A 113,023-nucleotide genomic window follows, 5' to 3' on the forward strand; every position below is an offset into this window, starting at 1 on the left:
CAGGGGTCGAGTCCCGCGACCTGCACGCGGGACGTCACGAAGGCGTTGGCCACGGGCTCGCTCTCCAGGATGGCGAGCGCTGCCTGGAGGTCGCTGGGTTCGAGGACCCGGGTGGTGGTCTGCGTCAACACGAGGGGGCCTCACCATGCGGTCTGCTGATTTCCGCACTTTAACCGACGAGCCTGTCGAACGCCGCTCGAGTCCGCAAGACGGTCTCCGGGCAGGGCGGTGGTGTATGCGGGAGCCGGTCCCCGGACACGCCGCCGCCCCACCGGGCACGGGGCCCTGCGGGGCGGGTGATGGTGTGGAAGGACGCGGGTCAGGCGCCGATGGAGACCTGGGGTTCGCCGGACGCGATGCCGTCCTTCTCCATCTGCTCGGCGATCTTCAGGGCCTCTTCGATGAGGGTCTCGACGATCTTCGACTCGGGGACGGTCTTGATGACCTCGCCCTTCACGAAGATCTGCCCCTTGCCGTTGCCGGAGGCGACGCCGAGGTCGGCCTCACGGGCCTCGCCGGGGCCGTTGACGACGCAGCCCATGACGGCGACGCGGAGCGGGACCTCCATGCCCTCCAGGCCGGCGCTGACCTGGTCGGCGAGCTTGTAGACGTCGACCTGGGCGCGCCCGCAGGACGGGCAGGAGACGATCTCCAGGCGGCGCTGCTTGAGGTTGAGCGCCTCCAGGATCTGGAGGCCGACCTTGACCTCCTCGGCCGGCGGGGCCGAGAGGGAGACGCGGATGGTGTCGCCGATGCCCTCGGAGAGCAGCGCGCCGAACGCGACGGCCGACTTGATGGTGCCCTGGAACGCCGGCCCGGCCTCGGTGACGCCGAGGTGCAGCGGGTAGTCGCTCTGGGCGGCGAGCTGGCGGTAGGCGTTGACCATCACGACCGGGTCGTTGTGCTTGACCGAGATCTTGATGTCGCCGAAGCCGTGCTCCTCGAAGAGGGACGCCTCCCACAGGGCCGACTCGACGAGGGCCTCGGGGGTGGCCTTGCCGTACTTCTTCAGGAGCCGCGCGTCCAGGGAGCCGGCGTTGACGCCGATCCGGATCGGGGTGCGGGTCTCGGCGGCCGCCTTCGCGATCTCCTTGACCTTGTCGTCGAACTGCTTGATGTTGCCCGGGTTCACCCGGACCGCGGCGCAGCCGGCGTCGATCGCGGCGAAGACGTACTTCGGCTGGAAGTGGATGTCGGCGATCACCGGGATCTGCGACTTCCGGGCGATCGTGGCCAGCGCGTCGGCGTCGTCCTGTGTCGGGCACGCGACCCGGACGATCTGGCAGCCGGACGCCGTCAGCTCGGCGATCTGCTGGAGCGTGGCGCCGATGTCCGACGTGCGTGTTGTCGTCATCGACTGCACGGAGACGGGCGCGTCGCCGCCGACCGCGACCGTGCCGACCTGGATCTGTCGGCTGACCCTTCGGTCGGCGAGCTTGGTCGGAACGGCCGGCATTCCGAGAGAAATCGCAGTCATGCGCTGTGCATCCCCAAGGTGTGGATCAAGGTCCCGAGATCGGCGGGCTCCAGCCTTCGAGGTTACGGCACCGGAGGCGGGACGGACGCACCGTGTCGACAAGTCCACCCGTTGGTGAGCGGCCGGACACGGGGTGTGTGCCCGGCCGACACCCGGGGGCTGTCCTGCCGATCAGGAGATCTTGACGGGGTTCACGATGTCGGCCACCAGGACCAGCAGCGTGAAGCAGATGAAGAGTCCGGCGACCACGTAGGCGACCGGCATCAGCCGGGCCACGTCGAACGGGCCGGGGTCGGGGCGCCGGAAGACCTTGGCCACGTTGCGCCGCAGGGACTCCCAGAGCGCGCCCGCGATGTGGCCGCCGTCCAGCGGGAGCAGCGGGAGCATGTTGAACAGGAACAGCGAGAGGTTGAAGCCGGCGAGCAGGAACAGCATCATCGCGACCTGGTTCTGGGCCGGGATGTCGAGGTTCATCACCTCGCCGCCGATCCGGGCCGCGCCCACCACACCGACCGGCGAGTCGTCGGCCCGTTGGCCGTCGCTGAAGGCGGCGTCCCAGAGGGCCGGGATCTTGGACGGCAGCGCGATGATCGAGTCGACACCGTTCTCGATCATGTCGCCCATGCGGACGGTGGAGTCGGCGAAGGAGAGCGGCACGATCTCGGTCCGGGCGGCGAAGCCCAGGTAGCCCGCCTTGATGAACTCGTCCGGGACGACCTGGCCGTTGCCGTCCTTCTTCGCGACGGCGTTCTCGCGCAGGACGGCGTCGAGGGTCATTTCCCTGCCGTCGCGCTCGACGACGAGGGTGGCGGGGCCGATGGTCTCGCGGATGCGGTCCGAGAGCGTCGCCCAGTCGTCGACCTTCTTCCCGTCGAAGGCGACGATCCTGTCGCCCTCCTGGAGCCCTGCGGCCTTGGCCGGCGAGACCGGGTCGCCGTCCTTGCAGGTCTCGCGCTTGTCGCTCTGCGAGATCACGCACTGCTGGACGCCGGCGACCTCGGTGGTCTGCGTCTGGAAGCCGAAGGTCATCGCGACGCCCATGAAGATGGCGACCGCGAGGATCAGGTTCATGAAGGGGCCCGCGAACATCACGATGACGCGCTTCCACGGCTTGCGCGTGTAGAAGAGCCGCTTCTCGTCGCCCGGCTCCAGCTCCTCGTAGGCGGCGGAGCGGGCGTCCTCGATCATGCCGCGCCAGGGTGAGGTGGAGCGGGCTTCGAGCCGGCCGTCGGGGCCCGGCGGGAACATCCCGATCATGCGGATGTAGCCGCCGGCCGGGATGGCCTTGATGCCGTACTCCGTGTCGCCCTTCTTCTTGGACCAGATCGTCGGACCGAAGCCGACCATGTACTGCGGCACCCGGATGCCGAACATCTTGGCCGTGGAGAGGTGGCCCAGCTCGTGCCAGGCGATGGAGAAGAGCAGGCCCACGACGAAGACGGCGATCCCCAGGACCGTCAGCAGGACCGAGGTCAGACTCATGCGCGCGCCTCCGCTGTCGCTTTCGCCGAGAGTTCCCGGGCCCGTGCGCGGGCCCACGTTTCCGCTTCGAGGACGTCCGCGACGCTGAGCGAGGTTCCCGGGGCGGGGGTGCCGTGTTCGGACACCACAGCGGTGACCGTATCCATGATTCCGTTGAAGGGCAGCTGTCCGGCGAGGAAAGCGTCCACGCATTCCTCGTTCGCCGCGTTGAAGACGGCCGGCGCGGTCCCGCCGAGCCCGCCCACGTGCCGGGCGAGGCCGACCGAGGGGAAGGCCTCGGTGTCCAGCGGGAAGAACTCCCAGCTGGACGCCTTCGTCCAGTCGAAGGCGGGGGCGGCGTCCGGAACGCGCTGGGGCCAGCCGAGGCCGATGGCGATGGGGCCGCCCATGTCCGGCGGGGTGGCCTGGGCGAGCGTGGAGCCGTCGCTGAACTCGACCATGGAGTGCACGTAGGACTGCGGGTGGACCACGACCTCGATCCGGTCGAACGGAATGTCGTAGAGGAGGTGCGCCTCGATGACCTCCAGGCCCTTGTTGACGAGGGTCGCGGAGTTGATGGTGATGACCGGTCCCATCGCCCAGGTGGGGTGGGCGAGCGCCTGCTCCCGGGTGACGTCGGCCAGTTCGTCGCGCGTACGGCCCCGGAAGGGTCCGCCGGAGGCGGTGACGACGAGCTTGCGGACGTCGGCGCGGGTGCCCGCGGCCAGCGCCTGGAAGAGCGCGGCGTGCTCGGAGTCGACCGGGATGATCTGACCGGGGGCGGCGAGCGCCTTCACCAGCGGGCCGCCGACGATCAGCGACTCCTTGTTGGCGAGGGCGAGGGTGCGGCCCGCCTTCAGAGCGGCCAGGGTCGGGGCGAGCCCGATGGAGCCGGTGATGCCGTTGAGCACGGTGTGGCAGGCGCTCGCGGCGAGCGTGGTGGCCGCGTCGGGTCCGGCCAGGAGCTCGGGGAGCGGCTCGCCGGGCCCGTAACTCTCCCGCAGTGCCGCGCGCAGGGCGGGGACCGCGTCCTCGGCGGCGACGGCGACCGTGTCGACCCGCAGCCGGCGGGCCTGCTCGGCCAGCAGGGCGACCCGGCCGCCGGCGGCCGAGAGCGCCGTGACCCGGAAGCGGTCGGGGTTGCGCAGGACCAGGTCGATGGCCTGGGTGCCGATGGACCCGGTGGAGCCGAGGATCACGAGATCCCGGCGGCCGTCCGCGGCGTCGAAGACGAGATGCGGATCGGCGAGGGGGGCGGGGCTGTCGCTCATGCCCCCCATTGTTGCCGCTCCGGCTGTGTGCGGGGACAGCGCGTCCCGTGTGGGCCGCGCCGCCTCTCCTGTCAGCGCGCCACGGAGCCGTCGGCGAAGTCCGCGAACACCTCGTGGAAGCGCGGGAACGTCTTGCGTACGCAGCCGGGGTCGTCGTACGTGAGTCCGGGGGTGCGCAGTCCGGCGACCGCGAAGGACATCACGATCCGGTGGTCGCCGTGGGTGGCGATCCCGGTCGGCTTCGGCGTCCCGGGGTGGATCTCGATCCAGTCGGGCCCGGTGTGGACGGTGACGCCCATGGCACGCAGGTTCTGGGCGCACGCCTCCAGCCGGTCGCACTCCTTGACGCGGGTGTTGGCGACGTCCTCGATCCGCACGGGTCCGTCCGCGTAGGGGGCGATGGCGGCGAGGGTCGGCATGGTGTCGGAGATGTCGCGCATGTTGACGGTGATCCCGCGCAGCCGTCCGGCGGAGCGGACGGTGGTCGCGTCCGGGCCCACCTCCACCTCGGCGCCCATGTCCCGCAGGACGCCGACGAAGCGCAGGTCGCCCTGGAGCGCGCCGATGCCGAGGCCGGGGACGGTGACCTCGCGGCCGGTAAGGGCCCCGGCGGCGAAGAAGTAGCTCGCGGTGGAGGCGTCGGGCTCGACGGCGTACGCGGTGGCCCGGTAGCCGCCGGAAGGGACGGTGAAGGTGTTCCCCTCCCGCAGTACGTCCACGCCGAAGTCGCGCATCATCGCGAGGGTGATCTCGACGTACGGCGCGGAGACCAGCTCGGTGACCTCGATCCGCAGCCCCTTCGCGGTGAGCGGTCCGAGCATCAGCAGTGCGGTGAGGTACTGGGACGACTCCCCGGCGTCCAGGGTGATTTCACCACCCTCGACCCCGGCGGCCCGGACGGTCAGCGGGTGGTGGCCCTCGGCCGCCCCGTGGCGCAGGTCGACGCCGAGGGCAGTGAGGGCGCGGGTGAGCGGGGCGAGCGGGCGGCGGCGCATCTGCGCGGAGGCGTCGAAGCGGTACGTGCCGGAGGCGGCGGCCGCGACGAGGGTGGGCAGGAAGCGGGCGGTGGTCGCGCCGTCACGGCAGTGGACGTCGGCGTCGCGTACGCCCGGCCCGGCGGGGCGGCCCTCGACATGCCAGCGGTCGGCCGCCCGGTCGACCGCGTAGCCGAGGCTCTTCAGGCCTTCGGCGAAGCCCTCGGTGTCGTCCGAGCGCAGCGGCCTCAGCAGGGTGCTGGTGCCGTCTGCCGCGGCGGCCAGGAAGAGGGCGCGGGCGGTGACGGACTTGGAGCCGGGGATGTCGATGACGGTCACGGCCTCATCCTGCCCTGCGGCGGGCGGGCCGGGCGGGGTACGTCCGGTGCGTGGACGTGGTGGACGTACCCCGCCCGGGACCGCTGAGCGCACCGGACGTCCCCCGTACGGGACCTCTCAGCGCACCGGACGTACCCCGTACGGGACCTCTCAGCGCACCGGCCGGTGCTGGTTCTCCTCGACGGAGGGTCCCGGGGTGGCGTCCGCGATCCAGGGGCCCTCGCCGCTGGGGTCGACGACACCCTCCTCCAGCCAGGTGTACATCCCCGACAGGACGCCGTCGACGACGCGCCGGTCGAGGTCGTCGGTGTTGGACCACAGGCGGGTGAACAACTCCTCGACCCGGATGCGGGCCTGCCGGCAGAAGGCGTCCGCGAGCTGGTAGGCCTCGCGGCCGTGCTCGCCCGTCCCGCGCAGGTGTTCGGCGCGGACGCAGGCGGCGCTCATCGCGAAGAGCTCCGCCCCGATGTCGACGATCCGGCCGAGGAAGCCCTGTTTGGTCTCCATCCGCCCCTGCCAGCGGGACATGGCGTAGAAGGTGGACCGGGCGAGCTTGCGCGAGCAGCGCTCGACGTACCGGAGGTGCCCGGAGAGGTCGCGGTGGCCGGGGGGGGTGGAACTCGGCGTACGTACGAGGGAGGTGCCCGGCGCCCGTGACCAGCTGGGGCAGCCAGCGGGCGTAGAACCCGGCGGCGTTCGCGCCCGCCTTCGCCTTGGCGGAGAGCGGCTTGTCGGGGTCGATGATGTCGCCCGCGACCTTGAGGTGGGCGTCGACCGCCTCGCGGGCGATCAGCAGGTGCATGATCTCGGTGGAGCCCTCGAAGATCCGGTTGATCCGCATGTCCCGGAGCATCTGCTCGGCGGGCACGGCCCGTTCGCCGCGGGCGGCCAGCGATTCGGCGGTCTCGAAGCCCCGGCCGCCACGGATCTGGACCAGTTCGTCGGCGATCAGCCAGCCCATCTCGGAGCCGTACAGCTTGGCGAGGGCCGCCTCGATGCGGATGTCGTTGCGGTCCTCGTCGGCCATCTGCGAGGAGAGGTCGACGATGGCCTCCAGGGCGAAGGTGGTGGCCGCGATGAACGAGATCTTGGCGCCGACCGCCTCGTGCTCCGCGACGGGCCTGCCCCACTGCTCCCGGGCCCCGGACCATTCGCGGGCGATCTTCAGGGACCACTTGCCGACACCCACGCACATCGCGGGCAGCGAGAGGCGGCCGGTGTTGAGGGTGGTCAGGGCGATCTTCAGCCCGGCCCCCTCGGGTCCGATCCGGCAGGCGCCGGACACCCGGACCCGGTGGAAGCGGGTGACGCCGTTCTCCAGGCCGCGCAGGCCCATGAAGGCGTTGCGGTGCTCGACGGTGACACCGGGAGCGTCGGCCTCGACGACGAACGCGGTGATGCCGCCGGGGTGGCCGTCGGAGACGGGGACCCGGGCCATGACGACCAGGAGGCCGGCGACGACGCCGTTGGTGGTCCAGAGCTTCACGCCGTCGAGGACGTAGTCCGGCCCGTCGGGCACGGCGGCGGTGGCGAGGCGGGCCGGATCGGAGCCGACGTCCGGCTCGGTCAGCAGGAAGGCGGAGATGTCGGTGGTGGCCAGCCGGGGCAGGTAGACGTCCTTCTGTTCCTGGGTGCCGAAGACCTTCAGGGGCTGCGGTACGCCGATCGACTGATGGGCGGAGAGCAGCGCGGCGATCGCGGGGCTGGCCGAGCCGGCCAGGGCGAGCGCCTTGTTGTAGTACACCTGGGTGAGGCCGAGCCCGCCGTACCTGGTCTCGATCTTCATCCCGAGCGCGCCCAGCTCCTTCAGCCCGCTGATCACCTCGTCGGGGATCCTCGCCTCGCGCTCGATCCGCGCGCTGTCGACCCGCGTCTCGCAGAACGTGCGCAGCCGCGCCAGGAACTCCTCGCCGCGCCGGATGTCGTCGGGCGGCGGCAGGGGGTGCGGATGGATCAGGTCGAGGCGGAAGCGGCCCAGGAACAGCTCCTTGGCGAAGCTGGGCTTGCGCCAGTCCTGCTCCCGGGCGGCCTCGGCGACCCGTCGCGCCTCGCGTTCGGTGACCTTGGGCGCCCTGGGGACCTGAGGGGTGTTGTGCGGTGCGGACATGAGGGACCTCACCTCGCCGCGCGCCACCGGACGGATGGACCCCCGGACCTGGACGCACGGACTGCTAGTCGCTGCTTACTGGTCCGTATGTAACCCGTGTACCCGTGGTTCGGCACCCGGGCCGGCCCCCGCGTACGGATACGCGGACGGCCCGAACCCCCGCACAGTGGGTTCGGGCCGTCCGGTGCGCGCCCCCGCCCGCACCCGCTGTCCGGGCGCGGGCGGGGGCGGGGGTCGTCCGGGGTGCTACAGGGCGAGGCCGGTGAGGACCAGGACGCGCTCGTAGGTGTAGTCGTCCATGGCGTAGCGGACGCCCTCGCGGCCGACGCCGGACTGCTTGGCGCCGCCGTACGGCATCTGGTCGGCGCGGTACGAGGGGACGTCGCCGATGATCACGCCGCCGACCTCCAGTGCGCGGTGGGCGCGGAAGGCGGTCTGGAGGTCGTGGGTGAAGACGCCGGCCTGGAGGCCGTACTCGGAGGAGTTGACGGCGGCGAACGCCTCGGCCTCGCCGTCCACCTTCTGGAGGGACATGACCGGGCCGAAGACCTCTTCGCGGGAGAGCTTCACGTCGTCGGGGAGGCCGGCGACGACGGTCGGGGCGTAGGTGGCCCCGTCGCGCTTGCCGCCGGTGAGCAGCTCGGCGCCGCCCTGGACCGCCTCGTCGACCCAGGACTCGACGCGCTTGGCCGCGTCCTCGCTGACGAGGGGGCCGACGTCGGTGGCGGCATCGGCCGGGTCACCGGTGACCAGGGCTTCGACGGCGGCGACGACCTTGGGGACGAGCCGGTCGTAGACGGCGGCGTCGGCGATGACGCGCTGCACGGAGATGCAGGACTGGCCGCCCTGGTAGTTGGAGAACGTGGCGATCCGGGTCGCGGCCCAGTCGAGGTCCGCCTCGGACGCGTAGTCGCCGAGGACGACGGCCGCGCCGTTGCCGCCGAGCTCCAGGGTGCAGTGCTTGCGGGGCACCGACTCCATGATCGCGTAGCCGACCGGGCCGGAGCCGGTGAAGGAGATGACCGGGAGCCGCTCGTCCTGGACGAGGGCGGGCATCTTGTCGTTGGGGACCGTCAGGACGGACCAGGAACCGGCCGGGAGGTCGGTCTCGGCGAGCAGCTCGCCCAGGACGAGGGAGGAGATGGGGGTCGCCGGGGCGGGCTTGAGGATGATCGGGGCGCCCACGGCGATGGCCGGGGCGACCTTGTGGGCGCTGAGGTTCAGCGGGAAGTTGAAGGGCGCGATGCCGAGGACGGCCCCGCGCGGGAAGCGGCGGGTCAGCCCGAGGCGGCCGGTGCCGCCGAGGTCGGTGTCGAGCCGCTGGGCCTCGCCGCCGTTGAAGCGGCGGGCCTCCTCGGCGGCGAACCGGAACACGGACACGGCCCGGCCGACCTCACCGCGGGCCCACTTGATCGGCTTGCCGTTCTCCGCCGAGATCAGCTGGGCGATCTCCTCGGTGCGCTCCGTCAGCCGCCGCACGACGTGGTCGAGGGCAGCGGCCCGCACGTGCGCCGGGGTGGCGGCGAACTCGTCGCGCACCGCGTGGGCGGCGGCGACGGCCTCCTCGACCTGGGCGTCGGTCGGCACGCTGACGGTGCCGACGAGGCGTCCGTCGTACGGGTTGGTGACGTCGAAGCTGTCGGCACCGGTGGCCTGGCGGCCGGCCACCCAGAAGGCGTGGGGCGAAGTCATGGAGGTTCCGGCCCTTCGGAGGTCGTGAGTTCGGAGGTCGTGAGTTCGGGGATCGTTGAGTTCCGGGATCGTTGAGTTCCGGGATCGTGAGGGGGCCGTCATGGAGATGGCGCGCGCCCGGAGGCTCCCCCTGTTGTCCCACGGTAAGGCGGGGAGGCCCTCAGGGAGTTTGTCCGGCGTGGAGCGGAGCGGCGGCCGGGTGCTCCGAATTGGCGGAGGACCCGCCCGGCCCGACCGCGCCGGCCTTCGTCGCGCGGCGGAGCAGATCCGGTACGAGGGTGAGCAGACCGCTCACCGCGAGAGCCGCACCGAGCCAGAGCGGCGCCCGCGGGCCGAAGCGGTCGAGGCCCAGGCCGCCCAGTGCGGAGCCGAGGACCACGCCGAGGGTGATGAAGGAGCTGTGCACGGTGTTGACGAGCGGGCGGGCGTTGCCGGTCCGCTGCACCCGTGTGACCAGGGCCGGGTTCATGGTGACCCCGACGAGGCCGATGCCCAGCATGCAGAGCACCGCCCCGACCTCGAACCGGGCGAGCAGCGCGAATCCGGCCAGGAACACCGCGTTCAGGGAGAGGCCGAGGAGCAGGACGGGGAGGGTGTGCCGGTCGGCGAGCCGGCCGACGACGGTGTTGCCGATGACGGTGGCGGCGCCGTACGCCAGGAGCAGCAGCGGGACGGCGCCCGAGGAGAATCCGGTGACCCGGGTGAGGATCGGGTTGAGATAGCTGAAGGCGGAGAAGGTCGCGCCGATGACCATGGTGCTGGTCAGCAGGGTCAGCCAGAGCCGGGGCGCGCGGAAGGCCGTCAACTCGGAGCGGAAGGTGCCGCTGCCCTCCGGCCGGTCCGTGCGGCGCACGCCGATCGCTGTGCACAGGGCGGCGGCGACCGTCAGCGCGGAGATGGCCCAGAACGCGGCCCGCCAGCCGTACCGTTCGCCGGTCAGGGTGGCCAGCGGCAGCCCGAGCAGCGTGCCGAGCATCAGCCCGTTGAGGATGACCGCCACGGCCCGGCCGCGGGCCTCGGGGCGGGTGAGCTGGGAGCCGAGCGAGATCGCGACGCCGAAGAAGGCCTGCGAGGCGACGCCGGTGATCACCCGGGCGACCAGCATGGCGGGGTAGCCGGACGCGGTGGCGGCGAGCACGTTGCCGGCCAGGAAGACCGGGAAGAGGACCAGGAGCGCGGTCTTCGGCGGGAGCCTCAGCAGGGCGACGGAGAGCAGCGGGCCGCCGAAGGCCATCGAGAGGGCGAAGACGGTGATCAGGTAGCCGATCTGCGGGACGGTGACGCCGAGGCCGTCGGCCATCTGCGGCATCAGTCCCGCGACGACGAATTCGCTGGTGACCATGGCGAAGATGCCGAAGGCCAGTACGTGGACGGCGCGAGGCACGGGATTCCTCCTGTGGGTGGGCGGTGTCGTTTTGGATGGATCAGTTCAAAACTTGGGCTCGGGTAGGCCCCGTCACGGCGCGGCAGGCGTGATGGGCGGGGCGAAGGTCAGCAGATCGGGTCAGCGGGTCAGCGGGTCAGGGCATCCAGGGCCGTGTCGGCGACGGCCTGGACGGTGGCGCGGTCCGCGCCGCCCTGGGCGGTGACCCGCATGCCGCCGATGACGGCGTTGACGTACCGGGCGAGGGCATCGGGGCCCCGCACGGAGGCGATGGAGCCGTCGCACTGCCCGGCGGCGATGACGGCGGACAGCGTCCGCAGCCTGCGGGCGGCGTCGCGGTCCAGGAGCCGGGCGGCCTCGGGGTCGCGGGCGGCGAGCTCCACCGTGCTGTTGACCCCCAGGCAACCGAGGCTGCGACCACCGGGGCGGTGGCCGAACTCATCGGCCACGATCTTGTCGAACAGGGCGCGGATCCGCTCGACGGGCGGGCGGGCGGCGTCCTCCAGCACGGCGGACTGGGCTTCGGCCATGGTGTCCAGATAGCGCGCGAGCGAGCGCGAGAACAGCTCGCGCTTGCTGTTGAAGGTGTTGTAGATACTGCTGCGCCCCAGCCCCGTGGCGACACACAGGTCCTGGGTGGAGGTGGCCTCGTAGCCGTACTCCCAGAATGTGCGCATCGCGGCGTCCAGGGCCCGCTCCTCGTCGAACTGCCTCGGTCGGGCCATGGCAGCACTCTAGGGTTTTGGACCGACCGTTGCAATACCGATCCGGGGCCGGTGGCGGCTCACTTCTCGGCGGGCGTCGCCGCCTCGGTCGTCTTGAGGGCGAGCCACAGCTCCATGCGGACGTCCGGGTCGTCCAGCGAGCGGCCCAGGATCTCCTCCACGCGGCGCATCCGGTAGCGCAGGGTGTGCCGGTGCACACCCAGGTCGGCGGCGGCGGCGTCCCACTGGCCGTGGCGGGAGAGCCAGGCGCGCAGGGAGGCCACGAGGTCGCCGCGGCCCTTGGCGTCGTGCTCGTACAGCGCGCGGAGCATGCCGTCGGCGAAGGCCCGTACCGCGTCGTCGGCGAGCAGCGGCAGCACCGAGCCCGCGGCCAGCTCCTCGTGCTCGACCAGCGCCCTGCCGCGGCGGCGGGCGACGGAGAGGGCCTGTTCGGCCTGCTTGTACGCGGCGGAGACGGCGATCGGGCCGGAAGGGGCGGAGAGTCCGACCACGACGTCGCTGTCCTCGGCGCCGCCCTCGCGCGGGGCACGGTCGTCCTGGGCCTCGGCGTAGGCGGCACAGGCGGCGACGGCGGCGCCGCCGTCCGCGGCGAGCACCACGACGCGCCCGCCCTCGGGGACCAGGAGCAGCGCCTCGCCGGAGCGGGCGGCGGCGGCTTCCATGGTCTCGGTGAGCAGCTCGGACCCGGCGGGGGCGGCGGTCTCGGCGATGAGCAGCCGGAACGGGGCGTCGAGCAGCCCGCCGTAGAGGTCGCCGGCGACGGCGCGCGCATGGTCGGGCTGCCCGGCGAGCAGCATGCGCAGGACGGCGGCGCCCAGGCGTTGCTCGGCGCCCTGGAGGGAGCGGGAGCGGGCGGTGGTCAGGGTGAGCAGGGCGACGGCGGAGTGCACGGCGTAGCGCTCGGCGGTCCCGAGCGCCGCTCCCGTACCGACGGCCAGCGCGCCGCGGGCCCGGCGGCCGAGGCCCAGCGACTGGAGCTCGACCCGGTCCTCGCTGTCGCCGACGACGACGCTGGCGGGGGCGGGGCGGTCCCGGAGGCGTTCGACGTCGGGGGTGAGGCGGGCGGCGCGGCGGGCGGCCCAGTCGGGGGCGGCGGCGAGGACCGCGCCGGAGGTGTCGTACAGCGCGGCCCAGCCGTTGATGTGGGCGGCGAGCCGGGCGAGGAGGTCGGCGGGGCCGTCCCCGGCGAGCGCGGCCTTCGTCAGCTCGCGCTGGGCTTCGAAGCCGGCGGTGACCGCGCGGTACTGGTCGGCGGCGATGGCGGCGGAGACGGCCTTGCTGATGGCGAGGAACGGGGTGCGGCGGGGGACTTCGAGGAGCGGCAGCCCGGCCTCCTCTGCGGCCTCCACGAGGGCGGCCGGGACGTCGTCGTAGTTCACCCCGACCGCGAACCCCACCCCGGCGACCCCGGCCCCGGCGAGGCGCCGCACGTAGCGCCGCATGGAATCGGGGTCCTCGGCGTCGAGATTGGTGGCGGTCACGAGGAGGAGTTCGCCGCCGTCCATGTACGGGACGGGGTCGGCCAGCTCGCTGGCATGGGCCCAGCGCACGGGGGTGCCGAGCCGGTCCGCGCCCGCCCGCACGCTGAGCTTGAGCGCCGAGTGCTGGACGAGCGAGGCGAGCGTGGGGGGCATGGGCCGGGAACCCTCAAGGTCGGGGACGAGGTCGCGGCGCCGCCGCGCGGACGGCCGGATCGCCGGCCTGATCGGTGACACCGAATTTCGCCGTCGCGTATGAACGGATGTCTCCGATTCTGCCAGGGCGGCAGAGTTCCGGTAACCGCTCCCGGCCACCCTTCGCCTTACTTCCCGGTAGGTGCCTCAGGACTTCCCTGGGGGGTGCCTCAGGACCGCCCGGTAGGTGCCTCAGCCGTCGAGGTGGACGAGGAGAGGGGGTGCGTGTTCGCCCTGGACGGTGGTGAGCGAGAGGACGGCGTGTCCGGCAGGCACCCCGTACGCCAGCTCCGAGGCCGACCAGCGCTCCCGCTCGACCTGCCGTACGGTCACCGCGTCCGTGGTCACGGCCTTGCCGGTGACGAGTTTGCGCAGGGCGTGCAGGGCACGGGTGAACGGCTGGTCGGCGAAGACGGTGTGCTGGGCGACCTCGCGGGTCTCGACCCATTCCTTGCCCCAGGCTTCGGCGAAGCGCTTGCCGTCCCAGGTGGTGATCCCGGAGAAGGCGGCCGTGCAGCCGACCGCGCCGAGCAGCGGAGTGTGCAGGGTCTCGGGGACGTCGTCGACGGTACGGAGGGCGAGGACGGCGCCGGCGTTGACCGAGCGCAGCCTGCGGATGCCCCGCACGGTCTCGGCGGTCACGGCGTGGGTGGCGTCGTCCAGGACGAGGCAGGCGAAGAGCGTGGTGTCGGTACGGGCCGCGGTGATCGCGGTGAACTGGGCCAGGAGCAGCCGGGTGAGCAGCCGGGACGCCTCCGCGTGACCGCGCTCCGGCAGGTCCACGCGGACCCGCAGCGGATGCTGGCCGAGCGCCCGCAGCGAGAACGGCCGGGCGTCCGGGCCGGTGGCGAAGAACCCGGTGAACGCGGGCCGGTCCAGCAGGGCGACCCGGTCGGCGAGGGCCGGTGCGGGGTCGCCGGGGCCACCCGCCTGTCGGGACCGCGCGTCCAGCTCGCGGAGCATCGCGTGGTGGCCGGCGGCTTCGAGGGAGGCGCGGAGGTCGGCGAGTGCGGCCGGTGTGCCGTCGAGGAGTTCGCGCAGTTCGGGCACGGAGGGGAAGTGGCCGCGGGCGGCGCGGTAGGGGCCGAGCAGCTGGGCGAGGACCGTGGCGGCCCGGCGGCTGTCGAGGCTGCCGACATCGCCGACGAGCCCCTCGGCGAGGACGGCCGCCGCCTCGTCGGGGTCGGTGGTGCCGCCGTACAGGTCGAGGTCGTGGGCGGAGCCGGGGTGACCGACACGGACGACGACGTCGAAGGCGTCGTCCGGTCCGAGCGGGGCGCCCGCACCTCCGACGGCGAGGACAGCGGCCTGTCCGGCCAGTGCGCGGAGGGCGAGGGCCTCGACGACCGGTCGGATCAGCCGGGCGGTCTTCCCGGCGCCGGGCGGTCCGACCGCGAGCAGGGAGGTGCCGAGCAGTGCGGGTTCCAGGGCGAGACCCGTACCCCGGCGGACGTAGGGGTTGTGCGGGTCGTCCGCACACCGGCCGATCCTGACCTGACCGGTGAGCACGTCGTGGCGGGCTCCGCGCCGGGGCAGGTCGCGGTCGCCGGAGGGGTGCAGGGCGGCGGCGCCCCTGGTCCGCAGGACCGCCTCCGCGAAGGGGGCGAGCCGGTCGGACCGCCGAGTGGCGAGCGACCACGCGTGGCGGAGCCGGGCCACGTCCACGTCGTTCATCCGGCCGGTGCGGACCTCGGCGGTAAGGGTGTCCGCGGCATCGGCCCAGCCCGCGGCGCGCAGCTCGGGCCACTGGTCGGCGGAGGTCTCGGCCGCGGGGGCCGCCGCGGGGCCGTCCGCCGCCCCGACGGCGGTCCCCCGGCGGGCGGCGATCAGTTCGCGCCAGCGGCCGAGCCGGGCGAAGGGGTAGAGCACCGCGGCGGCGATCACCGCGTAGATGACGTTGACGACGGTCTGGCTCTGGTAGATCTCGCCGCCCGCGACGGAGGCGACCAGGACCAGGACCGGGCGGACGACCGGGAGTGTCTCCTTCCAGACCAGCAATTGGGTCAGGGCCGCCGCCGCGACCGCCGCGAGCGCGAGGAAGGGCTGCCCCCGGCCGGCGACATGGCGGCGGAACAGCTCGGAGAAGTTGCCGATCCGGCCGCAGCCGTAGGCCAGCAGGCCGAAGAGAATCGCCTCGTACACCGTGAGGGCGTCGCTGCCCTCGATGGTGCGGGGGCCGCCGGACGTTCCCGGGTTCCACCACTCCCCCGGGGTGAAGAGCTTCAGCGGGACGAGACGGTAGGGCAGGTAGCCGTTGCGCCACAGCGACCACAGCAGCAGCGCGGAGAGCAGCGAGATCAACGCGCCGACCAGCAGCGACCGGTTCGAGACGCCCTCGGGCTCCTCGGGCGGCGGCGGGGTGTATCCGTAGCGCCAGACGCCCGGTTCCTGCGGCGGGCGGGGCGTGCGCAGCCAGGCGTCGACCGGGGCCCCGGGGAGCGGCTGCTCGACCGGCGGGGCCGATCCGGGCCGGGTCGGGCGCTGCTCGGCGGGCGGGGCCGCCGGACGGGGGCCGGCGGCGGGCGGGGGCACCCGCGGCGGGGTCGTGGGCGGTGGCGGGAGGGCCGGTCCGGGGACCCTGTCCGCGCTCGATCCCCGTACGCCCCGCGTGCCGTCGTCGTCCATGAACCACTGCCCCCTTGACCTGCCGGTCCGTCCACTGCCCCGGTCAATCTAGTGCGCGCACACGGTGAGTTCAGCAACGCGCCCGGATAGTGACCGTCCTGGGAGGCCCAGCGGACGCTGACCGTCTCGCCCTCCATCCGCCCGCCCCTCATCCGCCATCTGTCCGCCAAGGACAAGGACACGCCCCCACCACTCCCGATCGGAGCATGCCCGGACCCCTCCCCCGCCCCTAGCCTGCGATGAGAAGAGCGTCCGAAACACCCCCAGGAGCCCCTCATGACCGCAATCCCGCAGGAGCGCCGCGTCGTCACTGCCATCCCCGGCCCGAAGTCGGTGGAGCTGCAGGCTCGCCGTCTCGCCGCCGTCGCCGCAGGTGTGGGCTCCACCCTGCCGGTGTTCACCGCCCGTGCGGGCGGCGGGATCATCGAGGACGTGGACGGCAACCGGCTGATCGACTTCGGGTCCGGGATCGCCGTGACCTCCGTGGGCGCGTCCGCCGAGGCCGTCGTGCGGCGGGCCTCCGCGCAGCTCGCGGAGTTCACCCACACCTGTTTCATGGTCACGCCGTACGAGGGGTACGTCGAGGTCTGCGAGCAGCTCGCCGAGCTGACTCCGGGCGACCACGCGAAGAAGTCCGCGCTGTTCAACTCGGGTGCCGAGGCCGTCGAGAACGCGGTGAAGATCGCCCGCGCCCACACCAAGCGCACCGCCGTCGTCGTCTTCGACCACGGCTACCACGGCCGCACCAACCTCACGATGGGCATGACGGCGAAGAACATGCCGTACAAGCAGGGCTTCGGCCCGTTCGCGCCCGAGGTCTACCGCGTCCCGGTCGCCTACGGCTACCGCTGGCCGACCGGGCCCGAGAACGCCGGCACAGAGGCGTCCGCGCAGGCCATCGACGAGATCACCAAGCAGATCGGCGCGGACAACGTCGCCGCGATCATCATCGAGCCGGTGCTCGGCGAGGGCGGCTTCATCGAGCCGGCCAAGGGCTTCCTCCCGGCGATCGCGCGGTTCGCGAAGGACAACGGCATCGTGTTCGTCGCGGACGAGATCCAGTCCGGCTTCTGCCGTACCGGCCAGTGGTTCGCCTGCGAGGACGAGGGCATCGTCCCGGATCTGATCACCACGGCCAAGGGCATCGCCGGCGGTCTGCCGCTGTCCGCCGTGACGGGCCGCGCCGAGATCATGGACGCCGCGCACGCGGGTGGCCTGGGCGGAACGTACGGCGGCAACCCGGTGGCCTGCGCCGGTGCGCTCGGGGCCATCGAGACGATGCGCGAGCTGGACCTGAACGGGAAGGCCAAGCGGATCGAGGAGGTCATGAAGGGCCGTCTCGCCGAGATGCGGGCCAAGCTGCCGAACGGCGACCTCATCGGCGACATCCGGGGCCGCGGCGCGATGATCGCGATCGAGCTGGTGAAGTCCGGCACGAAGGACCCGAACCCGGAGGCGGCCGGCGCGCTCGCGAAGGCCTGTCACGCCGAAGGCGTCATGGTTCTGACCTGCGGTACGTACGGCAACGTCCTGCGCTTCCTGCCGCCGCTGGTGATCGGCGAGGACCTGCTGAACGAGGGCCTCGACGTGATCGAGCAGGCGTTCGGCACGCTCTGATCCTTCGAACCCGGGAACGGGCGGGGGCGCCCTTTCGCCGCTTCCGTCCGCCATCCGGGTGAGGGCCTGTGAAGAACGTGTGCGGGGGCGATGGCGGGAGGTGGTGCCGACTGTCGGCCACTCCTCCGCTGCCGTACGGTTTCTGCAGATGAGAGAAACACCTCGGTCGCGGGAAACCGCGGCCGACGCCGGGTCGGGGCTTCCCCAGCGCCGTCCCGGGCGTGCGTTCGCGCACACCGGAGCCTCCGGCTCCGGGACTCCTCACCGATCGGACGGCCGCCCGCCCCACACCCCCCGGGGCGCGCGGCGAACCGATCTCGCCGGCCATCCCGGAACAACCCCCCCTGTTCCCGGGTGGCCGGCCCCTCTCGTTCTCTGCCTCCTCGGTCTGCTCGCGGCACTCTTCTCGCTGATCACCTGGCAGGTCGCCGTCGAGGGGCCGCTCCTGCGGCTCGACGAGCGCGTGGGCGGGGAGCTGTTCGGGCACGGACCGGCCGCGCTGACCCAGGTGTTCTCCGACCTCGGCGGGATGCCGGTGGCGCTTGCGGTACTGACCTGCGCGGTCGGGTACGCGCTGTGGCGCGGCGCCCGGCGGCTCGCCGTGTACGCGGCCCTCACCATGGCGGCGGTGCCCGCGCTGGTGATCCCGCTGAAGGTGGCCACCGCCCGGCAGGGGCCGCTGACGGAGGCGGTCAACTACTACCCGTCCGGTCATACGGCCACGGCCGCCGTGGCGTACGGGGCGTCGGCCCTGGTGCTGCTGGCCCTCCCCCGCCCGTCGTGGCTCCGGGAGGCTTCCTGGCCCCGGGCGTGGATGATGCCCGTCGCCGCGATCCTGTTGACCACGGCGACGGGCATCGGTCTGGTGCTGCACGGCTACCACTGGCCGCTGGACGTGCTGGCCAGTTGGTGCCTGGGGCCTTGGGTGCTCGCGCCCCTGTGGTGGGTCAGTTGCCGAAGTAGGCGTCGAAGTTCTTCGAGAACTCCCAGTTGTTGAAGCGGTCCCAGTTGATCGACCAGGTCATCAGGCCACGCAGGTCGGACCAGGTCCCGTGGGTCTGGTAGGGGCCGCAGTCGGTCTTCTTGGTCAGGCAGTTGAGCGCCTTGTTGACCTCGGCCGGTGAGGTGTGGCCGTTGCCCGCCTGGGTGGAGGCCGGGAGGCCGATGGCGACCTGGTCGGGGCGCAGGCCCGGGAAGACCCGGCTGGTGTTGCCCGCCACCGGGAAGCCCGCGAGCAGCATGTCGGTCATCGCGATGTGGAAGTCCGCGCCGCCCATGGTGTGGTACTGGTTGTCCAGGCCCATGATCGGGCCCGAGTTGTAGTCCTGGACGTGCAGCAGGGTCAGGTCGTCGCGCAGGGCGTGGATGACCGGCAGGTAGGCGCCGGCGCGCGGGTCCTGGCCGCCCCAGGGGCCGGAGCCGTAGAACTGGTAGCCGAGCTGCACGAAGAAGGTCTCGGGCGCCATCGTGAGGACGAAGTCCGGGCCGTACTTCGCCTTGAGGGACTTCACCGCGGAGATCAGGTTGACGATCACCGGTGAGGTGGGGCTGCGGAAGTCGGTGTCGCCGGTGTTCAGGGAGAGGGAGTGGCCCTCGAAGTCGATGTCCAGGCCGTCCAGGCCGTAGGTGTCGATGATCTTCGAGACGGAGGTGACGAAGGCGTCCCGGGCGGCGGTGGAGTTGAGCTGCACCTGTCCGTTCTGGCCGCCGATCGAGATCAGCACCTTCTTGCCCGCGGCCTGCTTGGCCTTGATCGCGGCCTTGAACTCCGCCTCGGACTCGACGTTCGGGCACTCGGCGACCGGGCAGAGCGCGAAGCGGATGTCGCCGGAGGTGACGGAGGTGGGCTCGCCGAAGGCGAGGTTGATGACGTCCCAGGAGGCGGGCACGTCCGCCATCCGGGTGTAGCCGGAGCCGTTGGCGAAGCTGGAGTGCAGGTAGCCGACGAGGGCGCGGGGCGGGAGCTTGGTGCCGCCGCCTCCGCCGCCCGCCGTGGTGGTCGCGCTGACGGCGGCCGACTGCGCGGACTCGCCGGCCGCGTTGGTGGCGCTGACCTGGAAGCTGTACGCGGTGGAGGCGGTCAGGCCCGTCACGGTGGCGGAGGGACCGGTGGCCGTGGCGACCTTCGTACCACCTCGGTAGACGTTGTAGCCGCTCGCGCCGGAGACGGCGTTCCAGGAGAGGGCGACGGAGGAGGAGGTGATCGCGGTGGTCTTCAGGCCTGCGGGGACGGCCGGGATCACGACGGGTTCGCCGCCGGGGCCCACGAGGGTGAGGTCGTCGGCGTAGTAGGCCGGGGTGCCGTACCAGCCGTGGGTGTAGACGCTCACCGAGGTGGTGGAGGGGCCGGTCTTGAAGGTGGTGGTGAGCTGCTTCCACGCACCGGGGGACTGGGTCCAGGTGGAGACGTCGGTGGTGCCGGTGCCGGACGCGCCGAGGTAGACGTAGCTGCCCTGCACCCAGGCGCTCAGCGTGTACGAGGAGTTGGGCTTGACCGTGATGCTCTGGGAGCACTTGGCGTGGTCGCTGCCGGCCGGGGTCGCCTTGAGCGCGGAGGTGCCGCTGCGGGTGGGCGTGGAGACGGCCGCCCCGCTGGAGGCCGCGCAGTTCCAGCCGTCCAGGCCCGCCTCGAAGCCGCCGTTGCGTGCCAGGTCCACATCGGCGGCGCCCGCCGCCGGAGCCATGGCGACCAGGGCTCCGGCGGCGAGCAGGCCGGCCGAGCAGACGGCCAGAAGTCTGGTGAATCCGACAGTTGGTCCGGTGCGTTCCACAACAGCCTCCGCGCAGGGGGGAATTCGGGTTGGCGTGCGCACAACATGGTCCAGACCAATCAGGTTGTCAAGACCTCTGGCGGCAGGCTCAGCCCTCCGGGCGCCCCCCGCGGGCGTCCAGGGCGGCCGCGCCCGCCGCCTCGTGCATCGCGCGTTCGAGGAGTCCGGCGTCCGTGAGGGTCCCCGAGCCGTCCGGCGGGACCAGCCAGCGCACTCCCCCGGTGGCCCGCCCCGGGTAGGGGACGACGATCCAGGTACCCCGGCCGCAGCCCCGGATCCCGGTGCCGATCCAGCGGGAGGCGGTGCCCGGCGGGACGAAGAAGCCCATGCGCGACTCCCCGGAGTCGGCGAGAACGGGGCCCGGACGGTCGATCAGGCGGCTGAGGACGTCGAGCGTCGGGTGGCCCAGCTCGCCCGGGAGGATCAGGACGTCCCAGCGCCTGCCGGCCGGAAGGAGCGCGATCCCCCGCGGACTGCGCTCCCACTCCCACCGACAGGCGGCCGGGTCCGGTGCCACCGATGTGAGCCACTCGACCGCGGCTTTCGTTTCCGAGCCAGTCATGACCAGCCTCCCGTCGACGTGAGCACCGGCGGGGTTCCGCCGGTGCGTACACGTGCGAGAGAGCGTTCGGCGCCGACTATGACGCGGGTTGGGGCTACCAGTTGGTAGTGAACTGGGTCACAGCCCCTGATCTGGGCCTCAGGCGTCTCAGCTGTCGAAGCCGAGGCCCAGCCTGTCCATGGCCCCCAGCCACAGATTGCGGTGCCCGCCGTTGCTGTCGGCACGGGCCAGGGACCGCTTGGTGATCTCGATCCCGGCCCAGGCGAAGGGCTCGGGCGGGAACGGCATCGGCTTGGAGCGGACCATTTCCAGGCGGGTCCGTGCCGTCTCCTCACCGGAGAGGAGGTCGAGCATCACATCGGCGCCGAAACGGGTCGAACCGACACCGAGACCGGTGTATCCGGCGGCGTACGCGACCCGGCCCTGGTGGGCCGTTCCGAAGAACGCCGTAAAGCGGGAACAGGTGTCGATCGCACCGCCCCAGGCGTGCGAGAAATTCAGTCCGGAAAGCTGCGGGAAGCAGGTGAAGAACTGCTCCGCGAGTTTCAGGAACGTCTCCGGACGCTGGTCGAGATCGGCACTGAGCCTGCCCCCGTACGGATAGATCGCGTCGTATCCGCCCCACAGGATCCGGTTGTCCGCGGAAAGCCGGAAGTAGTGGAATTGGTTGGCGCTGTCGCCGAGCCCCTGGCGGCCCTTCCAGCCGATGGACGCGAGCTGCTCCGGGGTGAGCGGTTCGGTCATCAGCGCGTAGTCGTAGACGGGCACGGTGTACGGCCGGATCCGCTTGACGAGCGACGGGAAGATGTTGGTGCCGAGGGCGACACGGCGCGCGAAGACCCGGCCGTACGGGGTACGGACCGCCATGCCTGATCCGGAGCGGACGAGGTCCAGGCCGCGGGTGTGCTCGTGGATCCGGACGCCCAGCTCCAGGCAGGCCCGCTTCAGGCCCCAGGCGAGCTTCGCGGGGTGCAGCATCGCGACGCCGCGCCGGTCCCAGAGCCCGCCGAGGAAGGTGGGCGAGTCGACCTCGGCACGCAGGGCGTCACGGTCCAGGAAGTCCACGCCCGTGATGCCGAGGCCCACGATCTCCTCGTGCCATTCCCGCAGCTCCCGGAGCTGGTGGGGTTCGGTGGCGACGTCGATCTCACCGGTCCGCTCGAACTCGCAGTCGATGCCGTAGCGGGCGACCGCGGCCTCGATGGCGTCGAGGTTGTGCTCCCCCAGCTCCTCCAGCTTCGCGATCTCGTCCGGCCATCGCTCCACACCGTTGGCCAGGCCGTGGGTGAGGGAGGCGGCGCAGAAGCCGCCGTTGCGGCCCGAGGCGGCCCAGCCCACCTCGTGCCCCTCGATGAGGACGACGTCCCGGTCCGGGTCGCGCTCCTTGGCGATGAGCGCGGTCCACAGGCCGCTGTAGCCGCCACCGATGACCAGAAGGTCGGTGTGCTCGTCGCCGGTGAGGGCGGGAAGCGGATCAGGCTTTTCCGGGTCGTCCAGCCAGTAGGAGACCGGCTTGGCGCCGGCGATCGATCGTGCGGCAGCAGTACGCATGGCAGCTGGGGCCATGGTTTCCAACTCCTTCAGGAAATTCAGGGTCGAGCGCTGTTCTTGCGTCGGCTCGCTATGACCTGGCCGACGAGAACCACCGATATCGCCATGATGAACATCGCGGTGCCGATGACGTTGATCTGCACGGGCGTGCCGCGCTGTGCCGATCCCCAGACGAACATGGGGAACGTGACGGTGGAGCCCGCGTTGAAATTCGTGATGATGAAATCGTCGAACGAGAGCGCGAAGGCCAGCATCGCTCCCGCCGCGATCCCCGGGGCCGCGATGGGGAGGGTCACCCGTACGAACGTCTGCACGGGGCCCGCGTACAGGTCGCGGGCGGCTTCCTCCAGTCTCGGGTCCATCGACATGACGCGCGCCTTGACGGCCGTGACCACGAAGCTGAGGCAGAACATGATGTGGGCGATGAGCACCGTCCAGAAGCCGAGCTGGGCGCCCATGTTCAGGAACAGCGTGAGCAGGGAGGCGGCCATGACGACCTCGGGCATCGCCATCGGCAGGAAGATCAGCGAGTTGATCGCGCCGCGCGCCCGGAAGCGGTAGCGGACCAGCGCGAACGCGATCATCGTGCCGAGCGCGGTCGCCCCGAGCGTCGCCCAGAAGGCGATCTGGAGCGAGAGGGAGAGCGAGCCGCACAGGTCGGCGACGCCGCAGGGGTCCTTCCAGGCGTCCAGCGAGAACCGCTGCCAGGCGTAGTTGAAGCGCCCGTTGGGCTTGTTGAACGAGAACACCATCACGACGATGTTCGGAAGGATCATGTACGCGAGGGTCAGCAGACCAGCGATGACGACCAGGTTCCGGCGTATCCAGCGCAGTACGGGCATCAGACCAGGTCCTCCGTCCCGGAGCGGCGGATGTAGAAGGTGACCGCCAGCAGGACGATCGCCATGAGGATGAACGAGAGCGCGGCGGCCGTCGGATAGTCCAGGACCCGCAGGAACTGGCTCTGGATGACGCTGCCGACCATCTTGGTGTCGGTGGAGCCCAGCAGCTCGGCGTTGACGTAGTCGCCGCTGGCCGGGATGAAGGTGAGCAGGGTGCCGGAGACGACGCCGGGCATGGAGAGCGGGAACGTCACCTTGCGGAAGGTGGTGGCGGGCGTGGCGTAGAGGTCGCCCGCGGCCTCGTGCAGCCGGCCGTCGATCCGCTCCAGCGAGGTGTAGAGCGGCAGGATCATGAACGGCAGGAAGTTGTACGTGAGCCCGCAGACGACGGCCATCGGGGTGGCGAGGACCCGGTTGGACTCGGTCCAGCCGAGCCAGCTGGTGACGTCCAGGACGTGCAGGGTGTTGAGCACGTCCACGACCGCGCCGCCGTCGGCGAGGATCGTCTTCCAGGCCAGCGTACGGATGAGGAAGCTGGTGAAGAACGGGGCGATGACCAGGACGAGCACCAGGTTGCGCCAGCGGCCCGCCTTGAAGGCGATGAGGTAGGCGAGCGGGTAGCCCAGCAGCAGGCACAGGATCGTGGCGGTGCCCGCGTACAGCAGGGACCGGACGAACTGCGGGTAGTACTCGCGCAGCGCGTCCACGTACGTCTGGAAGTGCCAGGTGACCTCGAAGCCCTGCTCCAGCGAGCCGGTCTGTACGGAGGTGGAGGCCTGGTAGACGAGCGGCAGGGCGAAGAAGACGACGAGCCAGAGGATGCCGGGGAGCAGCAGCCAGTACGGGACGAGCCGTTTGCGGGTGGAGGGCTTGCGGAGCACCGGTTCCCTGGGCTCCTGGGGCTGCGAAGGGGGCGCGGGCGGCGCCCCGGTGAGGCTCACGCCGCGTCCTCCACGCTCTCCACGCCGGCGTCGATGTCCTGGTCGGCGTCGAGTCCGAAGGTGTGGGCGGGGTTCCAGTGCAGGACCACCTCGGCGCCGGGAAGGAGTCCCGTGCGCCGGTCGACGTTCTGCTCGTACACCTGGAGCGCCTTGCCCGCCGGGCTCTCGACCACGTACTGGGTGGAGACGCCGATGAAGCTGGAGTCGACGATGCGGCCGGTGACGCGGTTGCGGCCGGTGGCTATGGAGTCCGCGTCGTCCGCGTGGGCCAGGGATATCTTCTCGGGCCGGATGCCGAGGAGGAGCCGGCCGCCGCCGGTGCTGGGGGCGGAACATCGCTCGCGGGGCAGGGTGAGCCTGCCGCCGCCCGCGGCCACCACCAGGTCGACGCCCGTGGAGAGGACCTCGCCCTCGATGAGGTTGGACGTGCCGAGGAAGTTGGCGACGAAGGTGGTGCGCGGGTTCTCGTAGAGGTCGGCGGGCGCGCCGAGCTGCTCGACGCGGCCCCCGTTCATCACCGCGACGGTGTCGGCCATGGTCATGGCCTCCTCCTGGTCGTGGGTGACGTGCACGAAGGTGATGCCGACCTCGGTCTGGATCCGCTTGAGCTCCAGTTGCATCTGACGGCGGAGCTTGAGGTCGAGAGCGCCGAGCGGTTCGTCGAGCAGCAGGACCTGCGGGTGGTTGATGAGCGCGCGGGCGACGGCGACGCGCTGCTGCTGGCCGCCGGAGAGCTGGTGCGGTTTGCGGCGGGCGAAATCGCCGAGCTCGACGAGCTCCAGCATGTCGTCGACCTGCTTCTTCACCGACTTGATGCCACGACGGCGCAGCCCGAAGGCGACGTTCTCGGTGATGTCCAGGTGCGGGAAGAGCGCGTAGCTCTGGAAGACCGTGTTGACGGGCCGCTTGTACGGGGGGAGGTCGGTGATGTCCTTCTCCCCGAGGAAGACCGTGCCGGTGGTGGCCTCCTCCAGGCCCGCGATCATCCGCAGGGTGGTGGTCTTGCCGCAGCCGGACGCGCCGAGCAGGGCGAAGAAGGAGCCCTGGGGCACGGTCAGGTCGAGCGGCTGCACGGCGGTGAAGGAGCCGTAGGTCTTGCTGATCCCGGCGAGGCGGACATCGCCGCCCGCGGTCTGCTGCTGCTGTGTCATGGGTCGCAGTCCCAGTGTGTTCGGGGGGAGTTCGGGGAAAGGGGTGCCCTTGGGCGGTCCGGGCCGCGGGCCGTTCGTCCCGTGATGCGGCCGACGGGGTGTCCAGCGGCGAGGTCCGGCGGGGTGTCCGGTGGCGAGTCCAACGGTGGGTCCGGCAGCGTGTCCGGCGGTGGGTCCGGCAGCCTGTCCGGCGGCGGGTCCGGCGGCGGGTCCGTGGTCAGGCGCCGATGAGCTTGGCGAACTTCTCCTCGTACGCCGTCTCTTCCTTCGTGCTCAGGGAGCGGAAGGAGCGGGACTTCGCGGCCATCTCCTTGTCGGGAAGGATCAGCGTGTTGGAGGCCATCGACTCGTCGATCCTGGCGAGTTCCTCGCGCACGCCGTCGACCGGGCAGACGTAGTTGATGTACGCGGCGAGCTGGGCGGCGACCGGCGGCTCGTAGTAGTAGTCGATGAGCTTCTCGGCGTTGGTCTTGTGCCGGGCCTGCGCGGGGACCAGGAGGTTGTCGCTGGAGGTGATGTATCCGGCGGCCGGGATCGCGAACCTGATGTCCGGGTTGTCGGCCTGGAGCTGGATGATGTCCCCGGCCCAGCCGACGCAGGCGGCGATGTCGCCCTTGCTGAGGTCGGCGGTGTAGTCGTTGCCGGTGAAGCGGCGGATCTGCTTCTTGTCGACGGCCTTCTGGAGGCGGCCGATCGCGCCGTCGAAGTCGGTGTCGGTGAACTTCCCCGGGTCCCTGCCCTGGTCGAGGAGGGTCATGCCGACGGTGTCGCGCATCTCGGACAGGAAGGAGACGCGGCCCTTGAGCTTCGGGTCGTCGAGCAGCTGGGTGACGGAGTCGACCTTGCGGCCGCCGGTCGCCTTCACGTTGTACGCGATGACGGTCGGGATACCGGTCCAGGGATAGGAGTAGGCGCGGCCCGGGTCCCAGTCGGGGGTGCGGAACTGGGCGGAGACGTTCGCGAAGGCGTGCGGGAGGTTCGAGGGGTCGAGCTTCTGCGCCCAGCCGAGCCGGATGATGCGGGCGGCGAGCCAGTCGGTGACGCATATGAGGTCGCGCCCGGTGTTCTGGCCGGCCGCGAGCTGCGGTTTGATCTTCCCGAAGAACTCGACGTTGTCGTTGATGTCCTCGGTGTACCTGACCCTGATCCCGGTGCGCCTGGTGAAGGCCTCCAGGGTGGGCCGGCCCTTCTCGTCCTCGCTGACGTCCATGTACTCGGTCCAGTTGGAGAAGGTGACTTCCTTCTCCTTGGCCGAGTGGTCGTCAAAGGCCGCACCTGCGTCGGCGCGCTTGGCGGGCGGGATGCCGCACGCGCCGAGGGTGGCCATGCCGCCCAGTGCGAGCGCGCCCGTGCCGGAGGCGCGCAGCAGGGAGCGGCGGGTGAGGGCGCCCCTGCCGCTGGTCAAGGATCGCCTCATGGCCGCCAGTTGGGCGGACGAGAGGCGCTCGGGCTCGTAACTCTCCATACGCGTTGCCCTTTCGGGTGGGAGGCCGCTCGGGCCCGTGGGCCCTGGTCGCGGCAGCTGCTATCGGTCCCCGAAGATCGTGCGGTGCCAGTCCTTGCGGGCGACCGCGGTGTTGTCGTACATGACGTGCTTGACCTGCGTGTACTCCTCGAAGGAGTACGCCGACATGTCCTTGCCGAAGCCGCTGGCCTTGTATCCGCCGTGCGGCATCTCGGAGAGGATCGGAATGTGGTCGTTCACCCACACACAGCCCGCCTGGATCTCGCGGGTGGCGCGGTTCGCGCGGTACAGGTCGCGGGTCCAGGCGGAGGCGGCCAGTCCGTACGGGGTGTCGTTGGCGAGCGCGATCCCCTCGTCGTCGGTGTCGAAGGGCAGCACCACGAGGACGGGGCCGAAGATCTCCGACTGGACGATCTCGCTGTCCTGGGCGGCGTCCGCGACGAGGGTGGGCCGGTAGTACGCGCCGTCGGCGAGGTCGCCGCCGGGGGCCTCGCCGCCGGTGACGACCCGGGCGTAGCCGCGGGCCCGCTCGACGAAGGCGGCGACGCGGTCGCGCTGGGCGTGGCTGATCAGGGGGCCGAGGTCGGTCGAGGCGTCGAAGGGGTCGCCGAGCCGGACGGTCTCCATGAGCGCGGCGACGTCCCGGACGAAGGCGTCGTAGAGGGGGCGCTGGACGTAGGCGCGGGTGGCGGCGGTGCAGTCCTGGCCGGTGTTGATGAGGGAGCCGGCGACCGCGCCGTGGACGGCGGCCTCCAGGTCGGCGTCGTCGAAGACCACGAAGGGGGCCTTGCCGCCGAGCTCCAGGTGGAGGCGCTTGACGGTGGCGGTGGCGATCTCCGCGACCCGCTTGCCGACGGCGGTGGAGCCGGTGAAGGAGGTCATCACGACGTCGGGGTGGCCGACGAGGTGTTCGCCCGCGTCCTTGCCCGCGCCGGTGACGACGTTGATGACGCCGTCGGGGATGCCCGCCTCGGTGGCGGCCCGGGCGAACATCAGCGAGGTGAGCGGGGTCAGCTCGGCGGGCTTGAGGACGATGGTGTTGCCCGCGGCGACGGCCGGGAGGACCTTCCAGGCGGCCATCTGGAGGGGGTAGTTCCAGGGGGCGATGGAGCCGACGACGCCGATCGCCTCGCGGCGTACGTAGGAGGTGTGGTCGCCGTCGTACTCGGCGGCGGCCTTGCCCTCCAGGTGGCGTGCCGCGCCCGCGAAGAAGGCGGCGTTGTCGACGGTGCCGGGGACGTCGAACTCGGTGGAGAGCTTGATCGGCTTGCCGCACTGGAGGGACTCGGCGTACGCGAAGTCGTCCGCCTGCTCGGCGAGGACGGCGGCGAAGCGGTGCATCGCCTCGGAGCGTTCGCCGGGGGTGGCGCCGGACCAGCCGGGGAAGGCGGCGCGGGCGGCGGCGACGGCCGCGTCCACGTCGTCGGGGCCCGCGAGCTCGTAGCGGAGCACGCTCTCGCCGGTCGCGGGGTTCACCACGTCGTGGTGGTTGCCGGAGGTGCCGGGGAGCAGCTTGCCGCCGATGTACTGCGCACCTTCCGCGAAGCGGTCCTGAACCTGGAAGCCGTTGCTCATGACGCTCTCCTCCGCCGTCTGTACCCGCTGGGCGGGGTCGGCGTAGCTTCTTCGTGAATTGAGTGCCGATCCTGACAGAGGGGTTCGAGCCCAACAAGTGATTCCGTTGTTGCCTTTTGGTTACGCGACGGAATCTGTCGACCATGTGTCGTGTCAGTGCGGAAATCCCCGTACGGAGTGTCAGTGGCGGATGCCACACTCACATGCCATGGGACCGATCGATGGGCTTCTGGCGGACGTGGCGCAGGGCAAGCGGGTGAAGTATCTGCCGTTCTGGGGGCACCGGCCGCGCCCGGACGGGCGGGTGGGGAGCAGTTGTCTCAGCCAGTGGTGGCCGTCGCCGTTCACGGTGGCCGGGGTGACGTACGCGAGTGCCGAGCACTGGATGATGGCCGGCAAGGCGCGGCTCTTCGGCGATCTTGAGGCGGAGCGGGCGGCGGTGTCGGCTACGAGCCCGGCGGCGGCGAAGAAGGCGGGGCGCCTGGTGCGCGGCTTCGACGAGGACGTGTGGATACGGGAGCGGTTCGCCCTGGTGGTGGCAGGCAGCGCGCACAAGTTCGGGCAGGCCCCGGAGCTGGGCGGCTTTCTCCTGGGCACCGGGGACCGGGTGCTGGTGGAGGCGTCGCCGCTGGACCGGATCTGGGGCATCGGGCTCGCGGCGGACGACGAGCGGGTGGAGCGGCCGCAGGAGTGGCGGGGGCTGAATCTGCTGGGCTTCGCGCTGATGGAGGCGCGGGAGAGGCTGCGGGCGGGCGCGACGGCCTGAGGCCGGTTCCGTACGGGGGGGGGGCGGCTGAGGCGGGTTCCGTACGGGGGGCGGCTGAGGCGGCCACCGAGCCCGGCCGGGCGGGGAGCGGTCCCTGCCCGGCCGAGGCGTGTCGCGTTGGCGCCGGCGGTGCCAGGATCTAGCGGTGGTCCTCGACGACCAGCGTCGTGGCGAACGGGTCGTCGTAGGTGCCGTCGTAGTCGCTGTCGCTGTCGGCGCTCGTCGCGGCCCAGATGATCAGACCGAGGATCACGGCGCCCACAACGATGCCGACGGAGCCGAGGATGACCCCGGCGAGCGCCATGCCCCGGTTGGTGGCCTCACCGCGCTTGGCACGGCCGAGGCCGATGATGCCGAAGATCAGCGCGAGGATGCCGAGGATGATGTTGACGCCGTACATGCAGAAGCCGACCACCGAGATGATGCCGATGACCATCGCGGCCGTGCCGAGGCCGTTGTTGGGCGCGGGGGCCCAGCCGGACGGACCTGCTCCGTAGGCGCCGTAGCCCGGGTAGCCGCCGTACGGCTGCGGGGGCGGGGCCGGGTAGCCGTAGTGCGCGGCGGGCGGCGGGGCCGGGTAGCCGTAGTGCGCGGCGGGCGACGGGGCCGCGTGGCCGGGGCCGTTCGGGCCGATCGGCGGCGGCGGTACGTCCGAGGGCGCGGGCCCGAAGCCTCCGGCCCGGGGTATCGGCCCGGTGCCGTCCCCCGCGGCCGGTCCGGCGCTCGGCATCGACGTCACGGTCGGCTGGTCGTGCACCTGGGCGGGCGGCGGTGTGTGCGCGCCCGGCTTGCCCAGTTCCACCCTGCTGTCCGGCGGTGCCCACGGATCGCGCGGCGCGGCCCCGCCCCCGGGCTGCTCTGTGTTGTCTGACATGGGCCTCCCCCATCGTGGTCCCGTCATGCTACGGCCAGGCCCCAACGCCCAGGACCCCGCCTGCGATGATCGGTGGGGCCGGTACGCCCGGCAGACGTCACGCCGAACGGGAGATTTCCGATGACCGATCCGCATCCCTTCATCGCCGGGCTGCCCAAGGCAGAGCTCCATGTCCACCATGTCGGGTCGGCCTCGCCCCGGATCGTCGCGGAGCTGGCCGCCCACCACCCGGACTCCAAGGTCCCCACGGACCCGGAGGCGCTGGCCGACTACTTCACGTTCACCGACTTCGCACACTTCATCGAGGTCTACCTCTCGGTGGTGGATCTGATCCGCACCCCCGAGGACGTCCGGCTGCTCACCTTCGAGGTGGCGCGGGACATGGCCCGGCAGAACATCCGGTACGCGGAGCTGACCGTGACGCCGTACAGCTCGACCAGGCGGGGCATCCCCGAGGTCGGGTTCATGGAGGCCATCGAGGACGCGCGCAAGGCCGCCGAGGCGGAGCTGGGCGTCGTCCTGCGCTGGTGCTTCGACATCCCGGGCGAGGCCGGGCTCCAGTCGGCCGAGGAGACCGTCCGGCTCGCGGTGGAGCACCGGCCCGAGGGTCTCGTCTCCTTCGGCCTCGGCGGACCGGAGATCGGGGTGGACCGCCCCCAGTTCAAGCCCTACTTCGACCGGGCCATCGCCGCGGGCCTGCACTCCGTGCCGCACGCCGGGGAGACCACGGGACCGCAGACGGTCTGGGACGCGCTGACCGCGCTGCGCGCCGAGCGCATCGGCCACGGCACCAGCTCCGTCCAGGACCCCAGGCTGCTGGAGCACCTCGCCGAGCACCGCATCGCGCTGGAGGTCTGCCCGACGTCGAACATCGCCACCCGCGCGGTCACGGACATCGCGCTGCACCCGATCCGGGAGATGGTGGCGGCGGGTGTGCTGGTGACCGTCAACAGCGACGACCCGCCGATGTTCGGCACCGACCTCAACAACGAGTACGCGGTGGCCGCCCGGCTGCTGGAGCTCGACGAACGCGGCATCGCGGAGCTGGCGAAGAACGCCGTGGAGGCCTCGTTCCTCGACCTGGCGGGCAAGCGGAAGCTGGCCGAGGAGATCGACACGTACACGACGAACTGGTTCCGGACTCCCGGCCGCTGACCCGGTCGTCGACAATGGCCCCATGGCCAACACCGTCACCAGTGTCACCGCCGTGGGGCATCGCGGCGATCCGTATCTCGCGCGCGAGAACACCCTGCCCTCGATCCGCTCCGCCCTCGAACGGGGGGCGGACGCGGTCGAGATCGATGTGCGGGTGACCCGCGACGGGGTGCCCGTCCTGTTGCACGACGCGACGCTGGAGCGGCTGTGGGGCCACGACCGGCGGCTGGACCGGCTGGACCACGCGGAGCTGACGGAGCTGACGGGCGGCGGGGTGCCCACGCTCCGCGAGGCGCTGCTCGCCGCCGGGACGCACCGGGTGATGGTGGACCTGCCCGGCTCCACGGACGCCTCGGTGAAGAAGATCGTGGGTACGGTCCGGGAGTGCGGGGCGGGCGACCGGGCGTACTACTGCGCGAGCGCGGACGCGATGCTGCGGGTGCGCGCCGCCGATCCGTCGGCCGAGATCGCGCTGACCTGGACCACGCTGGCCCCGCCGCGTCCGGAGCTGCTGGCCGCGGTGAGGCCGCGCTGGCTGAACTACCGCTTCGGCCTGGTGAGCCGGGAGCTGACGGACCGGGCGCACCGGGACGGGCTGCTCGTCTCCGCGTGGACGGCCGACACGAAGCGCACGATGCGCCGGCTGATCGAGCGGGGCGTCGACTCGATCACCACCAACCGGATCGACACGCTTCACCGACTGCTGGCCAACTCGGCCGGTCACGGCGGCTCTTGATCGATCCGGCATGATGGGAGCCCCGCACCGCCCGCCGCCGCACCGGGGCGCCGGGCCCTTGGGCATCGAGGAGCAGATGTGATGGACCCCCGACCGCAGACGGCCACCGCCCGGATACGTTCCGACGTCGCGCACAACGCCCGCGTGTGGAACTACTGGCTGGGCGGCAAGGACAACTACCCGGTGGACCGGGCGGTGGGCGACCGGGTGACCGGGATGTACCCGAGCATCGGTGAAGTGGCGCGCGCGGACCGGGCGTTCCTCGGCCGTGCGGTGCGTCATCTGGCGGGCGACGCGGGCATCGACCAGTTCCTCGACATCGGCACCGGGCTGCCGACCGTGAACAACACCCACGAGATCGCCCAGCACACCGCGCCGCACGCGCGCATCGTCTACGTGGACAACGATCCGATCGTGCTGGCCCACGCCCGTGCCCTGCTGACCAGTTCGCTGGAGGGCGCGACCGAGTACGTCGACGCGGACGCGCACCGCCCGGAACAGATCCTGCGGGCCGCCGAGCCCACCCTGGACCTGGGGCGGCCGGTCGCGGTGATGATGCTCGGCATCCTGAACTTCGTGCTGGACACGGACGAGGCGCGGTCCATCGTGCGGACGCTGATGGCGGCCGTGCCCTCGGGCAGCCACCTGGTGCTGACCCACCCGACGCTGGAGCTGGGCGGCGAGGGCAACGAGGCGGCGATGCGCTTCTGGAACGAGAACGCCACACCGCCCATCACCGCCCGCAGCAGGGAGGAGTTCGCCGGTTTCCTGGACGGTCTGGAGATCCTGGAGCCGGGGATCGTCTCCTGCTCCCGCTGGCGTACGAACCCGCGGGAGCGGGAGGTCGCGCAGTTCGGGGTGGTGGCCCGCAAGCCCTGATGCGCTTGCCGGTCCTGTCGGCACGGCTGCGCGGGCCGCGGGCCGTCGATCTGTGGATCACGCTCGCGGTGCAGGCCGCGGTGACCATGCCGTTCGTCGTGCCGCGCGCACCGGAACTGCCGGAGGCGACCTGGGGCGCCTACGGTCTGACGACCCTGACCGTGCTGCCGCTGGTCGCCCGGCGCCTCGCACCGGTCGCCGTGCTGCTGGCGACGCTCGCGGGCGGCGCGCTGTACACGCTGACCTTCGACGGTCCGGGCCAGCCGTTGCCGTATGCCGGACTGGTGACGTTCTCCACGGTCGCCGAACTGTCCCCGCCGCGCAGACGGCTGGCGGTCGCCGTGCTGGTCGGCTCGGCGGTGTTCCCGTCGGTGGCCTGGAACACGGGCGAGGCTCGGGAGTTGCTGTTCTCCCTGTTCGTGTTCGGTGCCGCGTACGCCTTCGGGCGGCTCAGCCACACCCGCCGGGCCTATGTGGCGGCGGTGGAGGACCGGGCCCGGCAGGCGGAGCTGGGCCGGCGGATCGAGGCGGAGCGGGCCGCGGAGCGCGAACGGGCCCGGATCGCACGGGAGACGCACGACATCCTCTCGCACGCGGTGAGCCTGATGGTCGTGCAGGCGGAGGCCGGGCCGGTGGCGGTCCGGGCCGGTGGCGGTCCGGGCCGCCCCCGAACGTGCGGAGGCGGCGTTCGACGCGATTTCCGAGACGGGCCGGGACGCGATGGTGCAGCTGCGCCGGATGCTCGGGGTGCTGCGCGAGGACGGCCCCGGCCGGGCTCCCGCGCCCCGTTCGCCGCAGCCGGGGCTCGCGGAGCTGCCGGCTCTGCTGGCACGGGTGCGCGGCGGCGGCCCGGAGGTCTCCTGTACGACGGCGGGGACGCCTCGCACGTTGCCGCAGGACACCGGGGCGGGGGTGTACCGGATCGTGCAGGAGGCCCTGACGAACGTCGTCAAACATGCGCGGGCCGACTGCGTGAACGTGTAACTGACCTACAGGGAAGGGGAGTTGACGATCATGGTGCGGGACGACGGGCCGGGACCCGGGAGCGGGCCGCCGCGCACGGCGGCACCGTGCGGGCCGGTGGCGGGCGGGGCTTCGAGCTGGTCGTCGGACTGCCGCTCGAGCCCGGGGCCGAAGGGGTGCGGACGTGACGGTCCGGGTGGTGGTCGCCGACGACCAGGAGCTGGTGCGCAGTGGTTTCGCGATGATCCTGGACGCGCAGCCCGGCATCGAGGTGGTGGCGGAGGCGGGGGACGGGGCGCAGGCCGTGGCGGCGGTGCGCCGGCTGCGGGCGGATGTGGCGCTGCTGGACATCCGGATGCCGGTGCTGGACGGCATCGCGGCGTGCCGGGAGATCGCCGCCGAAGGGGGCTGCCGGACGGTCATGCTGACCACGTTGGACGCGGACGAGTACGTGTACGAGGCGCTGCACGCGGGCGCGAGCGGCTTTCTGCTCAAGGACGTGCGCCGGGACGATCCGGTGCACGCGGTGCGGGTGGTGGCCGCAGGGGAGTCGTTGGTCGCCCCGTCCGTGGCGCGGCGGCTGATCGCCGAGTACACCTCGCGCCCGGCGGGCCGGCCCGCGCCGTCGGCCGACCGGCCGGCAGTCCTGACGGCCCGGGAGCGGGAGACCCTGCTGCACCTGGCGCGAGGCCTGTCCAACGCGGAGATCGCGGCGGCGCTCGTGGTGAGCGAGCACACGGTGAAGACCCATGTGAACGACGTGCTGTCCAAGCTGGGGCTGCGCGACCGCGTCCAGGCCGTCATCTGCGCCTACGAGACCGGGCTCGTGGCTCCCTCGGCCGGGGGAGAGACCGGTGGGCCCTCCCCCGGCCGGGGAGCGAAACCCCTGCCGAGGACCGCCCGGGCGGGTGATCCTCTGCGATCTCCGAGCCAACAGGATGGAGTCGAACAGCAGTTGACGACACTCTCTCCCTCGGAGGCATCCGGTGAACAGATCTGTCCGTACACTCCTGGCCACCGCCCTGGTCCTCGGCATCGCCGGCGGCGCTGCCGGGCCCGTGTCCGCGAGCGTCCCCGCCGACGGCGCTCCGGACGCCCGGGCCCTGCGCTCCGCGATCGACGGCCTCCCGCGCCCGGACGCCGTCGCCGCGCTCGTCCGGGTCGGCGGCACCGACGGGTCGTGGCGCGGCAGCGCCGGCGTGCACGATCGGCCGACCGACGGGTGGGCGGCCGGGGGCATCATCTCGACCACCGCCGATCCGGAGCGTTTCACCACCGCGCTGTTCGGCGGGCGGGTGGTGCGCGGGCCGCTGTTGGAGGAGATGTTCACGCTGCCCGACGCCTCGGTGCGCACCCACGGCTCCGGGGAGCCGGCGCGGTTCAGTGCCGGTCTCTCCGTGTTCACCCTGGGCGGCCGCCAGGTGTGGGGCAAGACGGGCGGCCGCTGGGGATACAACTCGGTGGTGGCGGCCACCCGCGACCTCTCCCGCACTCCGGTCTACAGCGTCGGCGCGACGGACGCGAAGGGGAAGGACGTGAACGCCACGGCGATGGGCATCGTGGTGGCCGCCTTCGGAGCGCCGCCCGCCGCGTGAGCCGGACGCGGCCTCGCGGTGGGGGCCGAGGCACCCAGCAGGTCCTCGGCCCGGCGGAGTTCGGTGACGAGCGGGAAAGCAGTGAGCCCGCTCAGCACCAGAGAGACGATGAAGAACACCAACCTCCCGCGTATGCGCCGCTCGAGGGCGTGTCGCTCGCTCATGTCCGCAGCGTACGCCCGTGTTTACCGCTTCTTTACGACACCTCTGCCAGGGCTTCACAAGCCGACGATGGAGTTCCACCTCTTGGCGAAGTCCATCCGTTCCTCGGAGGTGATGTCGCGTGCGATGGCGAGCCGTTCGCGCATCGCGTCGTCGGGGAAGATCAGCGGATCCTCGGCGAGCGCGGCCGTCTCCTCGTCCTTCGAGGAGGCCAGGACGTCCCGGGCGGCGGGCACGGGGCAGACGTAGTTGACCCAGGCGGCGAGTTCGGCGGCGACCTCGGGGTCGTAGTAGTGGTCGATCAACCGCTCGGCGTTGTGCTTGTGGCGGGCGAGGTTGGGGATCATCAGGGACTCCGCCCACAGTTCCGCGCCCTCCTCGGGGACGACGAACTCGATGTCGGGGTTGTCGGCCTGGAGCTGGATGACGTCGCCGGAGTACGCCTGGCAGGCGAGCACGTCGCCGGTGGCGAGGTCCTTGATGTAGTCGTTGCCGGTGAAGCGGCGGATGTGCTTCGAGCGGACCCGCTTCTGTGTCTGCTCGCAGATCTCGTGGAAGTCGTCGGCCGTCCAGCGGGTGATGTCGACGCCGTTGCCCTGCATCAGCAGCGCGAACGACTCGTCGAGCCCGGAGAGCAGGGTGACCCGTCCGCGCAGGTCGTCCGCCCACAGGTCGCCGGTGGACCGGATCTCGCGGCCGAGTTTCTCGCGGTTGTAGGCGATGCCGGTGATCCCGGACTGCCAGGGGACGCTGTGGCGCCGCCCCTCGTCGAAGGCGGGCGCACGCAGCAGTGGGTCGAGGTACGTGGCGACGTTGGGCTGCTCGGCCCGGTCCATCTCCTGGACCCAGCCGAGCCGGACGAAGCGGGCGGCCATCCAGTCGCTGATGACGATCAGGTCCCGGCCGGTCTCCTGGTGGTTCATCAGCGCGGGGCTGATCTTCCCGAAGAACTCGTCGTTGTCGTTGATCTCCTCGGTGTACGTGACGGAGATCCCGGTCCGCCGCGAGAAGGCTTCCAGGGTGGGCCGCTTCGACTCGTCCTCGTCGTCGGTGTCGATGTAGAGCGGCCAGTTGGCGAAGTGCAGAGTGTGGTCGGTGGCGGAGCTGTCGCGTCCGGCCCGGTCCCCGGGCTCGACGTAGGCCGCGGGCACCCCGCAGCCGGCCAGGGTGGCGCCGGCCGCTCCCGCCCCGAGGGCGCGCAGCAGGGAACGGCGGGACATGGGGTTCTTCCTGATCGCTCGCACCCGCGCAGAATGCCGGTCGGCGCTCGCGCGGGCAATGGACCAAGCGTCCAGCGGGGCGGGCCCGCCCCGCACACCTTGTACAGCGGGGCACGACAACGGCCCCGGGCCGAGGCCCGGGGCCGTGCACGGTCGCGGCGAAGCGGTCAGTCCTCGATGGACGTCATGACGTGCTTGATGCGGGTGTAGTCCTCGAAGCCGTACGCCGAGAGGTCCTTGCCGTAGCCGGACTTCTTGAATCCGCCGTGGGGCATCTCGGCGGCCAGCGGGATGTGGGTGTTGATCCACACGCAGCCGAAGTCGAGGTTCTTGGACATGCGCATGGCGCGGGAGTGGTTCGTCGTCCACACCGAGGAGGCGAGCGCGTAGTCGACGCCGTTGGCGTACGCGACGGCCTGCTTCTCGTCGGTGAAGGACTGGACGGTGATGACGGGTCCGAAGACCTCGTTCTGGATGATCTCGTCGTCCTGCTTCAGGCCGGAGACGACGGTCGGGGCGTAGAAGTAGCCCTTGTCGCCGACCCGGTGGCCGCCCGCCTCGACCTTGGCGTGGGCGGGGAGCCGCTCGATGAAGCCGCTGACCTGCTTCAGCTGGTTGGCGTTGTTGAGCGGACCGTACGCCACGTCCTCGTCGTCCGGCTGCCCGGTCTTCGTGTCGGCGGCGGCCTTGGCGAGCGCGGTGACGAACGCGTCGTGGATCGACTCGTGCACCAGGACGCGGGTGGCGGCCGTACAGTCCTGGCCCGCGTTGAAGAAGCCCGCCTCACAGACGCCCGCGACGGTCCTGGCGACGTCGGCGTCGTCGAAGACCACGACGGGCGCCTTGCCGCCGAGCTCCAGGTGGACGCGCTTGACGTCCTTGGCCGCGGACTCGGCGACCTGCATGCCCGCCCGTACGGAACCGGTGATGGAGGCCATCGCCGGGGTCGGGTGCTCGACCATGGCGCGGCCGGTGTCCCGGTCGCCGCACAGGACGTTGAAGACGCCCTTGGGCAGGATCTGCCCGATGATCTCGGCCATCAGGACGGTCGACGCAGGGGTGGTGTCGGACGGCTTGATGACGACCGTGTTGCCCGCGGCCAGCGCCGGGGCGAACTTCCAGACGGCCATCATCATCGGGTAGTTCCACGGCGCGACCTGGGCGCAGACGCCGACCGGCTCGCGGCGGACGATGGAGGTCAGGCCCTCCATGTACTCGCCGGCCGAGCGGCCCTCCAGCAGCCGGGCGGCCCCCGCGAAGAAGCGGATCTGGTCCACCATCGGCGGGATCTCATCGCTGCGGGTCAGCCCGATCGGCTTGCCGGTGTTCTCCGACTCGGCGGCGATCAGGTCCTCGGCCCGCTCCTCGAACGCGTCCGCGATCTTCAGCAGGGCCTTCTGGCGCTCGGCGGGCGTGGTGTCGCGCCAAGCGGGGAAGGCCGCCGCGGCGGCCTCCATGGCGGCATCGACGTCGGCCTGACCGGAGAGCGGCGAGGTCGCGTAGACCTCTTCCGTCACCGGGCTGACCACATCGATGGTCCGCCCGTCCGCGGCGTCCCGGAACTCTCCGTTGATGTAGTTGCGCAGACGGCGCACCTCGGTGGTCACAACCACCCCTCCTGTCGGCTGTCCGATGGGTGAGACGTCCACCCTAATCGTTCCGGTGACGCTTTCGACATACCCACCCGCCTCCAACTTCGGATTCAGTCAGATCGTGGCACTCAGACAACGAATTTCATCGCTCTGGGGTTGCGAGACAGACGAGGAGCGGTGCATGGTGGGTATGTGGCCAGTCGCAGCGCAGACTCCAGGACCGGGAACGGATCACCGCCAGCGGTCGATGCCGTCTCCCTCGCAATCATCGAGCAGCTCCAGGAGGACGGACGGCGTCCGTACGCCGCGATCGGCAAGGCCGTCGGCCTCTCCGAAGCGGCTGTGCGCCAGCGCGTCCAGAAGCTGCTCGACCAGGGCGTGATGCAGATCGTGGCCGTCACGGACCCGCTCACCGTGGGATTCCGGCGCCAGGCGATGGTCGGCATCAACGTCGAGGGCGACCTCGATCCGGTGGCCGAAGCCCTGTCGGCCATGGCCGAATGCGAGTACGTGGTCATGACCGCGGGCTCCTTCGACCTGATGGTGGAGATCGTCTGCGAGGACGACGACCACCTGCTGGAGATGATCAACAAACGCATCCGGACCCTTCCCGGAGTGCGCTCCACCGAGAGCTTTGTTTACCTCAAGCTCAAGAAGCAGACCTATATGTGGGGAACCCGATAGCCGTGAGCAAGGACCTCAGCCGAACCGCGTACGACCACCTGTGGATGCACTTCACCCGCATGTCGGACTACGAGAACGCGCCCGTTCCCACCATCGTGCGTGGCGAGGGAACGTACATCTTCGACGACAAGGGCAAGCGCTACCTGGACGGTCTCTCCGGCCTGTTCGTGGTCAACGCCGGTCACGGTCGTCACGAGCTCGCCGAGACGGCGTACAAGCAGGCCCAGGAGCTCGCCTTCTTCCCGGTGTGGTCCTACGCCCACCCGAAGGCCGTCGAGCTGGCCGAGCGTCTCGCCGACTACGCCCCGGGCGACCTCAACAAGGTCTTCTTCACCACCGGTGGCGGCGAGGCCGTCGAGACCGCCTGGAAGCTGGCCAAGCAGTACTTCAAGCTCAAGGGCCAGCCGACCAAGTACAAGGTCATCTCGCGTGCCGTCGCCTACCACGGCACCCCGCAGGGCGCGCTGTCCATCACCGGTCTCCCGGCCCTGAAGGCCCCCTTCGAGCCGCTGGTCCCCGGCGCGCACAAGGTGCCGAACACCAACATCTACCGCGCCCCGCTCTTCGGCGACGACCCGGTGGCCTTCGGCCGCTGGGCCGCCGACCAGATCGAGCAGGAGATCCTCTTCGAGGGCCCCGAGACCGTCGCGGCCGTCTTCCTGGAGCCCGTGCAGAACGCGGGCGGCTGCTTCCCGCCGCCGCCCGGCTACTTCCAGCGGGTCCGCGAGATCTGCGACAAGTACGACGTGCTGCTCGTCTCCGACGAGGTCATCTGCGCCTTCGGCCGGCTCGGCACGATCTTCGCCTGCGACAAGTTCGGCTACGTGCCGGACATGATCACCTGCGCGAAGGGCATGACCTCGGGCTACTCCCCGATCGGCGCCTGCATCGTCTCGGACCGGATCGCGGAGCCGTTCTACGAGGGCGGCAACACCTTCCTGCACGGCTACACCTTCGGCGGCCACCCGGTCTCGGCCGCGGTGGGCCTCGCCAACCTCGACATCTTCGAGCGCGAGAACCTCACCCAGCACGTCCTGGACAACGAGAACGCGTTCCTGACGACGCTGCAGAAGCTGCACGACCTGCCGATCGTCGGCGACGTCCGCGGCAACGGGTTCTTCTACGGCATCGAGCTGGTGAAGGACAAGGCCACCAAGGAGACCTTCACCGACGAGGAGACCGAGCGCGTCCTGTACGGCTTCCTCTCCAAGGCGCTGTACGAGAACGGCCTGTACTGCCGGGCCGACGACCGCGGCGACCCGGTCGTCCAGCTCGCCCCGCCGCTGATCTCCGACCAGTCGACGTTCGACGAGATCGAGGGCATCCTGCGGGCCGTGCTCACGGAGGCCTGGGCGAAGCTCTGACCGACACCGGGCCCCCCGGCCCATCGCCCACCGGCGGTCATTTCATACGGTTCAGCGGCCCGGATACGCCCCTTCGAGTGAGAAGGGGCGTATCCGGGCCGCGTGCTGTGCGCCCACACCGGTCCGACTATCTACGGTGCCGAGTGACCGATCGGCCGCGTCTTCGTTCCCCCGTACGGGGGAACGGGAAATCTGACCTGAACCGAGGTGTACGCCATGGTGGCCCCGCCGGACAACGACGTGATCTGGGCGCGTTCCCTGCACCACTCCCACAACGGATCGCCCGGTCTCGGCGGTGTCTCGATCGGCGTCCGGGACGCCGAGATCCTCGCCGTGACCGGCCCGCGCGGCAGCGGGAAGACGACGCTGCTGCACTGCCTCTCGGGCCGGCTCGTGCCCCAGGAGGGGGAGGTCTGGTTCAACAGCGTCCCCGTCCACACCATGGCTCCCCGGGTCCGCGAACAGCTGCGCCGCGAGCGCTTCGGCTGGATCGCCTCCGATCCGGAGCTGGTCCCGGAGCTGACCGTCTGGGAGAACGCCGCGCTGCCCCTGCTGCTGCGCGGCGTCTCGCACCGGGCCGCCAGGAAGGCGGCCGGGGAGTGGCTGGAGCGCCTGGACATCGCCGCCTTCGCCAGGAAGCGGCCGCACGCGCTCCTCCAGGCGCAGCGCCAGCGGATCTCGGTGGCCCGCGCCCTGTGCGGCGCACCGACCGTGATCTTCGCCGACGAGCCCACCGCGACCCTGCACCGCGCGGACCGCACCCAGGTGCTGCGCACCCTGACCACGGCGGCCCGCTCGCACGGCATCACCGTCGTGCTGGCCACGCACGACGCCGAGGTCGCGGCCCTCGCCGACCGGACCGTCCCGCTGCTGGACGGCCGCTGCGTCGCCACCGCCACCCTGCCCGCGAAACCGGAAGCGGAGGGCCGCGCGGCGTGCTCGCTCTCCGTCTAGCCCGCGGCTCCCATCCCCTCGTCCTGGTCCGGCGGCTGCTGGTGGCCGCCGCCTCGGCCGGCGTCGGGTTCCTCCTCCTGTGCGCCCTCGGATACGCCGCCGCGCACCCCGCCTCCGCCGGTTCGGTGCTGCGGCTGCTGTGGTGCTTCGTCCCGCTGGCCGCCACCGTGCAGTTCGCCGTGGCGGTGGCCCGGGCCGATCCGAGCACCCGTCCCCGGCCGGGTCTCTCCTCCGTGGGCCTCGGCCCGGTCCGGCTGTCCGCGCTGGCCGCGGTCTCCACCGCCGTCTCCACCATGCTCGGCTCCATGGTGGCCCTGCTCTTCTTCCTGCATCTGCGCGGCGATCTCACCGGGATGCCGTTCGACGGGGGCGCCTCGGAGTTCCTCGGCGCGGGCAGCCCGCTGCCGCCGGCCGCCGCGCTGATGCTGCTGGCGCTCGTACCGGTGGCCGCGTCGACGGCGAGCGCGCTGGCGCTGCGGACGCGGCCCGACCCGGCCCGGGACACCTTCGGCTCCGAGGAACTGCCCGAGCCCGCGCCGGCTCCGGCCGGACTCCCCTGGGGCGTCGCACTGATCGCCGCCGGACTCGCGGTCGAGGCGGTCGCCTCACGGGGCGCGACCGGGAACGCGTTCCCGCTGCCCGGACGGTACGACTCCACCCCGGTGGCGGTCCTGATCGGGTGGACGCTCACGGCGGTCGGCCTGGCGATGGCGGGGCCGAGCCTGACCCATCTGTGCGGGCGGGCGTTGCAGGCCGTGCGCCCCGGGGCCGTACGGCTGCTGGCGGGACGGGTCCTGATGGACGAGGCACGCCGGATCGGCCGCCCGCTCGGGGTCGTCTGCGCGGTGCTGTCCGCCGCGATCGCCGCTTCGGCGCTGTACGGGGGCGACGAGCGCCCGTACGGACCGCTCACCGCACTCGGCGCGGTGCTGGTCCTCGGCTGTACGACGGCGACCCTGCTGACCTCGGCGCTGGAGGCCAAGCACGCCCGCGCCCACACGGTCGGGACGCTGCTCAGCATGGGCGCTCCGGCCGCCGTGCTGCGCCGGGCGACAGCACTGCGTGCGGGCGCGCTGCTGGCCCTGTTCGCGCCGCTGACCTGGGCGATCGCACAGTTGGCGGCGCTTCCGCTGACGAGCTGAACCGCCGGGTGTTCCTTCTCGGAGGTACGGAGACGAGAGCCCCCGGGACTCAGGGGTGGGTGGCGAGGCGGGCGGCCAGGGCGTCGAAGAAGGCCTCCCAGCCGTCCTCCGCCGCCGCGTACTGCTCGGGGGTGAGGTTGCCGCCGCGCTGTTGGAAGGCCAGCTCGGTGGTCCCGTCGCCGAGGTCGCTGAAGGTGACGGTGACGATCTCGCCCTCGGCGTCCTTGGGCGCCGAGGCGTCCAGAAGCGTGAGGACGAGTCCGTCGGGTTCGCTCACCTCGCGGTAGACCCCGCGGAAGGGCATCTCCACTCCCGGCATCACGATGACCAGGCTCCACGCGCCACCGGGTCGCACGTCCATCGCCACCCGGTCCAGGGGGACGTCCGCCTCGCCCCCGTACCAGGCGGCGAAGTCCTCCGGTGAGGTCCATGCGGCGAAGACACGCTGCTGAGGGGCGTGCAGGACGCGGGTGAGGTCGATGCCCTCGCGGGTGCCACCGGTCATGATCACGGTCCTTGTCCGATCCGGCCGTCCCGCGCCGCCGGAGCGCCGGGCGCGGGGTTGTCCGCCTCCAGACTGCCCGGCCCGCCGCCCCCCTGCCACGCCGGTCAGGGGGCCAGCAGTCCCGCGAGGGTGTCGTACGCCCCCTCCCAGCCCCACGCCTCGCGGACCCACGCCCGGCCCTTCTCCCCCATCGCCCGGGCCGCCTCCCGGTCCCGCAGCAGCGCCACGAGCCGGTCCGCGACCGCGGCGACGTCGCGCCCGTCGACCACGTGTCCCGTCTCCCCGTCCCGTACGGTGTCCGGCGCGCCGCCCGAGTTCCCGACGAGGACCGGCAGCCCGGCGGCGGCGGCCTCCAGGAAGACGATGCCCAGCCCCTCCACCTCCAGGCCCCGTCTGCGGGTGCGACACGGCATGGCGAAGACGTCGCAGGCCGCGTAGTGCTCCGGCATCGCCGCGTGCGGCTGCCCGCCCGCGAGGACCACCGCGTCCGCGACCCCGGTGTCCGCCGCGAGCCTGCGCAGGGTCCGGGCGTAGGGCCCGTCGCCGGTCAGCAGGAGCACGGCGTCGGGTACCGCGCGCCGCACGGCGGGCAGGGCGCGGATCAGGGTGTCCTGGCCCTTGCGGGGGACGAGCCGCGCCGCGCAGAGGATCACGGGCCGCCCGCCCAGGCCGTACCGCTCGCGGACGCCGCCCGCCGGAGGGCGCGTGCCGCCCCACGCCCCGGCCCGTACGGCGTCGCGCGGCCACTCCCGTACGGCTTCGGGTGCCGCGGCCCGTACGCGGAACGCCTCCGCGTCCACCCCCGGCGCCAGGCGCACCATGCGGCGGGCGGCGGCCGGGCCGAGCGCGGCGGCGATGGGCGCTCGGGTCGCCTCGCCCAGGTAGGTCACGGTGTCGGCGCGGTCGCCGATCCGCCGGAGCAGGGTCCGGGCCCCGGGCGTACGGGCCCACCACACCTCGTGCCCGTGCGTCGTGGCCACGGCCCGCCGCACCCCGCTCTCCCGGCGCAGCCGGCCCGCCAGGAGCCCGAGCGGTGCGGCGGCCCCGAACCAGACGCTGTCGCAGCCGTGGTGGCGGGCGATCTCCACCGCGCGGGCGGCGACGCGCGGGACCGGGAGCAGGGTGCGGGACGGGTCGCGGACCACGGGGTGGGACAGGGCGGCGTCATGGGCGGCCGCCCCGGGTTCGGCGGAGGTGTAGACGACGACGGAGTCCGTGGGGAACCGGCTGGTCATGGCGTGGACGAAGGTCTCGATGCCGCCCTGGCGCGGCGGGAAGTCGTTGGTCACCACGAGGGTGCGGCGGCGCGTCACCGGGAGGCCTGCTTCCGTACCCGTACGAGTTCCCGCACCCGTTCTCGTATGCGGTAGGGGTGGGCGGGCGGCTGCCGGGCGAGGGCCCAGGCCGTGAGGACCACCGGGTGCACCAGATAGCCGAACCGGCTCGCGGGCATGAACGCGATGGCCAGGAGCAGTCCGAGCGCGAGCCGCGCGGCGGCGGCCGACGCCGTCCCCGGGGGCCGGACCAGCAGGGAGACGGCGAGGAGCAGGGCGCTCACCCCGAGCAGCAGGAGCGCCAGGGTCCGGCCGCCGGGGACGTGGGTGGCGAGCAGATGACCGGGGAGCGGGCTGGCGGCGGACGAGACGGCTCCGGTGAGCCCGAGGGGGAAGTCGACGACATGGGCCCGGAAGGCTCCCGGGTCGCGCAGGGCGGCGGGCAGGACGAGCACGGCGGCGGTGAACAGGGCGACGAGCGCGCAGCGCAGGGCCGCGCGGCTCCCTCGGCGGCCGTCGCCCCCGGAGGCCGTGGCGAGCAGCGCGAGGGCCACCGGCACCGCCGGCCACGCGGTCCACTTGAGGGCGGCGGCCAGACCGAGTGCCAGGCCCGCCCGGCCGGCCCGCCCCCGCCCTGCCCCGGCCAGCCCGAGGCACATCAGCCCGGCCACCGGCAGATCGACGCCGCCGACCGCGAGCGGCAGCGCCACCAGGGGGCAGGCGGCGAGCCAACGGGGCGCCTCCCGGCGAAGCCCCGCCGGGAGGGCGAGGGCGAACGCGCCGAGGAAGGCGGCGCCCATCCACAGCCGGGGGTCGGTGAACAACCCGGGCCCGGCCACCGCCTCCGGTATCCCGAAGGCCGCCATGCCGGGGAGGTACGGGTTGAAGTCCTCGGGCACGGCGGGCCGTTCCGGATAGGGCGTCCCCTCGGAGAGCAGGAGCCCCGCCGAGCGAGCGACGACGTCGACCTCCAACTGCGCCCGGTCCACGGCGAGAAGCACCAGCAGAGGCAGCAGCACCGCGCCGGCGACGGCGACCGCCCCGGCCGTACGGGGGCTCCGCCCGCGGGCCGCGAGCACCGCGGCGGCCGTGTAGCCGAGTGTCGCGGCGGCTCCCCAGACCCGGTGCGGGCCGAGCGAGGAGAAGGTCCCGAGCGCCAGAGCGGTGGCCGCGCAGAAGGCCCACCAGGCCGCGTCGCCGGGCAGCGCGGGACGGTCCCGGTGCAGGTCGGAAGGGGCGGGGAGCGCGAAAGTGGCCATGCGTCCGAGGCTAGGAACGTGCCGTTCACGGAGCGTCACACCACCGTCCGGTCCTTGAGCTCAACCCGTGGCATGAGACGGCGCCGCGAACTCCACCCCTGCTCCGATGCGCCGGCCCACCGGGGGGCGAAGAATCTCCGTATGACGCGAACCGTCCCGCCGGACCGCCCGGCCACCGCTACCGCAACCCCTACCCCCGGTGCCACCGCCACCGCCGACGCCCCGCCGGCGAACCGGGGCATCCGGCGACGGCTGCGGCACTGGACGGCGGAGCCCGCGTACGCCTGGCTGACCGGAGGAGTGCTGACGCTCTTCGCGGTCGTGGAGCTGGCTCTCGTACCGGGCTCGGCGATCACGGCGTTCGGGGTGCTGGTCTGCACGGCCTCGCTGGCCCTGCGGGCGACGCGGCCCGCCGTGGGGTTCCTGACCGTGGGCGCGGCCCTCCTCAGCTTCGCGACCGACGGCAACATGGCGTACGCGACCATCGCCGGTTCCCTGATCGGCTGCTACACGCTCGGGCGGCACCGGGTGCAGCATCCGGCGGTGCTCGTTCCGGCGGGTTCGCTGGCCGCGCTGGCCGTCAACCTGGTGCACATCGACCGGTGGGCGCGGGACGGCTCCCCCGGGCTGCCCGCGCTCCAGGGCACCGACCGGTTCAGCCTGGGGCTGTACGCCGAGACGCTGGTGCTGACGGTGATGATCCTGGGTGCGGTGAGCACGGGCGACGCGGTGCGGGCGCGCGAGGAGACCCGGCACACCCGGGCCGCCGCGCAGTCGCGTCTGCTGGCGATGGAGCGGCGGCAGGCGGCCGAGGCGGAACGGGCCGCGATCGCGAGAGAGTTGCATGACATGATCGCGCACTCGGTGTCGGTGATCGCGGTGCGGGCCGAGAGCGCCACGTACACGACGCCGGACCTCTCGCCCCCGGCGCGGGACGCCTTCCAGGAGATCGCGGGCACGGCGCGGTCCTCGATGGCGGAGCTGCGGCGGCTGCTCGGAGTGCTGCGGACGGGCGACGGCGCCGAAACGGCGCCGCTCACCGCTCCGCAGCCCTCGCTGGCCGGCCTGGACGACCTCCTCGATCAGCACCGGGCGGCGGGCGGCGCGGCCGAGCTGCGGGTCACCGGCGAGCGGGCGCCGCTGCCCGCGTCCTGGGAGCTGTCGGCGTACCGGATCGCCCAGGAGGCGCTGACGAACGCCCGGCGCCATGCCCCGGGCGCGCACACGATCGTGGAACTCCACTACCGACCCGGACTGTTGACGGTTCGCGCGACGGACGACGGGCCGGGCCCCGAGCCTTCCGGCGGCTCCGGACGGCCGGGGCACGGCCTGGTGGGCATGGCCGAACGGGCCGCGCTGCTCGGCGGGAGACTCACCACCGGCCGGGGCCCGGCCGGCGGCTTTCTCGTGGAGGCGGAACTTCCGTGGTGATCCGGGTGCTGGTGGCCGACGACCAGGCGGTCGTGCGGACGGCGTTCGCCGGCCTGCTGAACACGCAGGACGACATCGAGGTGGTCGGAGAGGCGGAGGACGGCGAGCAGGCCGTGCTCAGGGCGGCCGAACTACGTCCCGATGTGGCGTTGTTGGACATCCGCATGCCCAGGCTCAGCGGCATCGACGCGGCGCGCGCCATCGTCGCGGCGTCGGGCGGGACGACCAAGGCGCTGATGCTGACGACGTTCGGTCTGGACGAGTACGTGTACGACGCCCTCACCGCCGGGGCCAGCGGCTTCCTGCTCAAGGACGCGACCTTTCCCGAACTGCTGCACGCGGTACGGGTGGTGGCGGACGGGCACGCCCTGCTGGCTCCCGAGATCACCGGGCGGCTCATAGCGGAGTTCACCCGGCAGCGGGTCAGCGCTCCCCCGCCGCGCTCGATCGACGGGCTGACCGCGCGTGAGGCGGAGGTGCTCGTATGGATCGCGCGGGGCCTGTCCAACGCGGACATCGCCGACCGGCTGACCATCACCGACCATACGGTGAAGACCCACATCAACCGGCTGTTCGCGAAGATGGAGCTGCGGGACCGGGCGCAGGCGGTCATCCTGGCGTACGAACTGGGACTGGTGGTGGCGGGCCCCAGGGGCTACAGGTGTATTGATCAACGCCGTTGACCACGCTCGCGATCAATACGCCTGGGGGGTGTCCGCCCCGGCAGCCAGCACCACCGTCTCCGCCGCGTCGAAGCGGACGCCCACGACCGCGCCCTCGTCCGGGGTGTCCCGCAGCGCGCACTCGGCCTCCAGCACCGGCGCGTTCCCGGGCGTCAGGCGTACGGTCACGTGGTTCCCCCGGAAGGTGCGGACGCCGACCGTGCAGCGCAGGCCGTCCTCGGGAGCACCGATCAGCACCCCGGCGGGCCGGACCAGCAGATCCACCTCGCCCTGCGGGGAGCCCTCGGGCACCGGGACCTTGCCCCAGGCGGTGACGGCCGCCCGGCCGGTCACGGTCGCCCCGGTGACGTTGTCGAAGCCGAGGAAGCGGGCGACGAACGCCGAGGCGGGGCGCTGCCAGACGTCCAGCGGGCCGCCCTCCTGCGCGATCCGGCCGCCCCGCATCACCACGACCCGGTCGGCGAGCGCGAACGCCTCACCCTGGTCGTGCGTGACGGCCAGCACGGTCGTACCCAACTCCTGGAAGAGGGAGCGCAGTTCGACGACAAGCCGTTCGCGGAGGCTGCGATCGAGCTGGCCGAGCGGCTCGTCCAGCATCAGGAGCTTCGGGCGCGGGGCGAGTGCGCGGGCCAGGGCGACGCGTTGCTGCTCGCCGCCGGAGAGCGCGGCGACCGCACGGCGTTCGGCCCCGGGCAGGCCGACCAGCTCCAGCAGCTCGCGGACCCGGCGCTCGGCCTCGGCCCGCCCGACGCCGTGCATCCGGAGCCCGAAGGCGACGTTGGCGCCGACGTCCCGGTGCGGGAAGAGCTGGTGGTCCTGGAACATCAGGCCGAGGCCGCGCCGGTGCACCGGGACGCCGCTCTGGTCCTGTCCGGCCAGCAGGACCCGGCCGCCGTCCATGGGCTGGAGCCCGGCGACGGTGCGGAGCAGGGTGGACTTCCCGCTGCCGCTGGGCCCGAGCAGGCAGACGATCCGGTGGTCGGCGACCTCCAGGTCGACCGCGTCCAGAGCCGTCCGCTTCCCGAACCGCACGGTGGCTGACTGCAGGCTCAGCATGTCGTTCAGAACTCCCCGGATCGGTCGGTGCGGATACGTTCGAGGAGCAGCAGCGACACCGCGCACACCAGCATCAGAATCGTGCTGAGAGCCATCGCCTGCCCGTAGTTGAGCTCCCCGGACCGGCCCAGCAGCCGGGCGACGGCGACCGGCAGGGTCGGGTTGTCGGGCCGCGCGATGAAGACCGTCGCGCCGAACTCCCCGAGGGAGACGGCGAAGGCGAAGCCCGCCGCGACCAGCACCGCCCGCCGCACCAGCGGCAGATCGACCTCTCGCCAGGCCCGCAGCGGAGAGGCCCCCAGCACGGCGGCGGCCTCCCGCAGCCGGTCGTCGACCGCGCGGAGCACCGGCAGCATGGTCCGTACGACGAAGGGGACACCGACCAGCGCCTGCGCCAGCGGGACCAGGATCCAGGAGGTGCGCAGGTCGAGCGGCGGCTCGTCCAGGGTGATCAGGAAGCCGAAGCCGACGGTGACGGCGGAGACCCCGAGCGGCAGCATCAGCAGCGCGTCGAAGCCGCGGACCAGCGGCCCGGCCCGCCGCGTCAGGGCCGCCGCCGCGAGCCCGCCGACGACGAGGGCGATGAGCGTCGCGACGAGCGCGTACCGCAGGGAGTTGCCGACGGCCTCCAGCGGCGGGACCAGGAAGGTGGAGGAACCGCCGGACCCGGCCGACTGGAGGGCCCGGTAGTAGCCGAAGCCGTAACCGCCGGATCCATCGAAGGATCGCTCCACCAGCACCCCGAGCGGCAGCAGGATCAGCAGCAGCGCGGTGAGCAGGACGCCGCCGAGCAGCGCCCACTGCCCGGCGCCGCGCGGCCGGCGGGAGGTCCGGTCCGGGTCGACGAGCTTCAGCGCGCGCTCCCGGCGGCGTACGGTCACGGCGTGCACGGCGAGGATCGCGCCGACCGCGGCGAACTGCACCAGGGTCAGCACGGCCGCCGTCGGCAGGTCGAGGAGTTGCGCGGTCTGCCGGTAGACCTCCACCTCCAGGGTGGCGTACGCGGGTCCGCCGAGGATCTGCACGACGCCGAAGGAGGTGAAGGTGAAGAGGAAGACCATCAGCGCGGCGGCGGCGACGGCCGGGGCGAGCGCGGGCAGCGTCACCCGGCGGAAGGCGGCGAACCGTCCGGCCCCCAGCACCCGGGCGGCCTCCTCCTGCCGCGGGTCCAGCTGGGACCAGAGACCGCCCACCGTCCGCACGACCACCGCGTAGTTGAAGAAGACGTGGGCCAGCAGGATCGCCCACACGGTGGTGTCGAGGCGGACGCCCCACACCTCGTCGAGGAGCCCGCCGCGCCCGAGCAGCGCCAGGAACGCGGTGCCGACGACGACGGTGGGCAGCACGAAGGGCACGGTGACGACCGCCCGCAGCAGTTGCTTGCCGGGGAAGTCGAAGCGGGCGAAGACATACGCCCCGGGCAGGGCGATCAGCAGGGTGAGCGCGGTCGAGGCGAGGGCCTGCCAGGTGGTGAACCAGAGGACGTCGAGGATGTCCGGGCGGGCCAGCACCTCGCCGATCCGTCCGAACTGCCAGTCGCCCCCCGCCTTGAGCCCGCGGCCGACGATGGCGGTCACGGGATAGGCGAAGAACACCGCGAAGAACGCCACGGGCACGGCCATCAGGCCGAGCCGCCGCGCGGCCCCGCGCCGCCCGGCCCCGCGTCGGGTCCGGGCGGCCTCGGCGGTCTTGGCCCCGGGCTCTACTTCAGGACCAGCGACTGCCACGACTGGATCCACTGCTCACGGTTGGCGGTGATCTTCTCGGGTGCGACGGTGGGAGGCGTGTCGATCTTCTCGCCGAACTTCGTGAACAGCTCGGGGAGGGTCGCGTCCTTCACGACCGGGTTCACGAACATGTTCAGCGGCATGTCCTCCTGGAACGTCTTGCTGATCATGAAGTCCAGCAGCGCCTTGCCGCCCGCCTCGTTCTTCGCACCGGTCAGCAGCCCGGCGTACTCGGTCTGCCGGAAGCAGGTGCCGGTGGCGACCCCGGTGGGCGCCTCCTTCGGCTGCGGGTCGGCGTAGAGCACCTCGACGGGCGGGCTGGAGGCGTAGCTGACGACGAGCGGCCGGTCGGCGCCTGCCTTCTTGCCGCCCGCGGAGCCGGAGAACTCCTCGTTGTACGCCTGCTCCCAGCCGTCGACGACCTTGACGCCGTTGGCCTTCAGCTTCTTCCAGTACGCCTCGTAGCCGTCCTCTCCCTGGGCGGCGATGGTGCCGAGCAGGAAGCCGAGACCGGGCGAGGAACTCGCGGCGTTCTCGGTGACGAGGAGGTTCTTGTACGCGGGCTCGAGCAGGTCCTGGAAGGTCTTCGGCGGCGCGAGCTTCTTGTCGGCGAAGTACTTCTTGTCGTAGTTGACGCAGATGTCACCGGTGTCGACGGGCGTGACCCGCCTCTTCCCGTCCGTCTGCGTGTCCGCCGCGACCGTGTCCAGGCCCTTGGCCTCGTACGCGGTGAAGAGACCGTTGTCGAGGGCGCGGGAGAGCAGGGTGTTGTCGACGCCGAAGAAGACGTCGCCGCGCGGGGATCCCTTGGTGAGGATCTCCTGGTTGAGCGCGGCTCCGGCGTCGCCGCTCTTGAGGATCTCGACCTTGTAGCCGGTCTCCTTCGTGAACGCCTTCAGCACCTTGTCCGAGACGTTGAAGGAGTCGTGGCTCACCAGGGTCACGGTCTTGGAGCCGGGGCCCTTGGACTCCCCGGAGCCGGCGGAACCGCCGTCGCCGCAGCCCGCGAGCACGGTGACGCCGAGAGCGGCGGCGAGCGCGGTCGCCGCGTACTTCGTGGTGGTGTTCATGTGATTCCTCCTGGAGATGACCAGGAAGAGACGCGGCCCCGCCCGCTGTCCGGCGAACCGGAAGCGGGCAGGGCGCAACAGCTTGAGTAAGGTCCGAACTTCCTACCCGGAATGACCCGGGCGAGGTTCAGAGGGTCTGCGGCCAACCTGTCCTTGGTGCCGCACTCTCAGCGCTGTGGCGCTCCCCTGTCGGAATATGAAGTTGATTTCGAGCCCAGGCTACACCGGCGGATTTCGGCCGCCCGTCCGGGAGAGGCCGGCTAGCGCTCGGAGGCCGCCAGCTGACCGCAAGCCCCGTCGATCTCCTGACCGCGGGTGTCCCGGACGGTGACGGGCACGCCGTGGGCCGCGATGGCCTCGACGAACGCCTTCTCGTCCTCGGGCCGCGAGGCGGTCCACTTGGAGCCGGGCGTGGGGTTCAGCGGGATCAGGTTGACGTGCACCCGCTTGCCCTTGAGCAGTCGGCCGAGCCGGTCGCCACGCCAGGCCTGGTCGTTGATGTCCCGGATCAGGGCGTACTCGATGGAGATCCGGCGGCCGGACTTCTCGGCGTACTCCCAGGCGGCGTCCAGCACCTCGCGGACGTTCCACCGGGTGTTGACGGGGACCAGGGTGTCGCGCAGCTCGTCGTCCGGGGCGTGCAGCGAGACGGCGAGGCGGCACTTGAAGCCCTCGTCGGCGAAGCGCAGCATGGCCGGGACGAGGCCCACGGTGGAGACGGTGATCCCGCGCTGCGAGAGGCCGAGACCGTCCGGCTCCGGGTCGGTGAGACGGCGGATCGCGCCGACCACCCGGTTGTAGTTGGCGAGCGGCTCGCCCATGCCCATGAAGACGATGTTGGACAGCCGCGCGGGCCCGCCGGGCACCTCGCCGTCGCGCAGGGCGCGCATGCCGTCGACGATCTGGTGCACGATCTCGGCGGTCGACAGATTGCGGTCGAGGCCGGCCTGCCCGGTGGCGCAGAAGGGGCAGTTCATTCCGCAGCCGGCCTGCGAGGAGATGCACATCGTGACGCGGTCGGGATAGCGCATCAGGACGGACTCGACGAGCGTCCCGTCGTGCAGCTTCCACAGGGTCTTGCGCGTCGTGTCGTCATCGCAGCTGATGTGCCGCATCACGGACATCAGATCGGGGAACAGCGCCTCGGCGAGCTTCTCCCGCGATCCGGCCGGGATGTTCGTCCACTCCGCCGGGTCGTGCGCGTACCGCGCGAAGTAGTGCTGCGAGAGCTGCTGGGCGCGGAACGGCTTCTCACCGGTCGCGGCGACCGCTTCCTTGCGCTCGGCGGGCGTGAGGTCGGCGATGTGCCGCGGCGGCTTCTTGGATCCGCGGGGCGCGACGAAAGTGAGTTCTCCGGGCTTAGGCATGGTTCATCCAGTGTCGCAGACAGACGGGTGAGGGCCCGCCGCCCTGTGGACGACGGACCCTCACTCGCGAAACGTGCAGGTGGGACAGGGTAAGAGGGTGCCGAAGCGGTCAGCCGGAGCCGACGAACAGCACCAGCAGCAGCCAGACGACCGGCGCGGTCGGCAGGAGCGAGTCCAGCCGGTCCATGATGCCGCCGTGGCCGGGAAGCAGGGTGCCCATGTCCTTGATCCCGAGGTCCCGCTTGATCATGGACTCGCCCAGGTCGCCGAGGGTGGCGCTGGCCGCGACCGCGAGGCCGAGCAGCAGGCCCTGCCACCAGGCGCCGTCGTCGATCAGGAACTCCATGCACAGGGCGCCGGCGACCATCGCGAAGGCGACCGCTCCGAACAGGCCTTCGCGGGTCTTGCCGGGGCTGATGCGCGGGGCGAGCTTGTGCGTGCCGAAGCGCCAGCCGACCGCGTACGCCCCGGTGTCGCTGACCACCGTGAGGATCAGGAAGGTCAGGACCCGCCACGAGCCGTCGTCCGCCGTCAGCATCAGGGCGACGAAGGTGGCCAGGAAGGGTACGTAGAACGCCGCGAAGACCCCGGCCGTGACGTCCTTGAGATACCCGTCGGGCGGTTCGGTCATCCGCCAGACCAGCACCGCGAGGGCGGTCAGGGCCATCGCGATCCAGGCGCCCTCGGGCCCTCGCGCGTAACCCGCGACGACCATCGCGGCTCCGCCCACGGCCAGCGGCACCAGGGGCGCCTTGATGCCCTTGCGCTCCTGGAGGCGGGACGTCAGCTCCCAGAGGCCGACCACGACCGCGGCCACTACCACGCCGATGAAAGCGGCCTTCACGATGAACAGCGAGACGCCGATGACGGCGCCGAGACCCACGGCCACCCCTATGGCGGCGCGCAGATCACGCCCCGCGTGCTTCTTCTGCGGCGGGGGCGGCAGCGGGGTGGACATGGGCTCCTGCGGCTTCTCGTCACGGAACAGGGGGCCGCTGACGTGAGCGGCATCCCTGTCCCGGTCGTCGCGGCTCTGTGCGTCTCTACCTGCGTCGGGAACGTCCGGCACGTTGGGCATGGGCCGAGTCTGCTGGGCGCCATGCACATCGTGGGCCGGACCCGCCGGGGCCGCCCTCATCTCGGGCGTGCCCCAGTAACCGGCTCCTTGCGGGGCACCCCGGGAAGAGTCGTTCATCAGACTTCGAGCAGCTCGGCTTCCTTGTGCTTGAGCAGCTCGTCCACCTGCGCGACGTACTTCGCGGTGGTGTCGTCGAGCTCCTTCTCCGCGCGACGCACCTCGTCCTCGCCGGACTCCTTGTCCTTGACGAGCTTGTCGAGGGTCTCCTTGGCCTTGCGGCGGATGGAGCGGATCGAGATCTTGGAGTCCTCGGCCTTGGTCTTGGCGACCTTGATGTACTCCTTGCGGCGGTCCTGGGTGAGCTCGGGGAACGTCACCCGGATGATATTGCCGTCGTTGCTCGGGTTGACGCCGAGATCGGAGTCGCGGATCGCCTGCTCGATGTTGCGCAGCGCGGTCTTGTCGAACGGCGTCACGACGGCCATCCGCGCCTCGGGAACCGAGAACGAGGCCAGCTGGTTGATCGGGGTCAGCGCGCCGTAGTAGTCGGCGACGATCTTGTTGAACATCGCCGGGTGCGCGCGGCCGGTACGGATCGCGGCGAAGTCCTCTTTCGCGACGACAACGGCCTTCTCCATCTTCTCCTCGGCCTCGAGGAGGATTTCTTCGATCACCACGTGCTCCTGCGTGTCTTGGGTGGGCCCGGCGTCGTCATCGCCTGGCCCTGCGGGTCCTGCGTCGCGTCCTCACCTGCACGGTGTCCGACCGGCAGGCCGTTGTCCATCCTGGGGGGGCCGTCAGGCCCGGGTGCTCTCGTCGCTCACGAGCGTGCCGATCTTCTCACCCTTGACCGCGCGAGCGATATTGCCCTCGGTCGTCAGCTCGAAGACGAGGATCGGGAGCTGGTTGTCACGGCAGAGCGTGATGGCGGTGGCGTCCGCGATCTTCAGATTGCGGGTGATCACCTCGCCATACTCCAGTGCGTCGAACTTCACCGCGTCGGGGTTGGTCTTCGGGTCGGAGTCGTAGACCCCGTCCACGCCGTTCTTCCCCATGAGCAGCGCCTCGGCGTCGATCTCCAGGGCGCGCTGCGCGGCGGTGGTGTCGGTGGAGAAGTACGGCATGCCCATACCGGCGCCGAAGATCACCACACGCCCCTTCTCCAGGTGCCGTACGGCGCGGAGCGGGATGTACGGCTCGGCGACCTGGCCCATGGTGATGGCGGTCTGGACGCGCGAGTCGATGCCTTCCTTCTCCAGGAAGTCCTGGAGCGCCAGGCAGTTCATGACGGTGCCGAGCATGCCCATGTAGTCGGACCGGGCCCGGTCCATGCCGCGCTGCTGAAGCTCGGCGCCACGGAAGAAGTTGCCTCCTCCGATGACCACCGCGATCTGGGCGCCGTCGCGTACGACGGCGGCGATCTCGCGGGCGATGGTGTGCACGACGTCGGGGTCGACGCCGAGACCGCCGCCGCCGGCGAATGCCTCACCGGAGAGCTTCAGCATGAAGCGCCCGGAACCCTTGTCGTCGTCGCGCTGGTCGTCGGCCTGAATGGCGTCCGCGCCCTTGTCCATGGAAATTCTCCTCGTGCACATACGAAGAAGGCCATTGCCGGTGGGTCTGGTGTCCCTACAGCGGCAATGGCCTCCTCGTCAGATCTGCGGTCGTCCGGCGTGGGTGCGGCCGTCGACTGCACCAGACCCTATCGGGTCCGGCGCTGTTCGCCCGGACGGACTCAGATGCCGACCTTGATGCGCGAGAAGCGCTTCAGGGTGACACCGGCCTCGTCCAGGACCTTCTGGACCGACTTCTTGGCGTCCAGCGCGTACGGCTGGCCCAGGAGGGTGGCCTCCTTGAAGAAGCCGTTGACCCGACCCTCGACGATCTTCGGGAGCGCGGCCTCGGGCTTGCCCTCGGCGCGCGTGGTCTCCTCGGCGACGCGACGCTCGGCCTCGACGACCTCGGCCGGGACGTCCTCGCGGGAGAGGTACTTCGGGGCGAAGGCGGCGATGTGCTGCGCGATGCCCTTGGCCAGCTCGGCGTCGGCCTTGTCCAGCTCGACCAGAACACCGATCTGCGGGGGCAGGTCGGGCATCGTGCGGTGCATGTACACACCGACGAACGCGCCGGCGAACTGCGCGAAGCGGTCCAGGACGATCTTCTCGCCGAGGTTGGCGTTGGCCTCGTCGACGTACGCCTGGACGGTCTTGCCGGCCTCGATCTCGGAGGCGAGGAGCGCCTCGATGTCGGCCGGGGAGGTCGCGGCGACGTGAGCGGCGAGGGTGTTGGCGACGGCCTGGAACTTCTCGCCCTTGGCGACGAAGTCCGTCTCGCACTTCAGCTCGAGGAGGACGCCGGACGTCTGGTCCTCGGAGATCAGGGAGACGACGGCACCGTTCTCGGCAGAGCGGCCCTCGCGCTTGGCGACGCCCTTCTGGCCCTTGATACGGAGCGCCTCGACGGCCTTGTCGACGTTGCCGTCGGCCTCGTCGAGCGCCTTCTTGCAGTCCATCATGCCGGCGCCGGTGAGCTCGCGGAGCTTCTTGACGTCAGCGGCGGTGTAGTTCGCCATGAGTCTGTATGTCTCTCTCGAAGTCTGAAAGATCTACGGGTGAACGGCGGGGGCGACGCTTGTGGCGTCGGCCCCCGCCGTCAGCAGCCGTGACGGGTGTCAGGCCTGCTCGGCGTCCGCGTCGGCGGCCGGGGCGTCGGCGGCCGGAGCCTCGACAGCGGCCTCGGCCTCGGCGACGGCCTCGGCCGGCTTCTCGGCGTCGGCGACCTTCTCGGTCTCGGCGGAGGACTGGACCTCGGCGGCAGCCGCGGTCTCGTCCTTCTTGTCGCCCTCGAGCAGGTCGCGCTCCCACTCGGCGAGGGGCTCGCCGGCGGCCTTCTCGCCCGGCTTCGAGTCACCGGTGGCGGCACCGGAACGGGCGATGAGGCCCTCGGCGACGGCGTCGGCGATCACGCGGGTGAGCAGGGTGACGGAGCGGATCGCGTCGTCGTTGCCCGGAATCTTGTAGTCGACCTCGTCGGGGTCGCAGTTGGTGTCGAGGATCGCGACGACCGGGATGTGGAGCTTGCGCGCCTCACCGACGGCAATGTGCTCCTTCTTGGTGTCGACGATCCAGACGGCGCTGGGCACCTTCTGCATCTCGCGGATACCACCCAGGGTCTTCTCCAGCTTGGCCTTCTCGCGCGAGAGGACCAGGAGCTCCTTCTTGGTGAGGCCGGAGGCGGCCACGTCCTCGAAGTCGATGAGCTCAAGCTCCTTCAGACGCTGAAGGCGCTTGTAGACGGTGGAGAAGTTGGTGAGCATGCCACCGAGCCAACGCTGGTTGACGTACGGCATGCCGACGCGCGTCGCCTGCTCGGCGATGGCCTCCTGGGCCTGCTTCTTCGTACCCACGAACATGATGGAGCCGCCGTGGGCGACGGTCTCCTTGACGAACTCGTAGGCGCGGTCGATGTACGACAGCGACTGGAGCAGGTCGATGATGTAGATGCCGTTGCGCTCGGTGAAGATGAAGCGCTTCATCTTCGGGTTCCAGCGACGGGTCTGGTGACCGAAGTGGACGCCGCTTTCCAGCAGCTCCCGCATCGTGACGACGGCCATGGCCGTACTCCTTGAGGTGCTCGGTTATCGCGACCGCAGGTTTGCGCTCGCGCCTGACGCCCCGACGCGCCGTGCCACGAGGGACCGAGGAGCGCGGCCACCTCCGAGAAGAGGGAGGTGGCGGGGCGTGCGAAGTCGACCCGGTGACCCGGATCGCCGTAAGAAGTGTACGGGACCGGTTGGGTGCCCGGTGACGGCCATGTCCACGACCGGATGAAGGCGACACCCCTGGCCGGGTGGCCGCGATATCCACAACCGGCGAGTAGTCCACAGGAACGGTCCGTGATCCCCGGAATCCCGGCCTCCGGGCCATCGTGGCGACATGCGCCATCAGCCCGGCCGACGCCGCTCCCCCGCCCGCCGCACCCCGATCCCGCTGCTCCTGGTCCTCCTGCTGTACGTGCTGCTCCCGGTCGCACCCTCGACCCCGGGCGGGCCGGCTGTGCCCGCCGCTGCTCTGACGTCCTCGCCTCTGACGTCCTCGCCGGGCGCGGCCGCCGGCACGGACGTCAGCACGGACGTCAGCACGGACGGCGGCGATACGGGGGGTGGTGCGGGCAGCGGTGCCCGGATTTGGCCGCTGGCGGGGAGGCCCGCGGTGCTACGGGGATGGGAGCCGCCCGCCGGTCCGTACGGACCCGGACATCGCGGCGTGGACCTCGAGGCGGGACCGGGCGCCCGGGTGCTGGCGGCCGCCGGCGGCCGGGTGTCGTTCGCGGGGCGGGTGGCGGGGCGCGGGGTGGTCGCCGTCGAGGTGGCCGACAGCGGTTCACCGCCGCTGCGCACCACGTACGAACCGGTGCGGGCGCTGGTCGAGGAGGGCGCGAGCACCCGGGCCGGGCAGCCGGTCGGGGTGCTGGAGGAGGGGCCGTTCCACTGCGCGGAGGGTTGTCTGCACTGGGGGCTGCGACGCGGGGACGCCTATCTGGATCCGCTCTCGCTGCTGCCGCCCTCACTGCTGCGGAGAGGCCCCTCGCGGCTGCTGCCGGTGTTCGGGGTGCCGGAGCCGGGCGCCGTCCGGGTCAGCCGCTCACACCGCGCAGGACCATCGCGACGACGGTGTCCGCGATGACGCCCGGCTCCTCGGCGACGCCGAGTTCGATGCGGCGCACGGCGGCGTCGACCGAACCCTGCATGAGCATGGCGGCCAGCCTGGGCTGTGTGTGGCCGAGGTCGCCGAGCGCTTCGACGATCATGGCGATCAGCCCGCCGTGCGCGGCGCGGATCTTCTCCCGGGCGCCCGCGTCCAGCTCGCTCGCGGAGATCGCGACGACCGCGCGGTGGCGGCGGTCCCCGACGAGGTCGAGCTGGCGGCGCACATACGCCTCGATCTTCGCCTCGGGCGTCTCGGCGCCCTGCATGGCGTTCTCGACCTCGGCCGCCCAGACCGGGAAGTCGACGGCGCACAGCTCCTCGACGACGGCGGCACGGGAGCGGAAGTACTCGTACACGGAGGACCGGGCAAGGCCCGTGCGCTCGGCGAGCGCCGGGAAGGTCAGCGCCTCCGTACCGCCCTCGGACAGCAGGGAGCGCGCGGCGTCCAGGAGGGCGCCGCGCTGCATGGTCCGGTGCTCGGCCACGGAGGCCGCTCGAATCCTGGGCACGCCTCCACTCTACGGCGGCAGACGTGCGGGGGAAGGGCACGGCCGCCGATCGGATGGCCGGGAGTGCCGGGAAGGGGAGCGTCAGCGGCCCGCGTCGGCCAGCTTCGCCCGGAGTTGGAGCACGGACTTGGTGTGGATCTGACTGACCCGGCTCTCGGTCACCCCGAGGACGTTGCCGATCTCCGCGAGGGTGAGCCCCTCGTAGTAGTAGAGGGTCACAACGGTCTTCTCGCGATCGGGCAGGGTGTTGATGGCCCGCGCGAGCAGTCTTCTCAGCTCGCGGTCCTCGGCGACCTCCACCGGATTGTCGGCGGCGGTGTCCTCCAGGGTGTCCATCAGGCTCAGCCGGTCGCCGCCCTCGCCGCCGACGTGCAGCAACTCCTCCAGAGCGACCACATTCGCCAGCGACAACTGGCTGAAAACCGCGTGCAATTCCTCCAGCGCGATGCCCATCTCCGAGGCGACCTCGGCCTCCGACGGCGTACGCCGGAACTGCGCCTCCAGCGTGGCGTACGCGCGCTCCACGTTCCGCGCCTTCTGCCGGACGGATCGCGGGATCCAGTCCAGGGCCCGGAGTTCGTCGATCATCGCACCGCGGATCCTGGTGATCGCGTACGTCTCGAACTTGATGGCCCGTTCGATGTCGAACTTCTCGATGGCGTCGATCAGTCCGAAGACGCCGGAGGAGACGAAGTCGGCCTGCTCGACGTTGGACGGCAGCCCCACGCTCACCCGGCCCGCTACGTACTTCACGAGCGGCGAGTAGTGCAGGATCAGCTGCTCCCGCAGCCGCTCGTCGCCCGTGGTCTTGTAGGAACGCCACAACTCGTCGAGAGAGGAGGGGGCGGGGGGGCGCACAGTGCCACGCGCAACCGGTGGTACTGCCGCGCGGTCAGACCCGGAGGTGTGCTGGGGCATGTGGTGCCTTGAGCCGTTCTGCCGTGAAGTGCTGGGGGACTTGTGTCTGGGGCGGAATCCTTGTGAGCGTAGCGTGACTACGACGTCGCAGTCCGCGCAGGACGGGAGATCCCTGCCGCCTGATCGCGTGCCGCCGTTCACGCCGTCCGCGCCCGCCGGGAGCCGGGGCCGCCGCCGCGGGCGCGGGCCCTGAACAGGTCACCGATCGATCGTGCGAGGTCATCGGCCTTACCTTTTCACCCGAATGCTCCAGGTCAAGTACCGCCTCGCCGCGCGTCGTCGTCGCGTGCCGACGAATGCGTCAACCGCCAGCTGTCGCCCTCCCGTTCGACGAACCCCAGTGAGTGCAGTTCGTACAGTCGACCGAGCGTTTCATCGGCGGACGTCCCCGCGGTGCGGGCGAGGTCACGGGGGTGGGCGACACCGTGGTAAGGAAGCGCGTCGAGGACCCGCGCGGCGACCGCGTCCAGGTGGTCCCGGGGCAGCACCGGGCCGCGGCGGACCGGCGGGAGGTCACCGATGTCCCCGACCAGCTCGACGACTTCGTCCGCGTCGGTGACGAGCACGCCCTCACCGCGCAACAGCTCGTGGACCCCTGCCGACAGGCCGCTGGTGGCGGGGCCGGGCACTCCCATGGCGAAGCGGCCGAGCCGTTGCGCCTGGCGGGCGGTGACCAGCGAACCGCTGCGGTATTCGGCCTCGACCACGACCGTCCCCCTGGTCAGGGCGGCGATGACGCGGTTGCGCAGGATGAATCGGCTGCGGGTGGGGTGGGAGGTCGGGGGCAACTCGGCGACGATGAGCCCTTGTTGCGCCAGCCGCCCCAGCAACTCGGCGTGCCCGCGCGGGTAGGGGACGTCGACACCGCAGGCCAGCACCGCCGTCGTCGCTCCGCCCGCCGCCAACGCGCCGCGGTGGGCGGCCCCGTCCACCCCGAACGCCGCGCCCGACACCACCACCCAGCCCCGCTCGGCGAGCCCGGAGCCGAGGGCCGCCGCCATGTGCGCCCCGTACGGTGTGCAGGCCCTCGCGCCGACCACCGCGACCGAGCGCAGGGACCACAGCCGCAGATCGGGCCGCCCCCGCACCCAGAGCCCGACCGGCCGCGCGTCGCCCAGGTCGTCCAGCTGGCTCGGCCACTCCCGGTCCCCCGGGCAGACGAAGCGCCCGCCCACCTCGGCGACCGCGGCCAGGTCCCGCCCCGGCTCCACGGCGGCGGCACGCAGCCGGTAGCCCCCGAGCCGTACGGCGGTCATCCCGGGCAGCTTCTCGGCGGAGCCGTCCTCGACGGTGAGCCTCCGCATCAGCTCGACGGCGCCGGTCCGCCGGAGCCAGCGCCCCGCGCGCTCGTCCCCCGGCTCCAGCACCCGGGTCAGCGCGGCCCTGGCCAACCGCTCCGACTCCCCGTCCCGGCTCGGATCCCGGCCCTCCTCCTGGCCGAAGTCGCGGTCCCGGTCGTCGCCGTGGCCGAGATCGCGGGCCCGGCCTTCGTCGTGGTCGGGGACGCGGCCTTCTCCCTGCCGCCGCTCCCCCGTCAGCCCGGTCACCGCTGCCCCGTCCCCATCGGAACCCCGCGCTGGATACCCGTCCGCAGCTCCAGGGCGACCGCCACGTCGGAGGCGTCCGGGCGCTCGGCGCCCCGTAGGTCCGCCACGGTCCACGCCACCCTCAGCACCCGGTCCAGCCCCCGGGCCGTGAGGGTGCCGCGCTCCAGGTCCCGCTCCGCGGCCGCCAACGCTCCCGGGGCCACGAGCAGCCGGGTCCGCAGTTCGTGGCCCGGCACCTCGCTGTTCGTGGTCCACGGGGTGCCGGCCAGCCGTTCGGCCGCCCGCGCCCTGGCCTCCCGCACCCGTGCGGCGACGGCCGCCGTCGACTCGCCGCGGCCGCCCTGCCCCAGGAGGTCGGCGCGGTCGACCGGCTGCACCTCGACCCGCAGGTCCACCCGGTCGATGAGAGGCCCGGACAGGCGCGCCTGATAGCGGCGGACGACCGAGGGCGGGCACTCGCAGCCCGCCCCGGTGAGGGTGTGCCGACCGCAGGGGCACGGATTGGCGGCCAGCACCATCAGGAAGCGGGCCGGCAGCCGCACCACCCCGGCTGCCCGCGCGACCACCACATGGCCCGACTCCAGCGGCTGCCGCAACGCGTCGAGGGCCTTGCCCGAGAACTCGGGGGCCTCGTCCAGGAAGAGCACCCCGCGGTGGGCGAGGGACACCGCCCCGGGCCTCGGAATCCCGTTGCCACCGCCGACCAGGGACTGCATGGTCGCCGAGTGGTGCGGGGCGCAGTAGGGCGCCCGGGCGACGAGCGGTTCACCCGGGGGAAGGATGCCCGCCACGGAGTGGACCGCCGTCACTTCGAGGGATTCCTGCCGGGTCAACGGCGGCAGGATCGACGACAGCCGCTCGGCCAGCATGGTCTTGCCGGCGCCCGGCGGGCCCGAGAACAGCAGATGGTGTCCCCCGGCAGCGGCCACCTCCAGGGCCTGGCGCGGGCGCGGCTGCCCGGCGACGTCCGCCAGGTCCGGCCGGGGCCCGTCGCCCCGCCCGGCGGCCGGGGCGAGCCCCGTACCGAGGCCCGTGCCGGGGATCATCAGCCCGGCCAGCATGGCGTCGGGGCGCCCCCGGTCCTCGACCGGTTCTTCGGGCACCGGTTCGTCGCACAGGACGGCGACGAGCTGGCGCAGGCTCCGGACGCCGAGGACCGACACCCCCGGCACCAGGGCCGCCTCCCCGGCCGTCTGTTCGGGGACGACAACCTGTTCGTACCCCGCTTCGGCCGCCGCCAGGACCGCGGGCAGCACGCCCCGTACCGGACGCACCCGGCCGTCCAGGCCCAGCTCGCCGATCATCACCACGTCGGCGATCGCGGCCGGGTCGATCCGCTCCGCCGCGCCGAGGACCGCACACGCCACAGCGAGGTCGAACCCCGAACCGCTCTTCGGCACGGAGGCCGGGGAGAGGCCGACCGTGAGCTTCTTCTGCGGCCACTCGCCACCGGAGTTGACCACGGCGGCCCGCACCCGGTCCCTGCTCTCGATCAGGCTCTTGTCCGGCAGTCCGACCAGGGTGAAGGCCGCCACGCCCGGCTCCAGATCGGCCTGGACCTCCACCACCACGCCCTCGACGCCGACCAGCGCCACGGAACACGCTCGCGCGAAGCCCATCAGGACAGCCCCCGGGCGTGCTCCGTGACCGGGGCTCCGCGCCGGGGCACGATCACCCCGATCAGGTCGATGCGGACCCCGCCGGGCGGTGGCCCGCCGTGCCGGTCGAGCCAGATCTCGGCAAGCCGTCGCAGCCGGTCCGCCTTGACCGGGCCGACCGCCGCCATGGGGTGCTCGAACCCCGGCGACCTGCGCGTCTTCACCTCGCAGAAGACCAGGGCGTCGCCGTCCCTGGCCACGATGTCGATCTCTCCGGCGCGACAGCGCCAGTTGCGCTCGACCACCGCCATTCCGGCTTCGGCCAGCAGCCGCGCCGCCAGGTCCTCGCCGTACCGCCCGAGTGCCCCCCGTGCGTTCATATCGGCACCACCTCCGGCACCGACTGTGCCCCGGCCCGCACCAAGATGTGGATCTTGGTGGACAACTCCGCGGATGTGGAAAACCCGGCCACCCACACGGGTGACCGGGTCGTTCCTGCGACGCGCGTATCGGGGCCCGGCACCGGGCGGCGCGGGTCAGCCTCCCGGAAGTTCCAGATCGCTCTTGTTGAGCTCTTCGATGTTGACGTCCTTGAAGGTCAGCACGCGGACCTGCTTGACGAACCTCGCGGGCCGGTACATGTCCCAGACCCAGGCGTCCGCCATGGACACCTCGAAGAAGACCTCACCCTGGACGGAGTGCACCTGCATCTCGTAGTCGTTGGTGAGGTAGAAGCGCCGTTCGGTCTCGATCACATATTTGAACAGACCGACGACATCGCGGTACTCCCGGTAGAGCTTCAGCTCCATCTCGGTCTCGTACTTCTCGAGGTCCTCGGCGCTCATGGCATGTTTCCCCTTCAGCCGTGCGTGCCCCCATTGTGCGTCAGCCTCCGGCGCCCCTGGACGATTAGACGATTTCGGGGGCCAGAACCAGCGGATCGCACGGGGGACCCTCGTCGAGAAGCGTGCGGAGCAGCTCGGCGAGTCTGGTCGGGTACACCGTCTCACGCGTCGCGAGCAGTTCGGCGGAAGTCCACCACCTCAGACCGGCGACGCTGCGCAGTTCCAGGTCGGTGAGGCCCTGCGGGGCCGTCGCGGTCCGCGTCGTACGGGCCAGGTAGTACCACTCGTCCTGGTTCCAGCGCCGCCCGTCGAACGGGAAGGAGCAGATCCGGGTCCACAGCAGCGGGCCGAGCTCGATGTCGGTGATCCCGGTCTCCTCGGCGAGCTCGCGGCGGGCCGCCTGCTCCCGGGTCTCGTCGCCCTCCAGGCCGCCGCCCGGGGTGAACCACCAGGTGTCGGCCGGGTCGTCCGGCTCATGGCCGTGCAGTAGCAGGACGCGGTCGTCGGGGTCCAGGAGGACCACCCGGGCGACCCTGCGGGCCCCGGAGATCACCGGCCCCCTCCGGCGGGCGTCCTTTGGCGGGCGAGCCGCGCCGCCACGGGCCCGTACACCGCGCCGCCGAGGATCAGTGCGACGCCCACCAGGATCGCGCCGAGCTGGAACGGCAGCGGCCCGGCGGCGGACACCCCGCCGGGCAGCGCGGCGAACGAGGAGGGCCGGTCGATCATGCCGTCCATCGGCCAGGCCACCGCGTCCACCCGGGCCTGCACGGCGCTCAGCGGCACGGAGCCCTCGTCGGCGTCCTGGAGGTGGACCCGGGAGTCCAGGGAGGCGGTCCGTTCGTCGCCGAGCAGGAATATCCGGCCGTCGGGCACGGTGGCGGAGAAGTCCTGGGGCGAGGCCGGCGCCTTCGTGCCCGGTGCGGCCGGTCCCCGGTCGAGGTAGGGCTCGTCGACGGGTGTTCCGTTGACGGTGAGCCGTCCCTCCCGGTCGCAGCAGGCCACCTTGTCGCCGCCGACCCCGACGACGCGCTTCACCATCGGTGTGGCGCCCCAGAGCTGGTCGGTGAAGACCACCACGTCACCGCGCCGGACATCGGCGCCGTCTATCCGCTCGGCCAGCACCCGGTCGCCGGGCTGCACCGTGGGGGCCATCGAGTCGGTCGGGACCGTGTAGGGCTGGTAGACCACCGCCGCCCAGACGAAACCGCCGAGGAAGAGCACACAGCCGACGGCCACGGCCAAGCCCGACACCATGGCGCCGAGCCGGCCGCGGCCGTCTTCCTTGCGTCCTGTACCGCTCATCCCAGCGCTCCCCCGTCGGAGATCGACAATCGCTGATCCGAGTCGGCACCCTACCCGGCGGTACGCCCGGCGGTACGCCCGGCGGTCAGCCTCCGGCGGCGCCACAGTACGAGGGGCACCGCTCCGGCTACGCCCAGTGCCGCCGGCGCCATCGCGGCGGCCGCGTTCAGACCGGGCTGGTCGAAGGTGTCCGGGACCGGGAGGGTGGACCAGCGGCCCAGCGGCCAGGCGACGACGACGGCACGGCCGACGACCTCGTCCGTGGAGACCGTGCCCTGTCCCGGGAGCTCCTGGTGGTAGCGCGAGTCCAGGGAGTTCTGCCGGTGGTCGCCCATGACGAAGATCCGGCCGTCCGGCACCTCGATCGGGCCGAAGGGCTTGTCGTTGCACGGGGTGTTCCCGGGGAAGATGAACGACTTCTCGTCCAGGCTCTTCCCGTTGACCGTGACCGGGCCGTTCTCCTTGCACTCCACGGTGTCGCCGCCGACCGCGATGACCCGCTTGATCAGGTCCTTCTCCTCGGAGGAGGGCATCAGACCGATGAAGCTCAGGAACTTCTGCACCGCGTTGGGCTCCGGAGTCACGGTGTCCTCCAGCCAGCCGCCCGGGTCGTGGAAGACCACGACCTCGCCGCGCTCCGGCTCAGAGCCGAACCACGGGGTCAGTTTGTCGACCAGCACCCGGTCACCGCGTTGCAGAGTGTTCTGCATGGAATCCGAGGGGATCGAGAACGCCTGGACCAGGAACGTCTTGATCAGCAGCGCCAGAACGAGCGCGATACCGACCAGCAGCGGCAGCTCCAGCCAGAAGGAACGTTGTCTCCTGGCCGGCCTGCCGCCGTCGCCGTCGCCGCCCGGGGTGTCGCCCTCACCCTCCGGCGGGGCCGCCGCCCCGCCCGCGGGAGACTCGTCGCGCTCCGGCCGGTCCTCGGGTTCGTCGTGTCCGGATCGTGCGCCGACCGCCAAATCCCCCACATCCACTCCTCAATACGTGCCACTGCCCGCGCCCGATCCGGTGCAGGCTCACCACTCCCATAACGAGCGGGAGTTCCGCAGGGGTCGGGAGCCGGACCATTCCATAGGGATCCGGAGGTGCCAGACTATTCGACGGGGCCGAAGCCGCCGCCTTTGATGCGCGCGCGTCCGGGACCGCCCCGAAGACGTCGCGTTGTTCCAGGGTGCTCCAGTGGCCGAACGGCCAGGCGATCACGACGGCCCGCCCCACCACCTCCTTCTCGGAGACCGTGCCCCGGTCCGGTTCGTCGAGGTGGAAGCGAGAGTCGGCGGAGTCGGACCGATGGTCCCCCATCATGAACAACCGCCCCTCGGGAACCTTCACCTCGAACGAGATGGTGGAGGGCCGGTCGTCGGGGTGGAGGTACGTCTCGGCCAGCGGTACGCCGTTGACCGTGACCCGGCCGTCCTCACCGCAGCACTTCACGGTGTCGCCGCCGACCGCGATGACCCGCTTGATCAGGTCCTGCTCGTCGTCGGACGGCAGCAGCCCGATGAAGGTCAGCAGCTCGGTGACCTGCTTGACGCCGATCGGCGGGTCCTTCTTCTCCTCGGGGCTCTCCTGCTGGAGCCATCCGCCGGGGTCCTTGAACACCACGACGTCGCCGCGCTGCGGCTTCGATCCGAACCACGGGGTCAGCTTGTCCACGAGCACCCGGTCGCCGATCCGGATGGTCTGTTCCATCGACCCGGACGGGATGACGAACGCCTGCACCAGGAACGTCTTCAGGACGAGCGCGATCAGCAGCGCCACGACGACGAGGACCGGTATCTCCCTCACGGCGGACCCACGACGCCTGCGCCGGACCTTCTTGGCGAGCCGGCGGCGTTCCGCCCGGGTGGGCAGCGAGCGCGGCCCGGTGGGCAGGGACGCGTCGGAATCGGGTGCGCCGCGCGGACGCCCGCGGTTACCCATGCGCCGCGCCGGGCGCCCGTACGCCGTCGAAGGCGCCGGTACCCGCCGGCGAACCCGTCCGGGCGGGCGGCCAGCCCAGCCAGTCCACCCGTCCGGTCACCCGCTCGACGGGGACCATCCCGCCCCCGGGCGATCCGAGATGGTCCCGGGAGTCGCTGGAGCGGCTGCGGTGGTCGCCCATCATCCACAGGGTGCCCGCGGGCACCACGATGTCGAAGGGCACCCGGGAGGCGGTGTCACCCGGGTACAGGTACGGCTCGTCCACCGTCACGTCGTTGACCGCGAGCCTTCCCCGCGCGTCGCAGCAGACGACGCGGTCGCCGCCCACACCCACCACGCGCTTCACGAAGTCGGTGTCGGCGGGCTCCGCGAGCCCCAGGGAGGAGGCCGCCCCGCGCGCCAGCCCGGTCAGCGGGTTCGCGTCGAGGTTCTCCCGGACGAACGAGCCGGTGCCGTCGAAGACCACCACGTCGCCGCGCTCGGGCTCGGCGCCGAAACGGTAGGCCAGTTTGTTGACGAGAACCCGGTCACCGACCTTCAGCGTGGGCTCCATCGAGCGGCTGGGGATCAGGAACGGCTGGACCACGTAGGAGCTGAACAGCAGCAGGAGGACAGCGGCCAGGACCACCCCGGTGAGCACCCGCCGCCAGGACAGGACGGTGACGACACGGTCCCGTACACGCGAAAAGCGCGACCTCTCCCCGGACCCCGCGTCGGGTTCCGAGGAGCGGTCGCGCTCCGAATGCTGTGCTTGGGTGTCCATCGCGGCCGAAGCTTATCCGGCCCTGCTGTGGACGGGTCACCCCCAGGGGGACGACCGGGCGGCGACTCAGCGGTCGCGCTTCTCCTTGATCTTCGCGGCCTTGCCGCGCAGCTCACGGAGGAAGTACAGCTTGGCGCGACGGACGTCACCGCGGGTGACGAGCTCGATCTTCTCGAAGATCGGGCTGTGCACCGGGAAGGTGCGCTCGACGCCGACGCTGAAGGAGACCTTGCGGACCGTGAAGGTCTCGCCGACGCCCGAGCCCTGGCGGCGGATGACGATGCCCTTGAACTGCTGGATACGGGAGCGGTTGCCCTCGATCACGCGCACGTGAACGTTGACGGTGTCACCGGGGCGGAACGCCGGAAGGTCCGAACGGAGGGTGGCGGCGTTGACGCCATCGAGCAGGGAAGTCATGGTTTCTGCTTTCTTCGCCGATGCCACAGGTCATCGACGGAATGTCGTGGAAGAGTTCGGAGTGCTGATCGCGTCGGGCGGGCGTCTTTCCCCCTGTGGCAGGGGCGCACACCGGACGTACAGCAGCGGCCTATTCTTCCACGGCGGTGGGCCTGCGCCAAAATCGGCCGCCGGGCTCCGGTGCGAAGCCGAGGATGGAGAGGATCTCGCGGTCCTTCTTGTCGAAGGCGCTCGCCTCGCACCGCTCGATCAGGTCGGGCCGGTTGAGTGCCGTGCGGGCGAAGGCCTGGTCCCGCCGCCAGCGGGCGATCCTGCCGTGGTGGCCGCTGAGCAGGACGTCCGGGATGGAGCGGCCGCGCCACTCGGGCGGCTTGGTGAAGACGGGGCCCTCCAGGAGGTTGGCCATCGCGCCGGGTGCGAAGGAGTCGTCCCGGTGGGACTCGGCGTTACCGAGGACACCGGGCAGCAGCCGGGCCACGGCCTCCGTGATCACCAGGACGGCCGCTTCCCCGCCGGCCAGCACATAGTCCCCGATGGAGACCTCGACGACCCGCAGCCGGGTGGCGTACTCGTCGATCACCCGGCGGTCGATGCCCTCGTACCGGGCCGGGGTGAAGACGAGCCAGGGCCCGGCGGAGAGTTCGACGGCCAGTTCCTGGGTGAACGGCCGGCCGCTGGGCGTGGGCACGACGAGCACCGGGGAGTGCGCCCCGGCCTCGTAGCCGTCGGCCAGGGCCTCGTCGAGCGCCTCGCCCCAGGGCTCGGTCTTCATGACCATGCCGGGGCCGCCACCGTAGGGGGTGTCGTCCACCGTGTTGTGCCGGTCGTACGTCCACTCCCGCAGGTCGTGGACGTGGACGTCCAGCACACCGCGGGCGCGGGCCTTGCCGACGAGGGAGACGTTCAGCGGTTCCAGGTACTCCGGGAAGATCGTGACGACGTCGAGCCGCATCAGGCGTCGCCCTTCGGCGCCTCGTCCGCGTCCCCGGCGGCCTCTTCCTCTTCATCGCGCGAGGAGGCGACCACGGCCTCGCTCTCGTCGATGAGGCCGGGCGGCGGGGTGATCACCGCGCGCTGCTCCTCCAGGTCGATCTCGGTGACGATCTCCTCCACGAAGGGGATCATCACCTCGCTGCCGTCGGGGCGCTCCACGATGAACAGGTCCTGCGAGGGCAGGTGGGAGACCTCGGTGATCCGGCCGATCGCGGTGCCGTCGGCGAGCACCACGTCGAGGTCGATCAGCTGGTGGTCGTAGAACTCGTCCTCGTCCTCGGGGAGCTCCTCCGGGTCCACCTCGGCGATCAGCAGGGTGTTGCGCAGCGCCTCGGCGCCGGTGCGGTCGCGCACCCCTTCGAAGCGCAGCAGGAGCCTGCCGCTGTGGACCCGGCCCGTCTCGATCGTCAGCGGACCGGTCGCCGCCGGTTCGGTGGCCAGGACGGCGCCGGGGCCGAGCCGCAGCTCCGGCTCGTCCGTTCGTACCTCGACGGTGACCTCGCCCTTGATGCCGTGGGCGCGGCCGATCCGCGCGACTACCAACTGCACGCTGTTCTCCGATTGGTGGGGTGGGGACGTCGACCTGTCGGAAACGTCCGGGTGGCCGACGACAAAGGCCGGGGACGGCCCGAAGGCCCTCCCCGGCCCTGGCCGGTGTTCAACTCGCTTATCAGCGAACCTGGTCCACATCGACGAGGTCGACGCGGATCCCACGGCCGCCGATGGCACCCACGACCGTGCGCAGAGCGCGAGCGGTGCGGCCGTTACGGCCGATCACCTTGCCGAGGTCGTCGGGGTGGACCCGGACCTCCAGCACGCGCCCGCGACGCAGGGTGCGCTCGGCAACCTGTACGTCGTCGGGGTTGTCGACGATGCCCTTCACGAGGTGCTCGAGAGCCTCCTCGAGCATGCTCAGGCCTCGGTCGACTCGGTGGACGCGGGGGCCTCAGCCGCCTCGTCCGCCTTCTTGTCGGACTTCTTGGCCTTGGGGGTGATGGCCTCACCCTTGGCCTCGTCGCCGTCCGAGGACAGCGCCTCGAACAGCGCGCGCTTGTCAGCCTTGGGCTCCGGCTGCAGCAGCGGCGCGGGGGCCGGGAGGCCCTTGTGGGCCTGCCAGTCACCGGTGAGCTTCAGGATCGCGAGGACCGGCTCGGTCGGCTGGGCGCCGACGGACAGCCAGTACTGCGCGCGCTCTGCGTTGACCTCGATGCGCGAGGGGTTCTGCACCGGGTGGTACAGGCCGATCTCCTCGATGGCCCGGCCATCACGGCGGGTACGGGAGTCGGCGACGACGATGCGGTAGTGAGGCGAACGGATCTTGCCCAGACGCTTCAGCTTGATCTTGACTGCCACGGAAGTGGTGTCTCCTGGTCTATGACGTGGTTGGGCACAACTAGATGCCACGTGGGGTTGCGGTACTCGGAGTGCCCGATGGACGCGTCAGCCGGAGGAGAGAGGGGTCCTGTGCGACTGTCGAGTACAGCTAGCCATTGTGCCACACCACATCGGCTCACCCCACCGCGACCGCCGCTTCCGGAATCCGGAACGGCTTGCCGCAGCCGCCGCAGACGATCGGCGCCTGTGCCAGGACCGACGGGACGACGCGGACGTTGCGTCCGCAGTCGCAGACGGCCTTGACCCGCACACCGCCTCCGGAGGAACCGTGCCGGGCGGCAGGTCCGCGGAAGGAGCGCTTGGTGTCGGCGGCGGTGGCGACGGTGTGCGCTTTGAGGGCGCGCTGCAGCCGTTCGGTGGTCGGACGGTACCGGCGCTTGGCTTCCGGAACCAGTGTGACCAGCGAGAATCCGCTGCTGGGGTGGGGTTCCTCGGCATGATCGAGGCCCAGCTCCTCGGCGATCGCGAGGAAGCGTCGGTTGTGGTAGCGGCCGGCGCGGGAGGTGTCTCGGACTCCTCTCGCGGCGGCGATGCCGTGGACTGCCTCATGGAGCAGTCGCTCGAAGGAGAGCTCGGCGCCACAGGCGGACGAGGACTCTCCGATCAGGGACTCGGGCGCGGCAAGATCGGGCAGCTCGGGGTGGTACCGCTGAATGTCGGCCCACGCCTGTGCCAGCTCTGCGGCAAGTACAGGTGGTGTCGTGCTCACGTCGTGACAACGAGCCCGAGGGCCCCGGTGTTCCTATTCCGGGGCATCCCAAATAATTTGCACGTACCAGTCAGTTGCCCTTGATGCGTCCGGACGAGGGCGGGTGCGCAGAACTGCGGAGAAGACGCACAGCTCACACCAAGGTGGTGCACAGCGTGCGGTACGCCCGGAGCTGCGGATGTGAGGTGCGCGGGCGGCCCGCGCTCCTGACGAATCCGCCGGAGAGACTACCCGCCCCTCCTCTCGACGTGCCCGGCGCGGGGTGTCGGGTAAGACTGGACGGAGAGCAGACGTGGGAAGGGGCGCACGGACGGGGCACGCAAGCACTGCTCCACAACCCCTGGACGGAACGGCGGATGCGCAGTTCTCTGGCTACGGGGGTGCGGAACACACGCACACGGGGGACGTCCACTCGGGCACGACCGACCTCTTGGCGGATTGGGGCACTTTCCATGACACCAACGCTCGTCCGGAACCAGCCGGCCGCGGATGCCTCCGCACCGGCGGACGCCGGTACCCGCGCACGCGACTGGGCCGAGATCCAGGAACGCATGCTCGCGCCGCTGTACGAGGCGGTGTACAACCGGATGGAAGTCGGGGCCGCCACCCGGATGCTGTCCCTCGGTTGCGGCTCGGGCCTCGCGATGCTCGTCGCGGCGGCCCGGGGGGCGCATGTCACGGGTGTGGACTCCGACCGGGAGCGCCTGGCGCTGGCCCGGGCGCGGCTGCTGCCCGACGCCGACTGGGACGACGCGCCCGCGCACTCCCCGCATCCGGCCCGCCGTCGGGCCCGACTGCTGGAGGACGGGCGGCCCGCGCCCGCCGGCGCGGACGGCGCCCCGTACAACCTGATCACGGTCTTCGAGCCGATCGGCTGTGCGGCCGGGGACTCCGAGGGGCTGGTCCCGGCGCTGCGGTCGGCCGTGCCGCTGGCGGTCAGGGGCGCCTCGGTGGTGCTGACCGGATGGGGGCCGCCGGAGCGCTGCGCGACGGCCGCCGTGCTGCGGGTGGCCGCGCGGCTCGCGGAGTCGGCGCGTCCGCCGCGTACCGACCCGGACAGGTGGCGGCCCACGCTCCGGGACGATCTGGAGGACGTGGCGGCGCGGGCCGGGCTGAAGCCGGACGGTTCGGGGCGGGTGTCCTGCCCGTTCGGCTACGCGGACGTGAACAGCGCGGTGCGCGGCCTGCTGTCCACCGGGCTCTTCGACGCCGCCGTACGGGCCACGGACCGCTCCCAGGTGGAGAAGGAGGTCGCGGAGGCCCTGCATCCGCACCGGCGGCAGGACGGCACGGTGTGGATGCCGAACGTCTTCCGCTATCTGGTCTGCGTGACCTGAGCCAACGGGGAGCACGACACGCGTAAGGGGCGCCCTTGAGAAAGGGCGCCCCTTACGCGTGTGCTCGGCTCGCGTTACATGAACTTCTTGAACTCGTCCGGCAGCTCGAAGTTCTTGTCCTCCTGGGCGGGCAGACCGAACGCGCCGCCCTGGGCCGCCTGCTCGCGGCGTTCGGCGGCGGCGGCCTCCTCGGCCTTGCGCTTCATGGGGTTGCCGCTCTTGCGCTTGCCCTTGGCCTGCTTGACCTGCTTCTTCTGACGGCCGGGGCCGCCGCCCATGCCGGGCATGCCCGGCATCCCGGGCATGCCGCCGCCCTGGGCCATCTTCGACATCATCTTGCGGGCCTCGAAGAAGCGCTCCACCAGGCTCTTGACCGCCGAGACCTCGACGCCCGAACCCTTGGCGATACGGGCGCGGCGCGAGCCGTTGATAAGCGTCGGCTCGGCGCGCTCCTTGGGGGTCATCGACTTGATGATCGCGGCGGTGCGGTCGATGTCGCGCTCGTCGATGTTGTTGATCTGGTCCTTGATCTGCCCCATGCCGGGCAGCATCCCGAGCAGCTTGGAGATGGAGCCCATCTTGCGGACCTGCTCCATCTGGGCCAGGAAGTCGTCGAGGGTGAAGTCCTTGCCACCCTTGCTCGACTGGAGCTTCGAGGCCATTTTGGCGGCCTCTTCCTGGCTGAACGTCTTCTCCGCCTGCTCGATCAGGGTGAGCAGGTCACCCATGTCGAGGATGCGGGAGGCCATCCGGTCCGGGTGGAACGCGTCGAAGTCCTCCAGCTTCTCGCCGTTCGACGCGAACATGACCTGCTTGCCCGTGACGTGGGCGATCGACAGGGCCGCGCCGCCGCGGGCGTCGCCGTCGAGCTTGGAGAGCACCACGCCGTCGAAGCCGACGCCGTCGCGGAAGGCCTCGGCGGTGTTGACCGCGTCCTGGCCGATCATCGCGTCGACGACGAAGAGGATCTCGTCGGGGCTGACGGCGTCGCGGATGTCCGCGGCCTGCCGCATCAGCTCCTGGTCGATGCCGAGGCGTCCTGCGGTGTCGACGATGACGATGTCGTGGACCTTGGCCTTGGCGAACTCGATGGAGTCCTTGGCGACCTGGACCGGGTCGCCGACGCCGTTGCCCGGCTCGGGGGCGTACACCGCGACGCCGGCGCGCTCGGCGACGACGCTGAGCTGGTTGACGGCGTTGGGGCGCTGGAGGTCGCAGGCGACGAGCAGCGGGGAGTGGCCCTGGCTCTTGAGCCAGAGGCCGAGCTTTCCGGCCAGTGTCGTCTTACCGGCGCCCTGGAGGCCGGCGAGCATGATCACGGTGGGCGCGGTCTTGGCGAACCGCAGTCGTCGGGTCTCGCCGCCGAGGATGGAGACGAGCTCCTCGTTGACGATCTTGACGACCTGCTGGGCGGGGTTCAGCGCCTGGGAGACCTCGACGCCGCGCGCCCGCTCCTTCACATTGGCGATGAAGGCCCGGACCACGGGCAGGGCGACATCGGCTTCCAGCAGGGCGATACGGATCTCGCGTGCCGTGGCGTCGATGTCCGCCTCGGACAAGCGGCCCTTGCCCCTGAGGTTCTTGAAAGTCGCGCTAAGGCGGTCGGAGAGAGTATCGAACACGGCGCTCGTCGGTCCTCAGGGTCGGGGGCGGGGCAGGTCGGTCGCCCTCCAGGGTATCCGTCCCCCGGGGAACGCCAAGCCCGCGCCCGGAACCTGCCGGACGAGGGCCGGTCGTACACGGTCAGCCCAGCGCCTTCTCGACCTCCCGGGCGATCTCGTCGGCCCGGTCCGGGGACAGCGGTTCGCCGTCGGTCCCGGTGACGTAGAAGGCGTCCACGGCGTTGGCGCCGAGGGTGGAGACGTGGGCGCTGCGCACCCGTACCGCGCTCTGTTCCAGGGCCCGGCCGATCCGGTGCAACAGGCCCGGGGCGTCCTGGGCGCGGACCTCGATGACGGTGGCGCGGCGGGAGCCGGCGGCGGCCACGGTCACCCGGGGCGGCGGAGCCTTCACACCGCGCCGACGCGGGTAGGCGGCTTCGCGCTCGGCGAGGCGGGCCCGGATGTCCAGGGAGCCGTCGAGGGCGCGTACGAGGTCGGCGCGGAGGCGGGCGACCTGCGGGAGGGAGCCGTACTCGGCGGCGACCCGCCAGCTGAGCAGCAGCAGGTCCGCCCGCTCCCCCAGCTCGTTGGGCAGCTCCACCGCGCGCAGCTCGGCGGCGCGCACGGTGAGGCGGTGCAGGGCGAGGACTCCGGCGGCGGCGGGCAGGACGCCGGGGCGGTCGGGCAGGGCGATGAGGAGTTCGACGCCTACGGGTTCCACTTCGCCGTCCCCGGCGGGTTCCTCGGGCCGGGTGTGCAGGGCGAGGACGGGTTCGCCGGTACGCAGGGCCTCGATGGCGAGGCGTTCGTGCTCGGCGCTGGGCACGGCCTCCTCGGGCTCCTCGGGGGCCTGACCGGCGAGGACGGCGGCGACGCGTCGGACGAGGTCGGTCACGAGGGAGGCGCGCCAGGAGCTCCAGGCGGCGGGGCCGGTGGCCAGCGCGTCGGCCTCGGTGAGGGCGTGCAGCAGTTCCAGGGTGGAGGCGCTGGAGACGGCGGCGGCCACCGACCGCACGGTGGCGGGGTCGTCGAGGTCGCGTCGGGTGGCGGTCTCGACGAGCAGCAGATGGTGGCGTACGAGGGTGGCGATGACGCCCACGTCGTGCTTGTCGAAGCCGATCCGGGTGGCCATGTCCCGGGCGATGACCTCGCCGGCCACGGAGTGGTCGCCGGGCCAGCCCTTGCCGATGTCGTGCAGGAGGGCCGCGACCAGGAGGAGGTCGGGGCGGTGGACGCGGCGGGTGAGGGAGGCGGCGCGGACGGCGGTCTCCACGAGGTGCCGGTCGACGGTCCAGGTGTGGACGGCGTTGCGCTGGGGGCGGCAGTGGACGCGTTCCCAGTCGGGCAGCAGCCGGGTGACGATCCCCTCCGCTTCGAGCGCCTCCCAGACGCCGACGGTGGCCTCTCCCGCGCCGAGCAGGGTGACGAGTTCCTCGCGGGCCTCGGGGGGCCAGGGCACCGGCAGCGGCTGGGCGGTGGCCGCCAGGTGGCGGACGAGGTGGCGGGAGAGCGGGAGTCCGGCCTCGGCGGCGGCAGCGGCGGCGCGCAGGGTCAGGACCGGGTCGCGTTCGGGGCGGGCGGTGCGGGCGAGGACCACTTCGCCGTCCGCGTCCACCACACCGTCGGCGAGCGGGGTGCGCTCGGGGGCGGCCCTGGAGCCGAGCCCGCCGCTGAGCAGGGCGCGGAGCTTCGGGCGGGCGGAGCGGGCGCGCAGCACCCGGTTGACCTCGCGCCAGGTGACGTCGGTGGCGTACGAGACGGTGCGGGCGGCCTCGTAGACCTTGCGGAGCAGGGTGTCGGCGTCGAGGAGGCCGAGGGCCTGGGCGACCTGGTCCTGTTCCTGGAGGGCGAGGCGGTCGGTGGCGCGCCCGGTGGTGAGGTGGAGGGCGTCGCGGGCGTCCAGGAGGGTGCGGCGGGCCTCGGTGAGGCCTTCGCGGGGGGCGTCGGCGACCCAGGAGGCGGCGACGGCGCGCAGGGCGGTGGCGTCGCGGAGGCCGCCGCGGGCCTCCTTGAGGTCGGGTTCCAGGAGGAACTGGAGCTCGCCCGTCCGCTCGGCGCGCTCCTGGCAGAGCTCGTGGAGGGCGGGGAGGCGTTTGGGGGCCTGGTTGCGCCAGTCGGCGAGGATCGCGGTGCGCAGGGAGGCGACGAGGCCGAGGTCGCCGGCGACGGGGCGGGCGTCCAGCAGGCCGAGCTGGACCTTGAGGTCCTCGCCCGCGGTCCTCCTGGCCTCGCCGGGGGTGCGCACCGAGTGGTCGAGGGCCAGGCCCAGGTCCCAGACCGGGTACCAGATGGAGTCGGCGAGGGCGGCGAGGGCCGCCGCGTCGGCGCTGCCGTCGTGCAGGAGGAGCAGGTCGAGGTCGCTGCGCGGGGAGAGCTCGCCGCGGCCGTAGCCGCCGACGGCGACGAGGGCCGCGCCGCGCACCCCGGCGCGTGGAGCGGCGGCGGTGAACAGGCCGGTGAGCCAGTCGTCGGTGAGGCGGGCGAGGGCCGCACGGCGCGGCGGCCCGGACCGCGCCTCCTGCTGGAGGAGGCGCAGCCGGGCCGCCGCGTAGCCGCTGGGTCCCGAGCCTTCGGTTTCGGTGGTCACTTCGGTACTCGTCACCCAGCTGCCTTCCGTTTGCGGGCCGTCGGTCAGAGGGCGTCCGGGCCGCGTTCGCCGGTCCGGACGCGGACGGCGGTCTCGACCGGAACGCTCCAGACCTTCCCGTCACCGATCTTGCCGGTACGGGCGGCCTTGACGACGACCTCGATGAGCTGTTCGGAGTCCTCGTCCTCGACGAGGACCTCGATGCGGATCTTGGGGACCAGGTCGACGGTGTACTCGGCGCCCCGGTAGACCTCGGTGTGGCCGCGCTGCCGCCCGTAGCCGCTGGCTTCCGTGACGGTCAGCCCCTGGACGCCGAAGGCCTGGAGGGCCTCCTTGATCTCGTCCAGCCGGTGGGGCTTCACGACCGCGGTGATGAGCTTCATGCGTCCACCTTCTTTGCCTTCGGTGCTGCCGTCGGGTCCGTCGCGGGGGCGGTGGTGCGGGAGACCGTGCCGCCGCCGGCGCCACTGAAGTCGTACGCCGTCTCGGCGTGCTCGACCTGGTCGATGCCGGAGATCTCGTCGTCCTCGGAGACCCGCATCCCCATCGTCCGATCGAGCAGGAGGGCGATGAGGGCGGAGACGACCAGAGAGTACGCGAGGACGGCGACGACGCCGATGGCCTGCTTGCCGAGCTGTTCGAGGCCGCCGCCGTAGAAGAGACCCTTGGCATCGGACTGGACGCCGCCGGTGGCGAAGAAGCCGACCAGGATGGAGCCGATGATGCCGCCGACGAGGTGGACGCCGACGACGTCCAGGGAGTCGTCGTAGCCGAACCTGTACTTCAGGCCGACCGCCATGGCGCACAGGACACCGGCGATCGCGCCGACGGCGATCGCGCCGAGCGGGCTGACGGAGCCGCCCGCCGGGGTGATGGCGACGAGTCCGGCGACGGCGCCGGAGGCGGCGCCCAGGGTGGTGAAGGAGCCGTGGCGCAGCTTCTCGTAGACGAGCCAGCCGAGAACGGCCGCGGCGGTGGCGACCTGGGTGTTCAGGAACATGACCGCGCCGACGCCGTCGTCGTTGCCGAGCCAGGATCCGGCGTTGAAGCCGAACCAGCCGAACCACAGGAGGGCCGCGCCGAGCATGACGAGCGGCAGGCTGTGCGGCCGCATCGGGTCCTTCTTGAAGCCGACGCGCTTGCCGATGACCAGGATGACGCCGAGGGCGGCGGCACCGGCGTTGATGTGGACGGCCGTACCGCCGGCGAAGTCGATGACGCCCATCTCGAAGAGCCAGCCGCCGGCGCCCCAGACCCAGTGGGCGACGGGGAAGTAGACGACGGTGACCCACAGGACGATGAACACCGCCCAGGCCGTGAACTTCACCCGGTCGGCGAGGGCGCCGCTGATCAGGGCCGGGGTGAGGACGGCGAACATCAGCTGGAAGACGGCGAAGACGTAGACCGGGATGGTGTAGCCGTCCCAGAGTTCGGTGACGCCGATGTCGCTGAGGCCGACGTAGCCGGAGCTCCAGCCGATGACCGAGCCGACGTCGGTGCCGAAGGCGAGGCTGAATCCGTAGAGCACCCACAGGACCGTGACGATCCCGAGGCTGATGAAGCTCATCATCAGCATGTTGAGGGTGCTCTTGACGCGGACCATGCCTCCGTAGAAGAAGGCCAGGCCGGGGGTCATGAGCATCACCAGGGCCGAGCAGATGAGCATGAACCCGGTGTTGGCGGCAGACAGCTCGGGGGCGTCTGCGGCAAGCGTCGTGATGCCTGGGGGCATCGGCGTCTCCTCGTCGTCGGTGCGGCCGCGGCGTGCGGGGGAATGCTGCGGGACCACTGGGAAGGTGCGGGCCGGCTGATGGGTCGGGTGCGGGCCGGTTATGAGCCACGAGGTTGGCCGAGCGCCGTTTCCGGGGATGCCGCACGATGTTTCGCGAGCGTGACGAAGAGGGATCGCGTGTTACGGCGACATGAATCCGGGGTGGCGCGTCCGGTGCCCTGACCACCATGCGGCGCAAGCGGCATACGGTGCGGTTGAAACGCCCAGGGGCCGGTAAACACGAAACCGGCCACGGCGGTCCTCCGTGTGACCGGGCGATGGGGGGGAGCCGAGTCGGACTGTACGGAGGGGGGCGCCGGGGCCGGGGGCCGGTCAGACCGCTTCGGCGGTCTCCGGCAGCTGCTCGTGGAGGAGCTCGGTGAGCCGGGCGACGTCGGCGACGTCGCCGAAGTCCCTGGCAGCGGTGTCGACGGTCTTGCGCAGGCGGGTGTTCACCCGCTCGGAGCGGACCTTCTTGGCGATCTTCAGGGCACGGGTGGCGAGCACGGTGGACTGCTCGGGCTCGCGCTGGAGGAGATGGACGGTGGCCATGCCGATGAGGTTGAGGGCGTAGGAGCGCTGGTGCTCGTCGTCCTCGCCGAACAGCTCCACGGCCCTGTCCATGACGGGCTGGGCGAGCGAGGCGTACGTGGGGCTGCGACCGGCGACATAGGCCAGGTCACGGTAGGAGTGGGCGTTCTCCCCGTTCAGCTCGGCCTCGGAGAAGAAGCGGATCCAGTCGGGCTCGGGTTCGCCGTCGAGACCGGCGTCCAGGAAGGTGTCCTCGGCCATCCGGACGGCCCGCTTGCACTTGCTGGGCTGGCCCATGTTGGCGTAGGCGCGGGCCTCCATCGCATACAGCATCGCCTGCGTACGGGAGGTGGCGCAGTCGCGGCTGCCGTACTGCGCGAGGTGGATCAGCTCCAGGGCGTCGTCGGGGCGGCCCAGGTGGATCATCTGGCGGCTCATGCTGGACAGGATGTAGCTGCCGAGCGGCTTGTCCCCGGCTTCCTTGGCGGCGTGCAGGGCGAGCACGAAGTACTTCTGGGCGGTGGGCTGGAGGCCGACGTCGTAACTCATCCAGCCCGCCAGCTCGGCCAGTTCGGCGGCGCAGCGGAAGAGGCGCTGGGCGGTGGGCCCCGGCTGGGGCTCCTGGAGCAGGTCGGTGACCTCGTGCAGTTGCCCGACGACGGCCTTGCGGCGCAGTCCGCCTCCGCACTGGGCGTCCCACTGCCGGAACATCGCGGTGGTCGACTCCAGCAGGTCCAGCTCGGGCCGGGAGAGCCGGGAGGGGCGGTGGGCGGCGGCCGGGGACTCCGGTTCGCCGGGGCTCCGGGCGGGGACGGGCACCAGCCAGCGCTGCATCGGCTCGATGAGGGCGGGCCCCGCGGCCAGCGCCAGCGAGCTGCCGAGGAAGCCGCGCCGGGCGAGCATCAGGTCACTGCGGGAGAACTCGCTGAGCAGGGCGACGGTCTGGGGTCCGGCCCAGGGCAGGTCGACTCCGGCCACCGAGGGTGACTGGTGGGCGGTGCGCAGCCCGAGCTGCTCGATGGCGACGACGGTGCCGAAGCGCTCCGAGAACAGCTCGGAGAGGATGCGCGGGATCGGTTCGCGCGGCTGCTCCCCGTCGAGCCAGCGCCGGACCCGGGAGGTGTCGGTGCTGATGTGGAGGGCGCCCATCTGCCGGGCCCGCCGGTTCACCTGACGTGCCAGCTCGCCCTTGGACCAGCCACTGCGCACGAACCACGACCCCAACTGTTCGTTGGGCCGCTTCCCGGCATCCGTGTCGCCTGCGCCGCTGCCACTCACTGGAACGCCCCCATCCCGCCGAAACCTCATCGCGCGAACCATTTGTCAGAATGCCGTGCACCGGTGCTGTCCGTACGGGAGTTGAGAACCCACCGACGTCATCTACACCACCGACATCATCGAACAGGAAATCGGGTTGCCCGCGGCATACCCGTGGGTGCACATACTCCCAGGGTTCGCGTACCGACGGTAATCCTACGATCACCCCTCCTGCGAGGGGGATTGAGGAAACGCCACCATTCGCCACCCCTTCGAATGAACCCGACTACCGCTGGGCGCGCTTGACTTGGGCAACCAGGACCGAGGGCGAGCGGATGGAAGCACTCAGGGGCGCGCACTCCGTGGCGCACTCCCTTTCGCACCACCGCGCACGCCACTCGATCGAGTTTCAGCGACGGAGGGTTACCCGGGCGACGCAGGTCGTAACCACCGGCGAGCCGGACCTGTTGGAGGGGGCATGGGCTTCACGATCGGCGGCATCCGGGAGATGCGAACCGGTGCGCGGCGACGCCACCGCGGCACCGAGGGCACGACGGTGGCCGAGTACACAGGGCTGTGGGGCTGGGCGGTGACGCCCGGAGCGCGGGCCGTGGCCGACTCCTGCTCGTGCGGTGAGCCGACCTGCCCGGCCCCGGGGGCCCACCCGCTGGACTTCGCCCGGGAGGTCCCGGCGGGCACCGGCCTGGACCACGCGTCGGACGCCTGGGCCGAGACGCCGGGAGCGGCGATGCTGCTGCCCGTGGGCCGCGCGTTCGACGTCCTGGAGGTCGCGGAGCAGGCCGGGCGGCGCGCCCTGGTGCGGATGGAGCGGATGGGGCTGCCGTCGGGGCCCGTCGCCGTCACGCCGACCGGGCGGGCGCAGTTCTTCGTCGCCCCCGGGGCCGCCGCCGAGCTGCCCGAGCTGCTCTACCGGATGGGCTGGGACGACGCGGGCCTCGATCTGCGCGCCCTCGGCCCCGGAACCCACATCACCGCCCCGCCCTCCGACCTCGGCGGTCTCGGCCCGGTCCGCTGGCTGCGGCCCCCGCTGCTGGACACGGCGGCCGCTCCCCCGCAGGCACGGCTGCTGCTGGGGACACTGGCGTACGTCTGCAATCGCTCGTAACGCTCGCGGCGGGCACGGAAACGGCGGACGGGAGGCAGGCCCCTCGCAGGAGCCGCCGCCCGTCCGCCGTACCGGATGCGCGGTGGGTCAGTCGCCGATCAGGGCGTCCACGAAGGCGCCCGGCTCGAACGGGGCGAGGTCGTCCGCCCCCTCGCCGAGGCCGATCAGCTTCACCGGTACGCCCAGCTCGCGCTGGACCGCGATGACGATGCCGCCCTTGGCGGTGCCGTCGAGCTTGGTGAGGACGATGCCGGTGATGTCCACGACCTCCGCGAACACCCGGGCCTGGACGAGGCCGTTCTGTCCGGTGGTGGCGTCGAGGACGAGCAGGATCTCGTCCAGCGGGCCGTGCTTCTCCACGACGCGCTTGACCTTGCCCAGCTCGTCCATGAGGCCGGTCTTGGTGTGCAGTCGGCCCGCGGTGTCGATGAGGACGACGTCCGCGCCCTCGGCGATGCCTTCCTTGACCGCGTCGTAGGCGATCGACGCCGGGTCGCCGCCCTCGGGCCCGCGCACCGTGCGCGCGCCGACCCGTTCGCCCCAGGTCTGGAGCTGGTCGGCGGCGGCGGCGCGGAAGGTGTCGGCCGCGCCGAGCACCACGCTGCGGCCGTCGGCGACGAGCACCCGGGCCAGCTTGCCGGTGGTGGTGGTCTTGCCGGTGCCGTTGACGCCGACGACCATGACGACGCCGGGGGTCTCGGCGCCGCCCTCGGTCTTGACCTCGCGGTCGAAGTCCGGGCCGAGCAGCGTGATCAGCTCTTCGCGGAGCAGGGTGCGCAGGTCCTGAGGGGTGCGGGTGCCGAGCACCCGGACGCGCTCGCGGAGCCGCTCGACCAGTTCCTGGGTGGGGGCGACGCCGACGTCGGCGGTGAGGAGGGTGTCCTCGATCTCCTCCCAGGTGTCCTCGTCGAGGTTGTCGCGGGAGAGCAGGGTGAGGAGCCCCTTGCCCAGCGAGTTCTGCGAGCGGGCGAGCCGGGCCCGCAGTCGGACGAGCCGGCCGGCGGTGGGCTCGGGAATCTCCAGCGCGGGCGGCGCGGGGGCCTCGGCGACCGGGGCCTCCTCCGCGGGCGCGGTGGCGTCCGGGAGGCCGACTTCGTCGATGGTGCGCCGCGCTTCGTCGCGCGGCGTCTCGGCCTCCTCGCCGACCTGAGGTTCGGCGGGAGGTGTGATGGTCGGCGTGCTCGGCGGCGGGGGCGGCAGCTTCTTCTTGCGGCTGCCGACCACGAGCCCGCCGACCAGGCCGACAGCGACCAGGGCGATGACTACAGCGAGGATGACGATTTCGACGAGTTCCATAACCCGTCCAGTATCGGCCACGGCCGCGCCGCGGGCGCGGCCCCTGCTGACCCTCCGGCGATCCATCGGGGCCATTTGCACCTTTTGGCGGTAATTCGAACACCGACCCCTACACTTCTGACGCTACGTCAGCTACGGTGCGCCCGCCTGCCGGATGCCCGCCTGCCCGCATGCCTGCCGCCTCGGCGAAGGGACGCCTCCGATGACCTTCACAGTGGTCCGGTTCAATCTCGTCGACCCCGAAGCCGACCCCGCATCGCTCTCGGCCCGCTACCGCGCCGCCCTGGAGATGGCGGCGTACGCGGACGAGCACGGCGTCGACACGGTGCAGACCGAGGAGCACCACGGGGTGGCGAACTCCTGGCTGCCCTCTCCGTTCACCTTCGCCGGGGCGGTCTTCGGCGCCACCCGCCGGATCGCGGTGACCGTCTCGGCGATCATCGGCCCGCTGCACGATCCGCTGCGCCTCGCGGAGGACATCGCGGTGCTGGACCTGCTGAGCGCGGGCCGGCTGGTGACTGTCGCGGGGATCGGCTACCGCCCCGAGGAGTACGAGCGGGCCGGGGTCGAGTGGGGGCGGCGCGGCAGGCTCCAGGACGAGCTGCTGGAGACGCTGCTGGCGGCGTGGACCGGGGAGCCGTTCCCGTACCGGGGCCGTACGGTACGGGTCACCCCGCGCCCGTACACGCGCCCGCACCCGATGCTGCTGGTGGGCGGCAGCTCGCGGGCGGCGGCGCGGCGGGCGGCCCGGCTGGGGCTGCCGCTGTTCCCGAGCGCGCATCTGCCGGAGCTGGAGGCGTACTACCACGAGCGGCGCGCGGCCCACGGGACGGAGGGCTTCTGCATGATGCCCGCGGAGCGCACACCGCTGCTGCACGTCTCCGAGGACCCGGACCGGACGTGGGCGCTGTACGGCGAGCACCTGCTGCACGAGGCGCGGACGTACGCCTCCTGGCAGTCCGAGGACATCCGCTCGGCGGTGCGCTCGGCGGCGGTGACGGTGGCGGAGCTGCGCGAGGAGGGCGTCTACCGGATCGTCACGCCGGACGGACTGAAGGCCCTGGAGGCGGAGAGCCTGGTGCTGCACCCGCTGTGCGGCGGGATGCCGGTGGAGGAGGGATGGCGCAGCCTGCGGCTCTTCTGCGAGGCGACCGCCTGACACTCGCCGGAAAGCCGACGGCCCCGGCTCGGTGAGTCGGGGCCGCGCGGTTCGAAGAGAGGGGCAGCGGGGGATTTAGCCCATCTCCTCCAACGCCTTGCCCTTGGTCTCCTTCACGAACTTGAGCACGAAGGGGATCGAGAGCACGGCGAAGCAGGCGTAGATGATGTACGTCCCCGAGAGGTTCCATTCCGAGAGGCTCGGGAAGCTGGCGGTGATCGCCCAGTTGGCGATCCACTGCGCGAACACGGCGACGCCGAGGGCGGCCGCGCGCAGGCGGTTCGGGAACATCTCGCCCAGGAAGACCCAGACGACGACACCCCACGACAGGGCGAAGAAGAGCACGAAGACGTGGGCGGCGATCAGCGCGACCGTGCCCTGCGTGGTCGGCAGCTTGCCGTCGACCAGGTCCGCGGAGAACGCCCACGCCTCGACGGCGAGCGCGACGGCCATGCCGACCGAGCCGACGAGGGCGAGCGGCCTGCGGCCCACCCGGTCCACCAGCACCATCGCGATCACCGTGCCGATGATGTTGATGATCGATGTGGTGAACGAGTAGAAGAACGAGTCGGTCGGGTCGATGCCGACGGACTGCCACAACGTCGCCGAGTAGTAGAACGCGACGTTGATGCCGACGAGCTGCTGGAACATCGACAGGCCGATGCCGACCCAGACGATGGGCAGGAAGAAGAAGCGGTTGCCGAGCAGGTCCTTGAAGGAGGACTTGTGCTCGCGGTGCATGGCGGTCTCGATCTCGGCCACCCGGGCGTCGAGGTCGATGTTCCTGCCCTCGACCTCTTCGAGGATCTTGCGTGCTTCGGCCTTCTTGCCGACCGAGATGAGGAAGCGCGGGGACTCGGGGATGGCGAAGGAGAGCAGCCCGTACAGGATGGCCGGGACGACCATCACGCCGAGCATCCACTGCCAGGCCTCCAGGCCGAGGATCTTGCCGCGCTGGTCGCCGTCGGCGATCTGGAGGACCGCGTAGTTGACCAGTTGGGAGATGGCGATGCCGATGACGATCGCGGCCTGCTGGAAGGAGCCGAGCCGGCCGCGGTAGGCGGGCGGGGAGACCTCGGCGATGTAGGCCGGGCCGATCACGGAGGCCATGCCGATGGCGAAGCCGCCGATGATGCGCCACATCGCCAGGTCCCAGAGCGCGAACGGCAGCGCGGAGCCGATCGCGCTGGCCGTGAAGAGCACCGAGGCGATCTGCATGCAGCGGATGCGGCCGATCCGGTCCGCGATCCGGCCGGCGGTGGCGGCGCCGATCGCACAGCCGATCAGCGCGATGGCGATGACCTGGGCGAGCGTGCCGGAACCGATGTCGTACCGGTCGCGGATCGCCTCGACGGCCCCGTTGATCACGGAGCTGTCGTAGCCGAAGAGGAAGCCGCCCATCGCCGCGGCCGCGGTGATGAAGATTACATGGCCGAGGTGGTCCGGATGGGCCGCCCGGGCCCCGGACTCGGGTCCGTTCGCAGTGCTGGTCACGTGAACTCCTGATGCCTGGCCGCAAGTCAGACGTGGGGGGTGAGCCTTCCCAGTGGGGCACAACATTCGGCCCGCCACCACTTGAAGGCGAAGTCAACTTTGCAGAGGTTATGCGTTCAAGAAGCGAAGTCAAACAGTGCGTCGATCCCCGTATACCCAGGAGTGCACAAAACGTGCGTTGAAGTTCTGATGATCCGGTAAAAAGTCAGCGCAGCCGCTGGCTGATGACCTTCGAGACCCCGTCGCCCTGCATGGACACGCCGTACAGCGCGTCGGCGACCTCCATCGTCCGCTTCTGGTGGGTGATCACGATCAGCTGGGAGCTCTCCTGGAGCTCCGCCATGATCCGGATCAGCCGCTGCAGGTTGGTGTCGTCGAGCGCGGCCTCGACCTCGTCCATCACATAGAACGGGCTGGGCCGGGCCTTGAAGATCGCGACCAGCAGCGCCACCGCCGTCAGGGACCGCTCGCCGCCCGACAGCAGGGAGAGCCGCTTCACCTTCTTGCCCGGCGGACGCGCCTCGACGTCCACCCCGGTGGCGAGCATGTTGTCCGGGTCGGTCAGGACGAGCCGCCCCTCGCCGCCGGGGAAGAGCCGTGAGAAGACCCCCTCGAACTCGCGGGCGGTGTCCCGGTAGGCCTCCGTGAAGACCTGCTCGACCCGCTCGTCGACCTCCTTGATCACCTGGAGCAGATCGGCCCGGGTCTTCTTCAGGTCTTCAAGCTGCTCGGAGAGGAACTTGTGCCGTTCCTCCAGCGCCGAGAACTCCTCCAGGGCGAGCGGATTCACCTTCCCGAGTTGCTGGTACGCCCGTTCGGCCGACCGCAGCCGCTTCTCCTGCTCGGCCCGCAGGTACGCCTTCGGCAGGTTACGGGGGTGCTCCGGGTCCTCCGGCAGTTCCTCGCCCTCGGCGCCCGGCGACGGCGGCACGAGCTGGTCCGGTCCGTACTCGGAGATCAGCCCCGCGGGCTCCACGCCCAGCTCCTCCAGGGCCTTCGTCTCCAGCTGTTCGATCCGCAGCCGCTTCTCCGCGCCCAGCACCTCGCCCCGGTGGACCGAGTCGGTGAGCTTGTCCAGCTCGCCCTTCAGCCCCCGGCCCCGGTCGCGCTCGACGGCCAGCTCACGCTCCCGCTCGCCCTTCGCCGCCTCGGCCGCCGTCCGCTCCTGGTCGGCCCGCACGAGGGACACCTCGACGTGCGCCAGCAGCTGACGGGTCCCCGAGGCCACGGCGGAAGCGACCTCGGCCTCGTACCGCAGCCGGGCCCGGCGCTGTTCGGCACGGGTGCGCGCCTCCCGCTCCGCGCGGGCGGCCCGGTCCAGCGAATCGGCGCGGCCGGCCAGCCCCTTGACCCGCTCCTCGTGGGTACGGGCCTGGAGCCGGGCCTCCATCTCGGTCTGGCGGGCGTTGGCCCCGTCGGCGGCGAGCCGGTCCCGCCGGGACGTGTCGGGCTCCTCCTCCGCCGGGGTCTCCTCGGCGACCAGCAACCGTTCGGCCAGCTCCTCGGCCTCTTCCGTCGCCCGCTCCAGGGCCTCCTGGGCGCGAGCGGCGGACGCCGTCATGCGCTCGGCCTCACCGGCCGCGCCCCGAGCCTGGCCGGCGAGCCGCCCGAGCTGCTGGGCGAAGCCGGACTTCTCCCGCTCGGCCGCCCGGCGGCGCTCCCCCAGCTCCTCGACGAGCGTGGTCTGCTGCGTGCGCCGCTCCCCCGCCAGACGCTGCGCCTCGGCGAGCTCCTCGCACCGCACGGCGAGGTCGGCCAGCTCGGCGGCGGCCTCGTCGACGGAGGCCTGCACCTCCAGGAGGCTGGGCGCCCCGGCCGACCCGCCATGTGCGAAGTGGGCGGAGAGCACGTCGCCTTCAGCGGTCACCGCGGTGATCCCGGGGCGCGCCGCCAGCAGTTCCTCGGCGTCCTCCAGCGTCCCGACGACCACCATGTCCTGTACGAGGCCGCGCACGGCCCCGAGCAGCGCGGCGGGCCCCCGCACCAGGTCGGCCACGGCGGGCGCGGCGACGACGGTGGTCGTCCCGGCTCGGCCCGCCGGGTGTGCCGCGGCGTCCGTGCCGCTTCGCGCCGCCGACCCGGGTTCCGTGCCACCCTGCGCGGGCAGCACGGCGGGCGCGGGCTGTTCCGCCGCCTCCGCCGCCTCCTCCCGTACGGACACCTGCTCCGGTACGTGACGGGGCGCGACGGCAGCGCTGTCCGCGAGGACCGCACCTTCCAAGCTTTCCGCGCTTTCCGTGCTTTTCACGCCTTCCGCGCCTTCCGCGCCTTCCGCGCCCAGCAGCATCGCCGCGCGCCCCGCGTCCCGTTCGCGCAGCAGCCGGATCGCGTCGGCGGCCGTGGCCGGGTCCGTGACGGCCACGGCGTCCGCCGCCGGGCCGAGAGCGGCGGCGACCGCGATCTCGTAACCGGGCTCGATGGTCAGCAGCTCGGCGGCCGGGCCGAGAAGTCCGGCCGGCCGGTCCCGGGCCCCGAGCAACGCGCCTGTACCGTCCTTGCGACGCAGCCCCAGGGACAGCGCCTCGTGCCGGGCCGCGACCGCCGCCCGCCTGCGCTCGGCGGCGGTCGCCTCGTCGCGCGCCGTGCTGTGGCCCGCCCTGGTCCCGGCGAGGGCCCGCTTGGCCTCCTCGTGACGGGCGGTCAGCTCCTCGTCGGCACCGTCCAGCCCCTCGACCTCGGCCTTGAGCTGCTCGTACTCCTCCTGGGCGCTCGCCGCGCGCTCCTGCGCCTCGTCGCGCGAGGCGGCCAGCCGGTCGATCTCGGCCTGTGCCGAAGCGGCCCGGCCGCGGGCCGCGTTGACCTGGCCGTTCAGCCGGGCGAGTCCTTCGCGCCGGTCCGCGATGGCGCGGGCCGCGTCCTTGAGCCGGCGCTCCTCGACGGCCAGCTCGCGTTCCAGGTCGGCGCGGTGGGCGACCGTGTCCTCCAGCGCGTGTTCGGCCGCCTCCAGGGCCGCCGTCAGCTCCGCCTCCTGCTCGCGGATCCGGGCGGCCTCGCGTTCCAGGTCCTCGGGGTCGCGGCCCCGGCTCTCCTCGGCGGGCGCCCCGGAGGCGCTGCGGACCCGGGCGTCGGCCAGCGAGATGGTGCCGCGGACCCGCTCGGCCAGCTGCGACAGCTCGTACCAGGTCTGCTGGGCGCGCTGGAGCCGGGGCGCGAGGCGGCCCACCTCGCCCTCCAGCTCGGCCTCGCGGGCGAGCGCCGTCCTCAGCTCGGCCTCGGCCGTGTCCTTGCGCTTCTTCAGCTCCGCCTCGTCGGCGATCTCGTCGCGCAGCGCGTCCCGCAGGGTCACCAGGTCGTCCGCGAGGAGCCTGAGCCGGGCGTCGCGCAGGTCGGCCTGGATGACGGCGGCCCGGCGGGCGACGGCGGCCTGCCGGCCGAGCGGCTTGAGCTGGCGGCGCAGCTCGTCGGTGAGGTCCTGGACCCGGGCCAGGTTGGCGCCCATCGCGTCCAGCTTCCGCAGCGCCTTCTCTTTCCGCTTGCGGTGCTTCAGGACACCGGCGGCCTCCTCGATGAAGGCCCGGCGGCCCATCGGGTCGGCGTGCAGCACGGAGTCCAACTGGCCCTGCCCGACGATGACGTGCATCTCGCGGCCGATGCCGGAGTCGGAGAGGAGTTCCTGGATGTCGAGCAGCCGGCAGGTGTCACCATTGATCTGGTATTCGCTGCCGCCATTGCGGAACATGATCCGAGTGATCGTCACTTCGGCGTACTCGATGGGCAATGCGCCGTCGGAATTGTCGATGGTCAGCGACACTTCGGCGCGGCCCAGCGGTGGCCGCCCGGTCGTACCGGCGAAGATCACGTCTTCCATCTTGCCGCCGCGCAGGGATTTGGCGCCCTGTTCCCCCATGACCCAGGAGAGCGCGTCCACCACATTGGATTTGCCGGATCCATTGGGACCGACGACACAGGTGATCCCCGGTTCGAACCGCAGGGTGGTGGCGGACGCGAACGATTTGAAACCACGCAGGGTCAGGGACTTGAGGTGCACGCCGCCGGACTCTACCTTTCACTCTCGGTTTCGCTGATGAAGGTGCAGGGCACATCAGACGGTAGGCGAAGGCCGGTACGCCCGGGGCGGGGGTCGGGCAAAGAAAAAGGGACGCCGAAGCGTCCCTGTGAATCTTGCTGGTGTATAGGTGAATCCAGCTGTGCGCCTGCGCGGTGCATCGCAGAACGACCGGACAGCGACGTCCCCGGCGATGCGGGGACCCCGGTGTTCGGGGACGGCGATCCGTGACGCAGGACGGATCAGAGATGTTCCGAGGCTGCTGAGCGTGCCCGGCCCGACCGGCCCGAGGGGGCCGGGGTGGTCAGGTCAGCGCAGGCTCGCCCTGGGGTACGTCGATGTCGATGCTGTCGAGCAGCGACTCCTGGTGCTGGGCGGCGGCGTTGAGCGCGTCGTTCTCGTCCTGGATCCGGTTGAGCTCGGATTCCAGGTCCTGGACGCGCTGCTGGAGCCGTCGCATCTCGGCGAGGAGTCGCGGGTCGGAACCGCCGACGTAACCGAGAAGCGCCTTTGCCATGATGGATGGTCCTCCACAATGAGTGACCGACCGATGCGGTGTGGGTCGTCTGGGAATCGCACCCGCGGTGCTCGGCAGGGCTCTGTCACCACTGCGGTTCTGCTGCTAATCAGCTCTACCGAACAGCTAAGGTGCGCGGGGTTTTCAGCGTCTCACCAAAAAGTTTGACGGTCAACACGATCACACCCTGTGTACCCGGGCGTCCCGGGGGCGCGCTGCCGGACGATCATGCGGCGCGGCTCTCCTGCGGGACCCCGGGGGGTGCGCGGATCTTCGTCGATGCCGCAGCCTTGCACGACATCCCGTATCTGGCAACCATCGGCCGCCACCGGGTCCCGCCGCAGGTCATTTCGGGTGCGGAGCCCGAGCGGGCGTTCCGGTGACCGTTCGGTCCGGAGCGTTCACCGAGCGGATCGGACGGTCCGCGCGGGACCCGATCAGCGGATGGCGAATCCGTCGTATCCACCGCGCGGGGTGTCCCAGATCTCAGTGACGCCGTCCACGCGCCCGGGTGTGTCGTCGGACCGCAGCCAGTCGAGCAGGCGGTGGCAATTCTCACGCGGCCCTTCGGCCACGATCTGCACCCTGCCGTCGTCGAGATTGAGGGCGAAGCCGATGAGACCGCCGATCTCCAGAGCATTTGCCCTGGTGAACCAACGGAAGCCTACTTGCTGTACTCGGCCGCGTACCCAGACCACGAGGCGCGCTTCTTCGTTCATGCCCGAACGCTAACCGGCCCATTGCCCGTGAAGCACGTCGCCCCCTTTCGGCCATGGGCTACAGTCCCGTCGGAACAGCCTCACTCGATCGGGTGAGTATCGGATGGGTGTCAGGTTGTCGACCGAAAAGTCGATCAAGCGGCGGTATTCACTCCGCGTGCCACCGAATTCGATCAACGGGTTGTCGAGCGACGTCGCCAGGGCGTCCGGAGCACCAGGAAGGCACAGCGCATGGGACGCCACCGACGATCCGCCGCAGGCCCCGCCGCTGAAGAACCCGCGGCCGGAACCGCTTCCCGAGGCCGGGGCACGCGCCGGAAGAAGTCCGCCGTGCCGATCCGCACCGGGCTGCTCGGCGTCTCGGCCGCCGTCGCCGTCGGCGCGGTCGCCGTCGCCTCGGGTCTGCTTCCCGGCGGCGACACCTACACCTCCGGCAACACGACCGCCGCCGATCAGGTGCGCAGCGGCGGCGCTCCGGACCTGCTGACGCAGGGCGGCAGCTCCACCTCGCCGGCCGACCGGTCCGCCTCCCCGACCGGCCGGGGCTCCGAGCGCCCCGAGGCGGCGAGCAAGGCTCCGTCGAAGACACCGTCCAGGACGCCCTCGGCCTCGCCCTCGAAGACGCCGTCGAAGTCGGCCGCACCCGCCACGTCGAAGAAGCCGGCGGCCACCCCGTCCGAGAGGGCCAAGGCGCCCGCCGCCCCGAAGGCCCCGGAGAAGAGCGCCCCGGCGAGCAAGGCCCCTGCCCCGCCGAAGACCTCCGCCGCCCCGCCGCCCAGCAAGAAGCCGAGCCCCTCCCCCACCGACGCCTCCGCACGCAGCGAGGTGCTGGCGCTGGTGAACCAGGAGCGCGCGAAGGTCGGCTGCTCCCCGCTGAGCACCAGCGCCCCGCTCACCTCGCTCGCCCAGAACTTCAGCGAGGACATGGCGGCCCGCGGCTTCTTCGACCACACGGACCCGGACGGCGACACTCCTTGGGACCGGGCCGCGCAGGCCGGCGTGCAGGGGCTCGGCGCGGAGAACATCGCCCGCGGCCAGGCCGACGCCCAGGCCGTGATGGAGGGCTGGATGAACAGCGAAGGCCACCGGGCGAACATTCTCAACTGCGACTACAAGACCATCGGCATCGGCGTCCACGAGGGCTCCGGCGGCCCCTGGTGGGTCCAGAACTTCGGCTTCTGACCCACCTGTACGGTCCTCTTGCTCCCGCACAGCGCTCCCTCGGGGTGAGCGCTGTGCGGGAGTAAGCTTCCGCCATGGCCAGTGATACGGACCGCGTCGCGTTCGACGTCTTCTCCCGGCAGTGCCCCTCGCGGTCCACGCTGGAGCACGCCACCGGGCGCTGGGGCAGCCTGACGCTCGGCGCCCTGTACGAGGGGAGCCTCCGGTTCAACGAGCTGCGCCGCCGGGTCGACGGGGTCAGCGAGAAGATGCTCGCCCAGACGCTGCACGCGCTGGAGCGGGACGGGCTCGTCCTGCGGGAGGCCCAGCCGGTCAACCCGCCCCGGGTGGACTACGAGCTCACGCCGTTGGGCCGCGAGGTCACCGAGAAGCTCCTCGGGCTGATCCGGTTCGTGGAGGGGCGGATGGACGACGTGCTGGCCGCCCGTACGCGTTACGACGAGGCGCGCGGCGGGCGCTGACAGCGCGGGCAGTAGTAGCTGGAGCGGTTCATCCACGCGCGGCGGCGCATCGGGGTGCCGCATCGGTGGCAGGGCTCGCCCTCCCGGCCGTACGCGTCGAGCGACCGGTCGAAGTAGCCGGACTCGCCGTTCACGTTGACGTACAGGCTGTCGAAGCTGGTGCCGCCCTGGGCGAGCGCCGCGTTCATGACGTCGCGGGCGTGGCCGAGCAGCTCGGCGGACCTGGGGCGGGTCAGGGTCGCGGTCGGCCGGTCGTAATGCAGCTTGGCGCGCCAGAGCGCCTCGTCCGCGTAGATGTTGCCGACGCCGCTGATCAGCGACTGGTCGAGCAGGGCGCGCTTGACCGTCGTACGGCGCAGCCGCAGCGCGGTGTGGAACGCGGCGTCGTCGAAGAGCGGGTCGAGGGGGTCCCGGGCGATGTGCGCGATGGTGTCCGGCAGGCCGTCGGGGGTGTTGTCGTGGAGCGAGAGCCCGCCGAAGGTGCGCTGGTCGACGAAGCGCAGCTCGGTGCCGAGCGCGTCGTCGAACCGCATCCGGATGCGCAGGTGCTTCTCGTCGGGGGCGTCCGCCGGCCGCACCAGCAGTTGTCCGCTCATGCCGAGGTGTCCCAGCAGCGAGGCGGAGGCCTCGTCGATCGGCACCCAGAGGTACTTGCCGCGGCGCATCGCCGCCCCGAAGCGGACACCACGCAGCCGGGCGGCGAAGTCGACGCCGCCCGCGAGGTGCCGGCGGACCGAACGCGGGTGCAGGACCTCGACCTCGCTGACGGTGCGGCCGCTGACCCAGCGTTCAAGGCCCCGGCGGACGACTTCGACCTCGGGCAGCTCAGGCACGATGCACTACTCCAGACACGACGACGGAAGTGCGGGAGCGGTTCTTCCGGAGGAATCGCTCCCGGGGACAGGGAAAACCCCCCGGTGCGCGTGGCACCGGGGGGTTCCCGTTTCGCTTCAGGCCGGAGCGGCGTCCGTGTTCGGCGACGGATCGGCAGGGGTGTCGGCGGCCCCTCCGTCGGCCGCGGACTTCTCCGCGGCCTGCCGTGCCTCCGCGGCGGCGCTGATCTCACGCCAGGCGGACTCGGCCGCCTGCTGCTCCGCTTCCTTCTTGCTACGGCCGGTGCCGGTGCCGTACGAGACACCACCGACGCGAGCGGCAGCAGTGAAGGTCTTCTCGTGATCCGGACCGGTCTCCGTGACGAGGTACTCGGGGACTCCGAGGCTCTCGCTCGCGGTGAGCTCCTGGAGGCTGGTCTTCCAGTCCAGGCCGGCGCCGAGGTTCGAGGACCTGTCGATCAGCGGGTCGAAGAGCCGGTGGACCAGCTCCGAGGCCGCGCTGAGGCCCTGGTCGAGATAGACCGCGCCGATCACTGCTTCCAGTGTGTCGGCGAGGATGGAAGCCTTGTCCCGGCCACCCGTGCCCTCTTCACCGCGGCCGAGCCGGATGAAGGAGCCGAGTTCGAGGCCGCGGCCCACTTCCGCAAGTGCACGCGAGTTGACCACCGCGGCCCGCAACTTGGCCAGCTGGCCTTCGGGCAGGTCGGGGTGGGTGCGGTACAGCGTGTCCGTGACCACCAGGCCGAGCACCGAATCCCCGAGGAATTCGAGCCGCTCGTTGGTGGGCAGACCGCCGTTCTCGTACGCGTACGAACGGTGGGTCAGCGCACGCACCAGAAGGGCGGACTCGAGGTGATACCCGAGCCGCCCTTCCAGAAGCGTGTGGGACGAGGCTGTGTTGACGTTGTCTGCCTGCTTCTTGGCGCTGGACAACTCAGACATCGGGCCTCTCACCAGCCGCTCAGACCTCGAGGACCTGGCGCTTGTTGTAGGTGCCGCAGCTCGGGCACGCAATGTGCTGGAGCTTGGGCTCCTGGCAACGCTCGCACGAAACCAGGGTGGGGACCGCAGCCTTCCACTGCGACCGGCGGTGGCGCGTGTTGCTGCGCGACATCTTCCGCTTCGGAACAGCCACGGCTACTTCTCCTGCTTCTCGTCGACGCCAGGTTCGGCGCCGCCCATGTTGTCCTTCTCGCCGTCCTGAACGGTCTCGGCGAGTCCTTGCAGTGCCGCCCAACGAATGTCGAGGGCGTCGTGGTGGTGCTCCGGATTCTCGTCCAGCCTGATTCCGCATTCGGAACACAGACCGGCGCAGGTCTCCTTGCACACCGGCTGCATGGGCAGTGCGAGCACTACCGCGTCACGCAGCATTGACTCGAGGTCGAACAAGCCGTCCTCGAGGAAGAACCTGTCCTCGTCGTCCTCGGCGTCGTCGGCCGGTTCCGCCGCACTGCTGCGGCCCCGGTCATCGGCGTCAGGGTACGAGAACATTTCCTGGAAGTCCGCGTCGACCTCTACGGTCAGCGGCTCCAGACACCTTACGCACTCCCCTTCGGCGGTTGCACGGGCGGTGCCTGTGACAAGCACCCCTTCCATGACCGATTCGAGGCGGAGGTCCAGCTCCACGGGCGCGCCTTCCGGCACGCCGATGACGCCGTCGATGCCCAGGATCGGTGAACCGGGTGCCTCCACCGAGCGGGTCAGCCGCTTCAGGGCACCGGGACGCCGACCCAGCTCGTGCGTATCGAACACGAGAGGGTTGCGGTGGTCGAGGTGGCCGTTCAGGGCTTTTCCTGCTTTCGAATCATGGGTGTCGCGCTGCGAAGGGAGGGCCGTCTACGGTCCGGGGTCGAACCGTCTCCGTTCCGTGGACGAAACGGGCAGCCGAGATCGCGGACCTGTGTGCGACCGAGGATTCAGGATACTGGACGGACCGCTCAGCACCCAATCGGGGCGGCCCGCCCGCGATCAGCGGCCCTGCTCGTACCGGCGCAGCTGTTCCAGGTCGATCATGCTGGTGTCGAAGAGGCTGGTCTCGTCCAGGGCGCCCGCCCCCTGCTGGTCGGCCGCCTGCGGCTGCTGGGGCTGAGGCTGCTGGGACTGGGCCTGCTGGGGCCAGCCGTAGTCGGGCTGGGTCCCCGGCTGGGGCGGGTAGCCGTTCGGGTCGTAGCCGCCCTGCTGCTGGTACGCCGCGTACGGATCGGGCTGCTGCTGGTAGCCGTACGCGTCCTGGACGCCCTGCTGGAGCGGCTGCTCCTGGTAGCCGTACGCCGCCTGCGCGTAGCTCGGCTCACCCTGCGGCGGCGCGGGGTAATGGGGCTGCTGGGGCTGCTGCCGCGGTTCCGGCGCGAGCTCGGCGAGGCCGGCCAGGTAGTCGGCGTCGCTGGTGTGCCCCTGGTCGCCCGCGGCGTCCTGGGCGGCCATGTGCGCACCGAGGTCGTCGCTGGCGACCCGGCCGTGCAGCTTCTGGCGTCCCCTGCCGACCGCCTCCAGGGTCTTCGCGAGGACGGCCTCGAAGGCGCCGAACTTCGCGTCGACGTAGGCGTCGGCCCGCTGCCGCAGGGTCTCCGGGTCGGCGCTGCGCTCGGGGGCCTCGGCGAAGTCGGGGTCCTGATAGCCCTGCTCGTCCAGGCCCTGGCCGCGGCCGAGGAGCTTCTCGCGGCCCCGGTCCACGGAACCGATGGTCTTGGTGAGGACGACCTCGAAGTTGGCGAGCTTGCTGTCGACGTAGTCGTCGGCCTCGGCCCGGACCTCCTCGGCCTCGCGGCGGGCCTCGGACAGGATCCGGTCGGACTCGCTCTGCGACTGGCGGGCGATCTCGGTCTCGGAGATCAGCGAGGCACGCTGGGCGTGGGCCGATTCGATGATCCGCTCGGCCTCCTGCCGGGCCTGCACGGCGAGCTGCTCATGGCCGCCGATCAGCTCCTGCGCCTGGGCGAGGGAACCGGGCAGGGCCTGGCGCACCTCTTCGAGCATGGCGAGCAGCTCGGCGCGGTTGACCACGCACGAGGCCGACATGGGCATGGATCGGGCGCTCCCGACCGCGTCGACGATCTCGTCGAGCTTCTTCTGCACGTCCACCGTGTGCTCGCCACTCTCTGCTGCTCTGTCGAAGCTGCTGCTCCGTTGGAGACGGACGGGACGACTGTAAGGCCAGTCGGCCACCGCCCGACACCTGGTGACGGTCCGTCAGTGGCTCAGCGTTCGCCCAGCCGCTTCACGAGCGCCTCGTGCACGGTCGGCGGCAGCAGGTGGGAGACGTCGCCGCCCCAGGTCGCCACCTCCTTGACCAGCGAGGACGACAGGAAGCTGTACGTCGGATTGGTCGGCACGAAGAGCGTCTCGACGCCGGAGAGGCCGTTGTTCATCTGGGCCATCTGCAGCTCGTAGTCGAAGTCGCTGACGGCCCTCAGGCCCTTCACGATCGCCGGGATCTCCCGCTGCTTGCAGAAGTCCACCAGCAGGCCGTGGAAGGACTCCACCTCGACGTTGCCGAAGTCGGCGGTGACCTCGCGGATCAGCTCGATCCGCTCGTCGACGGTGAACAGCCCCTTCTTGGACTGGTTGATCATCACCGCCACATGCACCACGTCGTACAGCTTCGAGGCTCGGCCAATGATGTCGAGATGTCCGTTGGTGATGGGGTCGAACGACCCCGGACAGACGGCGCGGCGCACTGTGATTCCCTCGCTCTCCGGTCCGGTCATCGTGCGTCTTCGCACGTAGCGGCGGCGCGACCGTACCAAAGCGTTCCCTCGCCGTAACGACGGGACCGCAGTGGCTCGAATCCGGCGGGCCAGCCGAATTCTCCGCCCCGGGTGCTGCGTTCCACGGTGACGAGCACATCGTCGCTGAGCCACCCCTGAGCACGGAGTGTGAGCAGGATCTCGCGAAGATCGTCGTCGGTGACGGCGTACGGCGGGTCCAGGAAGACGACGTCGTACGGGTCTGCGGGCGCCGGTCCTGTCACGATCTGCTCGGCTTTGCCGGTGCGGACCTCGGCACCGGGGAGACCGAGGGTGCGGACGTTGTCGCGGACGGTGCGGACGGCCTTCGGGTCGGCCTCGACGAGCAGGGCGTGGACCGCGCCGCGGGAGAGCGCTTCGAGGCCGACGGCGCCGGACCCGGCGTACAGATCGGCGATCCTGACCCCCTCCAGGGTGCCGAGCAGCGCTTCCCAGGTCGAGAAGAGGCCCTCGCGCGCACGGTCGGAGGTGGGGCGGGTGCCGGTGCCGGGCGGGACGGCCAGGCGGCGTCCGCCGGCCGAGCCGGCGATCACGCGGGTCATGGGTGTGGGGTCCTCGGGGTCGGGGGCGTACGGGGCCGTCGGTGGTCGGTACGCGCGCTGTGCGCGTGCCGTGCGTCCACGATATGGCGTGCGGCCCGCACCGGCCCGACCGGCAGGACGCCCCCGCGCCCTCACCTCTTGTCCCCCGCGCCCTCACCCCTTGTCGAGATACTCCTCACGGTCCTTGTCCAGGAGGGCGGCCAGCACCGTGCGCAGCTCCGGCAGGTGCTCCAGCTCCGGATCGGCGGCGACGACCGCGACGGCCTCCTCCCGGGCGGCCGCGATCACCTCCTCGTCGTCGATGACGGTGAGCATCCGCAGCGAGGAGCGCACTCCGGACTGGGCCTGGCCCAGCACATCGCCCTCGCGGCGCTGCTCCAGGTCGATGCGGGAGAGCTCGAAGCCGTCGAGGGTGGCGGCGACGGCGGAGAGGCGGGCGCGGGCGGGGCTCGCCTCGTGGGCCTCGCTGACCAGCAGGCAGAGCCCGGGGGCGGAGCCGCGGCCGACGCGGCCGCGGAGCTGGTGGAGCTGCGAGACGCCGAAGCGGTCGGCGTCCATGATCACCATGGCGGTGGCGTTGGGGACGTTGACCCCGACCTCGATGACGGTGGTGGCGACCAGGACGTCGACGTCCCCGGCGGCGAACCGGCGCATGACGCCGTCCTTCTCGTCGGGGTGCATCCGTCCGTGCAGCACCTCGACGCTCAGCCCGGCCAGCGCGCCCTTGCGCAGTTCGTCGGCGATCTCCAGCACGGCGAGCGGCGGCCGCTTGTCGCCGTCCTCCTCGGGGGCGGCCTTCTTGGTCTTCGCCTTCTTGCCGCCCTTGCCCTCCGTCTCCTCCGCGTCGTCGCCGATGCGGGGGCAGACCACGTACGCCTGGTGGCCGTTCTCGACCTCCTCGCGGACGCGTTCCCAGGCGCGGGCGAGGAAGTGCGGCTTGTCCTTGGCGGGGACGACATGGCTGGCGATCGGGGAGCGTCCGGCCGGGAGCTGGTCCAGGACGGAGGTCTCCAGGTCTCCGAAGACCGTCATCGCGACCGTGCGGGGGATGGGGGTGGCGGTCATGACGAGGAGGTGGGGCGGCTGTTTGCCCTTCGAGCGCAGCGCGTCTCGCTGTTCCACGCCGAAGCGGTGCTGTTCGTCCACGACGACCAGGCCCAGGTCGTGGAACTGGACCTTGTCCTCGATGAGGGCGTGGGTGCCGATGACGATCCCGGCCTCGCCGGTGACCAGGTCGAGCAGGGCCTGACGGCGGGCCGCCATGCCCATGGACCCGGTGAGCAGGACGACCTTGGTGCCCCGGTCCGAGCCGCCCAGCATGCCGCCCTCGGCCAGCTCGCCCATCATCTCGGTGATCGAGCGGTGGTGCTGCTGGGCGAGGACCTCGGTGGGGGCGAGCATCGCGGCCTGGCCGCCGGCGTCGACAACGGTGAGCATGGCGCGCAGCGCCACCATCGTGTTGTGCGTGACCGTGAAGTGGTCAGTGACGTAGGCGTGGCTCGGATGAGCGACGCTGATGCACTGAACAGGCTTCCTGCCCACATGCTCCACACCACGGATTCCGCGGCGGAAGGTGTTGTACGTGGGCCGCGGCCGCACTCGCTCCGACTTGCGGGTCAGCCGGAAGGGAGCAAATTCATCAGGCAGGGCGATCGAGACGTTGAAGGCCGTCTTCTTCGGCAGCACCCGCGCGCGGCCTCCCAGCGAGCGCACGATCCAGGCCACGTCCTCCGCAAGCCTGAGCGACGCGGAGCAGAGGGAAACGCTCAGCCCGTCCGCCTGGATCGTCCCGTCCGTATCCAACAAGCCCTGCAGCAGGGCCAGCCGATTCTTGATCGAGGTGTTCTTGAAGAGGGTCGGAACGAACTTGTCATGGCAGGTCAAGCCCCAAAGGCCCAGGTCACGGAGTGCCTGGATCACTGGGTTCCGCATGCCTCCGGTCCGTTTGACCCGTTGGATCGTGTAGTCGCAGAGGGACCCGGTCACAGGAACCAGGTGGCACTCCGGTGAGACCGCAGCCCCTACCGCGGCGCGAATCTCGTCGTCGACCGTGGACAGCCGCAGGTTGTACCGAAATGACCCGTCGCCCAACAGCAGGCCGAACAGGTAGGGGTCGAGCGGGAGGGCGCAATCGCTCCCCAGATCGACGGGCGTCGCCACGGGGATGTACCACTTGGACGATCCGTCGGCCTTGAAGGTATCGAGGCGGATCTCCCGTGTCGTCATCACCTTGGGGGGCTGACCGCGATGCCACCCGCAGCTGGTGCCGACGATCCAGAGATGCTCGTCGTCGCACTCAACGGAGCTGCCGTCGGAGAGAAGCAGACGCCACACCTCACGCTCGCCCTGCGGGAACACCCCGTCGACGATGGCGACCTCACCGGTGGGAACGACGACCTCGTCACCGACCCGCAACTCTCCCATCGGCTCGAATCCACCGGGCGTCAGAACCAGCGAGTCGAGGGGCTGGGCCTTGCCCGAGCCGACCTCGCCCTGGAGGAGGCGGTGCATCGGGTGCTCGGTGGCCAGGTCGTCGAAGATCTCCTTGCTGACCTTCTCCTGGCCCTCGGTGAGGGTGAAGGGCAGCTTGGCGTCGAAGGCGTCCAGCAGGCCGTCCGGAGTGGGGCGGCGGGCCACGGCGGGCAGCTGGGTGTCGGCGTACCGGCGGCGGGCCAGGGCGACCTGGAGGACGAACGCCTCGTCCCACTTGAGCCGGGCCCTGGCGTCCTCGACGTCCGCCTTCGTCTGCGGGCGGTGCACCTTCAACAGGGCCTCGGGCAGCGGGGTGAAGCCCCGGCCCTCGCGCAGGGAGGCGGGCAGCGGGTCCACCGCGTCCCGCGCGCTGGGCAGTACGGCGTCGACGGCCTTGGCGATCCGCCAGGAGTCGAGCTGCTTGCAGGCGGGGTAGATCGGCAGCAGCCGTCCGGCGAAGGCGTCCACGGCCTCGGTGGCCTCGTCGGCGTCGGAGGCGTCGAGCAGTTGGTACGTGGGGTGGGCCAGCTGCATCTTGCGGTTGAAGACGGAGACCTTGCCCGCGAACATCGCCTGGCGGCCCGGGAGCAGCTCCTTGTGCGGCTTGTGGACGCCGTGGCCGAAGAAGACCAGCTGGAGCCGGCCGCTGCCGTCGGTCAGGGTGACTTCCAGGCGTTTGCCCCGGCCGTTGTTGAACATCAGGATCCGGGCGTCGGCGACCTGGGCGAGCACCGTGACGTGCTCGTCCAGCGGGAGGTCGGCCAGCGCGGTCAGCTTGCCGCGCTCCTCGTACCGCCGCGGGTAGTGGTGCAGCAGATCACCGACCGTGTGCAGGTCGAGGTGTTCGGCCATCACCTTCGCGGTGGCTCCGCCGAGCAGCTTCAGAAGAGGTTCATCGAACGAGGACACGCGGTCCATTGCACACCACGGCACTGACAGCTGTCCGCCCGGCGCGACCCGTGCCGCGGATTCCGGGCTACTCGACGCCGATCAGCAGGGGTGCGCACTGGTGCCCGCCCCGATAGACGACGGTGTCCACGGCGAGGTAGCCCTCGCGCACGTGGTCCTCCAGCGCTTCGGCCAGCGATTCGGGGACGTCCTCGCCGAGGACGAGGGTGACCAGTTCGCCGCCCGCCGCCAGCATCCGGTCGAGGACGGTGCGGGCGGTGGCGGGGACGTCGGCGCCGATCACGGCCACGTCGCCGTCGATCAGTCCGAGGATGTCCCCGGCCTGGCAGATCCCGGCCATGGTCCACGACTGGCGCTCCGCGACGGCCAGTTCGGCGTAGCGGGTGGCGCCGGCGGCGGCGGTCATGGCGACCACGTCCTCGTCGAAGCCGCGGTCGGGCTCGTGGACGGCGAGAGCGGCGATGCCCTGGACGGCGGCCCGGGTGGGGACGAGGGCGACCCGGACCCCCTCGGTCCTGGCCTGTTCGGCTGCCGCGGCGGCGGTGTGGCGCAGGGCGGCGTCGTTGGGCAGCAGCACCACCTCGCGGGCGTGGGCGCGGCGGATGGCGTCGACCAGTTCGCCGCTGGCGGGCGGTTCGCCGGGGCGGGCGATCACGGTGGTGGCGCCGGCCTCGGTGCAGAGCCCGGCCAGTCCGTCGCCGGGGACCACGACGACGACGGCGCGCTGGGTGGGCTCGGCCTGGACACGGAGGTCGTGGCCGCTCTCGGTGGCGAAGTGGGTGATCCGGATCCGGTAGGGCCGCCCGGCCTCGACGCCCGCCTCCACGGCCGCCCCGGCGTCGTCGACGTGGACGTGGACGTGCCAGAGGCCGTCGCCGCCCACCACGACCAGGGAGTCGCCGAGCGCGTCGAGCCGGGTGCGCAGCCGGGCCACCTGCTCGTCACGGGCCTCCAGGAGGTAGATCACCTCGAACGCGGGCCCGGCGCCCCCGTCCTCGGGGCAGTCCAGCGGTCCCATCCCCGCGGGTCCTCCGGGAACGCCGCCCTCGACCGGGGTGCAGCCCACGGGCAGGCCCACCACGGAGCCGCCGTCCACGGGCACGGGCGTCCTCCCGGGCCCGGTGCGGGGCCCCCGTGCCGGAGCCTGCCCGGTCACGGCCTCCACCAGCGCGCCCAGGACCGCGACCAGTCCCCGGCCCCCGGCGTCGACCACGCCCGCCCGGCCGAGGACGGCCAGCTGCTCGGGCGTCCTCGCGAGGGCCGCGAGCGCACCGTCGTACGCGGCGTGCACGACGGTGCGCAGGTCGGATTCCTCGCCCGCGGCGGGTTCGCCCGCCGCGGCCTCGGCGGCAGCGGCGGCGACGGTGAGCACGGTGCCCTCGACGGGGTGGGCGACGGCCCGGCGGGCGGCGTCGGCGGCCCGGGTGAGGGCGAGGCGCAGGTGGGCCGCGTCGCCGCCGTCGGCCAGCACCCCGGCCATCCCGCGCAGCAGCTGGGCCAGGATCGTGCCGGAGTTCCCCCGGGCACCGATCAGGGCGCCGTGCGCCATGGCGCGTACGGCGTCGGCGGTGGCGGGCGCGGTGGTTCCGGTCTCATGCGCGGCGAACACCGCTTCGACGGCCGCGGCTGCGGACTCGACGGTCAGATAGAGGTTGGTGCCGGTGTCCCCGTCCGCGATGGGATAGACGTTGATCGCGTCGATCTCCGCGCGCTCCCGGCCCAGGGCCTCCAGGGCCAGTGAGCACCAGGTGCGCACCGCGACGGCGTTCAGATCGTCGGGGGGCTGCGGCACCGATGGTCCTCCTCGAACGGCCGTGGCGACGGACTGCACCGCAGGTTAGCCCGCCTGCCGGGGTTCCGGTCCGGACAGGGGGCGGGCGGGGCGGGGGGCCGACCCGTGGTAGTTTCGTATCTCCGGAGCAGGCGTTGTATGCTGCTCCGGTTGCCCGATGAGAGTCGGGCCATTCCTCCGGTACCGCCACTTCAGTCAAATGATTCCGGCGCGCCGGATTTCACTGTAAGTGCATCTGAAGTCTTTGGAGTGACCCGTGGCTGCCAACTGCGACGTTTGCGGCAAGGGGCCGAGCTTCGGCAACAGCATTTCGCACTCGCACCGCCGTACGTCCCGTCGCTGGAATCCCAACATCCAGCGCGTGCGTGCCGTGGTCGGTCGGACGCCGAAGCGGCTCAACGTCTGCACCTCGTGCATCAAGGCCGGCAAGGTCGCGCGCTGACGTCCCCGTCGTAGCGCAGCCTGCCGGTTGCCCAAAAAGCCGGTCCATCTCGGTGGACCGGCTTTTTGCTGTGCTCAGACGCTGATCAGGCGGCCGGGTCGGTGCCGGCCGGGTCGGTGCCGGTCGAGCCGGCCGGGCGGGTGCGCCAGCCGTGGTCGACGGGGCCGATGCCGCCGCCGAGCGGGAAGCCGGCCTCGATCGCGCCGGTGACGTACGTCTTCGCGTCCCGTACCGCCGTGGGCACGTCCTTGCCGAGCGCGAGCCCGGAGGCGATGGCGGAGGCCAGGGTGCAGCCGGTGCCGTGGGTGTGGCGGTTGTCGTGCCGGGGGGCGCGCAGCCAGTGTTCCGCGTTCCCGTCGGTGAGCAGGTCCACCGCCTCACCGGGCAGGTGGCCGCCCTTGATCACGACCCAGCGCGGTCCGAAGGCGAGGATCTCCTCGGCGGCGCGGCGCATCCCGCTCTCGTCGGTGACCGTGACCCCGGTGAGCTGGGTCACTTCGTCGAGGTTCGGGGTGGCCACGGTGGCGACGGGCAGCAGCTTCGTCCGTACGGAATCGAGGGCCTCGGCGGCCAGCAGCGCGTCGCCGTGCTTGGAGACGCCGACCGGGTCGACGACGACGGGGGCGTCGGTTGTGGCGAGGAGTGCGGCGACGGTCTCCACGAGGGCGGCGGAGGAGAGCATTCCGGTCTTCACGGCCTGGACGCCGATGTCGTCGACGACGCTGCGGTACTGGGCGCGTACGGCGTCCACCGGAAGCTCCCACGCGCCTTGGACGCCGAGGGAGTTCTGCGCGGTGACGGCGGTGAGCACGCTCATGCCGTGCACGCCGAGCGCGAGCATCGTCTTCAGATCGGCCTGGATCCCCGCACCGCCGCCGGAGTCGGATCCGGCGACGGTGAGCACGCGGGGCGGTACAGCGGTACGTATGGGCATACGCAGCAATCTAGCGGCAGCGCCGGACGGACCGGCCGCTAGTGGGTGTCCTCGATGGAGCCGAAGTGGTCCCAGCCGCCCTTGCTGGTCCAGGGCGCTCCGTCGACGGTGACCTGGGGCAGGGCGGAGGGGTTGAGGACCTCGCCGATCACCTTCCAGCGGGCGGGCAGTTTCACGTCCGGCGGGAAGGTCGCCACGATCGCGTGGTCCTCTCCCCCGGTCAGTACCCACTGGAGCGGGTCGACGCCGACGGCCTGGCCGATGTCGGACATCTGCGAGGGGATGTCGATGAGGCCGGAGCGCAGGTCGATGCGGACCTTGCTGGACTCCGCGATGTGTCCGAGGTCCGCGACGAGGCCGTCGCTGACGTCGGTCATCGCGGTGGCGCCGAGTCCGGCGGCCGCGGGGCCCGCGTGGTACGGCGGTTCGGGGCGGCGGTGCGCTTCGACGAAGGCGCGGGGCGAGCGGAAGCCGCGGGAGAGCACGGCGTATCCGGCGGCGGACCAGCCGAGCCAGCCGGTGACCGCGACGACGTCGCCGGGGCGGGCGCCGGCCCGGGTGACCGGTTCGTGGTTGCGCAGGTCGCCGAGGGCGGTGATCGCGACGGTGATCGTGTCGCCGCCGACCACATCGCCGCCGACCACGGCGGCGCCCGCCACCTGGCACTCGTCGCGCAGCCCGTCCATCAGTTCGGCGGCCCAGGTGACGGGGAGGTCGGCGGGGACGACGAGGCCGAGGAGCAGCGCGGTGGGCACGGCGCCCATGGCCGCGATGTCGGCGAGGTTCTGTGCGGCGGCCTTGCGGCCGACGTCGTACGCCGTCGACCAGTCACGCCGGAAGTGCCGGCCTTCCAGCAGGATGTCCGTACTGGCCACGACCCTGCGGTCGGGGGCGGCCACGACCGCGGCGTCGTCGCCGGGCCCCAGCCGTACCGCCGGAGTGGTGGTGAGCCGGGACGTGAGCTCTCTGATGAGCCCGAACTCCCCCAACTCGCCCACGGTTCCCTTCACCGAGTCTCACCTCTCCTTTATCGCCCCGGACACCCGTCCGGGCCCCCGGTCGCGAGCCGTCTGTGCTGTCGGTACCGTCAAGAGATACGTCAACTTCTGCGCCCTGTACGCCACGCTGTGGACGTCATCCGGCCCGTAGGTCTCCCCGTGGCCCGCGGCAACGCGATAACGTGGCGTCCCTTTCCCCCACATGATCCTCGTGGCCGCCCTGGAGGTTCCGTGGTACAGGCGTACATCCTCATCCAGACCGAAGTGGGCAAGGCGTCGATCGTCGCCGAGACCATTTCCAAGATTCCGGGAGTCATCCAGGCAGAGGACGTCACCGGTCCGTACGACGTGATCGTGCGGGCCCAAGCAGACACGGTCGATGAACTCGGCCGCATGGTGGTCGCCAAGGTTCAGCAGGTGGACGGCATCACACGGACCCTGACCTGCCCGGTCGTCCACCTCTGACCCCCGTCTAGGCTGGGCCGGTGACGTCATCCGCCCGCCGTTCCCCCCGCTCGATGTTCCTCGGTCCGTCCGCTGCCGTGCTCGTGCTGGCCGCGGCGGGCTGTTCCCTCAGCGACGCGGAGCCCTCGATCACGGTTCCGACGCCGTCCTCGGAGGCCGCCGCGTACTGCGAGGCCCTGCACGAGGAACTGCCGGAGACCGTCCTCGAACTGGAACGCAGCGACCCCTCCCCGGATTCGGAGCTGACCGCCGGCTGGGGGGACGGGGCGATCGTACTGCGCTGCGGGGTCCCCCGGCCCGCCAAGATGGACGACCCCCAGTCGCAGGGCGTCGAGGCGGACGGTGTGCAGTGGATGCTGGAGGAGCCCGAGGGCTCCGGTCCGCGGTTCACGACCACGTACCGCAAGGCGTACGTCGAGGTCACGCTGGACTCGACGTACGCCCACGACATCACGCCGCTGGCCTCGTTCGCCGGCCCGGTCTCCAAGACGGTACCGAGCAAGTTCTGAAGGCCGTCGGCTTCGTCAGCGCAGTCCGGTGGAGCGGCTCAACGCGGCCTGGATCAGCCGGTCGACCAGCTCCGGGTAGCTGACGCCGCTCTCCTGCCACATGCGCGGGTACATGGAGATCGGGGTGAAGCCCGGCAGCGTGTTGATCTCGTTGATGACGAAGGAGCCGTCCTCGGTGAGGAAGAAGTCTGCGCGCACCAGGCCCTCGCAGGAGACGGCGTCGAAGGCGGCGACGGCGAGCCGCTGGACTTCGGCGGTCTGCTCCTCGGTGAGCGGAGCGGGCACGAGCCCGGCGGCCGAGTCGATGTACTTGGCCTCGAAGTCGTAGAAGTCGTGCGCGGTGACCGGCGGGATCTCGGCGGGCACGCTGGCGCGCGGGCCGTCCTCGAACTCCAGCACCCCGCACTCGATCTCGCGGCCGCGCAGCAGCGACTCGACGAGGAACTTCGGGTCGTGGCGGCGGGCCTCCTCGATCGCCTCGTCGAGTCCTTCGACGGAGTCGACCTTCGTGATGCCCATCGAGGAGCCGCCACGGGCGGGCTTGATGAACAGCGGCCAGCCGTGCTCGCCGGCGAAGTCCACGATCCGCTTGCGGGCGGCGGCGGGGTCGTTGTCCCACTCGCGGGGGCGGACGACCTCGTACGGGCCGACCGGCAGCCCGAAGGAGAGGAAGACGCGCTTCATGTACTCCTTGTCCTGGCCGACCGCGGAGGCGAGGACACCCGCGCCGACGTAGGGCACACCGGAGAGTTCGAGGAGACCCTGGAGGGTGCCGTCCTCCCCGTACGGACCGTGGAGCACGGGGAAGACGACGTCGACCTCGCCCAGTGCCTTGGGCACGGAGCCGGGTTCGCTGTAGAGGACCTCGCGGCTGCCGGGGTCCACGGAGAGCACGACGCTGCCCTCGGCGGACTCGGTGAGCCGGTCCACGTCGGGGACCTTGCGGTCGGTGATGGCCATGCGTTCGGGATCGTCGGCGGTGAGGGCCCAGCGGCCGTCCGTCGTGATGCCGATCGGCAGGACGTCGTACTTGGTCCGGTCGATGGCCTTCATGACGGCGCCGGCCGTGACGACCGAGATGCCGTGTTCGGAGCTGCGGCCGCCGAACACGACAGCCACGCGGGGCTTGCGGCGCTGCGGCTCAGGGCTCTCGGCGCGCTCAGGGCTCTGGGGGAGGTTCTCGCTGCTCATATCGCGATGAGCGTACCTGCTGGTAGGGGAGACGTCAGCGTCGCTCGGCCTTGGCGCTCCGCGACATCAGCTCCTTGACGGCGACGACCGGGGACTTGCCCTCGTGGACGATGGAGACGACGGTCTCGGTGATGGGCATGTCGACCCCGTGCCTGCGGGCCAGGTCGAGGACCGATTCGCAGGACTTGACGCCCTCGGCGGTCTGCTTGGTGACGGCGATCGTCTCCTGGAGCGTCATGCCCCGGCCGAGGTTGGTGCCGAAGGTGTGGTTGCGCGAGAGCGGCGAGGAGCAGGTGGCCACCAGGTCGCCCAGGCCCGCGAGTCCGGAGAACGTCAGCGGGTCGGCGCCCATGGCCAGGCCCAGCCGGGTGGTCTCGGCGAGGCCCCGGGTGATGAGGGAGCCCTTGGTGTTGTCGCCGAGGCCCATGCCGTCCGCGATGCCGACGGCGAGGCCGATGACGTTCTTCACGGCGCCGCCGAGCTCGCAGCCGACGACGTCGGTGTTGGTGTACGGCCGGAAGTAGGAGGTGTGGCAGGCGGCCTGGAGGCGCTGGGCGACGGACTCGTCGGCGCAGGCGACGACGGCCGCGGCGGGGCGCCGCTCGGCGATCTCCTTGGCCAGGTTGGGTCCCGAGACGACGGCGATACGGTCGGCGGACACCTTCGTGACGTCCGCGATCACCTCGCTCATCAGCTCGGCGGTGCCCAGCTCGACGCCCTTCATCAGGGAGACCAGGACGGTGTCCGGCTCCAGGTGCGGGGCCCAGTCGGCGAGGTTGGCGCGCAGCGTCTGGGAGGGCACGACGAGGAACGCGAACTCCGCCCCGCGCAGAGCCTCGGCGGCGTCCGTGGTGGCGTGGATGGAGTCGGGGAGCGCGATGCCCGGGAGGTAGTCCGGGTTGGTGCGGGTGGTGTTGATGGTCTCGGCGACCTCGGCGCGGCGGCCCCAGAGGGTGACCTCGCAGCCCGCGTCGGCGAGGATCACGGCGAAGGCCGTACCCCATGAGCCGGTTCCGAAGACGGCTGCTTTTACGGGGTGCGTCACGTGGGTCCCTTTCCCTGGGCCCTGCGCCGTTGTTCAGCACGGGCTTTGCGGTGATCGTAGAGCTCGGCGGGCGCCTTCTCGCCGCGCAGGTCCTCCAGCTCGCGGGTGACCGCCGCCATGATGGCCTCGGTGGCCTCGCGGAGCACCTCGGGGGTCGGCTCCAGACCGTAAAAGCGGCTGAGGTCGACGGGCGGTCCGGCCTGCACCTGGAGCGTCTTGCGGGGGAACAGCCGGAACTTGTTCTCCTCGGCGTACGGCGGCATCGCGAGGTTGGCGCCCCACTGGGCGACGGGGATGACGGGCGCCTTGGTCATCAGGGCGACCCGGGCGGCCCCGGTCTTGCCGGCCATCGGCCACATGTCGGGGTCCCGGGTGAGGGTGCCCTCGGGGTAGAAGGCGACGCACTCGCCGCGCTCGATGGCGTCCACGGCGGCCCGGAAGGCGTCCAGGGCGTTGGTGGTCTCGCGGTAGACCGGGATCTGGCCGGTGCCGCGCAGCATCGTCCCGACGAACGGGGTGCGGAAGAGGCCGGCCTTCGCCAGGAGCCGAGGCACCCGCCCGGTGTTGTACTGGAAGTGGCCGTAGGAGAGCGGGTCCAGATAGGAGTTGTGATTGACGGCGGTGATGAATCCGCCTTCGGCCGGAATGTGTTCCATCCCCCGCCAGTCGCGCTTGAACAGAACCACCAGTGGCGGCTTGGCGATGACCGCCGCCAGGCGGTACCAGAAGCCGATTCTGCGGCGGGACACTCGGACACCTTCCTTAAGTATTTCGGCCTGCGGCCTGGCTACTGACGGTCAAGTCTCGCCCCGGGCCCCTGCTCTGTCGAGAACACCGTACGCCTCACGTTCGGTAGCGGACCTCCAGGTTGTCGTACCGGCAGGCGAGAATAAGTCCTGACGCGTACGGAGGGGGAGATCGCCACGAACACCGATCCGGCCGGGCCCTGGTCCCTGGTCGTTCCGTTGAAGCCGCTCGCCCGGGCCAAGAGCCGCCTGGGGCGGGCGGCGGGCGAGGATGCGCGGCCCCGGCTGGCCCTGGCGTTCGCCCAGGACACGGTGGCCGCGGCGCTGGCCTGCCCCGGGGTGCGGGATGTGGTGGTCGTCACGGACGACGCCGTGGCCGCGACGGCTCTCTCCGCGCTCGGGGCACGGATCGTGCCGGACGCTCCCGGGGCCGGGCTCAACGCGGCGCTCGCGCACGGCGCACGCTCCGTGCGGGCCCTGCGGCCCGCCGCCGCGGTGGCCGCGCTCAACGCGGATCTGCCGGCACTGCGCACCGACGAATTGGCGCGGGTGCTCGATTTTGCTTCCGCTTTTCCCAACGCTTTTCTCCGCGACGCGGCCGGAATCGGAACGACATTGCTGACCGCCGCGAGCGGTGCGGAATTCCGTCCGGCTTTCGGTGGTCCGTCCGGGGCCCGGCACCTGGCGTCGGGAGCGGTGGAAATAGCGCTGTCCGGCGTCGACTCGGTGCGCCGGGACGTGGATACGGGCGAGGATCTGCGGGTCGCCCTGGCCCTGGGGGTGGGGTCGCACACGGCGCGGATCACGGCAGCGCCCGCCCCTGCCCACGACCGATAGGCTGCCGCCCATGCAGGCGACCTCGTACACGTACGACCCCGAGACCCGCAGCGGCAGCGTGCTGCTGGACGACGGCACCCCGGTGGACTTCGACGCCCCGGCCTTCGACGCGGGCGGCCTGCTGCTGCTGCGTCCGGGGCAACGGGTGCGGATCGAGGGCGAGGGCGAGGGCGCGGCCCTGCGGATCACGCTGGTGACACTGCAGACGTTCTGACCCTGCCCCCGACCGGAGCGGAACCGCTGGGCCGAACGAGGCCCGGACAGCCCGCGGGCCGGGCTCCCCCGGAGGGGAGCCCGGCCCGGCGCGTTGTGAGGAGCGAGCGGGTGCCCGGTCTCACTTCTTGCGTGCGGTGGCCTTCTTGGCCGTGGTCGTGCGCGCCGTGGTCTTCTTGGCGGGCGCCTTCTTCGCCGTGGTCTTCTTGGCGGGCGCGGTCTTGCTGGGAGAGGCCTTCTTGGCGGTCGTCGCGGCCTTCTTCGCCGGAGTCGCCTTCTTGGCGGCCGCGGAGGCCTTCTTGGCCGTCGCGGTGGTCTTCTTCGCGGTGACCTTCTTGGCTGCGGCGGTGGTCTTCTTCGCCGGAGTCGCCTTCTTGGCGGTGGTCTTCTTCGCGGTGGCCTTCTTGGCGGCCGACTTCTTGGCGGCGGCGGCCTTCACCGTCGTACGGGCGGCGGAGGAGCCGCCCGAGAGGCTGCCCTTGGGGGCCTTCTTGACGGCCACGTCGTTCTTGGGGAGCTTCTTCGAGCCGCTCACCAGGTCCTTGAAACCCTGGCCCGCGCGGAAGCGGGGCACCGAGGTCTTCTTGACCCGGACGCGCTCACCCGTCTGCGGGTTGCGGGCGTACCGGGCGGGGCGGTCGACCTTCTCGAACGAGCCGAAGCCGGTGACCGAGACACGGTCCCCGGCGACAACGGCACGGACGATCGCGTCGAGTACCGCGTCGACAGCGTCTGCGGCCTGCTGACGGCCACCGACCTTGTCGGCAATCGCTTCTACGAGCTGCGCCTTGTTCACGTCTTCCCCTTCGGAGACATTGCCAGAACGAAAGTGTTCAAGCTTTTTCGCACGTTAGGCAGATATATACCGCAAATCAAACACGAAACGGGCTAATCACCCTAGTGCCGCAACGAAGTCGACCGATGCGCAGTTCCACGTGTCAGTCACCTTCGGGGAATCGGCCCTCATCGAGGTCCTTCATCAACCGGTCCAGACGCCTTGCCGCGTCCGGGAGATCGTGCTTCGCCGCGGCCGTGACGACCAGCAGCTTCCGGGTCAGCGCCATCCGTACGCTCTCCGGGACTTGCAGTGCACGCACCTTCGCGTGCGCTTCCTTCAATCGGTCGGCGACTTGGCCATAGAGCTTGAGTTGGCTGTCGCGTTCCATGCACCGATTGTGCCATCTGGGGCGAGTTGTCGCCCGACGGGGTCTCAACAAGCGACTGCGCCCCCTGCCGGGAGGCAGGGGGCGCAGTCCTGGAAAAGCGCTGCTCAGGCCGTAATGGTACGCGGCTTGAAGGCGGGCCTGGCCGCCTCGTACGCGGCGATGTCCGCTTCGTTCTGAAGGGTGAGGCTGATGTCGTCGAGGCCGTTGAGCAGTCGCCAGCGGGCGTTCTCGTCGAGCTCGAAGTCGGCGGTGATGCCCTCGGCACGGACCTGGCGGGCCTCCAGGTCGACGGTCACCTCGGCGGTCGGGTCGGCCTCCGTCAGCTCCCAGAGAGCGTCGACGACCTTCTGCTCCAGGACCACGGTGAGCAGCCCGTTCTTCAGCGAGTTACCGCGGAAGATGTCGGCGAAGCGGGGAGAGATGACGGCCTTGAAGCCGTAGTTCTGCAGGGCCCAGACCGCGTGTTCGCGGGAGGAGCCCGTACCGAAGTCGGGACCGGCGACCAGGACCGAGGCGCCCCGGCGTTCGGGGCGGTTGAGGACGAAGTTCTCGTCCTTGCGCCAGGCTTCGAAGAGCCCGTCCTCGAACCCGTCGCGGGTGACCTTCTTCAGCCAGTGCGCGGGGATGATCTGGTCGGTGTCGACGTTGCTGCGGCGCAGCGGAACGGCCCGGCCGGTGTGTGTGGTGAATGCTTCCATGGCTATCGGACTCCGGCGGGGGTACGGGCGTCGGACAGGTCGGCGGGCGAGGCCAGATGGCCCAGCACCGCGGTGGCGGCGGCGACCTGGGGCGAGACCAGATGGGTGCGGCCGCCCTTGCCCTGCCGGCCCTCGAAGTTGCGGTTCGAGGTGGAGGCGGAGCGCTCGCCGGGGGCCAGCTGGTCGGGGTTCATGCCGAGGCACATCGAGCAGCCCGCGTGCCGCCATTCGGCGCCGGCCTCGGTGAAGACCTTGTCCAGGCCCTCGGAGACGGCCTGGAGCGCGACCCGGACCGAGCCGGGGACGACCAGCATCCGTACGCCTGTCGCGACTTTGCGGCCGTCCAGGATCGAGGCCGCGTTACGCAGGTCCTCGATGCGGCCGTTGGTGCACGAACCTACGAAGACGGTGTCGACGTTGATGTCGCGCAGCGGCTGCCCGGCGGTCAACCCCATGTATTCCAGGGCCTTTTCGGCGGCGAAGCGCTCCGAGGCGTCCTCGTACGAAGCCGGGTCGGGGACATTGGCCGACAGGGGCGCGCCCTGGCCGGGGTTGGTGCCCCAGGTGACGAACGGGGCCAGTTCGGTGGCGTCGATGACGACCTCGGCGTCGAACACCGCGTCGTCGTCGGAGCGCAGGGTCTTCCAGTACGCGACGGCGGCGTCCCACTCCTCGCCCTCGGGGGCGTGGTCGCGGCCCTCGAGGTAGTCGAAGGTGGTGGCGTCCGGGGCGATCATGCCCGCGCGGGCGCCGGCCTCGATCGACATGTTGCAGATGGTCATCCGGGCCTCCATCGAGAGCTTCTCGATGGCGGAGCCGCGGTATTCGAGGATGTAGCCCTGGCCGCCGCCGGTCCCGATGCGGGCGATGATCGCCAGGATCAGGTCCTTCGCGGTGACCTCGTCGGGCAGTTCGCCCTCGACCGTGATGGCCATGGTCTTCGGGCGGGCCAGCGGCAGCGTCTGGGTGGCGAGGACGTGCTCCACCTGGCTGGTGCCGATGCCGAACGCCAGCGCGCCGAACGCACCGTGCGTGGAGGTGTGGGAGTCGCCGCAGACCACGGTGG

At 71.5% G+C, this 113,023-nt stretch carries 103 protein-coding genes, 3 pseudogenes and 1 riboswitch (2 of these 107 only partly in view); of the genes and pseudogenes, 27 read left to right on the plus strand and 79 right to left on the minus strand.

The annotated features are described in order from the left end of the window. From ACIRJT_RS27880 to ACIRJT_RS27930, 11 genes and pseudogenes are all read right to left on the minus strand, one after another. A protein-coding gene (locus ACIRJT_RS27880; protein ID WP_403914215.1) for a GNAT family N-acetyltransferase crosses the window boundary here: on the minus strand, positions 1–131 show its 5' portion. The gene continues 715 nt to the left of window position 1, outside the view; only the first 131 of its 846 coding nucleotides appear in the window; its start codon is at positions 129–131; the stop codon falls past the left edge of the window. A gap of 188 nt (positions 132–319) precedes the next feature. Further along, positions 320–1,477 (minus strand): flavodoxin-dependent (E)-4-hydroxy-3-methylbut-2-enyl-diphosphate synthase, encoded by a 1,158-nt coding sequence (gene ispG / locus ACIRJT_RS27885; protein WP_032792501.1) that lies wholly within the window; start codon positions 1,475–1,477, stop codon positions 320–322. Positions 1,478–1,648: 171 nt separating this feature from the next. After that, positions 1,649–2,959, minus strand: a complete 1,311-nt coding sequence (locus tag ACIRJT_RS27890; RefSeq protein ID WP_403914217.1) for a M50 family metallopeptidase — start codon at positions 2,957–2,959, stop codon at positions 1,649–1,651. Further along, positions 2,956–4,209 carry a 1-deoxy-D-xylulose-5-phosphate reductoisomerase gene (gene dxr, locus ACIRJT_RS27895; RefSeq protein ID WP_403914220.1) on the minus strand — a complete coding sequence of 418 codons (1,254 nt, stop codon included), beginning with the start codon at positions 4,207–4,209 and terminating at the stop codon, positions 2,956–2,958. Before dxr ends, ACIRJT_RS27890 begins: the two co-directional genes overlap by 4 nt. 71 nt (positions 4,210–4,280) lie before the next feature. Continuing rightward, the gene (gene aroA / locus ACIRJT_RS27900) at positions 4,281–5,522 is read right to left on the minus strand and encodes a 3-phosphoshikimate 1-carboxyvinyltransferase (protein WP_403914222.1); all 1,242 of its coding nucleotides are present in this window, start codon (positions 5,520–5,522) and stop codon (positions 4,281–4,283) included. A gap of 150 nt (positions 5,523–5,672) precedes the next feature. Further along, positions 5,673–7,629: pseudogene (locus ACIRJT_RS27905) on the minus strand (acyl-CoA dehydrogenase family protein). 246 nt (positions 7,630–7,875) lie between these two features. Continuing rightward, positions 7,876–9,321, minus strand: coding sequence for an aldehyde dehydrogenase family protein (locus ACIRJT_RS27910; RefSeq protein ID WP_403914224.1), 1,446 nt, complete (start codon positions 9,319–9,321; stop codon positions 7,876–7,878). 160 nt (positions 9,322–9,481) lie between these two features. Further along, on the minus strand, positions 9,482–10,705 hold the full coding sequence (locus ACIRJT_RS27915; protein WP_403914226.1) for an MFS transporter: 1,224 nt from the start codon (positions 10,703–10,705) through the stop codon (positions 9,482–9,484). Positions 10,706–10,833: 128 nt separating this feature from the next. After that, on the minus strand, positions 10,834–11,430 hold the full coding sequence (locus tag ACIRJT_RS27920; RefSeq protein WP_403914229.1) for a TetR/AcrR family transcriptional regulator: 597 nt from the start codon (positions 11,428–11,430) through the stop codon (positions 10,834–10,836). 59 nt (positions 11,431–11,489) lie between these two features. Next, on the minus strand, positions 11,490–13,064 hold the full coding sequence (locus tag ACIRJT_RS27925) for a PucR family transcriptional regulator (protein ID WP_403914232.1): 1,575 nt from the start codon (positions 13,062–13,064) through the stop codon (positions 11,490–11,492). A gap of 231 nt (positions 13,065–13,295) precedes the next feature. After that, complete coding sequence (locus ACIRJT_RS27930) at positions 13,296–15,728, minus strand: ATP/GTP-binding protein (protein WP_403914235.1); 2,433 nt, start codon at positions 15,726–15,728, stop codon at positions 13,296–13,298. A 276-nt stretch (positions 15,729–16,004) separates the two neighbouring features. Between ACIRJT_RS27930 and gabT the strand changes: the two genes are divergently transcribed. After that, positions 16,005–17,345 carry a 4-aminobutyrate--2-oxoglutarate transaminase gene (gene gabT / locus ACIRJT_RS27935; RefSeq protein WP_403914238.1) on the plus strand — a complete coding sequence of 447 codons (1,341 nt, stop codon included), beginning with the start codon at positions 16,005–16,007 and terminating at the stop codon, positions 17,343–17,345. A 148-nt stretch (positions 17,346–17,493) separates the two neighbouring features. Beyond that, positions 17,494–18,342, plus strand: a complete 849-nt coding sequence (locus ACIRJT_RS27940) for a phosphatase PAP2 family protein (RefSeq protein ID WP_403914241.1) — start codon at positions 17,494–17,496, stop codon at positions 18,340–18,342. Here the strand turns inward: ACIRJT_RS27940 and ACIRJT_RS27945 are convergent. From ACIRJT_RS27945 to ACIRJT_RS27980, 8 genes are all read right to left on the minus strand, one after another. Then, positions 18,293–20,116 (minus strand): chitinase, encoded by a 1,824-nt coding sequence (locus ACIRJT_RS27945; RefSeq protein ID WP_403914244.1) that lies wholly within the window; start codon positions 20,114–20,116, stop codon positions 18,293–18,295. The genes ACIRJT_RS27940 and ACIRJT_RS27945 overlap by 50 nt on opposite strands. 88 nt (positions 20,117–20,204) lie before the next feature. Then, a complete protein-coding gene (locus tag ACIRJT_RS27950; RefSeq protein WP_403914247.1) occupies positions 20,205–20,678 on the minus strand; it encodes a hypothetical protein in 474 nt (157 codons plus the stop codon). A gap of 147 nt (positions 20,679–20,825) precedes the next feature. Further along, positions 20,826–22,244 (minus strand): NAD(P)/FAD-dependent oxidoreductase, encoded by a 1,419-nt coding sequence (locus tag ACIRJT_RS27955; RefSeq protein WP_403914250.1) that lies wholly within the window; start codon positions 22,242–22,244, stop codon positions 20,826–20,828. 23 nt (positions 22,245–22,267) lie between these two features. Beyond that, positions 22,268–23,071 carry an ABC transporter permease gene (locus ACIRJT_RS27960; RefSeq protein WP_403914253.1) on the minus strand — a complete coding sequence of 268 codons (804 nt, stop codon included), beginning with the start codon at positions 23,069–23,071 and terminating at the stop codon, positions 22,268–22,270. After that, positions 23,071–24,012, minus strand: coding sequence for an ABC transporter permease (locus ACIRJT_RS27965; RefSeq protein ID WP_403914256.1), 942 nt, complete (start codon positions 24,010–24,012; stop codon positions 23,071–23,073). The genes ACIRJT_RS27960 and ACIRJT_RS27965 overlap by 1 nt, the downstream gene beginning before the upstream one ends. After that, positions 24,009–25,163, minus strand: a complete 1,155-nt coding sequence (locus tag ACIRJT_RS27970) for an ABC transporter ATP-binding protein (RefSeq protein WP_403914259.1) — start codon at positions 25,161–25,163, stop codon at positions 24,009–24,011. Before ACIRJT_RS27970 ends, ACIRJT_RS27965 begins: the two co-directional genes overlap by 4 nt. A gap of 217 nt (positions 25,164–25,380) precedes the next feature. Beyond that, on the minus strand, positions 25,381–26,628 hold the full coding sequence (locus tag ACIRJT_RS27975; protein WP_403914262.1) for a PotD/PotF family extracellular solute-binding protein: 1,248 nt from the start codon (positions 26,626–26,628) through the stop codon (positions 25,381–25,383). A 60-nt stretch (positions 26,629–26,688) separates the two neighbouring features. Next, positions 26,689–28,203, minus strand: coding sequence for a gamma-aminobutyraldehyde dehydrogenase (locus tag ACIRJT_RS27980; RefSeq protein ID WP_403914264.1), 1,515 nt, complete (start codon positions 28,201–28,203; stop codon positions 26,689–26,691). A 208-nt stretch (positions 28,204–28,411) separates the two neighbouring features. On the opposite strand from ACIRJT_RS27980, the gene ACIRJT_RS27985 reads away from it, so the two are divergent. Continuing rightward, positions 28,412–28,969: an NADAR family protein gene (locus tag ACIRJT_RS27985; RefSeq protein WP_403914267.1), complete on the plus strand. Its 558-nt coding sequence runs from the start codon at positions 28,412–28,414 to the stop codon at positions 28,967–28,969. A 139-nt stretch (positions 28,970–29,108) separates the two neighbouring features. Here ACIRJT_RS27985 and ACIRJT_RS27990 read toward each other — a convergent pair whose 3' ends face one another. Further along, the gene (locus ACIRJT_RS27990; protein WP_403914270.1) at positions 29,109–29,843 is read right to left on the minus strand and encodes a DUF4190 domain-containing protein; all 735 of its coding nucleotides are present in this window, start codon (positions 29,841–29,843) and stop codon (positions 29,109–29,111) included. Positions 29,844–29,963: 120 nt separating this feature from the next. Between ACIRJT_RS27990 and ACIRJT_RS27995 the strand changes: the two genes are divergently transcribed. From ACIRJT_RS27995 to ACIRJT_RS28025, 7 genes and pseudogenes are all read left to right on the plus strand, one after another. Next, positions 29,964–30,998 (plus strand): adenosine deaminase, encoded by a 1,035-nt coding sequence (locus ACIRJT_RS27995; protein WP_403914273.1) that lies wholly within the window; start codon positions 29,964–29,966, stop codon positions 30,996–30,998. Between the two features lie 22 nt (positions 30,999–31,020). Further along, positions 31,021–31,734, plus strand: coding sequence for a glycerophosphodiester phosphodiesterase (locus tag ACIRJT_RS28000; protein ID WP_403914275.1), 714 nt, complete (start codon positions 31,021–31,023; stop codon positions 31,732–31,734). Positions 31,735–31,815: 81 nt separating this feature from the next. Further along, positions 31,816–32,613: an SAM-dependent methyltransferase gene (locus ACIRJT_RS28005; RefSeq protein WP_403914277.1), complete on the plus strand. Its 798-nt coding sequence runs from the start codon at positions 31,816–31,818 to the stop codon at positions 32,611–32,613. Between the two features lie 86 nt (positions 32,614–32,699). Next, positions 32,700–33,233, plus strand: a pseudogene (locus tag ACIRJT_RS28010) (sensor histidine kinase); the annotation flags it as partial. Between the two features lie 28 nt (positions 33,234–33,261). After that, positions 33,262–33,597 carry a sensor histidine kinase gene (locus ACIRJT_RS28015; RefSeq protein ID WP_403914484.1) on the plus strand — a complete coding sequence of 112 codons (336 nt, stop codon included), beginning with the start codon at positions 33,262–33,264 and terminating at the stop codon, positions 33,595–33,597. A 163-nt stretch (positions 33,598–33,760) separates the two neighbouring features. Then, a pseudogene (locus tag ACIRJT_RS28020) lies at positions 33,761–34,462 on the plus strand (response regulator); the annotation flags it as partial. Positions 34,463–34,634: 172 nt separating this feature from the next. Continuing rightward, a complete protein-coding gene (locus ACIRJT_RS28025) occupies positions 34,635–35,171 on the plus strand; it encodes a serine hydrolase (RefSeq protein ID WP_403914487.1) in 537 nt (178 codons plus the stop codon). A gap of 218 nt (positions 35,172–35,389) precedes the next feature. Here the strand turns inward: ACIRJT_RS28025 and ACIRJT_RS28030 are convergent, their stop codons facing one another. Together ACIRJT_RS28030 and ACIRJT_RS28035 are read right to left on the minus strand one after the other, a co-directional pair. Continuing rightward, a complete protein-coding gene (locus tag ACIRJT_RS28030) occupies positions 35,390–36,553 on the minus strand; it encodes a spermidine/putrescine ABC transporter substrate-binding protein (RefSeq protein WP_403914280.1) in 1,164 nt (387 codons plus the stop codon). A 167-nt stretch (positions 36,554–36,720) separates the two neighbouring features. Then, positions 36,721–38,160 carry a gamma-aminobutyraldehyde dehydrogenase gene (locus tag ACIRJT_RS28035; RefSeq protein WP_403914283.1) on the minus strand — a complete coding sequence of 480 codons (1,440 nt, stop codon included), beginning with the start codon at positions 38,158–38,160 and terminating at the stop codon, positions 36,721–36,723. 177 nt (positions 38,161–38,337) lie between these two features. Here ACIRJT_RS28035 and ACIRJT_RS28040 point away from each other — a divergent pair, with 177 nt between their 5' ends. The 4 genes from ACIRJT_RS28040 to ACIRJT_RS28055 all read left to right on the plus strand — a co-directional run bounded on the left by ACIRJT_RS28040 (position 38,338) and on the right by ACIRJT_RS28055 (position 42,289). Then, a complete protein-coding gene (locus ACIRJT_RS28040; RefSeq protein ID WP_007452460.1) occupies positions 38,338–38,829 on the plus strand; it encodes an Lrp/AsnC family transcriptional regulator in 492 nt (163 codons plus the stop codon). Continuing rightward, positions 38,814–40,193, plus strand: coding sequence for an aspartate aminotransferase family protein (locus tag ACIRJT_RS28045; protein ID WP_403914286.1), 1,380 nt, complete (start codon positions 38,814–38,816; stop codon positions 40,191–40,193). Before ACIRJT_RS28040 ends, ACIRJT_RS28045 begins: the two co-directional genes overlap by 16 nt. Positions 40,194–40,409: 216 nt before the next feature. After that, a complete protein-coding gene (locus ACIRJT_RS28050; RefSeq protein WP_403914289.1) occupies positions 40,410–41,147 on the plus strand; it encodes an ABC transporter ATP-binding protein in 738 nt (245 codons plus the stop codon). Further along, entirely contained in the window at positions 41,129–42,289 is a 1,161-nt protein-coding gene (locus ACIRJT_RS28055) for a hypothetical protein (RefSeq protein WP_403914292.1), read from the plus strand. The genes ACIRJT_RS28050 and ACIRJT_RS28055 overlap by 19 nt, the downstream gene beginning before the upstream one ends. Before the next feature lie 49 nt (positions 42,290–42,338). On the opposite strand, the gene ACIRJT_RS28060 is transcribed toward ACIRJT_RS28055, so the two are convergent. From ACIRJT_RS28060 to ACIRJT_RS28070, 3 genes are all read right to left on the minus strand, one after another. After that, complete coding sequence (locus ACIRJT_RS28060; protein ID WP_403914295.1) at positions 42,339–42,794, minus strand: SRPBCC domain-containing protein; 456 nt, start codon at positions 42,792–42,794, stop codon at positions 42,339–42,341. 104 nt (positions 42,795–42,898) lie between these two features. Next, entirely contained in the window at positions 42,899–44,107 is a 1,209-nt protein-coding gene (locus tag ACIRJT_RS28065; RefSeq protein WP_403914298.1) for a glycosyltransferase family 4 protein, read from the minus strand. Continuing rightward, entirely contained in the window at positions 44,104–45,327 is a 1,224-nt protein-coding gene (locus ACIRJT_RS28070) for a glycosyltransferase 87 family protein (protein WP_403914301.1), read from the minus strand. Before ACIRJT_RS28070 ends, ACIRJT_RS28065 begins: the two co-directional genes overlap by 4 nt. A 141-nt stretch (positions 45,328–45,468) precedes the next feature. Here ACIRJT_RS28070 and ACIRJT_RS28075 point away from each other — a divergent pair, with 141 nt between their 5' ends. Further along, positions 45,469–46,758 (plus strand): sensor histidine kinase, encoded by a 1,290-nt coding sequence (locus tag ACIRJT_RS28075; RefSeq protein ID WP_403914304.1) that lies wholly within the window; start codon positions 45,469–45,471, stop codon positions 46,756–46,758. Next, positions 46,752–47,441, plus strand: a complete 690-nt coding sequence (locus ACIRJT_RS28080) for a response regulator (RefSeq protein ID WP_403914307.1) — start codon at positions 46,752–46,754, stop codon at positions 47,439–47,441. Before ACIRJT_RS28075 ends, ACIRJT_RS28080 begins: the two co-directional genes overlap by 7 nt. Positions 47,442–47,453: 12 nt before the next feature. Here ACIRJT_RS28080 and ACIRJT_RS28085 read toward each other — a convergent pair whose 3' ends face one another. The 9 genes from ACIRJT_RS28085 to rpsB form a co-directional block, all read right to left on the minus strand. After that, complete coding sequence (locus ACIRJT_RS28085) at positions 47,454–48,497, minus strand: ABC transporter ATP-binding protein (RefSeq protein ID WP_403914310.1); 1,044 nt, start codon at positions 48,495–48,497, stop codon at positions 47,454–47,456. Between the two features lie 5 nt (positions 48,498–48,502). After that, positions 48,503–50,119, minus strand: coding sequence for an ABC transporter permease (locus ACIRJT_RS28090; RefSeq protein ID WP_403914490.1), 1,617 nt, complete (start codon positions 50,117–50,119; stop codon positions 48,503–48,505). 80 nt (positions 50,120–50,199) lie between these two features. Next, positions 50,200–51,294: a thiamine ABC transporter substrate binding subunit gene (locus ACIRJT_RS28095; protein WP_403914313.1), complete on the minus strand. Its 1,095-nt coding sequence runs from the start codon at positions 51,292–51,294 to the stop codon at positions 50,200–50,202. An 81-nt stretch (positions 51,295–51,375) separates the two neighbouring features. Continuing rightward, positions 51,376–51,492, minus strand: a riboswitch (TPP riboswitch). Between the two features lie 62 nt (positions 51,493–51,554). Beyond that, the gene (gene rlmN, locus ACIRJT_RS28100) at positions 51,555–52,661 is read right to left on the minus strand and encodes a 23S rRNA (adenine(2503)-C(2))-methyltransferase RlmN (RefSeq protein WP_007452477.1); all 1,107 of its coding nucleotides are present in this window, start codon (positions 52,659–52,661) and stop codon (positions 51,555–51,557) included. 109 nt (positions 52,662–52,770) lie between these two features. Then, positions 52,771–53,856 (minus strand): phosphatidate cytidylyltransferase, encoded by a 1,086-nt coding sequence (locus ACIRJT_RS28105; protein ID WP_403914316.1) that lies wholly within the window; start codon positions 53,854–53,856, stop codon positions 52,771–52,773. After that, positions 53,856–54,413, minus strand: coding sequence for a ribosome recycling factor (gene frr / locus ACIRJT_RS28110; protein ID WP_018960718.1), 558 nt, complete (start codon positions 54,411–54,413; stop codon positions 53,856–53,858). The genes ACIRJT_RS28105 and frr overlap by 1 nt, the downstream gene beginning before the upstream one ends. 123 nt (positions 54,414–54,536) lie before the next feature. Beyond that, the gene (pyrH, locus tag ACIRJT_RS28115) at positions 54,537–55,313 is read right to left on the minus strand and encodes a UMP kinase (protein ID WP_361870956.1); all 777 of its coding nucleotides are present in this window, start codon (positions 55,311–55,313) and stop codon (positions 54,537–54,539) included. A gap of 161 nt (positions 55,314–55,474) precedes the next feature. Then, on the minus strand, positions 55,475–56,311 hold the full coding sequence (tsf, locus tag ACIRJT_RS28120; protein WP_403914320.1) for a translation elongation factor Ts: 837 nt from the start codon (positions 56,309–56,311) through the stop codon (positions 55,475–55,477). Between the two features lie 99 nt (positions 56,312–56,410). Then, a complete protein-coding gene (gene rpsB / locus ACIRJT_RS28125) occupies positions 56,411–57,352 on the minus strand; it encodes a 30S ribosomal protein S2 (protein ID WP_030629544.1) in 942 nt (313 codons plus the stop codon). Positions 57,353–57,674: 322 nt separating this feature from the next. Between rpsB and ACIRJT_RS28130 the strand changes: the two genes are divergently transcribed. Next, the gene (locus ACIRJT_RS28130; protein ID WP_403914324.1) at positions 57,675–58,424 is read left to right on the plus strand and encodes a peptidoglycan DD-metalloendopeptidase family protein; all 750 of its coding nucleotides are present in this window, start codon (positions 57,675–57,677) and stop codon (positions 58,422–58,424) included. Here ACIRJT_RS28130 and ACIRJT_RS28135 read toward each other — a convergent pair. From ACIRJT_RS28135 to ACIRJT_RS28215, 17 genes are all read right to left on the minus strand, one after another. Beyond that, positions 58,375–58,932, minus strand: a complete 558-nt coding sequence (locus ACIRJT_RS28135; protein WP_018960723.1) for a TetR/AcrR family transcriptional regulator — start codon at positions 58,930–58,932, stop codon at positions 58,375–58,377. The two genes, ACIRJT_RS28130 and ACIRJT_RS28135, sit on opposite strands and share 50 nt — an antisense overlap. 105 nt (positions 58,933–59,037) lie before the next feature. Beyond that, positions 59,038–59,874 carry an RNA polymerase sigma factor WhiG gene (gene whiG, locus ACIRJT_RS28140; protein ID WP_003965944.1) on the minus strand — a complete coding sequence of 279 codons (837 nt, stop codon included), beginning with the start codon at positions 59,872–59,874 and terminating at the stop codon, positions 59,038–59,040. A 254-nt stretch (positions 59,875–60,128) separates the two neighbouring features. Continuing rightward, the gene (gene dprA, locus ACIRJT_RS28145; protein ID WP_403914493.1) at positions 60,129–61,241 is read right to left on the minus strand and encodes a DNA-processing protein DprA; all 1,113 of its coding nucleotides are present in this window, start codon (positions 61,239–61,241) and stop codon (positions 60,129–60,131) included. A gap of 176 nt (positions 61,242–61,417) precedes the next feature. After that, positions 61,418–63,040, minus strand: a complete 1,623-nt coding sequence (locus tag ACIRJT_RS28150; RefSeq protein WP_403914327.1) for a YifB family Mg chelatase-like AAA ATPase — start codon at positions 63,038–63,040, stop codon at positions 61,418–61,420. Then, positions 63,040–63,399, minus strand: coding sequence for a YraN family protein (locus ACIRJT_RS28155; RefSeq protein ID WP_403914330.1), 360 nt, complete (start codon positions 63,397–63,399; stop codon positions 63,040–63,042). The genes ACIRJT_RS28150 and ACIRJT_RS28155 overlap by 1 nt, the downstream gene beginning before the upstream one ends. A 156-nt stretch (positions 63,400–63,555) precedes the next feature. Then, the gene (locus tag ACIRJT_RS28160) at positions 63,556–63,864 is read right to left on the minus strand and encodes a DUF2469 domain-containing protein (protein WP_003965949.1); all 309 of its coding nucleotides are present in this window, start codon (positions 63,862–63,864) and stop codon (positions 63,556–63,558) included. A gap of 64 nt (positions 63,865–63,928) precedes the next feature. Further along, positions 63,929–64,417 carry an NUDIX hydrolase gene (locus ACIRJT_RS28165; protein WP_403914333.1) on the minus strand — a complete coding sequence of 163 codons (489 nt, stop codon included), beginning with the start codon at positions 64,415–64,417 and terminating at the stop codon, positions 63,929–63,931. Further along, positions 64,414–65,169: a signal peptidase I gene (lepB, locus tag ACIRJT_RS28170; RefSeq protein ID WP_403914336.1), complete on the minus strand. Its 756-nt coding sequence runs from the start codon at positions 65,167–65,169 to the stop codon at positions 64,414–64,416. The genes ACIRJT_RS28165 and lepB (ACIRJT_RS28170) overlap by 4 nt, the downstream gene beginning before the upstream one ends. Before the next feature lie 50 nt (positions 65,170–65,219). Continuing rightward, positions 65,220–66,134, minus strand: coding sequence for a signal peptidase I (gene lepB, locus ACIRJT_RS28175; protein WP_403914495.1), 915 nt, complete (start codon positions 66,132–66,134; stop codon positions 65,220–65,222). Next, positions 66,037–67,098, minus strand: coding sequence for a signal peptidase I (lepB, locus tag ACIRJT_RS28180; RefSeq protein WP_403914339.1), 1,062 nt, complete (start codon positions 67,096–67,098; stop codon positions 66,037–66,039). The genes lepB (ACIRJT_RS28175) and lepB (ACIRJT_RS28180) overlap by 98 nt, the downstream gene beginning before the upstream one ends. Next, positions 67,091–67,861 carry a signal peptidase I gene (gene lepB / locus ACIRJT_RS28185; protein ID WP_403914341.1) on the minus strand — a complete coding sequence of 257 codons (771 nt, stop codon included), beginning with the start codon at positions 67,859–67,861 and terminating at the stop codon, positions 67,091–67,093. Before lepB (ACIRJT_RS28185) ends, lepB (ACIRJT_RS28180) begins: the two co-directional genes overlap by 8 nt. A gap of 66 nt (positions 67,862–67,927) precedes the next feature. Then, positions 67,928–68,278 (minus strand): 50S ribosomal protein L19, encoded by a 351-nt coding sequence (gene rplS / locus ACIRJT_RS28190; protein WP_073739547.1) that lies wholly within the window; start codon positions 68,276–68,278, stop codon positions 67,928–67,930. Positions 68,279–68,408: 130 nt separating this feature from the next. After that, positions 68,409–69,230: a tRNA (guanosine(37)-N1)-methyltransferase TrmD gene (gene trmD / locus ACIRJT_RS28195; protein ID WP_403914344.1), complete on the minus strand. Its 822-nt coding sequence runs from the start codon at positions 69,228–69,230 to the stop codon at positions 68,409–68,411. Next, positions 69,230–69,820, minus strand: a complete 591-nt coding sequence (gene rimM, locus ACIRJT_RS28200) for a ribosome maturation factor RimM (RefSeq protein WP_215108524.1) — start codon at positions 69,818–69,820, stop codon at positions 69,230–69,232. Before rimM ends, trmD begins: the two co-directional genes overlap by 1 nt. A 121-nt stretch (positions 69,821–69,941) precedes the next feature. Further along, on the minus strand, positions 69,942–70,181 hold the full coding sequence (locus tag ACIRJT_RS28205) for an RNA-binding protein (RefSeq protein WP_003965959.1): 240 nt from the start codon (positions 70,179–70,181) through the stop codon (positions 69,942–69,944). A gap of 2 nt (positions 70,182–70,183) precedes the next feature. Then, positions 70,184–70,624, minus strand: coding sequence for a 30S ribosomal protein S16 (gene rpsP / locus ACIRJT_RS28210; protein WP_215108526.1), 441 nt, complete (start codon positions 70,622–70,624; stop codon positions 70,184–70,186). Positions 70,625–70,781: 157 nt separating this feature from the next. After that, positions 70,782–71,375 carry a hypothetical protein gene (locus ACIRJT_RS28215; RefSeq protein ID WP_398063140.1) on the minus strand — a complete coding sequence of 198 codons (594 nt, stop codon included), beginning with the start codon at positions 71,373–71,375 and terminating at the stop codon, positions 70,782–70,784. Positions 71,376–71,827: 452 nt separating this feature from the next. On the opposite strand from ACIRJT_RS28215, the gene ACIRJT_RS28220 reads away from it, so the two are divergent. Then, positions 71,828–72,712, plus strand: a complete 885-nt coding sequence (locus ACIRJT_RS28220) for a methyltransferase domain-containing protein (RefSeq protein ID WP_403914347.1) — start codon at positions 71,828–71,830, stop codon at positions 72,710–72,712. Between the two features lie 74 nt (positions 72,713–72,786). On the opposite strand, the gene ffh is transcribed toward ACIRJT_RS28220, so the two are convergent. The 5 genes from ffh to ACIRJT_RS28245 form a co-directional block, all read right to left on the minus strand. Then, positions 72,787–74,334 (minus strand): signal recognition particle protein, encoded by a 1,548-nt coding sequence (ffh, locus tag ACIRJT_RS28225; RefSeq protein WP_361870918.1) that lies wholly within the window; start codon positions 74,332–74,334, stop codon positions 72,787–72,789. Positions 74,335–74,455: 121 nt separating this feature from the next. Next, positions 74,456–76,915, minus strand: coding sequence for a [protein-PII] uridylyltransferase (locus ACIRJT_RS28230; protein WP_403914351.1), 2,460 nt, complete (start codon positions 76,913–76,915; stop codon positions 74,456–74,458). 29 nt (positions 76,916–76,944) lie between these two features. Then, positions 76,945–77,283: a P-II family nitrogen regulator gene (locus tag ACIRJT_RS28235; protein ID WP_007452846.1), complete on the minus strand. Its 339-nt coding sequence runs from the start codon at positions 77,281–77,283 to the stop codon at positions 76,945–76,947. Further along, positions 77,280–78,632, minus strand: coding sequence for an ammonium transporter (locus tag ACIRJT_RS28240; RefSeq protein WP_403914354.1), 1,353 nt, complete (start codon positions 78,630–78,632; stop codon positions 77,280–77,282). The genes ACIRJT_RS28235 and ACIRJT_RS28240 overlap by 4 nt, the downstream gene beginning before the upstream one ends. Positions 78,633–79,004: 372 nt before the next feature. Beyond that, on the minus strand, positions 79,005–80,480 hold the full coding sequence (locus tag ACIRJT_RS28245) for a hypothetical protein (RefSeq protein WP_403914357.1): 1,476 nt from the start codon (positions 80,478–80,480) through the stop codon (positions 79,005–79,007). Positions 80,481–80,937: 457 nt separating this feature from the next. Between ACIRJT_RS28245 and ACIRJT_RS28250 the strand changes: the two genes are divergently transcribed. Continuing rightward, entirely contained in the window at positions 80,938–81,585 is a 648-nt protein-coding gene (locus ACIRJT_RS28250) for a bifunctional DNA primase/polymerase (RefSeq protein ID WP_403914359.1), read from the plus strand. Positions 81,586–81,672: 87 nt separating this feature from the next. Here ACIRJT_RS28250 and ftsY read toward each other — a convergent pair whose 3' ends face one another. Then, complete coding sequence (ftsY, locus tag ACIRJT_RS28255) at positions 81,673–82,881, minus strand: signal recognition particle-docking protein FtsY (protein ID WP_403914362.1); 1,209 nt, start codon at positions 82,879–82,881, stop codon at positions 81,673–81,675. Between the two features lie 202 nt (positions 82,882–83,083). Between ftsY and ACIRJT_RS28260 the strand changes: the two genes are divergently transcribed. Beyond that, the gene (locus ACIRJT_RS28260; protein WP_403914365.1) at positions 83,084–84,040 is read left to right on the plus strand and encodes an LLM class flavin-dependent oxidoreductase; all 957 of its coding nucleotides are present in this window, start codon (positions 83,084–83,086) and stop codon (positions 84,038–84,040) included. A gap of 75 nt (positions 84,041–84,115) precedes the next feature. Here the strand turns inward: ACIRJT_RS28260 and ACIRJT_RS28265 are convergent, their stop codons facing one another. The 4 genes from ACIRJT_RS28265 to ACIRJT_RS28280 all read right to left on the minus strand — a co-directional run bounded on the left by ACIRJT_RS28265 (position 84,116) and on the right by ACIRJT_RS28280 (position 90,776). After that, on the minus strand, positions 84,116–85,534 hold the full coding sequence (locus tag ACIRJT_RS28265) for a sugar porter family MFS transporter (RefSeq protein WP_403914368.1): 1,419 nt from the start codon (positions 85,532–85,534) through the stop codon (positions 84,116–84,118). 205 nt (positions 85,535–85,739) lie between these two features. Next, entirely contained in the window at positions 85,740–89,522 is a 3,783-nt protein-coding gene (locus tag ACIRJT_RS28270) for an AAA family ATPase (RefSeq protein WP_403914370.1), read from the minus strand. A gap of 322 nt (positions 89,523–89,844) precedes the next feature. Further along, complete coding sequence (locus ACIRJT_RS28275) at positions 89,845–90,057, minus strand: hypothetical protein (protein ID WP_003965973.1); 213 nt, start codon at positions 90,055–90,057, stop codon at positions 89,845–89,847. Positions 90,058–90,494: 437 nt separating this feature from the next. Next, positions 90,495–90,776 (minus strand): acylphosphatase, encoded by a 282-nt coding sequence (locus ACIRJT_RS28280; protein WP_026291025.1) that lies wholly within the window; start codon positions 90,774–90,776, stop codon positions 90,495–90,497. A 231-nt stretch (positions 90,777–91,007) separates the two neighbouring features. Between ACIRJT_RS28280 and ACIRJT_RS28285 the strand changes: the two genes are divergently transcribed. Together ACIRJT_RS28285 and ACIRJT_RS28290 are read left to right on the plus strand one after the other, a co-directional pair. Beyond that, a complete protein-coding gene (locus ACIRJT_RS28285; RefSeq protein WP_403914373.1) occupies positions 91,008–91,958 on the plus strand; it encodes a CAP domain-containing protein in 951 nt (316 codons plus the stop codon). A gap of 74 nt (positions 91,959–92,032) precedes the next feature. After that, positions 92,033–92,419, plus strand: coding sequence for a winged helix-turn-helix transcriptional regulator (locus ACIRJT_RS28290; protein WP_403914375.1), 387 nt, complete (start codon positions 92,033–92,035; stop codon positions 92,417–92,419). Here ACIRJT_RS28290 and mutM read toward each other — a convergent pair. From mutM to ACIRJT_RS28335, 9 genes are all read right to left on the minus strand, one after another. Continuing rightward, entirely contained in the window at positions 92,392–93,252 is an 861-nt protein-coding gene (gene mutM / locus ACIRJT_RS28295; RefSeq protein ID WP_403914378.1) for a bifunctional DNA-formamidopyrimidine glycosylase/DNA-(apurinic or apyrimidinic site) lyase, read from the minus strand. The genes ACIRJT_RS28290 and mutM overlap by 28 nt on opposite strands. 117 nt (positions 93,253–93,369) lie before the next feature. Continuing rightward, the gene (gene rnc, locus ACIRJT_RS28300; RefSeq protein WP_003965979.1) at positions 93,370–94,194 is read right to left on the minus strand and encodes a ribonuclease III; all 825 of its coding nucleotides are present in this window, start codon (positions 94,192–94,194) and stop codon (positions 93,370–93,372) included. 19 nt (positions 94,195–94,213) lie between these two features. Next, positions 94,214–94,387 carry a 50S ribosomal protein L32 gene (gene rpmF / locus ACIRJT_RS28305; protein WP_003965982.1) on the minus strand — a complete coding sequence of 58 codons (174 nt, stop codon included), beginning with the start codon at positions 94,385–94,387 and terminating at the stop codon, positions 94,214–94,216. A 2-nt stretch (positions 94,388–94,389) separates the two neighbouring features. Continuing rightward, positions 94,390–95,004, minus strand: coding sequence for a YceD family protein (locus ACIRJT_RS28310; protein ID WP_403914382.1), 615 nt, complete (start codon positions 95,002–95,004; stop codon positions 94,390–94,392). Positions 95,005–95,220: 216 nt separating this feature from the next. Next, positions 95,221–96,333 (minus strand): ATP synthase F0 subunit B, encoded by a 1,113-nt coding sequence (locus ACIRJT_RS28315; protein WP_403914385.1) that lies wholly within the window; start codon positions 96,331–96,333, stop codon positions 95,221–95,223. A gap of 116 nt (positions 96,334–96,449) precedes the next feature. Beyond that, positions 96,450–96,929: a pantetheine-phosphate adenylyltransferase gene (gene coaD, locus ACIRJT_RS28320; RefSeq protein WP_007448181.1), complete on the minus strand. Its 480-nt coding sequence runs from the start codon at positions 96,927–96,929 to the stop codon at positions 96,450–96,452. Positions 96,930–96,955: 26 nt separating this feature from the next. Further along, positions 96,956–97,540, minus strand: coding sequence for a 16S rRNA (guanine(966)-N(2))-methyltransferase RsmD (rsmD, locus tag ACIRJT_RS28325; protein ID WP_403914388.1), 585 nt, complete (start codon positions 97,538–97,540; stop codon positions 96,956–96,958). Positions 97,541–97,693: 153 nt separating this feature from the next. Then, positions 97,694–100,930, minus strand: a complete 3,237-nt coding sequence (locus ACIRJT_RS28330; RefSeq protein WP_403914391.1) for a helicase-related protein — start codon at positions 100,928–100,930, stop codon at positions 97,694–97,696. A 58-nt stretch (positions 100,931–100,988) separates the two neighbouring features. Further along, positions 100,989–102,713, minus strand: coding sequence for a DAK2 domain-containing protein (locus tag ACIRJT_RS28335; RefSeq protein ID WP_403914393.1), 1,725 nt, complete (start codon positions 102,711–102,713; stop codon positions 100,989–100,991). Positions 102,714–102,969: 256 nt separating this feature from the next. Here ACIRJT_RS28335 and rpmB point away from each other — a divergent pair, with 256 nt between their 5' ends. Further along, positions 102,970–103,155: a 50S ribosomal protein L28 gene (rpmB, locus tag ACIRJT_RS28340; protein WP_003965989.1), complete on the plus strand. Its 186-nt coding sequence runs from the start codon at positions 102,970–102,972 to the stop codon at positions 103,153–103,155. A gap of 85 nt (positions 103,156–103,240) precedes the next feature. Here the strand turns inward: rpmB and thiD are convergent, their stop codons facing one another. Next, positions 103,241–104,089 carry a bifunctional hydroxymethylpyrimidine kinase/phosphomethylpyrimidine kinase gene (thiD, locus tag ACIRJT_RS28345; protein WP_403914396.1) on the minus strand — a complete coding sequence of 283 codons (849 nt, stop codon included), beginning with the start codon at positions 104,087–104,089 and terminating at the stop codon, positions 103,241–103,243. A 38-nt stretch (positions 104,090–104,127) separates the two neighbouring features. Beyond that, positions 104,128–105,099 carry a thiamine-phosphate kinase gene (locus ACIRJT_RS28350; protein WP_371626140.1) on the minus strand — a complete coding sequence of 324 codons (972 nt, stop codon included), beginning with the start codon at positions 105,097–105,099 and terminating at the stop codon, positions 104,128–104,130. Positions 105,100–105,318: 219 nt separating this feature from the next. On the opposite strand from ACIRJT_RS28350, the gene ACIRJT_RS28355 reads away from it, so the two are divergent. Together ACIRJT_RS28355 and ACIRJT_RS28360 are read left to right on the plus strand one after the other, a co-directional pair. After that, positions 105,319–105,552 (plus strand): Lrp/AsnC family transcriptional regulator, encoded by a 234-nt coding sequence (locus tag ACIRJT_RS28355; RefSeq protein WP_006127869.1) that lies wholly within the window; start codon positions 105,319–105,321, stop codon positions 105,550–105,552. A 20-nt stretch (positions 105,553–105,572) separates the two neighbouring features. Further along, positions 105,573–106,061, plus strand: a complete 489-nt coding sequence (locus tag ACIRJT_RS28360) for a DUF3515 domain-containing protein (protein ID WP_371626139.1) — start codon at positions 105,573–105,575, stop codon at positions 106,059–106,061. 15 nt (positions 106,062–106,076) lie between these two features. Here ACIRJT_RS28360 and ACIRJT_RS28365 read toward each other — a convergent pair whose 3' ends face one another. The 3 genes from ACIRJT_RS28365 to ACIRJT_RS28375 are packed head-to-tail and all read right to left on the minus strand — an operon-like array spanning position 106,077 to position 109,046. Continuing rightward, the gene (locus tag ACIRJT_RS28365) at positions 106,077–107,252 is read right to left on the minus strand and encodes a D-alanine--D-alanine ligase family protein (protein WP_403914400.1); all 1,176 of its coding nucleotides are present in this window, start codon (positions 107,250–107,252) and stop codon (positions 106,077–106,079) included. 34 nt (positions 107,253–107,286) lie between these two features. Further along, entirely contained in the window at positions 107,287–108,297 is a 1,011-nt protein-coding gene (locus tag ACIRJT_RS28370) for an NAD(P)H-dependent glycerol-3-phosphate dehydrogenase (protein WP_215104298.1), read from the minus strand. Continuing rightward, positions 108,294–109,046, minus strand: a complete 753-nt coding sequence (locus ACIRJT_RS28375) for a lysophospholipid acyltransferase family protein (RefSeq protein ID WP_403914403.1) — start codon at positions 109,044–109,046, stop codon at positions 108,294–108,296. Before ACIRJT_RS28375 ends, ACIRJT_RS28370 begins: the two co-directional genes overlap by 4 nt. A 147-nt stretch (positions 109,047–109,193) precedes the next feature. Between ACIRJT_RS28375 and cofC the strand changes: the two genes are divergently transcribed. Together cofC and ACIRJT_RS28385 are read left to right on the plus strand one after the other, a co-directional pair. Then, positions 109,194–109,880, plus strand: a complete 687-nt coding sequence (cofC, locus tag ACIRJT_RS28380) for a 2-phospho-L-lactate guanylyltransferase (RefSeq protein ID WP_403914499.1) — start codon at positions 109,194–109,196, stop codon at positions 109,878–109,880. A gap of 10 nt (positions 109,881–109,890) precedes the next feature. Continuing rightward, positions 109,891–110,094 (plus strand): hypothetical protein, encoded by a 204-nt coding sequence (locus ACIRJT_RS28385; protein WP_032790675.1) that lies wholly within the window; start codon positions 109,891–109,893, stop codon positions 110,092–110,094. A gap of 120 nt (positions 110,095–110,214) precedes the next feature. Here the strand turns inward: ACIRJT_RS28385 and ACIRJT_RS28390 are convergent, their stop codons facing one another. From ACIRJT_RS28390 to leuC, 4 genes are all read right to left on the minus strand, one after another. After that, complete coding sequence (locus tag ACIRJT_RS28390; protein ID WP_097867892.1) at positions 110,215–110,889, minus strand: HU family DNA-binding protein; 675 nt, start codon at positions 110,887–110,889, stop codon at positions 110,215–110,217. Between the two features lie 142 nt (positions 110,890–111,031). Further along, entirely contained in the window at positions 111,032–111,259 is a 228-nt protein-coding gene (locus tag ACIRJT_RS28395) for a hypothetical protein (RefSeq protein ID WP_032790676.1), read from the minus strand. A gap of 104 nt (positions 111,260–111,363) precedes the next feature. Further along, positions 111,364–111,957: a 3-isopropylmalate dehydratase small subunit gene (leuD, locus tag ACIRJT_RS28400; protein WP_403914407.1), complete on the minus strand. Its 594-nt coding sequence runs from the start codon at positions 111,955–111,957 to the stop codon at positions 111,364–111,366. Positions 111,958–111,959: 2 nt separating this feature from the next. After that, positions 111,960–113,023, minus strand: the 3' portion of a protein-coding gene (gene leuC, locus ACIRJT_RS28405) for a 3-isopropylmalate dehydratase large subunit (protein ID WP_403914410.1). Its footprint extends 364 nt past the window's final position; the window shows 1,064 of its 1,428 coding nt (coding positions 365–1,428); its start codon lies beyond the right edge, outside the window; its stop codon occupies positions 111,960–111,962.

This window comes from Streptomyces sp. NPDC102283, from assembly GCF_044766265.1.
Classification (GTDB): Bacteria; Actinomycetota; Actinomycetes; order Streptomycetales; family Streptomycetaceae; genus Streptomyces.

What these genes read in the sequence shown, in the direction of transcription:
- ispG (WP_032792501.1), bottom strand. Translation starts at nt 1,477, where the DNA reads ATGACTGCGATTTCTCTCGGAATGCCGGCCGTTCCGACCAAGCTCGCC.
- ACIRJT_RS27890 (WP_403914217.1), bottom strand. Translation starts at nt 2,959, where the DNA reads ATGAGTCTGACCTCGGTCCTGCTGACGGTCCTGGGGATCGCCGTCTTC.
- dxr (WP_403914220.1), bottom strand. Translation starts at nt 4,209, where the DNA reads ATGAGCGACAGCCCCGCCCCCCTCGCCGATCCGCATCTCGTCTTCGAC.
- ACIRJT_RS27910 (WP_403914224.1), bottom strand. Translation starts at nt 9,321, where the DNA reads ATGACTTCGCCCCACGCCTTCTGGGTGGCCGGCCGCCAGGCCACCGGT.
- ACIRJT_RS27920 (WP_403914229.1), bottom strand. Translation starts at nt 11,430, where the DNA reads ATGGCCCGACCGAGGCAGTTCGACGAGGAGCGGGCCCTGGACGCCGCG.
- ACIRJT_RS27925 (WP_403914232.1), bottom strand. Translation starts at nt 13,064, where the DNA reads ATGCCCCCCACGCTCGCCTCGCTCGTCCAGCACTCGGCGCTCAAGCTC.
- ACIRJT_RS27930 (WP_403914235.1), bottom strand. Translation starts at nt 15,728, where the DNA reads ATGGACGACGACGGCACGCGGGGCGTACGGGGATCGAGCGCGGACAGG.
- gabT (WP_403914238.1), top strand. Translation starts at nt 16,005, where the DNA reads ATGACCGCAATCCCGCAGGAGCGCCGCGTCGTCACTGCCATCCCCGGC.
- ACIRJT_RS27940 (WP_403914241.1), top strand. Translation starts at nt 17,494, where the DNA reads ATGAGAGAAACACCTCGGTCGCGGGAAACCGCGGCCGACGCCGGGTCG.
- ACIRJT_RS27950 (WP_403914247.1), bottom strand. Translation starts at nt 20,678, where the DNA reads ATGACTGGCTCGGAAACGAAAGCCGCGGTCGAGTGGCTCACATCGGTG.
- ACIRJT_RS27955 (WP_403914250.1), bottom strand. Translation starts at nt 22,244, where the DNA reads ATGGCCCCAGCTGCCATGCGTACTGCTGCCGCACGATCGATCGCCGGC.
- ACIRJT_RS27960 (WP_403914253.1), bottom strand. Translation starts at nt 23,071, where the DNA reads ATGCCCGTACTGCGCTGGATACGCCGGAACCTGGTCGTCATCGCTGGT.
- ACIRJT_RS27970 (WP_403914259.1), bottom strand. Translation starts at nt 25,163, where the DNA reads ATGACACAGCAGCAGCAGACCGCGGGCGGCGATGTCCGCCTCGCCGGG.
- ACIRJT_RS27975 (WP_403914262.1), bottom strand. Translation starts at nt 26,628, where the DNA reads ATGGAGAGTTACGAGCCCGAGCGCCTCTCGTCCGCCCAACTGGCGGCC.
- ACIRJT_RS27980 (WP_403914264.1), bottom strand. Translation starts at nt 28,203, where the DNA reads ATGAGCAACGGCTTCCAGGTTCAGGACCGCTTCGCGGAAGGTGCGCAG.
- ACIRJT_RS27985 (WP_403914267.1), top strand. Translation starts at nt 28,412, where the DNA reads ATGGGACCGATCGATGGGCTTCTGGCGGACGTGGCGCAGGGCAAGCGG.
- ACIRJT_RS27990 (WP_403914270.1), bottom strand. Translation starts at nt 29,843, where the DNA reads ATGTCAGACAACACAGAGCAGCCCGGGGGCGGGGCCGCGCCGCGCGAT.
- ACIRJT_RS27995 (WP_403914273.1), top strand. Translation starts at nt 29,964, where the DNA reads ATGACCGATCCGCATCCCTTCATCGCCGGGCTGCCCAAGGCAGAGCTC.
- ACIRJT_RS28000 (WP_403914275.1), top strand. Translation starts at nt 31,021, where the DNA reads ATGGCCAACACCGTCACCAGTGTCACCGCCGTGGGGCATCGCGGCGAT.
- ACIRJT_RS28005 (WP_403914277.1), top strand. Translation starts at nt 31,816, where the DNA reads ATGGACCCCCGACCGCAGACGGCCACCGCCCGGATACGTTCCGACGTC.
- ACIRJT_RS28030 (WP_403914280.1), bottom strand. Translation starts at nt 36,553, where the DNA reads ATGTCCCGCCGTTCCCTGCTGCGCGCCCTCGGGGCGGGAGCGGCCGGC.
- ACIRJT_RS28050 (WP_403914289.1), top strand. Translation starts at nt 40,410, where the DNA reads ATGGTGGCCCCGCCGGACAACGACGTGATCTGGGCGCGTTCCCTGCAC.
- ACIRJT_RS28060 (WP_403914295.1), bottom strand. Translation starts at nt 42,794, where the DNA reads ATGACCGGTGGCACCCGCGAGGGCATCGACCTCACCCGCGTCCTGCAC.
- ACIRJT_RS28070 (WP_403914301.1), bottom strand. Translation starts at nt 45,327, where the DNA reads ATGGCCACTTTCGCGCTCCCCGCCCCTTCCGACCTGCACCGGGACCGT.
- ACIRJT_RS28075 (WP_403914304.1), top strand. Translation starts at nt 45,469, where the DNA reads ATGACGCGAACCGTCCCGCCGGACCGCCCGGCCACCGCTACCGCAACC.
- ACIRJT_RS28085 (WP_403914310.1), bottom strand. Translation starts at nt 48,497, where the DNA reads ATGCTGAGCCTGCAGTCAGCCACCGTGCGGTTCGGGAAGCGGACGGCT.
- ACIRJT_RS28090 (WP_403914490.1), bottom strand. Translation starts at nt 50,119, where the DNA reads ATGGCCGTGCCCGTGGCGTTCTTCGCGGTGTTCTTCGCCTATCCCGTG.
- ACIRJT_RS28095 (WP_403914313.1), bottom strand. Translation starts at nt 51,294, where the DNA reads ATGAACACCACCACGAAGTACGCGGCGACCGCGCTCGCCGCCGCTCTC.
- rlmN (WP_007452477.1), bottom strand. Translation starts at nt 52,661, where the DNA reads ATGCCTAAGCCCGGAGAACTCACTTTCGTCGCGCCCCGCGGATCCAAG.
- ACIRJT_RS28105 (WP_403914316.1), bottom strand. Translation starts at nt 53,856, where the DNA reads ATGAACGACTCTTCCCGGGGTGCCCCGCAAGGAGCCGGTTACTGGGGC.
- pyrH (WP_361870956.1), bottom strand. Translation starts at nt 55,313, where the DNA reads ATGGACAAGGGCGCGGACGCCATTCAGGCCGACGACCAGCGCGACGAC.
- tsf (WP_403914320.1), bottom strand. Translation starts at nt 56,311, where the DNA reads ATGGCGAACTACACCGCCGCTGACGTCAAGAAGCTCCGCGAGCTCACC.
- rpsB (WP_030629544.1), bottom strand. Translation starts at nt 57,352, where the DNA reads ATGGCCGTCGTCACGATGCGGGAGCTGCTGGAAAGCGGCGTCCACTTC.
- ACIRJT_RS28130 (WP_403914324.1), top strand. Translation starts at nt 57,675, where the DNA reads ATGCGCCATCAGCCCGGCCGACGCCGCTCCCCCGCCCGCCGCACCCCG.
- whiG (WP_003965944.1), bottom strand. Translation starts at nt 59,874, where the DNA reads ATGCCCCAGCACACCTCCGGGTCTGACCGCGCGGCAGTACCACCGGTT.
- ACIRJT_RS28150 (WP_403914327.1), bottom strand. Translation starts at nt 63,040, where the DNA reads ATGGGCTTCGCGCGAGCGTGTTCCGTGGCGCTGGTCGGCGTCGAGGGC.
- ACIRJT_RS28155 (WP_403914330.1), bottom strand. Translation starts at nt 63,399, where the DNA reads ATGAACGCACGGGGGGCACTCGGGCGGTACGGCGAGGACCTGGCGGCG.
- ACIRJT_RS28160 (WP_003965949.1), bottom strand. Translation starts at nt 63,864, where the DNA reads ATGAGCGCCGAGGACCTCGAGAAGTACGAGACCGAGATGGAGCTGAAG.
- lepB (WP_403914336.1), bottom strand. Translation starts at nt 65,169, where the DNA reads ATGAGCGGTACAGGACGCAAGGAAGACGGCCGCGGCCGGCTCGGCGCC.
- lepB (WP_403914339.1), bottom strand. Translation starts at nt 67,098, where the DNA reads ATGGGTAACCGCGGGCGTCCGCGCGGCGCACCCGATTCCGACGCGTCC.
- lepB (WP_403914341.1), bottom strand. Translation starts at nt 67,861, where the DNA reads ATGGACACCCAAGCACAGCATTCGGAGCGCGACCGCTCCTCGGAACCC.
- rplS (WP_073739547.1), bottom strand. Translation starts at nt 68,278, where the DNA reads ATGACTTCCCTGCTCGATGGCGTCAACGCCGCCACCCTCCGTTCGGAC.
- trmD (WP_403914344.1), bottom strand. Translation starts at nt 69,230, where the DNA reads ATGCGGCTCGACGTCGTCACGATCTTCCCGGAGTACCTGGAACCGCTG.
- ACIRJT_RS28205 (WP_003965959.1), bottom strand. Translation starts at nt 70,181, where the DNA reads ATGCTCGAGGAGGCTCTCGAGCACCTCGTGAAGGGCATCGTCGACAAC.
- ACIRJT_RS28220 (WP_403914347.1), top strand. Translation starts at nt 71,828, where the DNA reads ATGACACCAACGCTCGTCCGGAACCAGCCGGCCGCGGATGCCTCCGCA.
- ACIRJT_RS28235 (WP_007452846.1), bottom strand. Translation starts at nt 77,283, where the DNA reads ATGAAGCTCATCACCGCGGTCGTGAAGCCCCACCGGCTGGACGAGATC.
- ACIRJT_RS28240 (WP_403914354.1), bottom strand. Translation starts at nt 78,632, where the DNA reads ATGCCCCCAGGCATCACGACGCTTGCCGCAGACGCCCCCGAGCTGTCT.
- ACIRJT_RS28250 (WP_403914359.1), top strand. Translation starts at nt 80,938, where the DNA reads ATGGGCTTCACGATCGGCGGCATCCGGGAGATGCGAACCGGTGCGCGG.
- ftsY (WP_403914362.1), bottom strand. Translation starts at nt 82,881, where the DNA reads ATGGAACTCGTCGAAATCGTCATCCTCGCTGTAGTCATCGCCCTGGTC.
- ACIRJT_RS28260 (WP_403914365.1), top strand. Translation starts at nt 83,084, where the DNA reads ATGACCTTCACAGTGGTCCGGTTCAATCTCGTCGACCCCGAAGCCGAC.
- ACIRJT_RS28275 (WP_003965973.1), bottom strand. Translation starts at nt 90,057, where the DNA reads ATGGCAAAGGCGCTTCTCGGTTACGTCGGCGGTTCCGACCCGCGACTC.
- ACIRJT_RS28280 (WP_026291025.1), bottom strand. Translation starts at nt 90,776, where the DNA reads ATGAACGAAGAAGCGCGCCTCGTGGTCTGGGTACGCGGCCGAGTACAG.
- ACIRJT_RS28285 (WP_403914373.1), top strand. Translation starts at nt 91,008, where the DNA reads ATGGGACGCCACCGACGATCCGCCGCAGGCCCCGCCGCTGAAGAACCC.
- ACIRJT_RS28290 (WP_403914375.1), top strand. Translation starts at nt 92,033, where the DNA reads ATGGCCAGTGATACGGACCGCGTCGCGTTCGACGTCTTCTCCCGGCAG.
- rnc (WP_003965979.1), bottom strand. Translation starts at nt 94,194, where the DNA reads ATGTCTGAGTTGTCCAGCGCCAAGAAGCAGGCAGACAACGTCAACACA.
- rsmD (WP_403914388.1), bottom strand. Translation starts at nt 97,540, where the DNA reads ATGACCCGCGTGATCGCCGGCTCGGCCGGCGGACGCCGCCTGGCCGTC.
- ACIRJT_RS28330 (WP_403914391.1), bottom strand. Translation starts at nt 100,930, where the DNA reads ATGGACCGCGTGTCCTCGTTCGATGAACCTCTTCTGAAGCTGCTCGGC.
- thiD (WP_403914396.1), bottom strand. Translation starts at nt 104,089, where the DNA reads ATGCCCATACGTACCGCTGTACCGCCCCGCGTGCTCACCGTCGCCGGA.
- ACIRJT_RS28365 (WP_403914400.1), bottom strand. Translation starts at nt 107,252, where the DNA reads ATGAGCAGCGAGAACCTCCCCCAGAGCCCTGAGCGCGCCGAGAGCCCT.
- ACIRJT_RS28385 (WP_032790675.1), top strand. Translation starts at nt 109,891, where the DNA reads ATGCAGGCGACCTCGTACACGTACGACCCCGAGACCCGCAGCGGCAGC.
- ACIRJT_RS28395 (WP_032790676.1), bottom strand. Translation starts at nt 111,259, where the DNA reads ATGGAACGCGACAGCCAACTCAAGCTCTATGGCCAAGTCGCCGACCGA.
- leuD (WP_403914407.1), bottom strand. Translation starts at nt 111,957, where the DNA reads ATGGAAGCATTCACCACACACACCGGCCGGGCCGTTCCGCTGCGCCGC.